The sequence below is a fragment of the Streptomyces sp. NPDC002935 genome (assembly GCF_040611295.1).
In the GTDB taxonomy this organism is placed as follows: Bacteria; Actinomycetota; Actinomycetes; order Streptomycetales; family Streptomycetaceae; genus Streptomyces.
Map to the genome: position 1 here is coordinate 114327 of NZ_JBEXNW010000016.1, position 85845 is coordinate 200171.

The window sequence follows — 85845 nt, forward strand, 5'->3', positions numbered from 1 at the left end:
TCGCGCCCGGTGGCCAGGTCCTTCGCCGAGACGTGCATGATCCCGTTGGCGTCGATGTCGAAGGCGACCTCGATCTGCGGGACCCCGCGCGGCGCGGGCGGCAGACCGGTGAGGTCGAAGACGCCGAGCTTCTTGTTGTACGCGGCGATCTCGCGTTCGCCCTGGTAGACCTGGATGCCGACCGAGGGCTGGTTGTCGGCGGCCGTCGTGAAGATCTCCGAACGCCGGGTCGGGATCGTGGTGTTGCGCTCGATGAGCGTGGTCATGATGCCGCCCTTGGTCTCGATGCCGAGGGACAGCGGGGTGACGTCGAGGAGCAGCACGTCCTTCACATCACCCCTGATCACGCCGGCCTGGAGTCCGGCGCCGACGGCCACGACCTCGTCCGGGTTGACGCCCTTGTGCGGGTCCTTGCCGGTGAGTTCCTTCACCAGGTCGGTGACGGCGGGCATCCGGGTGGACCCGCCGACCAGGATGACGTGGTCGACGGCGGACAGCTTCACACCCGCGTCCTTGACCGCCTGGTGGAAGGGGGTCCGGCAGCGGTCGAGCAAGTCGGCCGTGAGTTCTTGGAACTGAGACCGTGTCAGTTTCTCGTCGAGGTGGATCGGGCCGTCGGCGGTGGCGGTGATGTAGGGCAGGTTGACGTTGGTCTCGGTGGACGAGGACAGCTCGATCTTGGCCTTCTCGGCGCCCTCGCGCAGCCGTTGCAGCGCCATCTTGTCGTGGCCGAGGTCGATGCCGTGCGAGGCCTTGAAGCGCTGCGCGAGGTGCTCGACGATCCGCTGGTCCCAGTCGTCGCCGCCGAGCCGGGTGTCACCGTTGGTCGCCTTGACCTCGATGACGCCGTCGCCGATCTCCAGGAGCGAGACGTCGAAGGTGCCGCCGCCCAGGTCGAAGACGAGGACAGTCTGCTCCTCGCCGCGGTCGAGCCCGTACGCGAGGGCGGCGGCCGTCGGCTCGTTGATGATCCGCAGGACCTTCAGGCCCGCGATCTCGCCCGCCTCCTTGGTGGCCTGGCGCTGCGCGTCGTCGAAGTAGGCGGGCACGGTGATCACGGCGTCCGTGACGTCCTCGCCGAGATAGGCCTCGGCGTCCCGCTTCAGTTTCTGCAGCACCCGCGCGGACAGTTCCTGCGCGCGGTAGCGGGTGCCGTCGATGCTGCCCGTCTCCGGAAAGCGCCAGGTCACATCGCCCATGTACCGTTTCGCGGACCGCGCGGTGCGCTCCACGTTCGTCACGGCCTGCCGTTTGGCGACCTCGCCGACCAGCACCTCGCCGTTCTTGGCGAAGGCCACCACCGAGGGCGTGGTGCGCGCTCCCTCGGCATTGGCGACGACCGTCGCCTCACCGCCCTCCAGGACGGCCACCACCGAGTTCGTCGTACCGAGATCGATTCCGACCGCACGTGCCATGTCCGTCCCCTTCCGCCAGGGCTCTGCCCGCCCCCCAGCAGAAAACCTGCGTTCCCGCTTGTCAATGGCGCGGGTGGCGGGGTGGGGGCGGACACGCCGATGCCGCGCCCCCCTCGGGGAGGCGCGGCATCGGCGTACGAGCGTCAGGCGAGCTTCGCCGACAGGGTGATCGTCGTGCCGGTCAGGGCCTGGCTGACCGGGCAGTTCTTCTTGGCGTCCTCGGCCGCCGCGACGAAGCCGTCGTTGTCGAGGCCCAGCACCGTGCCCTCGACCGTCAAGTGGATGCCGGTGATGCCTTCGCCGGGCTGGAAGGTGACGTCGGCGTTGGTGAGGAGCTTGGTGGGCGGGGTGCCGGCACCCGCGAGGGCGTGCGACAGCGCCATGGAGAAGCAGCTGGAGTGGGCGGCCGCGATCAGTTCCTCGGGGCTGGTCTTGCCGTTCGCGTCCTGGGCTCGCGACGCCCACGTCACCGGCTGCTGGCCGATGCCGGAGGAGTCGAAGGTGACGACGCCGTTGCCCTCGAGCAGGTTGCCTTCCCACACGGTGTGTGCGGTGCGCGTGGTTGCCACGGTGATTCCTTTCGGGAGTGGTCCCGTTGCCGGGGTCCGTGTGTCCCATCCGATCACACCTGGGCCCGGTGCACCCCGCGGATCGGGTGGCGACCTGCCGGGCCGTGTCCAGGATGCACCCGACGAGGCCCGGGAAAGCGCCCGCTGACGCACCGTCGGCGGCCGGGGCGGCTGCCTCCGGCTCCCGGAGAGGAACCTCGACGGTCCGGCCGTGCGCCACCGTGTGGACACCGGGCCGAGCCGCCACCGCCTCGCGGATCCGCCGCACGCGTCCAGCTGTCCGACCGTGGTGTCCGCCGGCATCGCCCGCGCCGTCGCGGGGACTCAGGTCACCCGGAAGACCGGTCCGCGTGCGGTGAACGGGAGCCGTGCGCCCTGCGGGATCAGATAGGCGTGTTCGCGTCGCACCCGCAGCACGTCGCAGTATCCGTCCGTGATCACCAGGACGGGCGCGCCCGGCGGGAAGTCGTCGGCGCGGTGCAGCAGGTCGATGCCCGGCTGCAGCACGGTGCCGCCGCGCCCGCGCACCCGCACACGTCCGGCGATCTCCGTGACCGGCAGATAGCCCGCATCGTGCGGTGCGGCGTCGCAGAACACGACGCGGGCGGCCGGTACGTCGCGGGCCCCGGCGTACGAGGCGATGGCGCCCAGCGCTTTGCCGAGCAGGGTGCGGTCCATGGAGCCGGAGGTGTCGAGCACGACGCCGAAGGTGCAGCGGGCGATCTCCTCGGGAGGGAACCAGCGGCCCGCGCGCGGGATGTCGGGGGTGGCAGCCTGCCGTCGGGAGGGACGCGCGTACGACCGCAGGGGCTCGGGGCGGGGTACGAACTCGTCGAACCAGCGGGCGAGTCGGGCGTCCCAGGGCAACGGCGGGTGGCTGAGCGCGCGGATCTCCTCGACCAGGCCGCCGGGCAGGAAGCCGCGCTCCTGCTGCTGGTGCAGATCGAGGCCGCGGGCCAGGCCTCGGCGGTAGAACTCGTCGAGGTCGACACAGTCGCGAGGCGAGCCGAGCGGCCCGCCCAGGATGTCGCCCGCACCCTTGCCGCGCAGCGTGGCAAGGCGGCGCATCCGGCGCAGATCGCCGGCGATCCGGTCGTACACCTCCTCGGCCGACAGGTCCTTCAGTTCCGGGTCGTACAACAGCCCGTCGGGCATCGTGCCGATCTGCATCTCGCACAGCCAGCCGTTGATCACATAGTCGGCGGCGATGTTGAAGAGGTACGGGTCACGGGTGCCGCAGCGGTCGCCGTGGCGCAGAGCGGCGTGCAGCATCTCGTGGGCGAGGACGAACCGCCATTCCTCGTCGCTGAATGCGCGCAGCGGGTTGATGTAGATCTCGGCCGCCTCCGTGTCGACGGCGGCGACGGAAATGTCGTAGGCGCGGGCGATTTCGGCGTCGGCGACGAGGGTGATGCCCGCCGCGACGCCGCCGAGCAGCGGGTAGGAGGAGACGAACCAGCTCAGCGCCCGCTCCCAGGGCTGGAGCCGGACCGGCCCTCCGCGCATGGACGCGCGCCGACCGCCCGCCACATCCATCGCGGTGGCCATGGTGCGGGTCAGCGCGTGCGCGAAGGCCACCTGCCAGTCCGGCGGAGTGCCGCCGATCCAGGTGTTCCAGGGCACCAGCACCTGGTCCGGGTCGTCGCCCGCCGTACCGCAGTGCTCGTACACCGGCGGGATGCCGTCGCGGCGCCAGCGCGCGGCGAGCCGTTCCTCGTCGCCGTCGGGATAGGAGGCCGGGAGGTCCTCGGGGGTCAGGCCCACCGGGAAACCGAGCAGGAAGCGGTTCACCACCACGCAGCGGGCGGCGAGGTCGAAGCGGTCCGGCTGCTCACGCGCCCCGGCCGCGGCCGGGACATGGCCGAAGCCCAGATGGATGACGGCGTGCGCCACCGCCCAGGCCCAGGCGGCGGGTTCGGCGCGGCGGGTGTGGTCGACGTGCACGGTCCCGTCGGAGTCGACGGCCACCAGGCCGCTCCGGGGAGCTCTGGTGCATGTCTCCTGCCGGCAGGTGCTGAAGCCGATGGCGGCCAACGCACGGTTGGCCCGCACGAGCCGCATCCCCTCGGCGAACGCCTCGGCGGCGGGATCGGGCTGAGCCTTGGCGCCTGCCTTTGCATCGGCCTTGCGGGCTCGGCTCATCGCGCGGCCTCCGCCGCCCCGGCCGACCCGCCGGCCCCGACCGCGCCGGCCACTCCAACGAACGTACGCGGGTGCGGAGTTGTACGGGAGCTCACTGGCGCGCCTCCACCAGGCGCGGCATGTCCCGGGCCGCCTCCACCAGGAACCACGCGGGCAGGACGGGATTGCCGTCGGCGTCGGACGCGATGACGCTCTGGGCGACCTCGACGGAGATCTCGGCGAGCTGCACGAGCAGGGACTTGGCGCGGTACGCGGTCCGGCGGGCGTTCGCCGAGAGGTGTTCCCGGCCGGCGGGCAGCTCCTTGACGAGCCGGCCCCGGAAGGACTCCGCGAGGTAGTACAGGAGGTCGCGGTCCTCCATGCGGGAGGGCCAGCGGGCGTCACCCTTCAGGATGGCCTCGATGCCGAACCGGCTGCGCACGATCTTGACGTAACCGCAGAAGGCGACCGCGTGCGCGGGCGTCAGGGTACCGTGGGCGATCACCTTCAGGGTCTCCTCGTCGACCTCGGGGCCGAAGGAGCCGAGCGCGTCGGAGAGCATGTGCCAGGAGCGCGGCGTGGAGAACGGCTCCTCCGTCTTCGGCGGCTTGGACCACAGATGGTCGGGCCGGTCGGTGAGGTGGTCCAGCACCCAGGGGTGGATGTCGTTCGCGGCCGCCCAGGTCAGCCAGTCCTTGGGGGAGGCCTCAAGGTGGACGTGCGTGAGGCGGTTGACCAGGGCCGAAGCGATCGGGCGGGCCAGCGCGTTGTCCGTGGCGCGGTTGCCCGCGCCGATCACGATGGAGCCCTTCGGCAGCTCGTAGTCGCCGATACGGCGGTCCAGGATCAGCGAGTAGAAGGCCTTCTGCACGTCGGGGGTGGCCGCGTTCAGCTCGTCCAGGAACAGGCAGTACGGCTCGTCGCGGGCGATCGCCTCCGGCGGGCAGAAGACCGAGCGTCCGTCGCGGATCTGCGGCACGCCGATCAGGTCCTCCGGCGCCAGCTGCGTGCCCAGCAGGCTCACGCACTCCAACCCGAGCGACTCGGCGAACTCCCTGACCAGGGAGGACTTCCCGATGCCGGGGGCGCCCCAGAGAAAGACCGGCCGCACCGTGGCGAGACCGAGCAGCAGTTCCGGGATGCGGGCGGGAGTGACGGTGACGGCTGCCTGCACAGGCGAGCTCCTTGGGGATGTTCGAGAGGGGCGCGCAGAGGCGGCGTCCGATGCGAACAGTGTGGGCGCGGAGGTCCGTTCACCGCCTCCGATTTTCCGGCGCGCACGGCTTCGTCGTCCGGTGCCCCGAGCGCATCCCCGGCTCAGGCGGCCCGCTCGTCCGGGCGGGCCGGCAGTGGTACTTGGGGGCCGTCGCATTCGCGCAGCCAGCGCCGCAGCACGTCGTGCACCCGCTCCGCGCCGACGAGTTCGGTGTCCGCGCCGACCGGTGTGGACAGGGCCATCGGGGAGAGCAGGAACGGACGGCCCTGGGCACCGCCGAGCCCGCCGTGCGAGCCGATCTGCTCCTCGAAGGCGAGGACTTCGCCCTCGGCGGGGTCGTACCAGGAGTTGACCATGATGTCGGCGGCGTGCGGAAAGGAGTGCGTCCGCCGCACGGCGTCGGCGGCTCCGGGGCCGAAGTCGGCCAGGGGACCCGGGTGTTCGTCGTCGAGACGGTCCACCGGCACCTCGGCGCCGTGCACACCGAGGACGAGGCCGCCGTGCTCCTCGCTGCGGACCAGGAGGAACCCGACGCCGGGGTGGTTGGCGAGCGTGGACAGCAGCGCGGGGTGGCGGCGGTCGATCTCCTCCCGGCTCATCCGGTGCGGCACGTCGGGGAAGGAGACGAGACCGAGGTTGCCGGAGGCCAGGACGATCGGCTCGGAGCGGCGCCCCGTCGGCCGACGCCGCTCCTCACGCTCCTCACGCTCCTCGACCGGCCTGCGCAGCGCGGCTCGGACGGCGGTCCGCGCCTCGGCACCGCTGTGGGTCCGCTGCGCCTTGCGGGGCACGGGCAGCCCGCAGCCGGCCCGGACCAGATTGCCGAGGCTGAGGCCGTAGCGGGTCAGGAAGGTCTCGCCCGGGCTCTGGCCGTGGTCGGAGAGCACGACGATCCGGTACGGCCGCGGGGCGTGCTCGGCGACCTTCTCGATCAGCGCGAGCGAACGGTCGAGCCGCTCCAGGATCTTCTCGGCGTCCCGGCTCCGCGGCCCGGAGTGGTGCGCCACTTCGTCGTACGCCACCAGGTCCGCGTAGACCGCGTTGCGCCCGGCGAGCATGTCGCCGATCACCGCCGCGACGACGACGTCCCGCTCGACGACGGTCGCGAAGGCGCGGACGAACGGGTACAGCCCGCCGCGACCGACGCGGGGCCGTCGCTGCTTGAGGCGGGCCGAGGCGGACTGGCCCATCTCCCTGAAGACCTCGGCGATGAACGACATCGCCGTACGGACGGCGTTGGCGGGGTCGGAGAAGTACGCGAAGTAGCCCGCCCGCGAGCGGTTGTCCCGGCCCCTCCGCGCGGCCACGGACAGCACGAGTGCGAGTTCGTCGGCGCCGCCGCTGAAGAGGTTGCCGCGGCTCGCGCCGTCAACGGTGAGCAGGCCCCCGTCACCGGTGTGCACGACGGCCCGGCGCTGCAGTTCTGCGGCGCTGGTCGGGCGGTTGCAGACCATGACCTCCTGGGTGTCCTTCTCGTACCACCGGAAGGCCGGGACGTCGTAATTGCTGCCGTGCAGGATGCCGAGCTGGCTGGCGCCGGTCTGGCTGGACCAGTCGGTGCGCCACGCGTGGAGCCGGTGGGTGGGACGGGTCCCGCCCAGCCATCGGGCCGCGGTCGGCATCAGCCCCTTGCCGATCGCCTCCCGCAGCACGTCGTGCCCGACCCCGTCGAGCTGGAGGAACACGGCGGCGGGCGTCGAGGGACCGGGCCGTCCGTCGGCGCGTTTGCGGCGCCGGTCGGCGAGCCGGTAGAGCCGGCGCCGGTACGCGTCGTCGTCCCGTACGGCGAGGGCGGCGCCGGTGGCCGAGGCGACGGCGGACATCACGGCGGCCACGACCACGGCGGTCTCGGGGGCCGCCTCACCGTGCCCGGAGGGGTCGAGCCGCAGGGCGATCAGGAGCAGCGAGCCGTTGAGGAAGAACACGAGCAGGCCGAGCACCAGGGCGGGGACGAGCAGCAGGGCCCGGACGAGCAGGGGCCACACCAGCGACGACAGGAGGCCGAAGACGCCCGCCCCGACCGCCGCGGTGACGGCGATCCGCGTCGCGCTGTCCCCGCTGTCGGACTGCAACCGGAAATCGGGCAGCACACCGGCGAGGACGAGCATCGTGACCGTGGACACGGCCCACACCGTGATACTCCGCCCCGCCGCGCTGGCGACGCGCCGCCAACGTCCTCCGTCCACGCCCAGCCCACCTCACGTCCCGGCCCGCCCGGTCCGCGCGGCCTGCTCCCACCCTGTCACAACGGCCGAAAGCCCCCGGAAGTCCCCGGGGGAGCCCACCGGACGTCCTCGACCGGAAGTCCCCGAGGAGTCCCCCGCGGAGTCCGGTGGAGTCCCGGGACTTCGTGGGAGGGTGGTCAGCGGCCGTCGTATCCGGCCGTGGGCATCGACAGGCGGCGGTGGACCCGGGCCTTCATCTGGGCGTCGTAGGACGGTTCGGCGGTGCCCACCGTCTCGACGCGAACGCCGCGGCGCACACACTCGGCGGTGAACTCCTCGACCGAGGCGAGCGCCCGCTCCAGCACCCGGCGGCTGGGCGCGACGAACAGATCCACGAGGCCGGCCTCGACGTCCGCCCACAGGCTGCGGTGGTCGGGGCGCAGACCGCGTACGAGAAGTTCCCGGGTGACGACATAGCCCTGCTCGGCGGCCCAGCGGGCGCACATCGCGTGCTGGCTGCGGGAGTCGACGAGGAAGGGGTCCGCGTCGAGCTCCTCCAGGGGCGTCAGGCTCGCGATCGCCGTGACGCGAAGCGAAGGGGGCCGCGCCGCGGGGCCGCTCCGCTCGTGCGGGCGATCGAGGGCGTGCGTGCCGGAGGCACCGCGTGCGTCTCCCATGGCGTCCCCCCTCACCTCCGGGTTTCGCCGCCGACCCTACTCCTGCCCGTAGGCTCGGGGGGAGTCGCGCGAAGGAGGCAAAGAGGTGCCGGTGGAGATCACCTGGTGGGGGCACGCCACGTGCACGCTGGAGGACTCCGGGACGCGCGTACTCACGGACCCGCTCTTCGCGCGCCGGCTCGCGCATCTGCGCCGCAGGCGCGGGGAGCCGCCCCCTCCCCCGGCGGCGGCCGCGGACGTCGCACTCGTCTCCCATCTGCACGCCGACCATCTGCATCTGCCGTCGCTGGCACGGCTGGCTCCGGGTACCCGGCTGATCGTTCCGCGCGGCGCCCCGCGTGCGGTGCCGGGGCTGCGCAGGCTGACCCATCTGCGGCTCACCGAGGTGGTGCCCGGCGATCGCACTCAGGTCGGTGACCTGGTCGTACGCACCGTTTCGGCGCGGCACGACGGACGGCGGCTGCCGGTCGGACCGCACCGCTCCCCCGCCGTGGGATACGTGATCGAGGGCGAGGCGCGGACGTACTTCGCCGGGGACACCGGACTGTTCGCGTCGATGGCCGAGGAGGTCGGAGCGGTCGACGTGGCCCTGCTGCCGGTGGGCGGCTGGGGGCCGTATCTCGGGGCGGGGCATCTCGACGCGGGGCGGGCCGCCGAGGCGCTCGCCTCGTTGCTGCCGCGGAGCGCTGTGCCGGTGCACTACGGCACGTTCTGGCCCATCGGGATGGATGCCGTGCGCCCCCATGAATTCCACGCGCCGGGTGAGGAGTTCGTGCGCCTGGCCGCCGAGCGCGCGCCCCAGGTGGCGGTGCACCTGCTGGGGCACGGCGAGAGCGTGCGTCCGGAGGCCGCTCAGTGATGCCCTGGTCCGCCGCGGGATCGGTCGTTCCCCCGCTCCTTCTGTCGGCCAAGGGCACCGCCCCGGCGATATTCCTGTCCGCCACGGCCACGACCGTGCCGCCGGAGTCCACTCAGCAGGCGATCGGGTATCCGTCCTTGTTCCTGCTGGTGCTGATCGGTGCGCTGGTACCGGTCGTGCCGACGGGTGCGCTGGTGAGTTCCGCGGCGGTGGTGGCCTTCCATCAGACGGCGCCCTTCGCGCTGCTGATGGTGTTCCTGGTGTCCTCGGTCGCGGCGTTCCTCGGCGACATGACGCTCTATTGGCTCGGCCGGCGCGGCATGGGCTCGAAGAACGGATCGCGCTGGCTGGAGGCGATCCGGGTACGCGCCCCCGAGGACCGGCTCGCCCGGGCGCAGGAGAAGCTCGGCGACCACGGCATCGCCGTCCTCGTCCTGTCCCGGCTCGTGCCGGCGGGCCGCATTCCGGTGATGCTGGCCTGTCTGATGGCGAAGATGCCGCTGCGCACCTTCGCCCGCGGAGACATCCCGGCATGTCTCGCGTGGGCGGCCACCTACCAGATCATCGGCATCCTCGGAGGCTCGCTCTTCCCTGAGCCGTGGGAGGGCGTGGTGGCGGCTGTGGCGCTGACCCTCGCGATCAGCGCGGCACCGAGTGTGTGGCGCAGGATCCGCAGGACGGCACCGTCGTAGGGACACGGTCGCTTCCCTGGAGAGAACGCGGTCACTTCCTTTGGGGGGACGCGGTCGAGCTCCGCGTGGTGGCGCGGTCGCTCCCATCATGGGACGCGGTCACTCCAGTACGCGGGAACCTCCGACCGCCAGATCCCACAGGTCCTCCCGTGCCAGACCCGCCCGCTCCCAGGCGGCCCGCACCCTCCGCAGGGGTTCCAGGACCGGTTCCGCCGAGAGCACGAACGTGCCCCAGTGCATCGGCGCCATCCGCCGCGCGCGCAGGTCGACGGCCGCCTGCACCGCCTCTTCCGGGTCGCAGTGCACATCCCTCAGCCACCACCGGGGGTCGTACGCGCCGATGGGCAGGAGGGCGAGGTCGATCCCCGGGTGGCGCTGTCCGATACGGGCGAACCAGTGGCCGTATCCGGTGTCGCCCGCGAAGTACACGCGCTGTCCCTCGGGCGCCGTGAGGACCCAGCCGCCCCACAGGGTGCGGCAGGTGTCGGTGAGGGTGCGCTTGGACCAGTGGTGGGCGGGGACGAAGTCGAGGCGGACGCCGTCCAGTTCGGCCGCCTCCCACCAGTCCAGCTCGGTGACCCGGGTGAACCGGCGGCGCCTGAACCAGCGTCCGAGTCCGGCGGGGACGAACACCTGGGTGTCGCGCGGGAGTCGGCGCAGGGTCGGTGCGTCCAGATGGTCGTAGTGGTTGTGGCTGATGACGACCGCGTCGACGCGCGGCAGCCCGCTCCAGGCCACGCCGACCGGGGTGACGCGGGCCGGGGTGCCCATGATCCTGCGGGACCAGACCGGGTCGGTGAGGACGGTGAGCCCGCCGATCCGGATCACCCAACTCGCGTGTCCCGCCCAGGAGACGGCGACCGTCCGGGCGTCCACGCGGGGCAGCGGTCCCGGCTCGAAGGGCAGCAGCGGAATGTCGGCGAGCCCCTCGGCGCCCGGCCGCAGGGCACCCTCCCGGGCGAACCGCGCGAAGGCCCGCAGCCCCGGCAGCGGCGCGGTCAGCCGGTCCACGAAGGACCGGGGCCAGAGACGCCGCTCGCCGAGCGGTCGGGGCTCGGCGAGGGGAGGAGGAAGGACGGTGGGGTGCCCCGCCGCCGGGGCAGGTGGGGGCGCGGGATCGTCGGTGTCCTGGGTCGTGGTGCTCGTGGCCGACTCGGACTGCTGCGTCATCGAGGAGACTCCCATCGCTGAGCGTCGTCGCGGAGATCGTCGAAGACCGACTCCAACCGGGTCAACGCGCTGCGCACATGCGGCAGTTCCAGCGGCGACGAGGAGGCGAGGGACATCTCCCGCTCCTCGTCCGTGGAGCCGAGCAGCGGCCCGGTGCCGAGGCGGACCCGGAGCGCGGCGAGGTCGTCGCCGAAGCGGTGTCCGCCCGGCGCGGGCATACCGAGCCGGGCGGAGAGGAAGTCCTCCAGATCCTGTGCGTCGCCGACGCCGTGCGCGCCGAGGGCGGAGCGGAGCGGGCCGAGGTCGACATACAGGTGTCTGCCGGCCTGCGGTGGGCGCGCGACGGCACCCGCGGCACCCACCACGCGGTGCGCCGCGTCGGCCACGAGCCCGTGCAGGCGTACGGCGGCGGTGAGCCGTTCGGTGATCGCGGCGGGCTCGCCGAGCGCGTACGCGGCCGCCGCGGCGACCGGTTCGGCGACGCGCGCGCCGAGCACGGTGAGCACGTCGAGGACGCGCGAACGCAGCAGCGCGCCCCGGTCGTTGTCGGGGAAGCGGGCGACGGCGGCCGGCCAGCCCTGCGGCAGGAAGGGGCCCGCGAGGTCCGTGATCACGGTGACGTCGTCGGGGAGCATCTCGGCGGGACTGAGCAGCACGGTGTCGTGCGGCCGGTGCACGGTGTCGCGCCAGGTCTCGTCGCTGATGATGTGCAGCCCCTCGGCCGCCGCCGCCTCCACGGTCTCGTGCACCACTTCGGGCGGCGCGACGGTGGCGGTGGGGTCGTCGGCGACGGACAGCACGAGCAGGCGCGGGTCGCCGCCCTCCGCGCGGACTCTGCGGACGGTCTCCAGGAGGGCGTACGGATCGGGGACGCCGCCGCACTCCGCGGGCGTGGCCACGTGGAACACGGATCTGCCCAGCAGGCGGGCCTGCGGCGCCCACCACGCGGCACACGGGCGGGGCGCGAGGACGTCGCCGCCGAGAGCGCCGGTCAGGGCCAGCAGCAGCGCCGGTGCTCCGGGCGCGGCTGCCACCCGGTCGGGTGCGGAGGCCAGTCCGCGTCGGGTCCAGTAGCCGCGGGCGGCGTCGAGGAGCTCGGGGCCGCCGCCGAAGTGCTCGGTGTCCGACCGGTCCGCGGCGGCGGCCAGCACGGAACGGAGTTCCGGCAGCACGGGCAGACCCTGGTCGGGAAGCGGCGGCCCGTACCGGACCGGTCCGTGGCCTTCCGGGGCCGTCCGCCGCATACCTGCCTCCGCACCGTGGGTGCCGCCATGCCCTGTACCGGAGCCCGCCTGAACGTACGGTTCCGGGTGTCGTCGTCCCCTCGTACAGCTCACCTCGCGCGGCTCGCCGGCCCGCGCCGTGGGCCTCTCAGTATCCAGAGGCATGCCGTCCCATGAGTGGTCTCGGCATTCTTCCCGTCACTTCGTCCTCTGCCGTGCCGTCGACCGTCACCGTGCCGCCCGCCCGTCTACGCGCCACGTCGGCGCAGCCGGTGGACGGCCGCGCCGACGGCCCCGGCGATCAGCAGACCGCCGGCGACCAGAGCCGGCACGGAGTCGGTGAAGACGCCGCCCTCACCGGCTTCCACACCGCGCTGGACGGCGGGGGGGCGCTCACCGATGCCGGTACCGGCATCGGCGCCGCTCCCGCTGTCGGCGCCGGTCCCGCTGCCTGTGCCGTGCGTCGCCGTGGCACCCCGGGCCACGGAGTACGAGGCGGTCCACTGTTTCCCCTGGCCGCCCGGCGGCGCGGGGCAGACTCCGTCCACGTTCCACTGCCCAGCGGCGCCCCCGGAGTCCGGGCCCGCCTTGTCCGGGCCGACCGTGCCGGGGCTCACGGCGTCGGGGCTCACCGTGTCGGGGCCCACGGAGTCCGGGCCTACGGTGTCCGATCCCACGTCGTCCGGGCCCACGGTGTCGGGAACGGTGTCCGGGCCCACATCGTCCGGGCCGACGGTGTCCGGCACGGCGTCGGGGGCCATCGGGTCGGGGACCACAGGGTCGCCGGCCACGGGAACAGGGGCCGCGGCGTCGGGCGCGACCGTGTCCGATCCCCCGGGGGCGGGGCTCACCTCTCCCCCGCTCCCGGCGTCGGAATTCTTCGCGTCGGAAGCGCCTTGCGCCGCAGGGTCTCCCACCGCGTCGGGGGCTTCGCCGGAATCACCGGACGGGATACGGGCCGTACCGCGGTAGGCGGCGGCGCCGGGGGCGTTCGGGTCCGCGCCCTCGACACGGTGCAGCTGGACCTTGCCCTCTTCGAAGCCCTGGGAGTTGGCGTCGATGACGTCGGGCGGGGTTCCCCCGATCGCGTCGCAGGTGACCGTGATGGTGATGCTGCCGCCGGGTTCCACGGAGCCCGGACTGACCTCCGCGGCCGGATCCGCGGACGCGGCCGACGCGGCGGCGCCCAGGGCGGCTCCGGCCAGGGCGGTGGCGTACAGGACACGGGCGGTACGGCGCATGAGCGGGGCTCCTTCGGCGGGGCTGCGGTCCGAGAGCCACGGCCGTCGTGTCCCTCGGGCTCATCAGAGCCCGCCGGGCCGCCGGGCGCGAACGGCCGGGCACCATTCGCGGGAAAACAGGGGCCCGAGCGGGTGACATTGCGGCGGGCGGCGGCGTCCTCTCCCCCTCGGCTCTCACCGCTCGCCTCTCACCGCTCGCCTCTCACCGCTCGCCTCTCACCTCTCACCGCTCGCCTCTCGCCTCTCACCGCTCGCCTCTCGCCTCTCACCGCTCGCCTCTCACCGCTCCCGCTCGCTTCTCGCCCCTCGCCGCTCGCCTCTCACCGCTCCCGCTCGCTTCTCGCCGCTCGCCGCTCGCCGCTCGCTTCTCGCCTCTTCCCCTCTCGCCTCTTCCCTTCTCGCCTCGCGCCTCGCGCTTCAGTCGGCCTGCGCCACCAGTTCGTGCTCCAGTCCGTGTCCCCGCTTGTCCACGACGGCCGCGGCGACGTCGGACAGCTTGCGGTTGGTGCCCTGGGAGATCCTGCGCAGGACCGCGAAGGCCCGGTCCGCGTCGCAGCCCAGGATGTGCATCACCATGCCGCACGCCTGGTCGACGACGGGCCGGGAGCGCAGCGCGGCACCCAACTGGTCGAGTTCGGTGAGCGCGGCGCGGTAGGAGCGGTCGCGGACCAGACAGGTCGCGGCCTGGTCGCCGAGCGCGCGGGCGGCTCCGTGCGGGGCACCTTCGAGGGCGCCGGGCCGGAAGCTGTAGAGGCTGAGGGTGACGGTCAGCCCGGAACGACGAAAGGGGATGGTCACACTGGACCGCACCCCCGCGTCGAGGGCCATGGCCCGGTACCCGGGCCAGCGTTTCTCGGCCAGCAGGTCCGCCGAGTCGACGGGTTCACCGCGTTCCAGCGCGGCCGGGATCGGCCCGTCGCCGGAGCGCAGCTGCACCGAGACGAGTCCGGCGAGGTCGGGGTGGGTCACCGCGGCGGGCCGTTCCGTGCCGCTCTGGGACACCAGGCTGCTGGCGCCGCAGCAGTCGGTGACGCAGCGCGCGGCCTGCTCGGCGAGTTCCGAGATCCTCCTCCCGGGGAGGGCGGACTCGGGTGATTCCGTTCCTGTACGGCCGAGTTGATCTGTTTCCGACATGGCTCACTCCTCCTCTCCTGTCGCCTTCCCGTTCAACTGCGCCGAAAACGAACACTCTCCCCAGGCCGGAACGGAGTGCCCTCACCGGAGTGCCCTCACCTGCGCCGAGACAAGTCCTGCGGGTTCCGCCCCCGCCCTCCGCGCCACGCCTCGGCCGGGTTACGTTCATCGCATGGCGCAGACGGACGAATTCGGTGAAGAACTCGCGGATTTCGTGCGCCGCGTCTCGGAGTTGAGGGCGGCGCGTTCCGTGCCCGCCGAGAACCTGGCGACGGTTCTCGACGCGGCGATCTTCGAACTCGACCATATGGCTGAGCAGTTGTGGCCCGCGTACCAGCGGCTGTCCGCGGCCGGCCCCTCCGGGATCGGCTCCGTGGACCGCCAGGAGCAGCAGCTCCTGAAGGCGCTCTTCCAGCGGGTGCCGGTGCCGGTCGTGCTATTGGACCGCGAGACCGTGGTACGCCGGATGAACCTCGCGGCGACCTCGTTCACCGGTGTCCGGGCCGGCTACGCGACCGGCCGGCCGCTCACCGGGTTCCTCGCGCACGCCGACCGTGCGGCGTTCCGTTCGCAGGCGGCGGCGGTGGCCCGCGGCGAGGGCGACCGCGGGCTCACCGTGCATCTCCAGCAGGAGCCCTCGGTGCCCGTGCGGGCGACGCTCACCGCGCTGCGGCCCAGCGGAGAGCCGCGGACCGCCGTACTCGTGGTGCTCCAGCCGGTGGACGAGGGGAACCCGTCGGATTCCCGGGGGTCCTCGGAGCGAGGCGCCCCGGGGTGGACGGTGCCGAGTCTCTCCGCGTCGACCCGGCACGCGGCGCTGATGGACCTGGTGGACGCCATGACCACGGCGCTGCTCGGCGCCCCGGACGGGGACCGTGCGGCGGTGCTGGAGCGGGCGGCCGGGGTGCTGCACGGGCGGTTCGCGGACTGGGTGGTGGCCGACGCCGACGCCGATGCCACCGGGGGGACGGGGGCCGGGGCTGCTGCCGGGGCGGGGGCCGGGCGGCTGTCCCGTACGACCGTACTCGGCCCGCCGGGGTGCGGTGAGGAGGTGGCGGCCGTGGCCGCGCAGGATCCCGCCGCGTGCCCCCTCGTCGCCGAGGCGGTAAGCGGCGGGTCCACCGCCCTTCAGGTGCGCTCCGGGGACCCGGGCGCCTTCGGCCATGACGCCTCGGGCGCTCCGGTCCTCGTCCGCGCCGACGTGACGTCCTTGCTGTGTGTGCCGCTGCCCGGCGCATCCGGTTCCGTACACGGGGTGTTGACGCTGTTCCGGAGCGGAGGCCGGCTCGCCTTCTCGATGGCCGAAGCGCAGGCGATGGACATGATGTCCCGTCACATCGCCCTGCGGTTGGCCCGGTCGGACTGAGCTGCCGGTCGCACGGACGATCACCCGCTCGCGGCGACCGGTCAAGGCGACCGGTCGCCCCCTCAGGCCGCGTCGTGCATGATCTGGTCGCGCAGCCGGGTGCAGCAGCGGCTGATGAGACGCGAGACGTGCATCTGGGAGATGCCCAGCTCGTCGGCGATCCTGCTCTGGGTCATGTCACTGAAGAACCGCATGTAGAGGATGGCGCGTTCCCGCTCGGGCAGGGCCTGGAGCCGGGGCTTGACGGCCTCGCGGTCGATCACGGTGTCGAGGGCCGGATCGGGCGAGCCGAGGGCGTCGCTGAGGGAGTAGCCGTCCTCGCTGCCCGGCAGTTCGGCGTCCAGGGAGAGCGCGGTGAAGCTCTCCAGGGCCTCCAGGCCCGTCAGGACGTCCTCCTCGCTCATGCGGGCGTGCTCGGCGATCTCGGTGACCGTGGGCCGGCGGCCCGGGATGGTCTGCGACAGGTCCTGGCTGGCGAACCGGACCCGATTCCGCAGGTCCTGGACCCGGCGCGGCACGTGCAGGGTCCACATGTGGTCACGGAAGTGGCGCTTGATCTCGCCGGTGATCGTCGGCACCGCGTAGCTCTCGAAGGCGTTGCCGAGCTCGGGGTCGTAGCGGTCGACGGCCTTGACCAGACCGAGCGCCGCGACCTGGCGCAGGTCCTCGTAGTTCTCGCCGCGGCTGCGGAACCGTCCGGCGAGCCGTTCGGCCATCGGCAACCAGGACTCGACGATCTCCTCACGGAGCGTGTCGCGCTGGTGACCCGGGGGGAGCGTGGCGAGCCTGCGGAATGCTTCCGCGGTGTCGGGGGCGTCGTCGTGCGGATGGTGCGTCGCGCTCGCTTGAGTTCGCATGGTGCGTCGCAACTCCCTTGATGGTGCCGTGTGATGGACAGTCATCGTGGGAGCGCAGCCGTGCACGGACGGGTACACCCATGGCGCGGATAGCCGCTCCCACGGACGTGCCTCCTGTCCGAAGCACTGCAATTGCGTCTGCCCCGCGCCATGCGAGACAAACACCTTCCGATTGTCCCCGAAACCTGGCCGCCCGTCTTCCTGGGGCCGGAATCGGGCTCTCCCCGACGGTCTCGCCCCGTCGCCGGAGCGGCGGCCGCGTCTCAGCACGGCGGTCCGTCACGGATGGCGGCGGGTCGTCACGGATGACGACGGCCTGCTCACGGCCGGTGCACGGGCTGTCGCACGCACCGCGCGTCCTGGAACGGCCGTCGCATCGGAACACCGTGGGCTCGTCCAAGGACGGTGGGCTCACGCAGGGACTGTGGGCTCACGCAAGGGCGGTCGGCTCGTCCGAGGACGGTCGGCTCGGGCGATGGCAGTCATGAGCCATGACTCAGGGCCGCCGCCCGACCAGGCACAGCAGTCTCGTCTGGACGTCGGCTCCGGGCGGCGGCTCCTCCGGGGCAGCGAAGAGTCCGCTCCGCTCCAGCTCCGCCGCGTGCGGGGTGACCTCGCGGACCGCGAAGGACAGCAGATCTTCGGGGAGTTGTTCGTCGGCGCCGATGGCACGGGACAGGTCCCAGGTATGGACCGCCAGGTCGGTGACCAGCTGCGCGCAGTAGTCGCCTGCCGGCATGTCCCCGAAGGAGAGATGGACCGTGCGGTCCAGTGCGCCCGGCGCCGTGAACACGGCGAGGGAGGCGTCGGCCGCGGTGTCCCAGGCGGCGACCGGGTCGGGGCCGAGCAGGTCGCCCTCCAAGGTGTCGGCGACCGCGTCGACGGTGGCACCGTCCCGGACCAGTGCGGGCACCCACGCCTGCTCGGTGACGAGGTGGCCGACGAGGTCGCGCACGCTCCAGTCGGTGCAGGGCGTCGGGGCGTCCCACTGGTCGTCGCGGATCGCGTGGACGCGGCGGCCGAAGAGGTCCAGGGCCTCCGCCTGCCGGGTCAGGATCGGATGCGGGTCGGTCATGCCGGCGGCACCCCCGCGGGTCCCCGCTCCCGGGCCCCCTCACGGGTACGGCCCGCCGAAACGGGCCGGCGCGGGTGGCGGCGCAGATACTCGCCCTCCAGCTGGGCCATACGCACGTTGTGGGTGTGCAGCGCTTCGTTCGAACCGTGCAGCAGCGTGTCGTGGCGGGTGCGGTGGATGGCCTCCAGCTCTTTCATCAGCTGCTGGTCGTCCAGCCGGTCCGGGTCGACTCCGGTCATGGTGCTACCCCGCTCGTCGTGGCCGTCGGTGCGGTCCGGGCACCCGACCGGGCGAGCGTTGCCCCGAGCGGCGTCCGGGAGGGAGCCATGGATTGAGCCCTACTCCCTCCACTCTACGAACATCCGGGGTGCCGGGCCTCCCCGGAACGGGCCGACCCGGGCCACTCCGGAACGGGCGCGACTTCCGGCGCTCCACCGGCGCGCCCCGGCGAAGGCCACCGTGCCCGGCGCGCCGCCAGGGCCCGGCCGGGGTCACGGTTCCCAGTGGCGTCTAGCGGGCCCGCTCCACGCGGCGCTCGTCCCACACCGGCTCCTGCGTCTCCCGTACACGGCCGTCCGAGCCGAAGACCAGGTAGCGGTCGAAGGAGCGGGCGAACCAGCGGTCGTGGGTGACCGACAGCACTGTCCCCTCGTACGCCTCAAGGCCCTCCTGAAGGGCCTCCGCGGACTCCAGGTCGAGGTTGTCGGTCGGCTCGTCAAGGAGCAGGGCCGTCGAGCCCTCCAGCTCCAGGAGCAGGATCTGGAAACGCGCCTGCTGGCCGCCCGACAGCTTCTCGAAGCGCTGCTCGGCCTGGGCGGTCAGCTCGTAGCGGCGCAGCCGGGACATGGCGGCGCCGCGGTCCTGCGAGTGTTCGGTCCACAGGATGTCGAGGAGTGTGCGCCCTTCCAGTTCCGGGTGGGCGTGTGTCTGGGCGAAGTGGCCGGCCACCACGCGGGCGCCGAGCTTCCACTCGCCGGTGTGCGCGACGTCGCCGCCCGCGAGCAGCCGCAGGAAGTGCGATTTCCCCGAGCCGTTGGAGCCGAGAACGGCGACGCGCTCGCCGTAGTAGATCTCCAGGTCGAAGGGTTTCATCAGGCCGGTGAGCTCAAGCCCCTTGCAGGTCACGGCCCTCACGCCGGTCCGCCCGCCGTGCAGCCGCATCTTGATGTCCTGCTCGCGGGGCGGCTCCGGAGGCGGTCCGGCCTCCTCGAACTTTCGCAGCCGGGTCTGCGCCGCCGCGTAGCGGGACGCCAACTCGTGGCTGATGGAGGCCGCCTGACGGAGGTTCAGCACCAGCTTCTTGAGCTGCGCGTGCTTCTCGTCCCAGCGCCTGCGCAGTTCCTCGAAGCGCGCGAACCGCTCCTGCCTGGCCTCGTGATACGTCGCGAAACCGCCGCCGTGCACCCAGGCGTCCGCGCCGGTCGGGCTGGGCTCGACGCTGATGATCTTCTGGGCGGCGCGGGCGAGGAGTTCACGGTCGTGGGAGACGAACAGCACGGTCTTGCGGGTCTCCTTGAGCCGCTCCTCGAGCCAGCGCTTGCCGGGCACGTCGAGATAGTTGTCCGGCTCGTCGAGCAGCAGCACCTCGTCGGTGCCGCGCAGCAGCGCCTCAAGGACCAGGCGTTTCTGCTCGCCCCCGGAGAGGGTCCGGACCAGCCGCCACTGCGCCTTCTCGTAGGGGACGCCGAGGGCGGCCGTCGTGCAGATGTCCCAGAGGGTCTCGGACTCGTATCCGCGGACCTCGGCCCAGTCGGAGAGCGCCTGCGCGTAGCGCAGCTGTGCGGCCTCGTCGTCGACGGTCATCATCGCGTGCTCGGCGGCGTCCACGGCATGCGCAGCCTCGCGGATCCGGGGCGGGGCCACGGAGACGAGCAGTTCCCGGACGGTCGTCTCGTCGCGTACGGACCCCACGAACTGCCGCATCACCCCGAGCCCGCCGCTCACGTTGACGGTCCCCCCGTGGGACTTGAGCTCCCCGGAGATCAGCCGCAGCAGCGTCGTCTTCCCGGCGCCGTTGGGCCCGACCAGGGCGACGACGGCCCCTTCGCCCACCCGAAACGACACATCGCCGAGCAGCGCCCTCCCGTCGGGAAGGTAGTACTCAAGATGTGCGGCTTCGAGATGTCCCATGGGCAGGCATTCTCCGGGGAGCGGGGGCGAGGGGCAAACGCGTATCCGACGCGGGGCCCGGCGCGGGGGCGGGAACCGCCTGATCCGGGGTAGACGGACCCGCATGACACCGACCCCAGATGTCGACCTCACCGCCCTGGTACCGGGCCGCCACGTCCTTCGGGACCATCTCCTCGCCGTGGACTGCCGGCTCTTCGAGGCGGTCGCCGCGCGGCACTGGCCGGGCTGCGACCCCGTGCTGCCGCGGCTCAGCCGCAGCGCGAACCACGGTGTCCTGTGGTTCGCCACGGCCGCCGCCGTGGCGGCGAGCCGCACTCCGCGGGCCCGCCGGGCCGCCGCACGGGGGGTCGCCTCGCTCGCCCTCGCCTCCGCCACCATCAACACGCTCGGCAAGCGCTCGGTGCGCCGCACCCGCCCCGGACTGGACCCGGTCCCCGCCATTCGGCAGCTGAAGAGGCAGCCGATCACCACGTCGTTCCCTTCGGGGCACGCCGCCTCCGCCGCCGCCTTCGCGACGGGTGTCGCGCTGGAGTCCCGCGGCTGGGGCGCGGCCGTCGCACCGCTCGCCGCTGCGGTCGCCCTGTCCCGCGTCTACACGGGCGTGCACTTCCCGAGCGACGTCCTGGCCGGTGCGGCCCTGGGCGTCGGCGCCGCGTACGCCGTGCGCGGACTGGTGCCGACCCGGGACCAGGTGACCCCGCCAGGCCGTCCGCGCGTGGACGCGCCCGCGCTGCCCGAGGGCGAGGGCCTCATCGTGGTGGCCAACACGGGCTCGGGCACGTCGGAGCGGGTCGGCGCGCTGGCCGCCGCGCTGCCGCGCGCGGAGGTCGTGGAGTGCGAACCCTCCGCCATACAGGAGGAGTTGGAGAAGGCGGCGACCCGTGCCCGGGTGCTGGGCGTGTGCGGCGGCGACGGCACGGTGAACGCCGCGGCCGAGGTCGCCCTGCGCCACGGCGTCCCCCTCGCGGTGCTGCCGGGCGGCACCCTCAACCACTTCGCCCACGACCTCGGGGTGGAGGGCGAACGCGATCTGGTCCGCGCGCTCCAGGAGGGCCAGGCGGTCCAGGTGGACGTGGGCCGGTTCGCGTCCGGCGGCAAGGAGGGCATCTTCCTCAACACCTGCAGCCTGGGCATCTATCCGGAACTGGTGCGCGAGCGGGAGAACTGGTCCAAGGTGATCGGCAGCTGGCCCGCGGGCGTGCTGGGCGCCCTGCGCGTGCTGCGCGCCGACCATCACCCGCTGCGGGCCGAACTCGGCGGCCGCACCCATCCGTTGTGGCTGTTGTTCGCCGGCAACGGCACCTACCACCGGATGGGCCTGGCGCCCGCCCGCCGCTTCGACCTCGCGGACGGACGCCTCGACGTACGGGTCGTGCACGGCGGCCGCCATCCCGCGGTGCGTCTGCTGGCCGCCGCCTTCGCGGGCCCGCTCACCCGCTCACCCGCCCACGCGGCCGTACGCGTGGGCCATCTGCACATCGACGGGGTCGCCCCCGGCACGCTGCTCGCCTACGACGGTGAAGTCACCGAGGTGAGCGGCGACGTGACCCTGCGCAAGAGCCCCGAGGCACTGACCGTCTACCGCCCGCTCCCCGCGCACTGACGCCGCTCCCCCGCACCGACACCGTTCCCGCGGGCACCCGGGTGACGATCCGGCTCCATGACCCCACCGGCATGCCCCGCTCCTGCAACACCCCACCCAGGTCGTCCACATGGCAAGATGCGGGTCTCATCATTCGACATGACGGCGTACGGTGACGTCATCGCCTCGCGGAGTCGGCAGACGCCCGGGCGAGACCTCGTACGACGAGAAGGGGAACCGCCATGTCGAAACCGCGGGAGACCGCCGTCTACACGCACGGCCACCACGAGTCGGTGCTGCGCTCACACACCTGGCGCACCGCCGCCAACTCGGCGGCGTACCTGCTCGACTCGCTGAAGCCGCACATGAAGATCCTCGACATCGGCTGCGGACCGGGCACCATCACCGCCGACCTGGCCGAGCGGGTACCGCAGGGGCATGTCACCGGTGTCGACCACGCGCCGGGCATCCTGGACCAGGCCCGGCAGGTGGCGGCCGAACGCGGCCTGCGGAACGTCGAGTTCGCGGTCGCCGACATCCACGCGCTGCAGTACCCGGACGACACGTTCTGCGTGGTCCACGCCCACCAGGTGCTCCAGCACGTGGGTGATCCGGTGCGGGCCCTGCGCGAGATGTACCGGGTCACCAAGCCGGGCGGGTACATCGCGGTCCGCGAATCGGACTACTCGGCCATGATCTGGTACCCGTCGGTGCCGGGCATGGACGACTGGCTGGACCTGTATCTGCGGGTCGCCCGCGCCAACGGGGGCGAGCCCGACGCGGGCCGCCGTCTCAGATCCTGGGCGCTGGCCGCCGGGATCCGGGACATCACGGCCACGTCGAGCACCTGGACCTTCGCCACCGAGGCCGAGCGGGAGTGGTGGAGCGGCCTCTGGGCGGACCGCACGCTGGCCTCGACGTACGCGGAGCGCGCGACAGAGGGGGGTCACGCGACCGCGGAGCAGCTGCGGGCGGTGTCGGACGCGTGGCGGCGGTGGGGGCGGCAGGAGGACGGCTGGTTCTCCGTGCTGCACGGCGAAATTCTCTGCCGCAAGCAGACGCCTGAAGCCTGACCCCTGGATACCGAGAGGCTCGGAACGCGGGCGGTCGGGTTCACGTGACGCTCGTGAAACCCGTGAGGCCCGTAGAACCCGTGAAGGAGTACGCCGCCCACGGCCCCGTGAGTTCCACCCGTATCCCCGGCTCCTCGCGAACGCTTCCGTTCACCCGCTCCACGAATTCCTCCGATCGCGCGCGCGGCACCAGATAGGCGGCATCGAGCACATTGGTGTCCGCCGTTCGAGAAGGGTCGGGATTCTCCGGGGTGCGCAGCCGGGTGTCCACGGCGCATTGGGAAAGGCTGCCGTGCAATCGGCGGGTGAAGTCATCCGCGCGTTCCCGCGTTTTCCCGAAAGCCTCCGAAGCCCCGGAAGCCCCGGCGGTTTCGGCGGTTTCGGCGTACACCTTCACGCCCCATTCCACCCGCCCGTCGAGCCGGTCGAGGGTCCGCAGATAGTCCTCCCTGCGCTCCTCCATCATCACGCGTACGCCGCTGTCGTCCCGGAGCACGGTGGCGAGCCGGAGCGGCAGCGGGCTGGTGACGGCGGTGAGCGCGTCGATGACACCCTGATGGGCGCGAGCCGTCGCCTCCAGCCACTGGACGTCCTCCAGCCTGCGCCGCAGCGGCTCCGCGTCGAATTCCCGCTCCGGGACCGCGCCGACCACAGCGATCAGGTCTCCGTGGCGGAGCAGCTTGGGCGGAATGCCCGCGACCCCGGTGAGCTCGGCCGACAGCGCTGCCGCGAAGGGGCGGCAGATCGCGTAGACGTAACGCAGGGCGCTCATGAGGTCTCCTCCCGCGGGTCCACACGCCCCGGCCCCGCAATCCGGTCACGCGAGCCGGTCACGCCAACTACCTTTCCTGCCGGTCGGGTTGGGTATGGCGAGCCCGCGCCGACGGTGCCCGGCGGCCGCCCGCCCGCGCACGGAGCGTGACAGACCGGCCGGCGCCGTCGGTGGGGTCCGAAAGCCGGCCCGCACCGTCCGCGTACTGACCATGGTGCCCTCCGCTCTCCGGTCAGCGCACCACGGCCGTCTCCACCAGCAGCCGGGCCGCCGTCGCGATCGACTCGGCGTCGATGCCCGCGGCGCGCAGTTGCTCGGCCGGGCTCGCGGAGCCCGGCATCGTACGGACGGCGAGGCGCACCAGGCGGGGCACGGGGCGGCCGTCGGTGAAGGCGTCGAGCACGGCGTCCCCGATGCCGCCCTCCTCCCGGTGGTCCTCGACGGTGACCAGGCAGCCGGTCTCCGCGGCGGCCTCACGCAGGGTCGCGCGGTCCACCGGCTTCACCGAGTAGAGGTCGATCACGCGGGCCTGGATGCCCTCGCGGTCGAGTGCCTCGGCGGCGGCCAGGGCCTCATGGACGGTGACGCCCGCGGCGACGAGCGTCAGCCGGTCCGCGCCGGACGCGCGCAGCACCTTGCTGCCGCCGACGGGGAACTCCTCGGTGGCGCTGTAGATGACGGGGCTGCCACCGCGCGAGGTGCGCAGATAGCGGATGCCCTCCAGGTCGGCCATCGTGGCGACGAGTTTCGCGGTCTGGTGGGCGTCGCACGGGTACAGCACGGTCGAGCCGTACAGGGCCCGGAACATCGCCAGGTCCTCCAGTCCCATCTGCGAGGGCCCGTCCTGGCCGATGGAGACGCCCGCGTGCGAGCCGACGAGGTTGATGCCGGAGCCGCTGACGGCGGCCATCCGCAGGAAGTCGTGGGCCCGGGTGAGGAAGGCCGCGAAGGTCGAGGCGTACGGCACCCAGCCCCGCGCGGCCATGCCGACGGCGGCGGCGACCAGTTGCTGCTCGGCGATGTAACACTCGAAGAAGCGGTCGGGGTGTTCCTTGGCGAAGAACTCGGCGCGCGTCGAGTCGCTGACCTCGCCGTCCAGGGCGACGATGTCGCCGCGGGCGGTGCCGAGCGCGGCGAGCGCCTGTCCGTACGCGTCCCGGGTGGCGATCTCGTCGCCGGTCTCGTACCGCGGCAGGTCGACGTGTCCGGACCGCACGGCGTGCAACATCCGTGCGGCGGGGGGCTGTCGGACGTCCACCCGCCGGTCGTGCACACCGCCGAGCTCGGCGATCGCCTGATCGGCGTCCGGCAGTGGTTTTCCGTGCAGGCCCTCGCGGTCCTGGACCGATGCCACGCCCTTGCCCTTGAGGGTGCGGGCGAGGACGACGGTGGGCTGCCCGCCGGTGGACTCCGCCTCGGTGAAGGCGCGGTCGATCGCGTCCACGTCGTGGCCGTCGACCTCGACGGTGTGCCAGCCGAACGCCCGGAACCGGCGCGCGTACGCGTCGAGGTCGTGTCCGTGCCGGGTCGGCCCGCGCTGGCCCAGGCGATTGACGTCGACGATCACGGCGAGGTTGTCGAGGTGCTCGTACCCGGCGTGCTCGGCGGCCTCCCACACCGAGCCTTCGGCCAGTTCGCTGTCGCCGCACAGCACCCAGACGCGGTATCCGGTGCGGTCGAGCCGTTTGCCGGCGAGCGCGACACCGACCGCGACGGGCAGTCCCTGGCCGAGCGATCCGGTGGCGGTCTCGACCCAGGGCAGCCGCCGGGGCGTCGGATGCCCTTCGAGCCGGCTGCCCGCCTTGCGGAAGGTGAGCAGTTCGGCCTCGTTCAGAGCACCGGCCGCCTTGTACGCGGAGTACAGCAGCGGTGAGGCGTGGCCCTTGGAGAGGATGAAGCGGTCGTTGCCGGGGTGCTGGGGTCGTTCGAAGTCGTAGCGCAGATGGTTGGCCAGCAGGACCGCCATCAGGTCGGCGGCGGACATCGACGACGTCGGGTGTCCGGAGCCCGCGGCGTCGACGGCTCGCACACTGTCGACACGTAGTTGCTGGGCCAGATCGATGAGTTGGCGGGTGTTCATGATGCTCCTTCCGAGCGGCTCGCGGCCCCCGAACGGCTCGGGCGACCACGGTCGGCGCCAGGTACGTCCGACGCGTCCGATGCGCCGGGTGCCCCCTGGGCTCCAGGCGCGTCGGGCGCTTCAGTCGCTGCCGGTGCTGGCAGCGCTGGCAGCGCTTCAGTCGCCGCCGGCGCTTCAGTCGCCGCCGGCGCTTCAGTCGCCGCCGGCGCTTCAGTCGCCGCCGGCGCTTCAGTCGCCGCCGGCGCTTCATGCGCTTCAGGCGCTTGCGGTGCTCCGGGTGCTCCGGGTGCTCCGGGTGCTCCGGCGACCCTCGCCAATTCGGGCGAGGCGGTGTCCAGCGGCACCGACCACGAGCGGACCAGGCCCAACTGCACGGCCTGGCGGGGCAGTACGGCGTCCAGGAGCCAGTCGGCCGCGACACGGGCGCGGTTGGCGGGCAGGGCGGCGAGGTGGTAGCCGCGGGTGACGGCTGCGGCCGCCGGCCCCGACAGCGGGATGCCCAGCGGATCGGCCGCGGCCTTGACGCCTCCGAGGTCGACGGTGAAACCGAGGTCGCGGTGGTGGTAGGCGCGGCGCTCGCCGATACCGAGCGAGGCGGCGACGTTGCGGCCGGCGATCTTCCCCTGGCGCCAGGCATGCTGGGCCGTCATCGGCGTGTACCGGCCGGGATTCTCCAGGTCGGGCACCGCCGCCGCGTCCCCACAGGCGAACACCTCGGCGTGGCTCGGCAGTTGGAGATGCGGATCGACGAGGAGCCGCCCCCTCTCAAGAGGCCGCCCGAGCCCCTCGACCAGCGGATCGGGTCGTACGCCGACGCACCACACCAGGGTCCGCGTCTCGACGAACTCCCCGTCGCTGAGCCGGACTCCGTCGGGGGTGGCCTCCTCGACCGATGTCCCGGTGCGCACGTCGACACCCCGCTGCCGCAGTACACGGTCGGCGGTGCGCGAGAGCCGTTCGTCCAGCTCGGGCAGCACGCGCGGGGCGACGTCGAGCAGCAGCCAGCGCGGTCGCGCCCCTTCGCGCAGCGGCCGCTTGCGCACCAGCGCGTCGGTGAACAGCTTTCCCTGGGCGGCCACTTCGGTCCCGGTGTACCCGGCGCCGACGACCACGAATGTGCGGCGCGCGGTGCGGCTCTTCGGGTCGTCCGACAGGGCGCCGAGTTCCATCTGCCGGGTCACGTGGTCCCGTAGGTAGAGCGCTTCGGGCAGCCCTCGGAAACCGTGGGCGTGCTCGGCGACACCGGGTACGGGCAGCAGTTTGTTCACGCTGCCGACGGCGAGGACGAGACGGTCGTACGAGAGTGTGCCGCTGTCGCCCTCCGGGCCGGTGTAGCGGACGGTGCGCGCGTCGAGATCGACCCCGTCGGGCCGCGCCTCGCCGAGCACGAGGCGTACGTGGGGCAGTGTGCCGGAGAGCGAGACGGTGACGCGGCGTGGCTCCAGGACACCGACGGCGACCTGGGGCAGCAGCGGCAGATACAGGAAGTAGTCGGTCGGGTTCAGCAGAGTGATGTCGGCGTTGTGCCGGACCAGCCGGGACAGGACGCGGGCCGTCCGGTACCCGGCGAAGCCGGCGCCGACGATCAGAATGCGGGGTCGACTCACGGTGCTCCTCTGACGGTGTCGCTCGTCGTTCGGGGCTTTCCGCGTCCCCCTCACCGAGGGGCCCAAACACGGGCACCCCCGGCGTTTCGCACCGGTACGCGGCCCGCCCCGACCCCGGCACGGGCGCCCTGGGCCGCGGGAAGGTCCCAGCACGGCGCGGGCGCCACGGACCGGGGGGCCGGCGCGAAGCGCGCGCGGCGGTGGCGATCGTCCCGAACGATCCCCGCCGGACGATCCCCGCCGGACGGCGGCGATCGTCCGAAACGATCTCCTCCTCCGGCCGCCCCCAACTAGGCTCGTCCGTATGGAGATTCTGGGAGCCACGCTGCGCGTCTGCGTCGACGACCTGGAGACTGCGGTCCCCTTCTACGAACGGCTCGCGGGCGGCAGAGCGCTCCGCTTCGAGCGCGGCGGTGTGTCGGTCGCCGCGATCGGCTGTTTTCTGCTGATGAGCGGGCCCGAGTCCGAACTCGATGTGCTGCGCAAGGTCGCGGCGACCATCGCCGTCAAGGACGTCGAGGAGACCGGCCGGGTCCTCAGCGACCTGGGCGCCCGCGTGATCGCGGGCCCGGTGGAGACACCCGGGGGCCGCAACCTCATCGCCGTGCATCCGGACGGGTCGGTGTACGAGTACGCGGACCGCCGCGGCTGAAGCGTGCCGGGTCCCGGGTGCCGCGCCGTGCGGCGGAGCACCCGGGACCGTGAGCGCGGTGGAATCAGGGCGTGGACGGCGGCCGCATGCGGAAGTCGTAGCGGGCCGGCAGGGGCTCGTCACTGAGCCGGGACCACAGACGGCCGATCGTCTCCGCTCCCTCCCGCAGGTCGGCGACCTCGAAGCCCGCGTCGAAGATCGCCCGCGCGTCCTCGCGGCGGCCCTCGGCGAGCAGCAGTTCGGCCTCGACGAGGCGGAACCGGCCACGGTCCCGGGTTCCGGGGCGCAGTCGTTCCCACACGGCACGCGCGTCCGCCGGGCGGCGGGCCGTCAGCAGCGCCTCGATGGCCTCGCGGCCGAGCGCCGCGGTGGCGGCGGTCCACCGTTCCCCGTCGTCGCGCCGCTCCCGGCACAGGTCGTCGAAGGCCTCGGTGTACCGGTCGGCGGCGCGCTCATGGTTGCCGGTCTCCTGGTCGGCGACGGCGAGGCAGCGCAGCAACGGCCAGAGGGACGGGGCGAGTTCGAGCGCACGCTCCCAGCTCCGCACGGCCTGGGCGAGATCACCGGCATGCCACTGGGCGACTCCGAGGTGGTACTCGGCGATCGGTACGGCGGGGGCCGTCTCCAGCATGTCGCGCCAGTGCGACGCCACGAGTGTCTCGCCGGGCGGTCCGACCCGCCGGGGCTCCGGGAACGCGCCGGACCGCAGCAGTTCCCGCCACGGCGCCTGGTCGTCGCCGAGTGTGCTCTCGTCGAAGGGCGTGCCGGGCAACTTGTGGGCGGCGCGGAGCACTTCGAGGGCTCCCCAGCCGGATCCGGCGGCGAGCACCTCGCCGGGCTCCGTGTCGGCGTGCGGCAGCCAGGCGGCGTACGCGGCGTCGACCGAGTCCCGGGAGAGGGCGCTCTCCAGCCGGCCCTCGACCTCCGCCCGCGCGGCCTCCCAGTCCGCCCCGTGCGCCGTCTCCGCGCTCACGGAGAGCGGCCCGTACGCCTCCAGCCAGGAGACGTCGCTCTCGGCTTCGAGCCGTACGTGTTCGAGCTGGGTGCGGGCGAGCCCGGCCTGGATCTCGCAGTACCCGCCGGTCCCCGGCTCGGTGAGCCACTCCTGCCAGCGCCGCCCTCCGGGCCCCGAGCCCCAGACGAACAGCTTGCGCCCGCGCAACGCGTCGGTCGACGTCTGGACCAGCCCCTCGCCCGTGTCGTCGACCGCGGCGATCCAGCGGCGCCGCCCGTCGGGCACCTCGTAGAAGTAGTCGGCGGGGAAGGTGCTGCTCAGCGGATACGTCCGGTCGATGTCGTCGTACGTCGGCACGGGCACTCTGCGCAGCCGTCGCTCGTAGCCGAAGTGCCAGGCCTCCTCGGCCGGGGCCAGCACCCGGCGCTCCTCGGGGACCGCGATGTTGGACCACCAGTACAGCGGGGCGGGCTTCTCGTGCGGGTTGCGGACGCGGACGCCGACATACAGGAAGTCGGAGCCTTCCGGCAGCCACAGATCGACCTGGAAGGGGAGGTCACGCAACCGTTCCCACTCCCACAGCCGCAGCATCTCGCCGCCGTCGGGGGCGGGAACGCGGGCGGCGTGGACGGGTGAGCACGACAGGGTCGTGTGCCCGGTGGCGCCGATGTTCCACTCGATGCCGCCGGAGAACCAGGCGCCGTTGAGGGCGAAGCAGGCCGGCTGGAGCACCGGGTTGCTGTAGAGGAGTTCCGTCTCGGAGGGCTTGTGGAAGAGCGAGACGATACGACCGCCGAAGCCGGGCAGCACCGTGGCGCGCAGCCGGTCGTTCTCGATCACGATCGTGTCGAGTTCACGGAGCGGCCGTTCTCGCCCATAACCGTCCCGTATCCGCTCCGGCAGCACGCTGCGCAGCGGCTCGTACCCGATCTGCCGGGCCATGTCGCTCGGCAGGCCGACGCGGTCGCGGTCGTCGATGGTGTGCATCTCGTCGAGGGTCCGCAGGGGCGGCAGCGGGTTGCTCGGGCCCAATTCCGCGGCCGGGAGGGTCAGTACGTCACGTCGGATCGTCGTCACGATGACCATGGAACATGGTCATCGGCCTGCTGACCAGGGTATCCGCTCGTCAGAATCAGGTCAGGATTCCGCAAAGGCGCCGACGACCAGGTCCGCGAGGAGCGCTCCCGCGGTGCCGTCGGGGTCCAGGTCGGGGTCGTAGATGGTGACGTTGAGGCCGACGCAGTGCGGGGAGCGGACCAACGGGCCGAGCAGCGCGAGGAGTTCGTCGGGGAGCAGGCCGTCGGGGTCCGGGCTGTCCACGGCGGGCATCACGGTCGGATCGAGCACGTCGGCGTCGAGATGCACCCAGAAGCCGTCCAGGTGCGGGAGTTCGAGGGTTCCGAGGGTGGCCCGCGCGGTCGCGTCCGCGCCCCAGGTTCGCAGGTCGCCGACGGTCGTCGTGGGGATCTTCAGCGCGGCGAGTTCGTCGCGCTCGTCGTCGTAGTCGCGGATGCCGAAGAGCCGTACGTCCTCGTCCCGCAGATAGGGCCGCAGCCCTTCGATGTCGGACAGGTCGTCCTGACCACGACCGGTGGCGATGGCGAGTTCCTCGCCCCCGGCCGCGCCGACGCGGTCGGAGTTCCCGGCATGCCGGAAGTCGGCCGAACCGTCGATGGAGGCCAGCGCGAAGCGGCCGATGCGGCGCAGGGCGAGGGACGCGCCGAGCTGGATGGAACAGTCGCCGCCGAGGACGACGGGGAGATCTCCGGCGCGGACATGGCGTTCGACGCGATCGGCGAGTGCGCGGGTGTAGGTGGCGATGGCCGCCGCGTTGAAGACGCCGTCGCCCTCCTGCCAGTCGCCCCGGTCGTAGCGCGGCGGCACGACCACGCCGCCCTCCAGCGCGCCGAGCCGCTGCACGATCCGCTGCTCACGCAGCGCGCCGGCCAGTTTGTAGCAGCCGGGGACGGTGCCGGGCGCGGGCGGGCGCAGACCGAGGTTGGAGGGAGCGTCGAGCACGACGATGTTCCGCATGGGCTCATCCTCACCCGGGCGGACCGCACCGGGGAAGGGTGCCCCGGGCAGCCGGGCGCACCGAAACTTCGTGGGTAAGTGCCCTCACTCGAATGGCACTTACCCGCGCGGTCGTCAGCGGGACGCGACCATCTCGGCGGTGATCGCCCACCGCTCGTGGTCCCGCCAGGCACCGTCGATGTGGATGAAGTCCGGCGAGAACCCTTCGAGCCGGAAGCCGCAGCGCCGGGCGAGCGCGATCGACCCGGTGTTGCCGGGCTGCGCGTTGATCTCCAGCCGGTGCAGGCCCATCTCCCCGAAGGCGTGGCGCACGACGAGGTCGAGTCCCTCGGTCATCAGCCCGCGCCCCGCGGCGTGCGCGAAGGCGCCGTAGCCGAGGGCACCGCACAGGAAGCCGCCCTCGACGATGTTGTTGATGTTGATGAAGCCGGCGATCCCCCCGCCGTCCCGTTCGCAGACCAGGAACCCGGCCTTGGTCGGGTCCTCGATGAGCCGCCCCGCGTATACGGCGTACGCGTCGACGCTGCCCGGCGGGAAGAGCCACGGCTGGTGGAGGCTCTTGCTCTCCCTGGCCCGTGCGGTGAACTCCGCACCGTCCTCGAGGGTGAAGTGCCGGATGCCCACGCGAGGGCCTTCGGCGAGAAAAGCGGGGTTCTCAGCCATCCCGTCACCTTACGTGAGCCCGCTGTCAGCGCCTGCGGCGCGCGGCGTACGCACCGCACAGCGCGCCGATCAGCCCGGTGCCGAGCAGCGCCAGCCACAGGGGCATGGTCACCTCGGGGGCGAGCAGCCGGATCTTGGTGCTGCGGGTGTTCTCGAAGACGAAGATCAGGGTGAGGACGGCGAGCAGGGCGACGACGACCCTGGCCGGCGTCAGCGGCCCTTCTCGGGGGCCCTTGCCGCCGCTCGCGTCGGCGCTCTGGGAGGTCTTCGGGCTCATGCCCTCAGCGTGATCCAAAAGCCGCCGCTTCGCGCGACGGGAGCATCCTCCGGGTGACCCCGAGCCGGGCGCGACCACGTCTTTCAGGCCAGCGCGGGTTCGTCCAGTGTCAGTGTCCCCGCGTCCGCGTCGAGTTCGGCCCGGAGCCCGAACGGCATCGTCAGCGCCCCCTCGGCGTGCCCGAACCCGAAGTGTTCGACGACCGGCACTCCGAGCCCGCCGAGCCGGTCGGCGAACACCGCGCGCAGTCCGTCGTACGGTCCGCAGTCCACCCATGAGCCGAGCGCGACCCCGGCCACCCCGTCGAACCAGCCGGCGCGCAGCAGCTGCGTCAGGATCCGGTCCAGCCGGTAGGCCTCCTCGCCGATGTCCTCGATCAGGAGCAGCCCGCCCCGGGCGGAGGCACGGGCGTGCGGTGTGCCGAGGTCCGCGGCCAGCAGGCTCGCGCAGCCGCCGAGCGTGACACCGCGTGCCTTCCCGGGCACCAGTGCGACGGCTTCGCCGGAGGCGATGGTCCGCACCGACTCAGGTTCGAACAGGGTCGCCCGGAGGTGCTCCTGCGCACGGGTGTTCTTCAGGAAGTCGACGGCCGCGACCATCGGCCCGTGCAGGGTCGCGAGCCCTACCCGCGTCGCGAACGCCTCGTGCAGTGCCGTGATGTCGCTGAACCCGAGGAGAATCTTGGGTCCTGCCGCCCGGATGGCGTCCCAGTCGAGCAGGTCGACCATGCGCTGAGCGCCGTAGCCACCGCGGGCGCACAGCACCGCGGCGACGTCCGGGTCGCACCAGGCCGCCTGGAAGTCGGCGGCCCGGTCCGCGTCCGTCCCCGCCAGATAGCCGAACTCGGAGTGCCGGTCCAGGACATGGGGGGCCACGACGGGGTCGAGGTCCCAGCCGCGCAGGATGTCGAGGCCGGCCCCGAGCCGCTCCTCGGGGACGGGCCCGCTGGTCGCGACGACGGCGACTCCTGCCCCGGCGGCGAGCCGCGCGGGTCGGGTCAGGGGGGTGATCGGTGCGGTCGTTCGGGTCACGCGTACTGCTCCAGTTCCTCTTGGTCCATGCGGTCGCTCTCGTCCGGCGTCCAGGCTCGCGAAGGGCTCCGTCCGGTCCTGTCCCCGGTGGGTGGCGGCCTCATTTGGTCAGCTCCAGGGTGGGAATGCCGGGCGGGTTCAGTCCGAAGACCTGGGCGTACAAGGAGAGTTCAGACTCCAGGACCCGCACCATCGTCTCGGCGCGCCGGAAGCCGTGGCCCTCCCCCTCGAAGGCGATGTAGGCGTGCGGGATACGGCGGCCCTGTTCTTCGAGAGCGGCCAGGAAGCGTTCGCACTGCACGGGCGGGCAGATGGCGTCGTCGAGTCCCTGGAGCAGCAGGAAGGGCGCGGTGATCCGGTCGGTGTGCGCGGAGGGCGACCGGTCCGCGTACCGGCCCGGCACCTCGGCGAGCGGACCGACGAGCGACTCCAGGTACTGCGACTCGAAGTCGTGGGTCTCCCCCGAGGCCCATTCGGTGAGGTCGAGGATGGGGTAGAGGATCGTGCCGCAGGCGTAGACGTCGGTGGTGGCCAGGGAGGCGGCGGTGGTCCAGCCGCCCGCGCTGCCGCCGCGGATCGCGAGCCGGCGCCGGTCGGCGGTGCCCTCTTCGGCGAGCGCGAGGGCGACGGCCGCGCAGTCCTCGACGTCGACGACACCCCACTGTTCGCGGAGCCGGTTGCGGTACTCCCGTCCGTGGCCGGTCGATCCGCCGTAGTTGACCTCGGCCACGCCGATGCCGCGTGAGGTGAAGTAGGCGATCTCCAGGTCGAGGACGAGGGGCGACCGGCTGGTGGGGCCACCGTGCACCCATACGACGTACGGCGGGAGTTCGTCGCCGCGGGCGACGTGGTCGGGGTGGTGCGGCGGGTAGATGTGCGCGTGGATCTCGCGTCCGGCGGGGCCGGTGAAGGCGCGGATCTGGGGCTCCGGGTAGTACGCGGGGTCGACCGGGTCGTCGTGCGCGGCGCCGATCACCCGGGCCCGCCCGGTGCTGGCGTCCAGTTCGACGACCTCGTGGGCGCTGCGGGGGCTGGCTCCGACGCCCACGACCCTGCTGCCGTGCACGGCGAGCGTCGGCGCGAACTCGGTCCAGGGGCCGGCCGTGTCGACGAGCTCTCCGGTCTCCGTGTCCAGTATCCCGAGCGCGGTGGTGCCCCGTCCGTGCACGACGGCGACCAGGCCGGTCTCCAGGGGCGCGAACCAGCGGTAGCCGACCTTCCAGAGGGAGCCGCCGAACTCCTCCTCGCGCGGACAGACGACGCTCGGCTCGCCGTCGGCGCCGAGCCGGTGGAGGTTCCACCAGCCGGTGCGGTCGCTGACGTAGAGCAGGGTGCCGGCGGCCGTCCAGTCGGCCTGTACGACGGACTCCTCCGGGCCCCCCGCGACGGGCCGCGGGTCGGACAGTTCGCCGTCCTCGGTGACGTCCGCGAGGATCACCTCGGTGCCGTCCCACGGCATCCGCGGGTGGTCCCAGGCGAGCCAGGCCGCCTGCCGGCCGTCGGGCGAGAGCCGGGGCCCGGTGACGAACCGGTGCCGTCCGTCGGACAGTTCCCGCACGGCGTCCCGGTCGTACGCCGCCGATCCGTCCAACGGCACCGCGACGACGGCCCGCCGTACGTCGCAGGGTCCGTCCCCGGTGAACTCCTCCATGACGCACCACACTTCGCCGTGCTCCACCCGCATCTGCGGGTCCACCCAGCGCAGTCCGCCTCCCACCGGCGACAGAGGGGTCAACGGGAGCGGCACACCGCCGGGTTCACAGCGGTAGAGACGCTGGTCGGCGAAGTTGACGAAGACGACCAGCGGGCCTTCGGGGCGCATCGCTCCCGCCCAGGGGTGACCGCCGTACTCGATGACACGGCTGCGCACATTCCACGGCGCCGGGAGCACCGGCTCCTCCATACCGTCCGCCTTCCGCCGGACCAGGGTGCGGCGCCCGCCCTCGGTCGGCCGGGGCTCGGTCCACCAGACCTCGTCGCCGACGAAACCCACGAACTCGGGATGCCCGTCGTGCGCGGCGGCGAGCGTCGCGTCGATCGGCGAGGGCCATGAACCATATGACAAGGTCTGCATCTCGTCCCCCCTAGGCCGTACGCAGAAAGCGGTCGAGAACGCGGACGCCGAAGTGGAGCGCCTCGACCGGCACGCGCTCGTCGACTCCGTGGAACAGTGCCTGGTAGTCGAAGCCCTCCGGAAGCTTCAGCGGCGCGAAGCCGTATCCGGTGATGCCGAGGCGGGAGAACTGCTTGGCGTCCGTGCCGCCCGACATGCAGTACGGCACGACATGACCCTCGGGTGCGAACTCCTCGACGGCCGCGCGCATCCTCGCGTAGGTCGGCGAGTCCAGCGGCGCCTGGAGGGCCACCTCGTGGTGATGGAACTCCCACTCCACGTCGGGCCCGGTGAGCCGGTCCAGTGTCGACCGGAACTCGTCCTCGCCGCCGGGCAGGTATCTGCCGTCCACGTACGCGACGGCCTCTCCCGGAATCACGTTGATCTTGTAACCGGCGCTCAGCATGGTCGGGTTGGCGCTGTTGCGGACGGTCGGCTCGACGAGCGCGGCGGCCGGGCCGAGCTTGCGCAGCAGGGCGTCCAAGTCGTCCAGGCCGCCGTCCACGCCGTACAGGGCGGCGAGTTCGGTCAGGGCGGCCCGCACGGTCGGGGTGATGCGCAGCGGCCACTCGTGGGCGCCGATGCGGGTGATCGCGGAGGCGAGGCGGGTCACCGCGTTGCTCCGGTTCACCTTGGAGCCGTGCCCGGCCCGCCCGCGTGCGGTGAGCTTGACCCAGCCGGTGCCGCGCTCGCCCGCCGCGATCGGATAGAGCTGCCGGCCGCTGCCGTCGTGGAAGGTGAACGCACCCGACTCGCTGATGCCCTCGGTGCAGCCCTCGAAGAGTTCGGGGTGTTCGTCGGCGAGGAAGCCCGAGCCGTCCTCGGCGCTCGCCTCCTCGTCGGCGGTGAAGGCGATGACCAGGTCACGCCGGGGTCGTACCCCCTCGCGCGCCCAGGCCCGGACGACAGCGAGGATCATCGCGTCCATGTTCTTCATGTCGACGGCGCCCCGTCCCCAGACGACGCCGTCACGGATCTCACCGGAGAATGGGTGGACGCTCCAGTCCTCGGCCTGCGCGGGCACCACGTCCAGATGACCGTGGACGAGCAGCGCGTCGGCGGACGGGTCGGTGCCCTCCAGCCGGGCGACGACGTTCGTACGCCCCTTGACGCGCTCCAGGAGTGTGGGTTCGAGGCCCGCTTCGGCCAGCCGGGCGGCGGCGTACTCGGCGGCCGGGCGCTCCCGGCAGTCTCCGCCGCCCCGGTTGGTCGTGTCGATCCGGATGAGGTCGGAGGTGAACCGAACGACCTCGTCGAGTGCCCGTGCGTCAGCCATACTGCTCCTCCACCGCGGCCGAGACGATCGTGGTGACCGCCTTGAAGGTCCGAATCCCCTCGTACATGGTGTCGCTGGTGTACGCGATCTTCCGCTCCCCGACGCGGCCGACACCGGGTACGACGGTGGCGGCCATCGCCAGGTGCTCGGCGTCGAACTCCAGGGCGACGGTGAAGGGGCCGCCGACGACCGGCTCGTGCCGCACCGCCAGCGCCGCCGCCTCCTTGGCCGCGGCCCGGATGTCCGCGGCGGTCCTGGCCGGTGTGCGGCACACCGCCGCGTACCGCGAGACATGGTCCTTCACGGCGACCTTCAGTGCCTCCGGCGCGTATCCCAGGGCGTCCTCGCACGCCACGTCGTCGCCGGTGACCAGCACGACCGGCACGCCGTACTCGGCGACGACGTGGGCGTTGAGCAGCCCTTCGCTGGCGCGTGTGTCGTTGACCCATACCCCCGTGATGGAGTTCGCCAGGTAGGTGTGTGCGAGGACGCCTTCCATGCCCGCTCCCGCGTGGTAGCCGACGAAGGCGATGCCGTCCACGTCGTCGTGCTGCACGCCCTCGACCATGGAGAGCGACTTGTGCCGCCCGGTGAGCATCTCCGCTCTCTCGTCGAGCCGCTCTAGCAGCAGGTTCCGCATGGTCCAGTGGGCTTCGTTGATCAGCACCTCGTCGGCGCCGCCGTCGAAGAAGCCGAGCACCGCCGCGTTCACGTCCGAGGTGAACAGCGCGCGGCACCGCTCCCACTGCGGAGTCCCCGGCAGCACGTCGGCCGGCCAGGTCACACCCGTGGCGCCTTCCATGTCGGCGCTGATGAGGATCTTCATGCCCGAAACCGTACGCGCTTCGGCCTGGACCCGGCAGAGCCTGTGGACAACTCTCACCGGTCCAGACCACTGGTGTCACCCGGGGCGTCCCGCCACCAGCCACTTCGACGGAAGTTCGATCCGTGTGCCGTCCGGCGCGTGCTCGGTCGTGATGAGCGGGAGCTCGCCGCTCGCGAGGAGGGTGAGGCCCGCCGCGCGCAGGTAGGCGGGGACCGCCGCGTCCGCGACCTCGCCCGGCGCGATGCCGTGCCGGAACACCGGGGCCAGCTTGGGCGGAGGGCCGTCCGGGCTCTGGGCCAGCCCCCGCAGCACTGCGCCGGCGGCTTCGGCGAGCTCGACCAGGAAGACCCGGCCGCGCTCGCCCGCCAGAGTGGCCAGGCCGTCCGCCAGCGGCTGCCGGTCGTCCGGCTCGGCCTGGTGGAGCACGCCCCGCATATAGACGTTGGCGTCGCCGAGCTCCGCGTGCAGTGTCTCGGTCTCGGTCTTGTCCGCCGCGTCGAGCTGCCGGTACCGGGCCCTGCCCGCCGGGTCGGCGTTGCGGGCGTGGTCGAGCGCCGCGGGAGCGAGGTCGGTGCCGACGACCCGAGGGAAACGGTCGGCGAGGAAGCGGGTCTGGGTGCCGTTGCCGCAGCCGACGTCCACGAGCGGCAGGTCGGGTGCCGTCAAGTGCGGCTCGAAGAGGGCGAGGTGGACCGCGGCCGTGAGCGCGGGCTCGGCGTCCCAGAAGACCTCGCCCTGTTCCTCGGGGGCCTCGCGCCAGAAGCCCTCCCAGGCTCCGCTGTACCGACTGCTCACGCTCATGCCCGCTCCCGGGGTCGCGACCGCGCCCGACGGCACCCGGCGGGCCTGATCGGTCTATCGCGCCCGGCGTGCGGCGACAAGCCGATGGCACATTCCTTCACCCCTCATTCGAACCCGGTACGCCCTCGCGCGCCGGGCCCGCCTCCTGCCGTACGGGCGCCACGTGGACGTATCGGCGTGACGGCTTCCGGACGGTGACCCTGCGGGACGGACGTCACAGGTGCGCGTCGGCGTCGCGGGAACGAGTCACCTTCGCGGGGTCACGTCGGCGTGTCGCTGGAGCGAATTCAGCCTCGTGGGAGGGGCAGTTCGAACCACACGGTCTTGCCCGCGCCGGTCCGGCTGGCTCCCCATTCGCGGGACAGCGCGCTGACGAGCCGCAGGCCGCGGCCGAACTCGTCGCCGGGGCCCGCGCTGAGCAGTATCGGGAGGGTGTGGTCGTCGTCGTCGACCTCGCACAGCAGGGTGTCGCCCCGCACGAGCCGCAACTCGATCCCGCGGCTGTGCGCGTGCCGTACGGCATTGGTGACGAGCTCGCCGGCCATCAGCTCGGCGTTGTCCGCCAGACCGGTGAGGCCCCACGCACGCAGCTGTTCGCGGACCACGGCGCGCGCCCTGCCGACCTCGATCGGGTCGAGCGCGAGGCGCCATACGGCTACGTCCTCGGAGTCGATGCCGTTGAGCCGGGCCATCAGGAGGGCGACATCGTCCTTGCGCCCGCCGCGGGTGTTGAGCGAGCGGATGATGGTGTCGCAGGCGTGGTCCATGGAGGCGGCCGGGTGGGCGGCGGATTCGCAGAGGGTGGCGAGGCCGACACCGATGTCTTCCCCGCGCACCTCGACGAGCCCGTCGGTGCACATCACGAGCCGGTCGCCGGGCGCCACTCGCACGCGGACCGCTTCGAAGGGCACTCCGCCGACCCCGATGGGCGCGCCCGTCGGCAGTTCGAGCAGCTCGCTGCGACCGTCCTCGGCGCGGACGAGGACCGGCGGGATGTGGCCCGCGTTGGCGATGTGCAGCTCGCCGGCGATCGGGTCGTAGACGGCGTAGAGGCAGGTCGCGAGGTAGGTGTCGCCGAGACGCTGGGCGAGGTCGTCGAGGGTGCGCAGAAGCTGGGCGGGCGGCAGGTCGAGCGCGGCCATGGTCTGGACGGCGGTGCGCAACTGGCCCATCATCGCGGCGGAGTTGAGGCCGTGGCCCATGACGTCGCCGACGACCAGGGCGGTGCGCGAGCCGGGCAGTTTCACCGAGTCGAACCAGTCGCCGCCGACCCGTCCGAGGAGCGTGCCCGGCAGATAGCGGGTGGCGATGTCGCAGCCGGCCATGCGGGGCGCGATGGTCGGCAGCATGCTGTCCTGGAGGGTCTCTGCGACGCTCTCCTGGTAGGTGTACATGCGTGCGTTGTCCAGCACCAGGCCGGCGCGGGCGGCCAGTTCGGCGCCGGTGACGCGGTCCATGTCGTTGAACTCGACGCGCTCCGGGTGACGCAGCAGGATCATGAACCCGAGCACCACGTTGCGGGCCTTCAGCGGCACGACCAGCATGGAGCGGTGGGTGATGAGCGGCCTGATGTCGCGCTTCTCGAACTGCGCGGCGATCATGTGCCCCATCTGCTCGCTGATGCGCGGCACCAGGACGGGCTCACCGGTGGTCATGCACTGGAAGAACGGCGTGTGCGCCGGGAAGGGCATGGCCTCGCCGACCGGCACGACGTCGTCCCAGCGTCCCGGCTCGTCCGTGTGCTCCAGGGCGACGCGGTGCCACATGGTGGTGGTGTCGGGCACGCCGTCGGGGAAGCCCTCACCGGCGACGACCTGCTCGCGCAGGTAGGTGCCCGCCACATCCGTGAAGCGCGGCACGACGGCCCGGCTGACCTCCAGGATGGTCTGCGACAGGTCGAGGGAGGTTCCGATGCGCCCGCTGACCTCGTTCAGGAACTCCAGGCGCTCGCGCACGGCGACGTACTCGAGGTCCTCGCCCTCGTCCGGGACGTCCTGTGTCACGGGCGCGCCGGAGGCCGCCTCCCGGGCGGCCCGCTCACGGCGCGCCCTGCGTTCGGCGCGCCGGGGCACGCCCCAGTCGGGGGTGACGGGTACCCGGTCGTTCTGGCTGAACTCCAGGACGGGATAGCCCAGTTCCAGGACCTGCGCGACGATGCGGGCACTCTCGCCGACGCTCATGCTGGGCAGGATCTCGGGCAGCCGGCGGGCCAGCTCCTCGGCGCCGGGGAAATCGGTGTGCAGCGCGAAGCCGGGCGCGAGGCGCTCGAAGGAGACGTCGTCGTCCTCGTGGCGCAGGGCGGCGGCGTCGGCCGCGAGTACGAGCAGCCGCTCCCGGCCGGGGCCCACCAGGGGATAGGCCCACCACAGGACATCGATCCGGTCGGGACCCGCCGCGGTGAGCCGGGCGCGTCCGGCGGCCGGGTAGGAGAGCCGCCCGTCCAGCGAGGACTCCAGGCCGGGGCCGAGTCCGTCGTACGCCGCGACGTTCCCGAAGGGGGCCGCGTCCGTGTCCTCGGGGAGCGCGCCGGAGACGGGGAGCAGGTCGACGGCGTGGCGGCCCAGCGCTTCTTCCTTGGACGCGCCGAACAAACGCCTCGCGCCGCTGCTCCAGTGCGAGACGAGCCCGTCGCGGTCCACGATCACCACGGCCAGTGGGATGCGGCCGGCCGCGGCGTGCTCCGCCCTGCCGTTCCCAGCTCCGGGGCTGGGAGCTGCGCCCACTTCGGTGCCACGGTCCATGGCCCAGGCCCTCTCTCCCCACGGCTCCGCAAGATCTGTGCCGCCTCCACTACCGTACGGCGACGGCCCGTCGCGATGTGTGCCAATAGGGGAATTGGCCTCCGCGGGGGCGGCTCCGGCGCGCGGCGCGCCCCTCGGTGCCCGGTGGATCCGGTCAGCCCGGCCCCGCACGTCCGGGTCGCATGTGGCGTCGGGTCGGTGTGTGTCGGTGTGTGTCGGTGTGTGTGTCGGTCCGTGCCAGTTCGCGCCGGCCTTCGTGCCCCGGTTGCAGCTCCCGCCGTGTCAGGCCTCGTCAGTCCTCGTCAGTCCTCGTCAGTCTTCATGCCCCAGTTGCAGGTCCCGCTCCGTCCGGCCGCCCCCGGCGACCTGGAGCACCGTGGCCACGGGTGGATAGCCCGCCGCGATGACGGTGTACTCGCCGGACGACAGATCGACGAACCGGAACGTTCCGTCAGGGCCGGTGGTGAGGGTGTCCACCACATTGCCCGCGGCGTCCAGGAGCGTCACGCGCGCGTCCTCGACGGGCCGTCCGCCGCCCGCCCGGACGGTGCCGCGCAGCACGGCGCCACCGGCGAGTTCGACGTCCTGTCGGGTCTCCCGGGCGGCCTGGACGGTCACCGGGAGCGCGGCCGGCCGGAACGCGGGCGCGCCGGCCGCGAGGGTGTACTCGCCGGCCACCAGTTCCGTGATGACATAGCCGCCCTCGCGTCCGCTGCGGGTGGTGGCCACCACCTCGCCGTGCACGTTGGTGAGGGTGACGGTGGCCTCGCGCACCGGGGTGCCGTCCGCGGTCAGCACGCTGCCCGCGAGGCGCCCCGCGCCGCCGAGAACGACGTCGAGTTCCACCGGGCGTTCGCCGACGGTCACCGAGACGGCCTGCGGCTGGTGTCCCCCGGCCGCGGCGATCAGTACGTACGAGCCCGCGCCGGGCGTCGACAGCGCGTACCGGCCGTCCTCCGCGCTGGCGCCCCGCCCGATCTGTTGTCCCCCGACGTCGATGAGGGTGAGCGCGGCGCGGGCCACGACGGTGCCGTCGGGGTGCTGCACCGTGCCGCAGACGGGGATTCCGGCGGCGTACCCCGAACGGGCCTGCGGAATCGGGGCGTTCACCCGCGCGGCCTCCGGGTCGGCGGTGGGAGCGTTGTGGGACACCAGCGGTTTCTCCTTGAGGAAGAAGGCGACGAAGAGGCCGAGGACGAGTACCGGCACGAGGTAGAGGAAGATCCGCGGCATGGCGTCCGCGTAGGCGCCGATGTACTGGTCGCGCTGGGCGGCGGGCATCGCGTGGACGAGTTGCGGGGTGATGGATTCGGCGTCCGGGGTCCCGGCGCCCCCGCGCGCGGGGAGGCGGTCGGCGAGGGCGTCGGCCAGCCGGGAGGCGAAGAGCGTGCCGAAGACGGCGGCGCCGACGCTGCCGCCGATCTGCCGGAAGTAGGTGTTGGCGCTGGTCGCGGTGCCGAGGTCGGCCGGAGACACGGAGTTCTGCACGGCGAGCACCAGGACCGGCATCACCATGCCGATGCCCACGCCGAGGACCGCCATCCAGACGCTGTAGTGCAGCCGGGGAGTTCCGGCGTCGAGGCGGGACAGCAGCCACATGCCGACGGCCGCGAGGGCGGTGCCGAGGACCGGGTACACCTTGTAGCGGCCGGTGCGGCTGATGAGCTGCCCGGAGACGATGGAGGCAACGACGATGCCGCCCATCATGGGGAGCATCAGGAGCCCCGATTCCGTGGCACCGGCCCCGTCGACCATCTGCAGGAAGGTCGGGATGTATCCGGCGGCGCCGAAGAGAGCGACTCCGACGACGAGACCGACCAGCGCGGTGACGTTGAAGACGCCGTCCCTGAACAGCCGCAGGGGGATGAGGGGTTCGACCGCGAAGCGCTCGACGACGAGGAAGAGCGCCGTCGTGGTGACCGCGCCCGCCACGAGCGCGAGGACGACCCGTGAGCCCCAGGCGTACTCGGTGCCTCCCCAACTGGTCAGCAGGATCAGGCAGGTCGACGCGGCGGCGAGGAGAAGCACTCCGAGGACGTCGACACGCCCTCGGGCGGCGGGCTTCGGCAGCTTCAGTACGACGGTGACGACGGCCAGGGTGACGAGGCCGAAGGGCACGTTGATGTAGAAGCACCACCGCCACGAGAGGTGGTCCGTGAAGTAGCCGCCCAGCAGGGGTCCCGCGATCGAGGCGAGACCGAACGCGGCGCCGATGAGCCCCATGAAGCGGCCCCGTCGGCGCGGCGGCACGATGTCCGCGATGATCGCCTGCACGCCGATCATGAGGCCGCCGGCGCCGACACCCTGGACCGCGCGGAAGGCGATGAGCTGGTCCATCGTCTGTGACCGTCCGGCGAGCGCGGAGCCGACGACGAAGACGGCGATGGCGAACTGGAAGACGCCTTTGCGGCCGTAGAGGTCGCCGAGCTTGCCGTAGACCGGGAGCCCGACGGTGGAGGTGAGCAGATAGGCGGTGATCGCCCAGGACATCTTGTCCAGGCCGTGCAGTTCTCCGACGATCTTCGGGAGCGCGGTGGCCACGATCATCTGCTCGAGCGCGGCGAGGAGCAGGGCCGTCATGAGCCCGCCGAAGACCAACCGCAGTTGCCGCGGGGCCAGTCCGGCGGGTTCCGGGGCCGCCGGAGCCGCCTCGGGCGGGGGTACGACGGCCGGCTCGTCCTGCACCAGAGTGATCCCGCCCACGTACCGCTCCCCTCGTCGCGCCCACCGCACAATTCCCGCTAATCGCGACAACTGCGAGCAAGCGCGACGAGTTACGGCGTACCGTCGCGCGACCGGGAGATCCACTCGAAACGGTGAGGGGCACAACACGCCCTCGGGCGCGGCCTCTTGACGGACGCGTCCGTCAAGTCACCACCCCGGGGCCGCACCTCGGTCCCGGCCCGGGGACCTACTTCTCGGTCTCCGTCGCGAGGTTGGCGAGCAGCGCGTCGTAGATGCGGCCGAGGCCCTTGGGCGCGAAGGTCCTCTCGAAGAAGCCGCCGATGCCGCCCGCGCCGTTCCAGACGCTGCTGACGACGACCCGCGACTTGCCCTCGCCGGCCGGGGTGACGCGCCAGGTGGTGACCATGGAGGAGTTGCGGTCCTTCTCGACGAGCTCGCCGTCGGTGGGCTCGCTCACCTCGAGGAGGCAGTCGCGGACGCGCTTGCTGGTGGCCTGGAGCTTCCAGTGGACGAGGGTGCCCTCGCCGTCGCCGCCCTCGCGGACCTCGTACTCGCTGAAGTGCTCGGACAGCAGCTTCGGGCGCGTGCCGCTGTAGTCGGCCAGGGCGTCGAACACCGCCTCCGCGTCCGCCGCGATGACCCGCTCCGTCGTGGCCTCGACCTGCGCCATGGCACTTCCTCCAGCACTTCGTTCCTCGGGGGTGTGCGGCCAGCCAACCACCCGGCGCCCTGGCCGCCCAAATCGGGGTCCCCGCGGGGTGCGGGCGGCACCGACGGGGTGCCACGGGATACAGGGTCGCACGATCAAGGGAACATGTGTTCTATTCTCTGTCCAGTGCTACCTAGGAGGCGCCATGCGCTGGGAGAACCTGACAGCGGACCCCGCCGGGGGCCCCGCCCGGGACGCCGCCCTGTTCGGCGCGGACGCGGTCACGACGCGAACGTTCGACACTCCGGAGTTCAGAGGGATCACGTTCCACGAGATCCGGGCGCGGTCGATCGTGAACCGGGTACCGGGGGCCTCCCGCATGCCCTTCGAGTGGACGGTCAACCCGTATCGCGGTTGTTCGCACGCGTGCGTCTACTGTTTCGCCCGCAAGACGCACAGCTATCTGGACCTCGACACCGGGCTCGACTTCGACTCGCAGATCGTGGTGAAGGTCAACGCGCCGGAGCTGCTGCGCCGCCAGCTCGCCTCGCGCCGCTGGCTCGGCGAGCACATCGCGATGGGCACCAACGTCGACTGCTACCAGCGCGCGGAGGGCCGGTACGGGCTCATGCCGGGCATCATCGCGGCCCTGCGCGACCACGCGAACCCCTTCTCGATCCTGACGAAGGGCACGCTCATCCTGCGCGACCTCGACCTCCTGCGGCAGGCGTCCGAGGTCACCGACGTCGGGATCTCGGTCTCCGTGGGCTTCACCGACACCGAGCTGTGGCGCACCGTGGAGCCGGGCACACCGGCCCCCGAGCGCCGCCTGGACGTCGTCCGCACGCTGACGGACCACGGCATCGGCTGCGGCGTCCTGATGGCCCCCGTGATCCCGTTCCTGGGCGACCACCCCGCTCAACTGCGCGCCACCGTACGGGCCGTCGCGGCCTCGGGAGCCACCTCGGTGACCCCGCTGGTCCTGCATCTGCGGCCCGGCGCCCGCGAGTGGTTCATGGCCTGGCTGGAGCACCACCACGCCCACCTCGTACCGCGCTACGAACGGCTGTACGCGGAGGGCGCCTACGCGCCCAAGTGGTACCAGCGCCGGATCACCCGTCAGGTCCACGAGCTGGCACAGGAGTACGGCATCGGTCCCACGCGCGCGGGAATGCCGCGCCGGATCACCGCCCCCGAGCCCACGGCCTCCGTGACGCCCGGAGCACCCGGGCCGACTCAGCTGACCCTGCTCTGACGGTCCGACGGGTCCGACGGGTCCGACGGCCCACCTGACAGTCCGTCACCGGGCGGACCGTCGCTCGTTCTTGCGACGACCGTCCGATCCCTGACGCCCGACAGCGCTTCGGGCGGCATCCGAGCGCATCCCTCGGCCCAATCGGGTCGAGTCTTGCCAGAACGCGTTCCTCCGGGGCCCCTCTCCGGCACGATACGGCGAAGGCCGTGGCGTGCACGGCTCAAAATCCTCCGTCCTGGGAGGCCTTGTGAAGAAACGCGCAGCTGCTCTGTGCGGGGCGGCCGCCGTGCTGGCCGGGATGATCACATCCATCCCCGCCGACGCGAGCGCCGGACCCGCGGCCGCACCGCGCACCACCCCCACCACGAAGCTCGGCTGGAAGAAGTGCGGGACCAGCAGCTATCCGACGCTCCAGTGCGCGTCCCTGAAGGTGCCACTGGACCACGCGAACCCCTACAGCGAGCGGATCACCCTCGCCCTCTCCCGCGTCCCGCACACCGCGAAGACGTACCAGGGACCGCTGCTGGTCAACCCGGGCGGTCCCGGCGGCAGCGGGCTCACGCTGGCCGGATTCGTCGCCTCCTCGCTGCCCAAGGCCGTGGCGGCGCAGTACGACGTCATCGGCTTCGACCCGCGCGGCGTCGGCAAGAGCAAGCCGGCACTGGACTGCGAGCCGGGGCACTTCAAGCCCGTCCGTCCGGACTCCGTCCCGAGCACCCGGGCCATCGAGAGGGCCAATCTCGCCCGCGCCAGGACGTTCGCGAAGGCGTGCGGCACGAAGTACGCGGACCTGCTGCCGTATATCGACACGCAGAGCGCGGTCCGGGACATGGACGCGATCCGCGGCGCGCTCGGCGCCAAGAAGATCAACTACTTCGGTTACTCGTACGGCACCTATCTGGGCGCCGTGTACGCGAAGCTCTACCCGCACCGGGTCCGTCGGCTGGTCCTCGACTCCATCGTCGACCCGACCGGCGTCTGGTACGACGACAACATCAGCCAGGACTACGCCTTCAACGACCGCCACCTGGCGTTCCTGGCGTGGGTCGCCAAGTACAACGCCACCTACAAACTGGGCACCGATCCGGCCAAGGTCGAGGCGAAGTGGTACGCGATGCGCGCGGCGCTCGCCAAGAAGCCCGCGCAGAAGAAGGTGGGCGCCTCCGAGCTGGAGGACACCTTCATCCCGGGCGGCTACTACAACGGCTACTGGCCCTACCTCGCCCAGGCGTTCGCGTCCTATGTGAACAGCAAGGACTCGGACCCGCTCGTCGAGGCGTACGACAACTTCGCCGCCGTCGACGCCGCGGGCGACAACGGCTACAGCGTCTACACGTCGGTGCAGTGCCGTGACGCGTCCTGGCCGCGCGACTGGCACCAGTGGCGCGAGGACAACTGGGCGGTGTACGAGAAGGCCCCGTTCATGGCCTGGAACAACGCCTGGTACAACGCTCCGTGCGCGTTCTGGCCCACGGACTCGCTCCGGCCGGTGGACATCTCCAACCGCCACCTGCCGCCGACCCTGCTCTTCCAGGCGACCAACGACGCCGCCACCCCGTACGAGGGCGGTGTCACCGTCCATCACCAGCTGCGCGGCTCCAGCCTGGTGGTCGAGCAGGGCGGCGGGAACCACGGCATCACACTGAGCGGCAACACCTGCCTGGACAAGTACCTGGCGACCTATCTGACCAACGGAAAGGTGCCGCACGGCGACGGCGAGATCGACGCGGTGTGCGACGCGCTGCCCGACCCGAAGCCGCTGAGCACCAAGGCGGCGACCGGCTCCTCGCGGGGTTCGGTGCTGCACGGACTGCTCGGCCACCGGGGCTGAACAGCCCACGAACCGCGGCCCGTCGGGGGCGTTGCCGGACCCATGGCCCATCATGGACCCATGAGTGGACCGACACGCATTTACGCCCCCGACGGGGTCGCCCCCGCCGTCCGCGCGGTGGTCGGCGCGTGAGTGGGCAGCTGATCCGCGAGATGACCCTCGACGACTGTGCGCGCGTGGCCGAGATCCGCGTCCGCGGCTGGCAGAGCGCGTACAAGGGCCTGATACCGCAGTCCTACCTGGACGCGCTCAGCGTCGGCCAGGACGCGGCGCGCCGCCGCGGCAACTTCGCGCGGGGCGACGGGACCATCGTGAACCTGGTCGCGGAGCGCGACGGCGTCGTGGTCGGATGGGCCTGCCACGGACCCCACCGGGACAGCGAAGTGCGCACCGGGGACGTCGAGTTGTACGCGATCTACGTGCATCCCGATCTGGTGGGCCAGGGGGTCGGGCGCGCCCTGCTGCGGGAGTCCGCGAGCCGGTGCGCGGCGGCCGGACACGACCGCATGCTGCTGTGGGTCCTCAAGGAGAACACCCCGGCCCGCCGTTTCTACGAACGGGCGGGCTTCGTCCCCGACGGCGCCGAGGAGCCTTTCGAGGCGGGCGGCGTCGCGGTGCCCGAGGTCCGCTACGCCCGCGCGCTGACCGGGACCGGGCTGGACTGACGGACCCCGGCTTCGACCCAGGTTCGCCTAGACCTTCTCCTTGGGCAGCCGGGCCAGTGCCCGCACCGCCGTCTCCGCGAGTGCCGGGTGGGCCAGCGCCTCGTTCAGGACGGGTCTCGCGCGCGCGTCGCCCAGGATGCCCAGGCCCTCCGCGCACGCGAGGGCGACCCTGCGGTACGGGTCGTGCGGGCGCAGTCTGCGTTCCAGGGTGGTGATCAGCGCGGGTACGGCTTCAGGGGCGCGCAGTTCGACCAGGAGCCGTACCGGCTGGAGCGCGTAGGCGACCCGCAGTTCGTTCGTGGCGAGGGCTGCCGCGGCGCGGGCCGTACGCGGGTCACCGAGCCGGGCCAGCGCCTGGGCGGCGGACGCGCAGCGCTGCGGATCGCGGTGGTTGAGCAGCAGGACGAGCGCCTCGAAGGCCCGCCGGTCCCCGGCCGTGCCGAGCCGGAAGGCGACCAGTTCCCGGGCCCACAACGGCTGTCCGGGCTCGGTCAGCGCGGCCGCCAGCACATCGGGGTCCTCGGTCGCCGCGAGGTGTTCGTACAGCGTCGAGGCCCCGGCCTCGGTCCGTAAACGCTCCGTGAGTGATCGCAACGCTTCGTCCATGGGCCGAGCTTAGGCAAGGCCGTGAGATGCGGGGACGTACATCACAAACTCGGGGGCTGGCGCGCTCGTTACTGGCGGGTTAAGCTCAGACGAGCGAGTTACCCACTCGCACCCAACTCTCGGTGGCCTGGTGACGCAGCCACCGCGAGAGCAGTCGGTTCGGTACTTCAGGTACCTCAGTACGACATGGCTCCGGGACAGGGCCGGTCGGCTTCACCGCCCATGGGCGCCCGTTCGACGGCGCTCCGGGACGGCACCGGGCGTGTGCGCTCGAAAGCCCGGCAACACCCGCAACCTCCGCACGGCGTGCGCCCGTCGGCGTACCCGCGTGCGCTCCTCAGTCGTCACCCTCTTCCAGGAGTCCCGCGATGGCCACTCCCCTGTCCGACACCCCTCTGTCCCCGCTGAAGACCGTCGCCGTCATCGGCCTCGGCACCATGGGCACCGGCATCGCCGAAGTCCTGGCCCGCGCCGGCCGTGACGTCATCGGCATCGACATCAGCGAAGCCGCGACCACCCAGGCCGTGGCCACCCTCGAAGCCTCCACCGCCCGCGCCGTGCGCCGCGAGCACATGAGCGAGCAGGAGCGCACGGACGCCCTCGCCCGCTTCCGCACCTTCACCGACCTCGCGGCCGCAGCCGAGGCCGACCTCGTCATCGAGGTGACCCCGGAGTCCTACGACATCAAGCGGCAGGTCTTCCGGGCTCTCGACACCATCGTGCGCCCCGAGACGATCCTCGCGACGGGCACCAACGCGCTGTCCGTGACGCGTCTGGCCGCCGACTCGGCCCACCCCGAGCGCGTGCTCGGCCTGCACTTCTTCAACCCGGCGCCCGCGATGAAGCTCGTCGAGGTCGTCTCCTCGGTGCTGACCGCGCCGGGGGCCGTCACCGCGGTCACCGACCTGGCGATCGAACTCGGCAAGGAGCCCGTCGCCGTCGGCGACCGCCCCGGTTTCGTCGCCGACGGACTGCTCTTCGGCTACCTCAACCAGGCGGCCGCGATGTACGAGGCGAAGTACGCCTCCCGCGAGGACATCGACGCGGCGATGAAGCTCGGCTGCGGGCTGCCCATGGGCCCGCTCGCGCTGCTCGACCTGATCGGCGTGGACACCGCGCGCACCGTCCTGGAGGCGATGTACTCCGCGTCGCACGACCGGCTGCACGCCCCCGCGCCCATCCTCAAGCAGCTCAGCGAGGCGGGCCTGACCGGGCGCAAGTCCGGCCGGGGCTTCTACTCCTACGAGGCCCCCGGCAGCGACAGTGTCGTGCGGGACGCGCTGACGCCGCTGGACGGGGCCGTTCTGGCAGCGGGCCGCACCATCCGCTCGGTCGGTGTCGCGGGCTCCGGCACGATGGCCTCCGGTATCGCGGAGGTCTTCGCGAAGGCCGGGTACGAGGTCGTCCTCGCGGCCCGTACCGAGGAGAAGGCGCAGACCGCGAAGGCCCGTATCGGCAAGTCGCTCTCCCGCTCCGTCGACAAGGGCCGGATGACGGCCGAGGCGGCGGCGCGGACCCTGGAGCTGATCACGCCGACCGGCAGCTACGACGACTTCGCCGAGGTCGATCTGGCACTGGAGGCGGTCGCCGAGGACCTGGAGATCAAGCAGCAGCTGTTCGCCACGTTCGACAAGGTCTGCAAGCCCGGCGCGATCCTCGCCACCACCACCTCCTCGCTGCCCGTCGTCGCCTGCGCCCGCGCCACCTCGCGCCCGCAGGACGTGATCGGCATGCACTTCTTCAACCCGGCCCCGGCGATGAAGCTCGTCGAGGTCGTGCGGACCGTGCTGACCGCGGACGACGTGCACGCCACCGTGCGCGAGGTCTGCGCGAAGATCCGCAAGCACCCGGTGGACTGCGGTGACCGGGCCGGCTTCATCGTGAACGCGCTGCTGTTCCCGTACCTGAACAACGCGATCAAGATGGTGCAGGAGCACTACGCCTCGCTCGACGACATCGACGCCGCGATGAAGCTGGGCGGCGGCTACCCGATGGGCCCCTTCGAGCTGCTCGACGTGGTCGGGCTCGATGTCTCGCTGGCCATCGAGAAGGTCCTGCACCGCGAGTTCCGCGACCCGGGACTCGCTCCCGCGCCGCTCCTGGAGCACCTGGTGGCCGCGGGCTGCCTCGGCCGCAAGACGGGCCGCGGCTTCCGCGAATATGCCCGCCGCTGAGCGTCCGGGCGACTGGTTCGCAGCCGACGCCGACTGGGGCGGACTGCTCGGCCCCGCCGGAAACCCCCCGCCCGCCCAGGGCGGGGGGATCCCCGGACATGCGCGCTCTCCTGCGCACATGCAGTACGTTCGGGTCATGCCCCAGCCCGCCAAGTCCTCACGTACACCAGCCACGCCCGACGCGCCGGAGAGTGCCGCGGGAAGTCGCGCGGCAGCCCAACGGCTCAAGATGCGCCGGGAGCTGGCGGCTGCGGCCATGGAGCTGTTCGCGGCCAAGGGGTACGAGGCGACCACCGTCGACGAGATCGCGGCCCAGGCCGGGGTGGCCCGCCGCACCTTCTTCCGTCACTTCCGCTCCAAGGAAGAGGCGATCTTCCCCGATCACGACGACACCCTGATCCGGGCCGAGGCGGTGCTCAACGCGGCGCCCGCGCACGAGCATCCGCTCGACACCGTGTGCCGCGGCATCAAGGAAGTCATGAAGATGTACGCGGCCCAGCCCGAGATCTCGGTCTCGCGCTACAAGCTGACGCGCGAGGTGCCGACGCTGCGCGAGGCCGAGATCGCCTCGGTGGCCCGCTACGAGCGGCTCTTCACCCGCTACCTCCTCGGCCACTTCGACGAGCACGCGCACGACGACGACGCCAACGACGATCCGCTGCTCGCGGAGGTCGCCGCGTCGGCGGTGGTCACGGCCCACAACCACGTCCTGCGGCGATGGCTGCGGGCGGGCGGTCAGGGTGATGTGGAGACCCAGCTGGACCACGCCTTCGCCATCGTCCGCAAGACCTTCGGCACGGGGATCGGCGCGGGACGGGAGACCGCGCCGCGACCGGCGCCGGCGTCGTCCTTCACCGAGGGGGACGTGCTGGTGACCGTGGCCCGCGTCGACGCCCCCCTGGAGCAGGTGATGCGCACGATCGAGCAGGCGCTCAAGGAACGGTCCTAGCGGCTTCCTCGCCCACCACGGCGGCCCCTCGCACACACCCCCGACAACACCACCGACAACACCGCCCGTCCGCACTGGCCGGACGGGTTGATTAATCGCCGGACGGGCTCGTTTTGAGCGCGTCCGGCGTTTTTGCGCCCTGATCTGATCGATCATCGCTCACGTGTTACGTAAAGATTTCACCTGAGCGCAACTTCTGGCACTCCGTGCCTTGTCAGGTGACACGGCGTGCCATACGTTGAAGGAGTCCGGGCGGCCGGCGTGCAGAGACCATTCGTACGCCGGCTGTCCCCGCAAGCCCCATGGCCTGCGCGCCCGGACGCCTGCGTCACAGGCAACCTCCTGCGCCAACCACAGCGCTGCCACAGCACCACCTCCGCCGAACCGACGGCACACCCCTCAGCAGCAACACCGACGTAACCCTCAGCGTTCCCCCCTCAGAACGCGCATCGCCGGAGGCAACACCGTGAAGGAAATCCTGGACGCGATTCAGTCGCGGACGGCCACGTCCGCCGACTTCGCCGCAATTCCGCTCCCCGAGTCCTACCGCGCGATCACCGTGCACAAGGACGAGACGGAGATGTTCGCCGGGCTCAGCAGCCGCGACAAGGACCCCCGCAAGTCGATCCACCTGGACGACGTGCCGGTGCCGGAGCTCGGACCGGGCGAGGCCCTGGTCGCCGTGATGGCGTCCTCCGTGAACTACAACTCCGTGTGGACGTCGATCTTCGAGCCGGTGTCGACCTTCAACTTCCTGGAGCGCTACGGGCGGCTCAGCGAGCTCAGCAAGCGCCACGACCTGCCGTACCACATCATCGGTTCGGACCTCGCGGGCGTCGTCCTGCGCACCGGCCCGGGAGTCAATTCCTGGAAGCCCGGCGACGAGGTCGTCGCGCACTGTCTGTCCGTCGAGCTGGAGTCCTCCGACGGCCACAACGACACGATGCTCGACCCCGAGCAGCGCATCTGGGGCTTCGAGACCAACTTCGGCGGCCTCGCCGAGATCGCGCTCGTCAAGTCCAACCAGCTGATGCCCAAGCCGGACCACCTGAGCTGGGAGGAGGCAGCCGCCCCCGGGCTGGTGAACTCCACCGCCTACCGGCAGCTCGTCTCCCGCAACGGCGCCGGCATGAAGCAGGGCGACAACGTCCTGATCTGGGGCGCGAGCGGTGGACTCGGCTCGTACGCCACGCAGTTCGCGCTCGCCGGCGGCGCCAACCCGATCTGCGTCGTCTCCAGCGAGCAGAAGGCGGACATCTGCCGCTCGATGGGCGCCGAGGCGATCATCGACCGCAACGCCGAGGACTACAAGTTCTGGAAGGACGAGCACACCCAGGACCCCAAGGAGTGGAAGCGCTTCGGCAAGCGCATCCGCGAGTTCACCGGCGGCGAGGACATCGACATCGTCTTCGAGCACCCCGGCCGCGAGACCTTCGGCGCCTCGGTCTACGTCACCCGCAAGGGCGGCACCATCACCACCTGTGCCTCGACCTCGGGCTACATGCACGAGTACGACAACCGCTACCTGTGGATGTCCCTGAAGCGGATCATCGGCTCGCACTTCGCGAACTACCGCGAGGCCTGGGAGGCCAACCGCCTGGTCGCCAAGGGCAAGATCCACCCGACGCTCTCCAAGGTCTACTCCCTGGAGGAGACCGGGCAGGCCGCCTACGACGTGCACCGCAACCTCCACCAGGGCAAGGTCGGCGTGCTCGCGCTGGCGCCCCAGGAGGGTCTGGGCGTGCGCGACGAGGAGAAGCGCGCCCAGCACATCGACGCCATCAACCGCTTCCGGAACATCTGAGGTCCATCCATGACAGAGCGTCAGACCGCAGAGGGGCGACGGGAGAAGGACCGGCCGTGGCTCATGCGCACGTACGCCGGCCACTCCACGGCCGAGGCGTCCAACGAGTTGTACCGGCGCAACCTCGCCAAGGGGCAGACAGGTCTCTCCGTGGCCTTCGACCTGCCGACGCAGACCGGCTACGACCCCGACCACATCCTCGCCCGCGGCGAGGTCGGCCGGGTCGGCGTGCCGGTCTCGCACCTCGGTGACATGCGCCGGCTGTTCCAGGACATCCCCCTGGAGCAGATGAACACCTCGATGACCATCAACGCCACCGCCATGTGGATGCTGGCGCTCTATCAGGTCGTCGCCGAGGAGCAGGGTGCCGACATCACCCAGCTCCAGGGGACGACTCAGAACGACATCGTGAAGGAGTACCTCTCGCGGGGGACGCACGTCTTCCCGCCGGTGCCCTCCCTCCGTCTCACGACGGACATGATCACGTACACGGTCAACCACATCCCCAAGTGGAACCCGATCAACATCTGCAGCTACCACCTGCAGGAGGCGGGCGCCACACCGGTCCAGGAGATCGCGTACGCGATGTCCACCGCGATCGCCGTCCTGGACGCGGTGTTCGCGTCCGGGCAGATCGCCGAGGACCGCAAGGGCGATGTCGTGGCCCGCATCTCCTTCTTCGTGAACGCGGGCGTCCGCTTCATCGAGGAGATGTGCAAGATGCGGGCGTTCGGGCGGATCTGGGACAAGATCACGCGCGAGCGGTACGGCATCGAGAACCCCAAGCAGCGGCGCTTCAGGTACGGCGTCCAGGTCAACTCCCTCGGTCTGACCGAGGCGCAGCCGGAGAACAACGTCCAGCGGATCGTCCTCGAGATGCTGGCCGTGACCCTCTCCAAGGACGCACGCGCGCGTGCCGTGCAACTGCCCGCCTGGAACGAGGCGTTGGGCCTGCCCCGCCCGTGGGACCAGCAGTGGTCGCTGCGCATCCAGCAGGTGCTGGCGCACGAGAGCGACCTGCTGGAGTACGAGGACATCTTCGAGGGCTCGCACGTCGTCGAGGCCAAGGTGGCGGCCCTCGTCGAGGAGTCGCTGGCCGAGATCGACCGGATCGAGGAGATGGGCGGCGCGATGGCCGCCGTCGAGTCCGGCTATCTGAAGTCGCAGCTCGTCTCCTCGCACGCCGAGCGCCGGGGCCGTATCGAGTCCGGCAAGGAGAAGATCGTCGGCGTCAACATCTACGAGTCGACCGAGCCGAACCCGCTCACGGCCGACCTGGACGCGGCGATCCAGACGGTCGACCCCGCGGTCGAGGCCCGGGTGATCTCCGCGCTGCAGAACTGGCGTGACACGCGCTACCAGCCGCCCTTCAACCACCCGCGCCCGTGCAAGGCGCTGGAGCGGCTGAAGGAGGCCGCGAAGGGCACCGCCAACCTCATGGAGGCCACCCTGGAGTGCGCCCGCGCCGGTGTCACGACCGGCGAGTGGGCCGGGGCCCTGCGCGAGGTGTTCGGCGAGTTCCGCGCCCCGACCGGCGTCTCGTCCGCGCCCGTCGCGGTCACCGCCGAGGAGGGCACCGGGCTCGCCCTGGTGCGCCGCAAGGTGGAGCTGACCGCGAAGGACATGAACGTCGGCAAGCTCCGCTTCCTCGTGGGCAAGCCCGGCCTCGACGGTCACTCCAACGGCGCCGAGCAGATCGCCGTGCGGGCCCGTGACGCCGGGTTCGAGGTGGTCTACCAGGGCATCCGGCTCACGCCGGAGCAGATCGTGGACGCGGCCGTGGCCGAGGACGTGCACGCGGTGGGCCTGTCCATCCTGTCCGGCTCGCACGCCCAGCTGGTGCCGGACGTCCTGGAGAAGCTGCGCACGGCCGGCGCGGGCGACATTCCGGTGATCGCGGGCGGGATCATCCCGAACGCCGACGCCGAACAGCTGCGGGCCGCGGGAGTGGCCGCGGTCTTCACACCGAAGGACTTCGACATCACCGGAATCATCGGCCGTATCGTCGACGAGATCCGGAAAGCGAACAAGCTCGACCCCCTGGAGGTCCCCGCATGACCACGCCCGTCAACCGTCTGCGTCCGCGACGCTCCTGCCTCGCGGTGCCGGGCAGCAACCCCCGCTTCCTCGAGAAGGCCCAGGGGCTCCCCGCGGACCAGGTCTTCCTCGACCTGGAGGACGCGTGCGCGCCGCTGGCCAAGCCCGACGCCCGGCACACCATCGTCAAGTTCCTCAACGAGGGCGACTGGACCGGCAAGACGCGGGTCGTGCGCGTCAACGACTGGACGACCGAATGGACGTACCGCGATGTCGTCACGGTCGTCGAGGGCGCGGGCCAGAACCTCGACTGCATCATGCTGCCGAAGGTCCAGACCGCCCAGCAGGTCGTGGCGCTGGACCTGCTGCTGACGCAGATCGAGAAGACGATGGGCTTCGAGGTCGGCAAGATCGGCATCGAGGCGCAGATCGAGAACGCCCAGGGTCTGAACAACGTCAACGAGATCGCCACCGCCTCGCAGCGCGTGGAGACGATCATCTTCGGTCCGGCCGACTTCATGGCGTCGATCAACATGAAGTCGCTGGTCGTGGGTGAGCAGCCGCCCGGCTACCCGGCGGACGCCTACCACTACATCCTGATGAAGATCCTGATGGCCGCGCGCGCCAACAACCTCCAGGCGATCGACGGTCCCTACCTCCAGATCCGCAACATCGACGGCTACCGCGCGGTCGCCCAGCGCGCCGCCGCCCTCGGCTTCGACGGCAAGTGGGTGCTGCACCCGGGTCAGGTGGAGGCCTCGAACGAGATCTTCTCCCCCTCGCAGGAGGACTTCGACCACGCCGAGCTGATCCTGGACGCGTACGACTTCTACACGTCCGAGGCGGGCGGCAAGAAGGGCTCCGCGATGCTCGGCGACGAGATGATCGACGAGGCCAGCCGCAAGATGGCGCTCGTCATCTCGGGCAAGGGCCGGGCCGCCGGCATGCAGCGCACGACCACGTTCGAAGCCCCGGAGGCCTGAGCACCATGCAGTTCGGACGCACCTACGAAGAGTTCGAGGTCGGGGCGGTCTACAAGCACTGGCCCGGAAAGACGGTCACGGAGTACGACGACCACCTCTTCTGTCTGCTGACCATGAACCACCACCCGCTCCACATGGACAGCAACTACGCGGAGAAGACGACCGATTTCGGCAAGAACGTCGTCGTCGGGAACTACATCTACTCGCTGCTCCTCGGCATGTCCGTGCCGGACGTCTCGGGCAAGGCGATCGCCAACCTGGAGGTCGAGTCGCTGAAGCACGTGGCGCCGACCTTCCACGGCGACACGATCTACGGCGAGACCACGGTCCTCGACAAGACGCCCTCCCGGTCCAAGTCGGACCGCGGGATCGTCTACGTCGAGACCAAGGGCTACAAGCAGGACGGCACGCTGGTCTGCGTGTTCCGCCGCAAGGTCATGGTCCCCACCGAGACGTACATCAAGGAGCGCGGCGGCGAGCAGCCCGGCCGGCCCGAACTCACCGCACCCGCGGAAAAGAAGACGGAGAAGTAGTCATGGCGCGACTCGCCCAGACCGCCGGTCTGACCGACGTCCAGCAGGAGATCCTCTCCACCGTCCGCGATTTCGTGGACAAGGAGATCATCCCGGTCGCGAACGAGCTGGAGCACCGCGACGAGTACCCGCAAGCGATCGTCGACGGCCTCAAGGAGCTGGGCCTCTTCGGGCTGATGATCCCCGAGGAGTACGGCGGCCTGGGCGAGTCCCTCCTGACGTACGCGCTGTGCGTCGAGGAGATCGCCCGCGGCTGGATGTCGGTCTCCGGCATCATCAACACCCACTTCATCGTGGCGTACATGCTCAAGCAGCACGGCACGCAGGAGCAGAAGGACCACTTCCTGCCCCGCATGGCGCTCGGTGAGACGCGTGGCGCCTTCTCGATGTCGGAGCCGGCGCTCGGCTCGGATGTGTCGGCGATCACGTCGAAGGCGGTCAAGGACGGCGACGAGTACGTCCTGAACGGCCAGAAGATGTGGCTGACGAACGGTGGCACGTCGAATCTGGTGGCCGTTCTCGTCAGAAGTGACGAAGGACACCCCGAGGGCACGGCGCCCCACAAGTCGATGACGACCTTCCTGGTGGAGAAGGAGCCCGGCTTCGGAGAGGTCCGCCCGGGCCTCACCATTCCCGGGAAGATCGACAAGATGGGTTACAAGGGGGTCGACACCACCGAACTCATCATGGACGGACTGCGCATTCCGGCCGATCGGGTACTCGGCGGCACCACGGGCCGAGGGTTTTACCAAATGATGGACGGCGTCGAGGTCGGCCGCGTCAATGTCGCGGCTCGTGGCTGCGGTGTCGCTCAGCGTGCATTTGAGCTCGGCGTCTCTTATGCCCAGCAACGTCACACTTTCGGCAAGGCGATCGCCCAGCACCAGGCGATCCAGTTCAAGCTGGCCGAGATGGCTACCAAGGTCGAGGCCGCCCATGCAATGATGGTGAACGCGGCTCGCAAAAAGGACTCCGGTGAACGAAACGACCTCGAAGCAGGGATGGCGAAGTACCTCGCCTCCGAGTACTGCAAAGAGGTCGTGGAGGATGCTTTCCGGATCCACGGCGGCTACGGCTTCTCCAAGGAGTACGAGATCGAGCGCCTCTACCGTGAGGCTCCGATGCTGCTGATCGGTGAAGGTACCGCCGAAATCCAGAAAATGATCATCGGGCGCCGACTGCTCGAAGAGTATCGACTCCAGGGCTAATCGTCCGGTTTCGGGGTGTTTTCTTCGCGAAGAAGATCACACCCCGTCAACACTCTTCGGCCGTCGACTCCGCTTCCTGGCTTGCCCAGTTGCGGTCTGCGACCGGTACGATCGCGTGAAAGCCGCCGTCCCCCGTTCGAGCGCGGCATCATCCGCTACGAAGGTCATCCATGCCCCACAGCCAAACCTCTGCACCTCGCGACAGCCTGGTCGGCGTACGCCTCGCGCGCGGAGCATCGCCGTGGCTTCTCCCGACCGTTGCCACCGCAGCACTCAGCCTGGCCCGTTCGCGTCGCTCCGGCGCGGCCAAGGCCGTGGCCGTACCCGCCACCGCACTCGCGGCCGGGATGCTGTGGTTCTTCCGCGATCCCGAGCGTGAGATCGCCCAGGGCCGCGTCATCTCGCCCGCCGACGGTGTGGTGCAGAGCATCATGCCGTGGAAGGACGGACGCACCCGCGTCGCGATCTTCATGAGCCCCCTCAACGTCCACGTCAACCGCGCGCCTCTCTCCGGCACGGTGACGTCGGTCGAGCACATCCCCGGTGGGTTCGTTCCGGCGTTCAACAAGGAGAGCGAGAACAACGAACGCGTCGTCTGGCACTTCGACACCGAGCTCGGTGACATCGAGATGATCCAGATCGCCGGCGCGGTCGCCCGTCGCATCGTGCCCTACATCCCTCAAGGCACGAAGGTCGAGCAGGGTGACCGGATCGGCCTGATCCGCTTCGGCTCGCGTGTGGACATCTACCTTCCCGAGGGTGTCGAGGTCGACGTGGAGGTCGGTCAGAAGACCGTGGCTGGGGTGACTCGCATTGACCGTGATTGATCCCGAGACACAGGCCGGCTGGGTGCCGGAGGCCGATGAGGTGGACGACGAGGAGGAGATGCCCCTCTCGCTCCGCCTCTCGATAGCGGACACGCTCACCCTCGGCAACGCCACCTGTGGCTTCATGGCGGTGTACTTCACCACCACCGGCATCCTGATCCCGCACCTCACAGGGAGCGACGAGTCGGGCATGGCCCGGCACTCCGCCGCGACGGCCGTGATCCTGATGCTCTGTGCCGCGGTCTTCGACCTGTTCGACGGCCTGGTGGCCCGCAAGCTGCGCTCCTCCCCCATGGGCGCCGAGCTGGACAACCTGTCCGACCTGATCAGCTTCGGCCTGGCACCGGCGTACTTCGTCCTGGTGTACGGCATGGTCGCGGACGACGCGTACCAGAAGGTGGCCGCGCTCGGAGCGATCGTGGTGCTCCTGGCCGTGGTGCTGAGGCTCGCGAGATTCTCCTGCGTCACGGTGAAGGACGGCACGTTCCAGGGCATGCCGAGCCCCTTCGGCGCGCTGACGGTGGTCTCCATCGTGCTGCTCGAGCTGCCCTTCGTCGCCACGCTCATGGCGATCATGGGCACCGCCTGGCTGATGGTGAGCCGGGTCGAGTACCCCAAGCCGCGCGGTCGCCTCGCGGTCGCGATGCTCTCCTGGATCGTGCTCTCGATGGGGCTCCTGGCTGCGTGGGCGTTCGACGCCCCCGGCGGCCAGCTGCTCCTCCAGACCGGCTGTGCGCTGCAGCTGGTCATGGGCGCGGTGATCCCGCTGTTCGCCACGGCCCGCCGGGTGAACAACTTCCGGGGCAACCGCCGTGAGGCACGAGCCGCGCAGCTCCCGTAACACCCCGTACGTCACGAAGGGCCCCGAACCACACGGTTCGGGGCCCTTCCGCGTGAGCGCCCGCAGGAGCGGGGGTGTCAGGCGCCGGGCGTGTACCCCTCGGCGACCGACGAGGCCCCGGCCTGACGGACGACCTTCATCCCGCCCACCGCGTTCTTGTCGGGCTGCAGAATGACGCTCTGCTTCGAGGACGCCGCGTTCGGGTCGGTGAAGTCCTGGGTGACGCCGAAGCCGGGGTCGAACGCGTCGATGGTCAGCAGGGCCTTGTCGACACCCTCACGGGTGAGGTCCTTGGCCGCGCAGGCCTTCTTCAGCGCCTCGCCGAACGCCGACGCGGCCGTCCAGCCCGCCACCACGCCGTTGTCCAGGGAATCCTTCGGATAGGCGGCCTTGTAGTCCGCGACCAGCTTCTTCGCGCCCGGGGTGTCGCCCCCGATCGGCAGCGAGGGATTGGCCACGTAGTAGTTCGCCTCCAGGGCCGGGGCCGCCGCGGTGGCGAGGAGCTGCGGGGCGAACGCCGAGTTGTTGCCGATGATCGGCACATTGAACTTGCCGGCCGCCGCGACCCCGACCAGCGAGGCCGCCTGCCGCGGCCCCGCGCTGATCACGATGGCCTTCACCCCAGCCTTCTTCAGCGCGACGACCTGGCCGGTCATGTCGTTGTCCGTCGGCTTGATCTTCTGCTCGACGACCTTGAGCCCCTCCTGCTTCGCGATGTACCGCGAGCCCTTCAGGGCGTTCTCGCCGTAGTCCCCCTCGAAGTACACATGGCCGATGCTGTCGCCCTTCTTGAGGCCCTTCTCCTTCATCAGGAAGTCGATCGCGTTGATGGTCTCGATGTCGTACGTGGCGCCGATGACCCGCATGTAGGGGCTGCCCAGCAGGCTGGCCGACCAGGCCTGCGGAAGGACCAGACCCTTGTCCTGGCCGTCGATGCGCTGCTTGACAGCGGCGACGAAGGGCGAGCCGATGAACTGGGTGAAGCCCAGCACCTTCGGTGCGAGCTCCGTGTAGCCGGAGACGGCCTTCTGCGGGTCGTAGCCGTGGTCGCGAACCGTCAGCGCGAGCTTGTAGCCGCAGACGCCGCCGGCGGCGTTGGTCTGCTTCACATAGAGCTGCTGGGCCTGGGTGACGCTCTTGCCGAGCGTCGCGTAGACACCCGTCATGTCGGTGAGCACGCCGAGCCCGATCGTCTTGCCGGAGATCCCTTCACCGGTCTTGACCCCGTCGGCCGCCTGCTTGTCACCGCCGTCGTCCTTGGCCTTGGAGCTGCAGCCGGCCAGCACGAGCAGGGCGGCCAGCGCCCCGGCCGCCAGCCTCGCCGTGTGTGTCGTTCTCATCGTTCCTCCCCTGGAGTGGCCCCGGGACGGGGCTTGACGCGGAGCCGGGCGGCCACCCTGACCAGGCCGCCCGGAAGAAAGAGCACCACCGCCACGACGGCGGCACCGTACAGGTACCGGGCCGCCTCGCCGGGCGCGATCCCGCCCGTACCCGGGTCGGAGACCAGCGGCAGCGCGTCGCTGTAGCGGGTCAGCAGCTGCGGCAGCAGCGAGACGAAGACAGCCCCCACCACCGCCCCGGCGACCGAGCCGAGCCCGCCGATGACGATCATGGCGAGGTAGTCGAGCGAGAGCGTGATCCCGAAGTAGTCGGGCACCGTGCGCTGGAAGACCAGGGCGAGCAGCACCCCGGCGAGACCCGCGTACATCGAGGACAGGACGAAGACGGCGGCGCGGTAGCGGGCGACGGGCACGCCGATCACCCCGGCCGCGATCCGGTGGTCGCGGATCGCGTTCATGGCCCGCCCGGGACGGCCGCGCAGCACCCCGCGGGCGAAGAGCCCGCAGCCGAGGAGCAGCACCAGACCCGCGTACCAGAGCTTCTCGGCCGAACCGAACGGCACGGCGGCGACCACGAGCTCACGGTCGTCGAAGGTGAGGCCGAAGAGGCTGAGCGGCGGTACGTCGCGGCCGTTGAAGCCGCCCGTCAGGTCCCGGGCGTTGAACAGGACGTGCTGCCCGATGAAGATCAGGGCGAGCGTGGCGATGCCGAGGTAGGCACCGCGCAGTCGCCCCGCGATCGGGCTGAACAGGCCACCGGCGATCCCGGACACGGCCACGGCGAGCACGGCCGCGAGCCAGGTCGGCAGGCCCAGACCGGTCAGCCCGTCGCCGCCGTCGGCGGCGAACACGCAGTAGCCGTACGCACCGACCGCGAGGAAGAAGGCGTGCCCCATGGAGAGCTGCCCGGTCGCGCCGGTGAGGAGGTTGAGGCCGATGGCGCCGATCGCCGCGGCCATCGCGAACAGACCGGCCTGGAGCCAGAAGCGGTCGAGGTAGAAGGGCAGCGCGAGCAGCAGGACGGCGCCGGCGGCCCAGAGGGCGGTCCGGAGGCCGGGCAGCCGGAGGGACCGGTCGCGAGCGGTACGGGGTGTGCTGCTCGCCTCGTCGCGGGTGAGGACCTCAGACACGGGCGAGCTCCTTCGTGCCGAACAGCCCGGCGGGCCGGATGAGCAGGATCGCGACCATGACCACGTAGGGCGCGAGATCGCCGAGGCCGCGTCCGAGGAAGGTGAGGTCGCTCTGGTAGCCGGTGGCCAGGGATTCGGTGACCCCGACGAGGAGACCGCCGACCAGCGCGCCGGTCGTCGAGTCGAGGCCGCCGAGGATCGCCGCGGGGAACGCCTTGAGCGCGGCCAGCGAGGTGGCGCGTTCCAGTCCGGGGGTGGGGAAGACGGTCAGGAACAGCGCGGCGACGGCCGCGAGGCCGCCCGCCACCGCCCAGGCCCCCAGCGACACCCGGCCGAGCCGGACGCCCATCAGGGCAGCGGTCTCCGGGCTTTCCGCGGCGGCGCGCATGGCCACGCCCCAGGACGTGTAGCGGAAGGCCAGCAGAAAGGCCGTGATGAGCAGGGCCGCCGCGACGAACGCGGCGATCCGGGTGTGGGCGATGGAGACCGGTCCCACGGTGAGGACGGCGTTGCCCCAGGGGTCGCCCAGCGCCAGGACGTCCGTGCCGATCCGGCGGGTCAGCTCGGTGGTGAGCAGGATGTCGACGCCGATGGTGACGATGGCGAGGACGCTCTGGTCGGTACCCCGGTAGCGGCGCATCACCAGGAACTCCACAGCCGCTCCCACCAGCGCGGCGCCCGCGACACCGGCGAGCAGGGCGGGCCAGAAGCCGATGTCGTCGTGGAGGGTCGCGGTGACGTAGCCGCCCGCGAGCAGCAGGGAGGCGTGCGCGAAGTTGACGACCTCGGTGGCCCGGAAGATGACCACGAAGCCCAGCGCGATGAGGGCGTAGACGGAGCCCATGGACAGGCCGTTGAGCAGGAGTTCGACGAAGGTGCTCATGACGCGGTCTCCTCTGGCTCGGCGCGCTCGCCGAGGTAGGCACGCACCACCGCCGGATCGTTCTGTACGTCTGCGGGGGCGCCGTCGGCGATACGGCGCCCGAAGTCCAGTACGGTCACGGCGTCCGCGAGCCGCATGACCACCCCCATGTCGTGTTCCACCAGCACGATCGAGATGCCGAGGCTGTCGCGGACCCCCGCGACGACCGCGGCGGTCCGGCGCCGTTCGTCGGCGGTCATGCCGGCGACGGGTTCGTCCAGGAGCAGGACCCGGGGCTCCATGCACAGGGCCCGGGCGAGCTCGGCGAGTTTCTGCTGCCCGTAGGGAAGCGAACCGGCGGGCCGGTCGAGCTGCCCCTCCAGGCCCACGAACGCGGCGATCTCGCGGACGCGTTCGCGGTGCCGCCGGTCCTCGCGCGCCGCCGAGGGCAGTCGCAGCCCCGCGGCGAGGAATCCGGCGCGGGTCAGCCGGTGACGGCCGAGCAGCAGGCAGTCCTCGACGGTGGCGTGCGGTGGCAGGGCGAGGTTCTGGAAGATGCGGGCCACGCCCAGCCCGGCGATCCGGTGGGGCGGCAGCCCGGTGAGCTCGTGCTCCCCGAGACGGACGCTGCCGGCGGTCGGCCGGCAGACACCGGACAGCACGTTGAAGCAGGTGGACTTGCCGGCACCGTTCGGACCGATGAGGGCGTGCACGGTGCCCGGTCGCACGGTGAAGCTCACCGCGTCGAGCGCCGTCAGCCCCGCGAACCGGACCGTCACGTCCCGGACGTCGAGTGACGGAATATCGGAGGGCACTGTCGTCCCGGTGGCCCCGGCCGTTTCGGCGGCTACAGGTGTCGCCGTGCTGTCGTGTTCGTTCACGGTGGTCACCCCTTCCAGCGGGACAGGGACGGGAGGCCGTCGCGCGCGGTGGCACCGTCGGCCGCGGCGTCCTCGTCGACCACGCCGAGATAGCGACGGCGCACCTCGTCGGAGGCGGCGAGCTCGTCCGCGGGTCCGGACAGGGTCACTTCACCGACCTCCAGGACATAGGCGCGGGAGGCGAGTCGCAGGGCGAGCGCCGCGTTCTGTTCGACGAGCAGGACGGAGGTGCCCTGTTCGTTGATCTCCCGCACGGTGTCGGCGATCCGCGCGGCCATCAGCGGGGCGAGCCCGAGCGAGGGCTCGTCGAGCAGCAGCACCTTGGGTGCGCCCATGAGCGCCCGGCCGACCGCGAGCATCTGCTGCTCCCCGCCGGACAGCAGTCCCGCCCGCTGCTGGGCGCGCTCGGCGAGGACGGGGAACAGGTCGTGCACCCGCCGCAGGGCGCGGGCCCGGTCCGCACGGCCGCCGGTGGAGCCGAGTGCTCCGGCGCGCAGATTGTCCGCGACCGTCATCCGGCTGAACACCCTTCGCCCTTCGGGGACTTGGGACACCCCGGCGGCCACCACCCGGTCCGGCGACAGCCGGTCCAGGGGGCGTCCGCCCAACGTGACCGTGCCGCCGGTGACCGCTCCCCCGTGGAAGGAGAGGGTCCGGCACACCGCCCGCAGCAGCGTCGACTTGCCCGCGCCGTTGCCGCCGAGAACCGTCACCACGGTTCCCTCGGGCACCTCCAACGACACGTGACGCAGTGCGCGTACGGGGCCGTATCCGACCGACAGTTCCCGCACGAGCAGAGCGGAACCGTCCATGGCACCTCCCTTGTCCTTGCTCGGTGTGGCGCTCACCTCAGCACCGGCGGACACCCCCGTCCACGGGGTACGGCCGAAACGCGGCGGGAGCCCAGCGGTGGCACCCACCCGTTGTGCACGCGCACAACACCGCGTGTCAGGGGCCTGTGCGACCCCGTGTCCGGGTGGCATCCTCCGGCCATGGGAGGGCGCAGACCGCGGACCGGTCATGACTGGAAGCTGCTCGCGGAGTCGTGTGTGGCTCTGCTGGAACGGCTGCCCGAGCTCGTCGACGAGCACGTCAGGCAGCTCACCGAGTACTCCCCCGTCTACGGACAGGTGCTGCCGTACGACCAGCAGTGGCGGGAGGCGGAGACCGCGATGCGCATCGGCATCCAGGCGATGTCCGCGCCCCGGGACTCACCGCGCCGCGATCTGGAGCACGCCGAGGCGGCGGGCCGGCGGCGGGCGCAGCAGGGGTTACCGCTCGAACTCCTGGTGCACGCCTACCGTGCCGCGGGCTATCTGGTGTGGGACGCGCTGATGGAGGGCGCGGCGAGCCGGGAGCCCGAGCGGCTCACGGTGCTCATGCGGTGCGCCACGATGGTGTGGTCGGCGGTGGACGCGCAGGCCGCGACCGCGTCGGAGTCCTATCTCGCCACGGAACGGGAGCTGCGGCGGCGCACCGACGAGCAGTTGCAGGCCCTGCTCGACGCTCTGCTGGAGGGCCAGGAGGCACCGGGGCTCGCGGCGCGGGCGGCGGCCGGGCTCGATCTGCCCGAGCACGGACCGTACGCCGTCGTGGTGCTGCGGACGGAGCGCCACGACGGCCGGGACGGCTGCGTCCGGCCGATGCTCGGGGCGGGGCTGCGGTTCATCTGGCGGATGCGGGCCGACTGCGAGATCGGGGTGGTGGCGCTGGACGCCGGGCAGGGCCTGGACGAGGTGGCCCGACTGCTGGACGGACGGCGCTCGGGTCCCGGCGGTATCAGTCCGGTGGTGTCGGGTCTCGGCGAGCTGGGGCGGGCCCGGCGGTGGGCCGAGCTGGCGCTGCGTACCTGTCCGCCGGACGCGACCGGTGTCGTACGCCTCGACCAGCGGATGCCGACGGCGCTCGTCGTGAGCCAGCCGGAGCTGGCGGGCCGGCTGGTGGCGGACGTGTTCGGCGCGCTGCTGGAGCTCGAACCGGGCGACCGGGCCGTGCTGATCGAGACGCTCGACATGTGGCTGGCCTGCGAGGGCTCCGCGGGACGGGCGGCCGGACGCCTGTACTGCCACCGGAACACCGTCTTCAACCGCCTACGCCGGCTGGAGCAGCTGACATCACGCTCACTGGCCCGCCCCCGCGACCTGATCGAGATGACCCTGGCCCTGGACGCCTACCGGTTGGCAGGCGCCGGGGCGGTCACGGGGACGGGACGATGAGGGGGACGCGCCGGTGAGGGGGACGCGCCGGTGAGGGAAGCGTTGGACTCGTTGGGCCTCAGCCCAGGAAGTCCCGCCCGATGTTCTCCGCCACCCGCTCCAGGATCGGCCCCGCGTCGGCGATGCACTTCGCGATGTCGGGCTCGACCTCGGTCAGGGGGTACGCCCGCCGGATGCCCGCCCTGCCGAGCGCCTCCGGCCGGAGCGCGAGGCGGCCGCAGACCGCGACGACCTCCTTGCCCCCGGCGCGGGCGGCCGCGGCGACCCCCGCGGGCGCCTTGCCGTGCAGGGTCTGTTCGTCGAGCGACCCCTCGCCGGTGATCACCAGGGTGGCGCGCTCCAGCGCGGGCGCGAAGCCGAGCACATCGAGCATCACCTCGATGCCGGGCCGGAAGCGGGCGCCAAGGACCAGAGCCCCATAACCGACCCCTCCCGCGGCGCCCGCGCCCGGCGCGGCGGCGTACCCGGCGGCCTTCGGCCCGATCGCCTTCTCCAGGACGGTGGCGAAGTGGGCGAGGGCGGTGTCCAGGGTCGCCACGTCGTCGGGCCCCGCCCCTTTCTGCGGGCCGTACACGGCGGGCGCGCCCTTGGGGCCCGTCAGCGGGTTGTCCACGTCGCTGGCCAGGACGAGATCGACCGCGGAGAGCCGTTCGTCCAGGCCGGACAGATCGGCCCTCTCCACATCACTCAACGCGGCGCCGCCGGGAGCCACCGGCTCACCGTCCGCGTCGAGGAAGCGCGCGCCGAGCGCGGACAGCATGCCCGCGCCGCCGTCCGTCGTCGCGCTGCCGCCCACGCCGAAGACGATGGTGCGCGCACCGGCGTCCAGCGCGGCGCGCAGCAGTTCCCCGGAGCCGTACGTCGAGGACGAGAGTGGTGCGAAGACACCCTTGGGCAGCCGCTGCAACCCGCTCGCCTCGGCCATCTCCACGACCGCGGTGTCCCCGCGCAGCGCGAACGCGGCGGTCACCTCGTCGCCCAGCGGTCCGGCGACGCGCACCTCGTGGCGCTCGAATCCGGCCGCGACCGCCGCGTCGACGGTGCCGTCGCCGCCGTCGGCCACGGGAAGCGACTCGATCTCGACCCACGGCGCGACCCGGCGCAGTCCGGCCGTCACCCGCTCCGCGACCTGTACGGCCGTCAGCGATCCCTTGAACTTGTCCGCGGCGATGAGCACACGCGGGGTCCGATTCACTGCAGCGTCCGCCACCTTGCAATCCCCTTGCTTTCCGGCCTTGCACACGTCAAGGCAGTCGCGCCGCAGCGACCTTAACCGGAGGAAGCCCCCGCCGTCATGCCCCCGCTCAGCCCGTGGGACCGCCCGCGCTCAGCCCGCGGGACCGGCCGCCGCCGTCGCGCCGGGCGCCGTACATCGGCGGCATCACCGGCATCGGCGCCGCTGAGAGCCCGGTTCTGCGCCGCGGCGGGCAAGCCCGCCCGGAAGCGGGTAGACCGTAACCATGACCCCTGTGGGCACCGACATCGCCGACCGCGTCCTCGGGGGCTGGCTGGGCCGGATCGCGGGCAACATGCTCGGCAAACCGGTCGAGCAGGGCGACCACTGGACGCGGGACCGGATCGACCGCTATCTGCGGCAGGCCGCGGCCCTGCCCCTGACCGACTATCTCCCCGGGCCCGCAGAGGACGGCGCGGGCGACGAGTTCGAGCTGCGGCCCGAGTGGCGCAGCTGTGTGCGGGGCCGCATCCACGGCAGCTGCCGTGACGACGACGTGGACTACGCGATCCTCGGACTCGACCTCCTGGAGACACACGGCTTCTCGTTCAGCACGGAACAGGTGGGTGACCTGTGGCTGCTGCGCCTGCCGTATCTCCAGACGTTCACGGCGGAGCGGGCCGCGTACCGCAACCTCGCCCAGGGTCTGAAACCCCCGGTGACGGCGACGTACGAGAACCCGTACCAGGAGTGGATCGGCGCGCTGATCCGCGCGGACGTCTACGGCTGGACCTCCCCGGGGCTGCCGCACCGCGCGGCCTCCCTGGCCCGCCGGGACGCCGTCCTCTCGCACACCGGCAACGGCGTGTACGGCGCGATGTGGGCGGCGGCGCTGATCGCCGCGGCCTTCACCGCCCCGTCCGTCCGGGACGCGCTGGACACGGCGCTCACCGTGATCCCGGCGAGCAGCCGTCTGGCGCGCACCGTACGCCGGGTGCTCGCGCTCCACGAGACCCGGATGACCTGGGAGGACACGCTCACCACGGTGTCCGAGGAGACCGCCGGGATGGGCTGGATCCACACGGTCCCGAACGCGGCGGTGCTGACCGCCGGGCTCCTGTACGGCGACGGCGACTTCACCCGCACCATCACGCTGACCGTCCGCGGTGGCCTGGACACCGACTCGAACGGCGCGACCGCGGGCTCCGTCGCGGGCGTCCTGTGCGGGGCGGCGGCGATCCCCCCGCAGTGGAAGGACCCGCTGGAGGACACCGTCCGCAGCGCGGTGTTCGGCTTCGACGGGGTACGGATCAGCGAGCTCGCGTCGCGTACGGTCGCGCTGGTTACCCTGCCTGCGTGACCACTTCGGACTTCGCCGCATACATCGCCGGCCTGCCCCGCGTCCTCGCCGGGGCCGCCGTTCTCTTCCGCGACGACGAGGGGCGGGTGCTGCTCGTCGAGCCGAACTACCGCGAGGGCTGGACCCTTCCGGGCGGAACGGTGGAGTCGGACGACGGCGAGAGCCCACGGCAGGGCGCGCGCCGTGAGACGGCCGAGGAGATCGGCCTCGACGTGGAGCCCGGACGGCTGCTGGCCGTCGACTGGGTCCAGGGGCCGGGGCGCCCGCCGCTGGTGGCGTATCTGTACGACGGCGGAGTTCTCGGCGAGTCCGACCTGAAGGCGATCCGGTTGCAGGAGGAGGAGCTGCTGTCCTGGCGGCTGGTGCGGCGCGAGGAACTGGCCGCGCATCTGACGGGCTCCTCGGGTCGTCGTGTCCTCGCCGCACTCGACGTCCTGGCGGAGGGCTCGGGGACGGCGGAACTGGAGAACGGCCACCGGGTTGGCTGACCCGGGCACAGGGGGAACGGCCACCGCGTGGGCTGACCCGGGCACGGAACGAGCCCAGCACCCGGGGCGGCCTCACCCGCGGCACCGGGGTCTTGTCACGCCTCGGCGGCCGAGGGCTGATCCCTCGGCCGCCGGGCCGGTGTTCTCGCTTCTCGTCGAGGATCGTGCACGGGTCAGCCGCTCATCGAGGATCGTGCGCGGGTGAGCCGTTTATCGAGGATCGTGCGCGCGAGTCAGCCGAGGATCCTGCGCTTCTGCTCCTCGAACTCGGCTTCGGTGAGCACGCCCTGGGCCTTGAGGTCCCCCAGTTGCTTCAGCTGATCCATCTTGCTGGTCATGTCGTCGGCCGGCGGGGCGGGCGCGGCGGCGGGCGGGGGCTCCTGCTGCGGGGCTTCCTGCTGGGCCCATCGCCCCTGCTGGCGACGTGACACACGGTTCGAGACGGCGGTGGCCGTACCGGCCACCACGGCGGTGCGGGCGACCCCGCGAAGGAGACCGGGCACGGTGTTTTCCTTTCATGCACGAGAGCACAGGGAATGACCCGAAAGGGATCCGATCCCTTGTGCGCGCCGAATTCCCCGGCGCAGATGACAGGTCCATTGGAGCACCGTACGGATTCCTCCGCACATCGGCCTCGGCCCCGCCCGGCGCGATTTCCGACGATCTGCCGGACCGTCATTCCCGTGGCAAGCTGAAATGTGGCCACCGGCCGTCACCGGTCTGTGGCGAGGTCTACGCAGGAGGAGCTCGCAATGGCTACGACGAGTACGCACCGGCAGGGAACCACCGGCAGTTCGGGAGCGTGGGTGTCCGGATGGACCGCCTTCGCCGCGGTCATGATGATCTTCGGCGGCGCGATGGCGATATTCCAGGGCATCGCCGCCATCGCCAAGGACGACGTCTTCGTCACGACCAGCAACTACGTCTACAGCTTCAACCTCACGAGCTGGGGCTGGATCCACCTCACCCTCGGCGTCCTGGTCGTCCTCGCCGGCATCGCCGTGTTCCGCGGCATGCTGTGGGCCCGCATCGTCGGCATCACCCTGGCGGGCCTGGCCATGGTCGCCAACTTCATGTGGCTGCCGTACTCGCCCGTGTGGTCCAGCGTTCTGATCGCCATCTCCGCCTTCGTCATCTGGGCACTGTGCGTCGGGCCCGGCCGGGACGCCCGTACCCAGTAGCCGACCGCGCCCTCCAGTCGCCCTCCGACCAGCAGCGGCCCCGCACCTAGGTGCGGGGCCGCTGTCGGTTCGGCGCAGACGTGCCGGGCGGGCCTGGGCTTGCTGTGCCGCGGCGGGCTGGGATCGGTCTGCCGGTGCGCCGGAGTTGCGGTCTGCCGGTGGGCCGGGGGTTGCGGTCTTGGTTGCGGTCTGCCGGTGGGCCGGGGTTGCGGTCTGCCGGAGTTCGGGAGCTCGAAGGCCTCACCGGGCCGCGGGCGCGACGGACGTGGCCGCGCCCCCGGCTCCTCCGCCGATCGGCGGGTCCAGGGGCGCGGCCATGTCCGCGACCGGACCGCTCCACCGTCGGCGGAGCGGTCCGGCATCCGTGTCGTCCGTCCGTGTCGTCTATCCGGCGTCCGTGTCTTCGAGCGCGGCGAGCACCGCCGGCATCGGGATGCGCCCGGAGGCGACCATCTGGGCACCGCTGCGTCGCAGGGCGGTGGCGAAGGGAGCCGCCCACACGTTCTCGTAGACCAGGATTCCGGCGGAGTTGCCGGGTTCCAGGGCCTTCCCCGCCTCCTCGATGTCGTCCTCGCCCAGCAGGCCTGAGGACACGCCCTCGAAGACGGCGAGGTCGAGCGCTCCGTCTCCGTCGAAGTCGGCGATCTCCATGCCGACCACAGATCCGTCCTTGTCCTTTCTCACGAACAAAAGGTCGAGGATGCGAATGACGCCGCGGTCCACCAGATCGACCAGGATCGGAACTCCCTCACCGGTCATTCGGTTACCGGGAAACTCCAGGACCACATAGTCGATCGGTCCCATCTCGACGAATTCATCTTCGCTCACGGCTTCACCCCTGCATGGTCATGGTGGTCCCCCTGCCCCTCGTCCATGCCATTGCAGCACCGGACAGAAGCCGCCGCACTTCGGTGCGACGGCTCCCCCTGGCCCCTGACGAGCCTCCGGCCGACCCCTGACGAATGCAGCCGTCCGGGCCGTTCGGGCGGTTCACGCGGTCAGTTGGTAGATGCTCTTGCCCACCAGCCACAGCCCCAGGAACAGCACGAGCGACACCAACGCCTGTTCCTGGTGCCCCTCCAACCAGGTACGCAGCTGCGCGAGCCGCACGTGGGCCGATCGCGGGGCGAACGTCGCGTAGAGCTCCATCGTCAGCAGGCTGGAACTGGCCAGCAGGACGTAGGCCATCAGTGCCGCGTACGAGGCGGCATGCGAGAGGTCGGCGTCCACGACGGTGGCGGCTCCGGCCGCGACCATCCCCCACGGCTGGAGCAGCAGCGCCAGCCCGGCCGCCGACCAGGGGGAGATCCGCTCGATCCGCGACATGAAGCCGGAGGACTTGGGTCGCTTGCCGATGTTGCGGCGGGTGCGCTCCGCGTAGGCGATCATTCCGACGCCGATGGCCAGTTTGGCGGCCAGGACGGCCGTGGACGGCGCGGATTTCGGGGCCGGTGGCTCGCCGCCGGTCATGAGCAGCACCGCGGCGATGATGCCGACGAAAGTGGCCAGCCAGGTCAGGATGAAGACGAGGCCCATCCAGATTCCCTTGCGTGCCGACAGCACCAGCACGAATCCGGTGACCGGCAGCGGGTCCAGGGCGATCACCATGCCGATGATGACCAGGTCAAGGACCATCGCCGCTCCCGCGTGGTCTCGCGCGGCTCACCACCGCGGCATCGCGCATGCCTTCATCGTCACCTCCCCCGCCCACGTCCACAAATCCATGGTTCCGCCCGGAACGCCACCACCTGCCGGCACCGTCCGCCATCCCCCCGTACGGCCCAACGGCGCTCGCGCCACGAGCCCGGCGACCGCGCACCTGCTGCCCGCCGGGCGCGTGCCCTGGCCGCCTCTGCTGCCCGGCGCGATCGTGACCGGGGCGGCCCTGACCGTGCTGTCGGTGATCGCCAAGGTGTACGTACCGAACGCGCTGAACCACAGCCTGGAGCGCTACGGGTCGCTGGGCGAGGTCTTCACCGTGCTGTCCTGGCTGATCGGACTGTGCGTCGTCATCTCCGTGGGCATCACGGCCGGTGCCGTCATCGCGCGGGAACCCGCCGTGGTCCGCCGTCTGGGCTCGCCCGATTAGCTCAACTCGCCGGACATATCGCCCAGAGCTACCTTGGTGATCGGGCCGGATGCCCCCTTCTACCGGCAGGCCCGGACCACGATCCAAGGACGGTGGCCGGCATGACCGACTCACGTCACTACGACGTCATCGTTATCGGGACCGGCGCGGGCGGCGGGACCATCGCCCATCGGATGGCTCCCACCGGCAAACGGATACTCCTCCTCGAACGCGGTGGCTACCTCCCACGCGAACGCGACAACTGGGACTCCACGGCTGTGTTCGTCAAGGGCAAGTACCGGGCCCCGGAGTTCTGGTACGACCGGCACGGCAACCAGTTCCCGCCCGAGGTCAACTACTACGTGGGCGGCAACACCAAGTTCTACGGCGCCGCGCTCTTCCGGCTGCGCCCGGAGGACTTCGGCGAGCTCCGCCACCACGACGGCGTCTCCCCCGCCTGGCCGCTCGGCTACCAGGACCTGGAGCCGTACTACTCCCAGGCCGAGCACCTCTACCTCGTGCGCGGCCGCCACGGGGAGGACCCGACCGAAGGGCCCAGCAGCACCCCGTACGCCTACCCGCCGGTCCGGCACGAGCCGCGTATCCAGCAGCTCAGCGACGACCTGGAGAAGCAGGGGCTGCACCCCTTCCACCTCCCGATCGGGGTGAACCTCACCCAGGACGACCGCGGCCGGGCCGTGCACACCAGCGCCTGCATCCGCTGCGACCGTGTCGACGGCTTTCCTTGTCTGGTCGGCGCGAAGTCCGACTCGCAGGTCATCTGTGTCGACCCCGCCCTCGAACACCCCAACGTGGAGATGGTCACCCACGCGAACGTACGACGGCTCGACACCGACCCTACGGGCCGCAGTGTCACCTCCGTCGTCGCGACGGTGGGAGAGGGAGACGGGGGCGGAGGCGGTGACGCAGGGAGTGCCGGTTCAGTGGGCGGTTCGACCGTCGAGTTCAGCGCCGACATCGTGATCGTCGCCTGCGGCGCGGTCAACTCGGCGGCCCTGCTGCTGCGTTCGGCGAGCGACCGGCATCCGCAGGGCCTGGCCAACAGCTCGGACGTGGTGGGCCGCCACTACATGCGTCACAACAACCTCGCCCTGATGGCGATATCAGAGGAACCGAACGACACCAAGTTCCAGAAGACACTGGCGCTGCACGACTGGTACCTGGGGTCCGACGACTGGGACTACCCCCTCGGCGGCATCCAGATGCTGGGAAAGTCCGACGCCGATCAGATCCACGGCGAAGCGCCCCGCTGGGCGGGAGCCGTCGCTCCCGACATGCCCTTCGAGGTACTCGCCCACCACGCCGTCGACTTCTGGCTGTGCGGCGAGGACCTGCCCGTCGCGGACAACCGCGTCACCCTGGACGGGGACGGCGACATCCACCTCGCCCTCGACGAGAAGAACAACATCGCCGGGCTCCGGCGCCTTCGGCACAAACTGCAGGGCATGCTCGGCCACTTGGGCATGCGCGAACACCATCTCCTGTCGCACAGCATCTATCTGCACAAGGGCATGCCCATCGGCGCCACGGCGCACCAGGCGGGGACGGTCCGCTTCGGCAACGACCCCGCCGATTCGGCCCTCGACATCAACTGCAAGGCCCACGACCTCGACAACCTGTACGTCGTCGACACGAGCTTCTTCCCGAGCATCGGCGCGGTGAATCCCTCGCTGACCGCCATCGCCAACGCGCTCCGCGTCGGCGACCACATCGCGGAGCGTCTGCAATGACCCCCAAGCACCCCGCCGACAGCCACCCTCCGCACCACACCCCGGCGGAGCGGGCCGCGCTCGGCAAGGCAGCCCGGTCCGCCGTACCCCGTTCCAGCCACGCCGACTTCGTCCCCTCGCCGAAGCGGACCGACCCGGTGGACGTCGTGGAGGGACAGTCGGCGACCCGGGTGCCCGAGCTCGTCCCGATCCGCTACGGCAGGATGACCGAGTCGCCGTTCCGTTTCTACCGTGGGGCCGCCGCCATCATGGCCGGAGACCTCGCCGACACACCCCGGTCCGGGATCAGGGTCCAACTGTGCGGCGACGCCCACCTGTTGAACTTCCGGCTGCTGGCGTCGCCCGAGCGGCGCATGATGTTCGACATCAACGACTTCGACGAGACGCTGCCCGGCCCGTGGGAGTGGGACGTCAAGCGGCTGTCCGCCAGTTTCGTCATCGCGGGCCGGGCGAACGGCTTCAGCACCAAGGAGCGCGCCGACATCGTCCGTACAACGGTGCGGTCGTACCGCGAGTGGATGAGACGCTTCGCCGGGCTGGGCAATCTCCCCGTGTGGTACACGCATTTCGACGAGGAGTGGGTACGGACCCATATCGCCGGGGAGCTGAGCGCGCGGGCCCGCGAGCGCTGGTCCAGGACGACCGCCAAGGCGCGTACCCGGGACAGCCTCCAGGCCTTCGCCAAACTCACCCACATCGTCGACGGCAAGGCCCGCATCACGCCGGACCCGCCACTGATAACGCCGTTGCAGGACATGCTGCCCGACGTCGAACGCAGCGCCCTGGAGAAACAGCTCCGCCGGCTGATCGAACGGTACGGCCGGAGCCTGAACTCGGACCGGCGGTTCCTCCTGGAGCAGTACCAAATCGCCGACGTGGCCCGCAAGGTGGTCGGTGTCGGCAGTGTGGGCACCCGCTGCTGGATCATCCTCCTGCTCGGCCGGGACGACGCGGATCCGCTGCTCCTGCAGGCCAAGGAGGCCGACACGTCCGTACTGGCTCCGTTCGCCGGCGCCAGCGAGTACCGGACGCAGGGCGAGCGCGTGGTCGCCGGCCAGCGGCTCATGCAAGCCACCAGCGACATCTTCCTCGGCTGGGAGCGGGCCGACGGCATCGACGGCCGCCGACGGGACTTCTATGTACGGCAGTTGCGGGACTGGAAGGGCATCGCCGAACCCGAGGCCATGGTGCCGTCCGGCATGCGGGCCTTCGGTGAACTGTGCGGTGCCACGCTGGCCCGCGCGCACGCGAGGTCCGGCGACCGGATCGCCATCGCCTCCTATCTGGGCGGGGGCGACGTCTTCGACCGGGCACTCGTCCCGTTCGCCGAGAGCTACGCCGACCAGAACGAGAAGGACCACAGGGCACTCGTCGACGCCGTCCGCTCGGGGCGCGTCAAGGCCGAAGCGGCCTGACAAGCCCGACAAGGAGGCCAGCATGGATCGCTATCCGCCCATCGCCGACCACGGACTGATCGGGGACCTGCAGACCGCGGCCCTGGTGTCGTCCCAGGGCGTCGTCAACTGGTTCCCCGCCCCACGCTTCGACTCCCCCAGCGTCTTCGCCTCACTGCTGGACCACGACGGCGGCGGCTACTTCCGCCTCGCGCCCGATCACCCCGAAGGCACGTGGAGGCAGCTCTACTACCCGGACACGGCTGTCGTGGTGACCCGCTTCATGTCCCCGGACGGCGTGGGCGAGATCATCGACTTCATGCCGGTCCTGACAGGCCGGACCCCGACCGACCGGCACAGTCTGGTGCGCATCGCGCGCTCCGTGCGCGGCACCGTGCACTTCGCTCTGGAGTGCCGGCCGCGGTTCGACTACGCGCGGGCGAGCCACGAACTCGACCTGACGCCCGGCACGGCGGCGTTCCGGTCCCCGGGGGCGACCGCCTACCTCCAGGGCAACATCCCGTTCGAACGCGACGGGAACGACGTCCGGGGCGGCATCACCCTCGACAACGGCGAGCAGGCGGCCGTGGTGTTCACGGTGTGCGGGCCGGACGGCGAAGCGCCGCCGCCCCCCACCGTCGACGCGGTCACCGACGGCCTCTGGAGCAATGTCGACTTCTGGCAGAAGTGGGTGCGCACCTCGAACTACCGGGGCCGCTGGACGGAGATGGTGCACCGCTCCGCGATCACCCTCAAGCTCCTCACCTACGCCCCCAGCGGAGCACCGGTCGCCGCCCCCACCATGGGACTGCCCGAGCAGGTCGGCGGCGAGCGCAACTGGGACTACCGGTACACCTGGGTGCGGGACGGATCGCTGTCGGTGCGGGCGCTGCTCGACCTCGGCTTCGTGGAGGAGGCGACCCAGTTCACCCGCTGGATCGGCGACCGTCTGCAGGCACGCGAGGGACCGGACGACGAAATCCTCCAGATCATGTACCGGGTCGACGGCGACCCGCATCTGACGGAGGAGATCCTGGAGCACTTCGAGGGCTACCGCGGCTCGCACCCGGTACGCGTCGGCAACGCGGCCTCCGACCAGTTGCAGCTCGACATCTACGGCGAGGCCCTCTACGGCCTGTCGGAGGGCCGCGCGGTGGGTGAACAGGCCGGCTACCACGGCTGGAAGGGGCTGGCCGGCATCCTCGACTGGCTCGCCGACAACTGGGACCGCCCCGACGAGGGCATCTGGGAGACCCGCGGCGGTCGCAAGGACTTCACCTACAGCCGGGTGATGTGCTGGGCCGCGTTCGACCGGGGCCTGAAACTGGCCACCGAGTTCAGCAGACCGGCCGACACCGTCCGGTGGACCGCGGCCCGGGACGCGATCCTCGAACAGGTCATGGCGCGCGGCTGGAACGACAAGCAACAGGCGATCGTCCAGCACTACGACGGCGACGTCCTGGACGCCTCCCTGCTGCTGGCCCCCCGCGTCGGCTTCGTCTCCCCGCGGAGCCCCGGCTGGCTGAGCACCCTGGACGCCATGGAGCGCGTCCTCGTCTCCGACAGCCTCGTCTACCGCTACGACCCGCAGGCCTCGCCCGACGGACTGCGCGGCTCCGAGGGGACGTTCAGTCTCTGCACCTTCCTGTACGTCGACGCGCTCGCCCGGGCGGGACGGCTCCCGCAGGCCCGCTACACGTTCGAGAAGATGCAGACGTACGCCAACCATGTCGGCCTGTTCGCCGAGGAGATCGGCCCCAGCGGGGAGCAACTGGGCAACTTCCCGCAGGCCTTCACCCATCTCTCCCTCATCATGGCCGCGACGACGCTGGACGAGGCGCTCGACCGGCTGCGTCCCTGAACGGTGCGATGTCCGGGCCCTGCGGCAGCAGTTCAGGGCGGGGAGCGTCACCGCGACCAGTTGCGCCCCGCCCACCCCGGCCACCTCCGCGAAGGGGCCCTCAGCCGAGGTCAGTTCGGCGGTACGACGGTGATGACCACGTTGCCGATCTTCTGTCCGGCCTCGACATACCGGTAGGCGTCGACGATGTGCTCCAGCGGGTACCGTCGGTCGATGACCGGCCTGAAGTCTCCTGACTCCATCAGGTCCCGGAAGTGCCGCACGATCTCCTGGTCCTGCTTCGGAAAGGGAAACTTCACCTTCCTGCGGCGGAACAGCGGCGTGACGAGCGGCAGGAGCAGGTTCTGCCCCCAGGGGCCAAGCTCCGAGGACAGGTACGTCCCGCCGGGTTTCAGCAGCCTCCTGCAGCGGCCGAACGTGGTCTTGCCGACCGCGTCGAACACCGCGTCGTAGCGCTGCTCGTCCCTGGTGAAGTCCTGGGCCGTGTGGTCGACGACCCGGTCCGCGCCCAGGCCCTTCACCAGCTCCAGGTGCGCCGTGCCACACACTGCGGTCACGACGGCCTTGCGCTGCTTCAGGAGCTGCACCGCCGCCGAGCCGATGGCGCCGGTCGCGCCGTAGACGAGGACGTGCTGCCCGGCCTGGACGCCCGCCGTCCTGATGAACGACAGCGCGTAGTGCGAGCCCTCGGTACCGGGAGCGGCCTCCTCGAAGGTCACGCCGGTCGGCATGGTCGCGACGGGGCCGTCGTGCGGAACCGACAGGTACTCGGCATGGGTCCCGAACGCGCCCTCGTTGTACCCGAACACCCGGTCGCCGACCGCGATGGACGTCACGCCGCCACCGACTGCTTCCGCCACTCCCGCGTACTCGGTGCCGAGCACGGTACGCCGGGGTCGGGCAAGACCGGTGAGCATGCGCATGAAGAACGGCCTGGCCGCCCGGTAGGCACAGTCCGTCCGATTGACCGTCGTCGCGTGCACCCTGACGAGAACGTCCTGGTCCCCGATCGAGGGCTTGTCCACCTCGACGACCCGGACCACGGCCGGCGGCCCGTACCTGCTGTACACCGCTGCCTTCATGGGCGAACCATAGCGGTAATGCTCCTTGCCTCCACACGAGCTTGTCCGGGCCGCGGCGTCACCGGACGCCCCGCCCTCGGCGGTTTGCCTTTGCCAGGACGGCCGACATGGAGATCATTCCGGGGCTCGGCGTCAGCATGGTCAGGATCGGTGACCGGCGTGCGCACGAGGGTGCTCGGCGGCTGCAATGACGTCGACCCCGACCCGATGGCGACCGCCCGCCTCGTCCGGTCGGCGCACTGGATTCGTTCCTTCACGGACTGCTGACCTTCGACAATCTCTTTGCGGCCGGCGGCCTGAGGGTCACCGACAACTCCACAGGCGTCACCTTCCTGCCCGGTTGCTGCGATGGGCTGGAGGACTGGCGTGACTGGCAGCAGTTCGTCGACGACGGCAGCCTGCTCGGATTCGGCCACGACCCCGTGTCACCGATTGCGGAGCGCTTCGGCGACGTCGTCCGGCTCACCGTAAATGCCGAGCGGAGCGACAGCCCGGTGATCGAGCTGTCCGTCACCGAGCTCCGCCACCTGCTTGCCAGTGCCGAGCGCGACCTGGTCAACTTTCCCGCGCTGGCGGCCGATTGGGCCTCCAGGCTGCCGGACCACTGCCCCGCCGTCACAACCGCCCTCGCCCGCGCTCTGGACCTTCCTGCGCCGGCCATACCGCCGGAGCCGTAGGACGGGGCCCGTGATCCGGTTCGACGGCTGACACGGCGCCGCCCCACTGCCGTCCTTGCGGTCAGGTCTCGGCACTGCTGAAGTGGCTGGTGCCGGTGTTCGCGCCACGGGTCCACAGGGAGAGGTCACTGCTCGTCGCTACGGCAATCGTTCGGCCGGAGGGGGAGAAGCCGGCTGCGCGGAATGTGGAGTAGTTCGAGTGGAAGATGTGCCACCACTCCTCTCCGTGCGGGCCCGAATGCGGGAGCCCGCCGTCGCTGGACAGCAGGACTCGCTCGTTCGGCCAGGCCGGGGTGACGACTTCCAGGGTCCAGCCGTCTCCGGTGGTGGTGTGCAGCCCGCCGCCGAAGAGCCCGGCGATGCGTACGCGGCTTCCAGCGATCGGCCCCAGCCCGGGGCAGGACAGGTCGTCAACTGCGTCGGGGGTGCTGTCCTCGGGAGCGGGGTCGCGGTCCCTGGCGATCTTCTCACCGGTGACGGCGTCGAAGAGACCGTGCCCGTCGTGCGAGACGACCATCAGCAGATCGTGGCCGGTATCGGGATCCGTCGCGAAGCCGATACCGAGCAGTCCGCCGACAGGGACGCCGTACTCGTACTCGAAGACGGCCCGCCAGGGTTCGGGCGCAGGCACCACAGGGGCCGCGAGGAGCCGGTTCCGCATCGCCCGATGGTAGGCCGAGAGTTCCGGCTCATGCTCGGACTGCCCGACCGGAGGCGTCTCCTTCGTCCACTTCATCACGGGACCATGATCCATGCCCCCACAGGCCGGCCCCAAAGGTGCCCCGCCCCACCGCGCAGGCGCAGCCCGCAACCACCGTGATCGGGGTGGGCACCTGCCTTGCCTGGCGGGCTGTACGTTCTTCGCGGACACGGAGGTGTTCGTGGTGACCATGGACTGGTCGGAGACACCGGCCGGGCCCGAGGGCTACCCGACGCCACGACAGACACTGCACCCCTACGGCATCCGCTGGTGGACCGAGTCGGAGCAGGACGACGCCGACCCGGAGTTCCACACCCACACACGTCTGTACGCCGACCGGCGCCGGTGGAACCGCGGCTGCCTCGACTGGCTGTTGCGAGCCGTCGCGGACGAGGCGCTCGTCGAAGTCTTCGTTGCCGACACGGAACTGCGACGCATCCATCATCCCTACGACGGCGGCGCAGACGTCATCCTTGCCACGCCTGCAGAACGTGACCATGTGCGTGACCGATACACAGACTGGCTTTCGAGCCACCCAGCCGGCCTCTGAGAGCCGCGCGGGCCCCCTATCCCCAGCCCACCGCGCAGGAGTCTGTGAACGCCGCTTGATGACTCACATCAAGCCTCACTCACAGATCTTTGCCCTGATGCCTGTGTGATGCGGGGTGATGGATCGGTTGCGTCCACAGGCCGGGCGCGCAGATCCGTCGGCACCGTTGCACGGCCGGACAGCGGAAGCCAGCGATCCGCCTTCCGCGGGATGCCGGATCGCGCGAGACTGCACCATGGCATTCCTGGGACGGCCGTCGCCACCTCCGCCGCGGGGACCGGCCGCTACCCTCAGCGGGCACGGCAGAGCGGTGAACGCGGTGGCGTTCAGCCCGGACGGACGGCTGCTGGCGTCCGGTGGCAGCGACAGGACCGTGGTCCTCTGGGATGTCACGGATGCATCCCACCCGACCCGGGCCGTCGGCCTCACCAGCCATCACACGGCGGTGAACGCGGTGGCGTTCAGCCCTGACGCACGGTTGCTGGCGTCCGGGAGCGCCGACTGGAGCGTGATCCTCTGGGACGTCACGGACCTGGCGAACCCGACCCGGTCGGCGGTCCTTGTCCATGAACGCCCCGGCTGGTTGTTTCGCGACGGCTGGCGGCAAGGTGGTGTCCACGCGGTGAGTTTCAGCCCGGACGGACGGTTCATCGCCTGCGCCAGCGACCGCACCGTGATCGTCTGGGATGTCTCCGACCCGGCACGGCCGAGCCGGTGCGCCCGTATCACCCACCATCGGCATGTCTGGCAGTCAGGTCCCGTCAGATCGGTGATGTTCAGTCCCGACGGACGGCTACTGGCCTCGGGTTCCGACGGCGACAAGAACACCGGGGTCCTGTGGGATGTCAACGAGCCGGCGCATCCGGTCCGAACCGCCGTCGTCCGACCGCAGGCCCGCGATTGGCCCAAGGCGTTGTCCTCGGGCGGGGCGCCTGCCGTCCATTCGGTGCGATTCAGTCATGACGGGCGGCTACTGGCCACCGGTAGCGGGGATCTGGGCGTTGTCTCCGGCACCTACGGGTCGTGGCGGCAAGGAGCCGTCACGGTGTGGGACGTCACCGACCCGGCACATCCCGTGAGGGCGGGCACTGGCACCCTTCCCCTGGCCAGTCCTGGGGACACGGGGCAGATGTATGCGGTGGCGTTCAGTCCGGACGGCCGGTTGCTGGCCTCCGGATGCGAGAACGCGGCCGTGACCCTGTGGGATGTCACCGACCCCACGCACCTGACCCCGGCCGCCCATCTCGTCGGCCACCGCAAGGCCGTACGGGGTCTGGCGTTCAGCCCTGACGGACGGATGCTCGCCGGCTGCGGCGTCGACACAACGGTGAGGCTCTGGGAAACGAGCTGACGGTGCGCGCCGTTTCCCGTGCTTCGAGAGCCAAGGCAGGACTTCTGGCCCGGCCGGCACTCTGTCAAGGGTTCATGACCACGATCCACACTCCAGCGGACGCCCAAGGAAGTCGGCCAGGCAACGTGTCACATGCGTACCCCTGGGCTCTCCGAACCCTGCTTGATGATCCATGTCAAGCCTCGCTCACAGACCTCTCGAAGAAGGCCCTCCGGTCGAACGGCGCCGGAAGTTGCTCGTCGGCCTGTGACTGCTGCAGAGCCGGCCTTCAGTGTCACAGCGCGCAGTAGGCGTCGCGCTGTCCGCCGATGGTTGCGGAACCCGCCGCTCGCACCGCGCACGCTGGTGTCACAGGCCTGCCAGGGCGAGGAGCCGGTGCATGTGTCGGGACGGCAGGTTGGGGTTGCCGACTGCGGCGATCGCGACGCATTCCGATGGATCGGCCAACAGCTGCGTCAGCTCGCGGGTCGGAAGCCGAGGATGGGTCGCGATCGCCCGGCGCATCGTGTGATCGGGATCGGCGGCCAGGCGACGGACGAGTTCCACAGGCAGGTCGAGGTCCCGCGGGGCCAGCTGCCGCATCCTCGGGTCGGGATCGGTGGCCAAACGGCGAGGAACGTCCGACGGGAGGGGGAAGTCATCTGCCGGACGCCACCGGGTCTCCTTCTTCGGGCGGTGGATGCAATCGATGCGTTCGGCGGTGGTGGGGGCGATCTGATCACGGGCGTGCAGAGCCATCGTCGTGCGGACGTTGCTCTCCTCGTCGTCGAGTAGTCGGACCACGACCGGCGCAGGGGGCAGTCGGACAGCGCGGCGTAGGCGCGGAAGCAGACGTAGGGCGAGTCCACGTACAGCAAGGGGTCAGCGGTCACCCATGGCAGACGCAGTGCCCGGAGCTCCCGACGCGCCGGCTCGCTCATGAGCTGCCGTTCAAACGCGTCGTCGTCCAAGGCTTGGAGATCGGTGAGCCGGTCCAGCGCGGTCACGCCGGACAGGATCTGGGCGTGGATCGCGGCGCGGGTCGACTCACGGGTGTCCTAGTGAGGCACCTCCCGTCCCGCGACAACAGGACCCGATCATTGCGCCAGGCCGGAGTGACGACCTCCAGGATCCAGCTGTCCGCGGTAACGGAATGCACCCTCCCCCGAAGAGCCCGGCTATACGCACCCTGCTGCCGGCGATCGGACCCAACCCAGGGCATGACGGGTCGGGGATGCGTCGGGGAATGCGTCGGGAGTGTGCTCGTCCGGATCGGGGTCGCGGCCCCGGGCAATCTTCTAACCCGTGACGGCGTCGAAGAGGCCGTGCCCATCGCGGGAAACGACCATCAGTGTCCGTACGCCCTCGCCTGAAAGGATCCGGCCAGTGCCGAACAGGACGGGTTGTGGAATCCATGACGGAAGAGGAGTTGCGCCAGAGGCAGCGGGCGCGCTTCGAAAGACTGGCGCACGTGGTGGTGGAACCGTTGCACCGGTATCTGCTGCGACGGACGAGCGCCGACATGGTCGACGACATCCTGGCGGAGGCGATGCTGGTGCTGTGGCGCCGTGTTGACGACGTCCCCGGCCTGGGGTCGGCGCCAGGTTCCCTGCCCGACCCCGATGACGTGCTGCCGTGGTGCTACGGGGTGGCGCGGGGCTGCCTGGCGAATGCCCGCCGAGCCGACGGGCGCCGGCTCCGGCTGGTGGAGCGGTTGATCCGGACGCAGGAGCAGCAGCCGGCCGGGGTCACCGACCACAGCGATCTGCACGCCGCGCTCGCCGCCCTCGGGGCGCTGGACCGTGAGGTGGTGCGGCTGTGGGCGTGGGAGGGGCTGGCGCCCCGGCAGATCGCGGAGGCGACCGGGCTGACGTCCAACGCCGTGAGCATCCGGCTGCACCGGGCGAAAAAGAAACTCGCCGAACAATTGAGTCGAAAGCATGATGAACCGTCCGGACACAAGAGAGATGAAGGAAGGAGCGGTCAGTGAATGACGACGAGTTGCTGGCCCGGCTGAAGTCCGCGGACCCGGCGCTGACCCCACGTGCTCCTCTGCCTGACATCGACCGACTTGTGGAGGACATCTTGACCACCGACACCGCGCTCCAGACCGGCAATACGGTCCCCGCGAAGACCGCTGCGCGACGGAGCCGCCGTCAGCTTTTCGGACTCGCGGCGGCTGCCGGTCTGCTTCTGCTCGGCGGCGGCATCGCCGGAGGAGTCATGGCGAACAACGACAACGGGCACTCGGCCTCGACCGGCCCACTGACACTCACCACCCACAGCGGCTTCGGCAGCCAGAAGTGTGCGGCACCCAGTCCCGACACCCTGCGTGAATACCCGACCCTCTTCGTGGGAACGGTCACCTCCATCAAGGGTTCCACGGTCACCTTCCGCGTCGACTACTGGTTGAAGGGCGGCGACACGGAGACGGTCGTGCTCGACAGCGACGCGAGCCGGCCGGAGGCGCTGACGTTCTCGGAAGGTGAGCGCTACATCGTGGCCGCCGAGAACGACGTCGTCCCGGTGTGCGGTGCGAACGGGGCCTCGGACGAGATCGTCGAGGAGTTCCGCGAGGCATTCGGGAAGTAACGGAAACCAGTTGCACGGACGATCCGAGCCCACCGACGGCCGCGGTGGGCTCGGGCCGGTTCGGGAAGTCGGCGCTTCTGTTGTTATGACCGTGTTCGCGCCGCGATGATCCTCAACGAATACGAACCGTTGACCGTCGGCGCTGTCCTGGGACCCGAAACACACTGGCCACATGTCTTCGCCGTGATGAAGGCTCTGGCGGGCCGCTTCGGTGATGACGGCGTCCGCCTGGTCGTGGCGTTCGGCTGGCTGGTCCGAACGCCGTCATGCGGAAGCCACCACCTCGCCGGCCATGACCTGGGGAGGGTTGGGGAGCAGTGACGCAAGGTTGTCCCTCACGAAGTCCGCAGCCCCCGAGATCGATTCTTCGGCACCGGCCTGGTCCTGGAAGACGCTGGTCGAGACCATCACTCCGTCCCCTGCATCGATCCAGTAGTAGGCCACGAAGCCGGAGACTTGGCGCATGAGCGGCACGAACCCCTCATTCACGAGACGTGCCGCCTCCGCCGAATCGGTCACCCCTTCGTACCGCCGGACTGCTGCGTACATCCCCAAGCTCCTCACGGCGTTGTGGGTTCGTCCTCTGCTGAGACGTCGTACCCCTGCGACGGCTGTCTGGCTCATGAGGCGTCCGTCAATCACCTGAAAGGCCGTCTTGGATGTACCCGAACGGCGACCGCCGGCCCGGACGCAGCGCCCTGCGCAAGTGCGCCACGAGACAGCCTCGACATGAGATCTCCCGGGACTGCGCGCAACACTTTGACGAAGGTAATTTTCCAGCGCGTATGAAGGCCTGGGGTGTTACTGCCTCCGGGTGGCAACAGACCATCGGTGGGCCGACCCAGCTGCGTTACGTGGCGTAGAGAGCCGGGCACATGTTGGGGCGCCCGCTGGGCTGGGTCCGTGCGGCCGTCGTTACCGCGAGGCAGCTTTGAGCTGAGCGGTGATTTTGGCCAGAGCCTTTTCGGCGGGGTGCTGTTTGATGAGCCCTTCACGACCTGCGGCGCGGAGCTCCACCACCGCTACGCCTTCGGAACCTGCGGCCACAACAGCGGTCACAACGGTGGGGTTCAGGCCACCAATCCCTACACCGACCATCGCTCGTACGGCGATTCCCCCGTTGTCTCGGACCTCCGTTCCTAGCAGATTCCCTATGTAGGCCAGAGTCGTGTGGACCAGCTGGGAGACTGCCGTCACCGTTCCGGACAACTCGACAAGAGTGGTACGAACGTCCTTCTTTGTCCATTTGAAGCCTCGAGCGGCTCCACGAGCACCGCCCCGTGCCCCTGCTCTGCCCAAACCGTGCGTTCCGGTGGCCGCCCCTCCAGCGGCAGCTCCTGTCGAGCCGCCCTTCGCACCGAGTTGCATCATCGCGGCAAGCAGGAGCTCGTTCTCGCCGGCCTCATCGAACATGCCCGCCTCCTCAGCACCAACAAGCCATGGCTCTACAACCAAAGTCACCCAGTCCTACCACTGGCCAGCAGCCTCCTCTAGATCGGCTGCCGTATGTGGCTTCTCCGTGTGCTCCATGCATTCGTTGGGGGCGCGCGACCTCGACCCGGAAGCCGGCGAGGACGACAACGCGCGGTCTCCGAAGGAGTCTCGGTGGCGCCATATACCTACTTCGCTGAAGAGTAGGGAGCGGCCGGGAAGTGGCGAGCCTGCCCGGAGGGCTAGAGCGTGTCTCTTTGATCGGTTGGCCGGTTGATCGGATGTGTCCGTCCGTTTAGTGATCACTGATGCGATGTGGGACCGGATCGAGCCGATG

The 85845-nt window shown here is 71.1% G+C and carries 75 protein-coding genes (1 of these 75 cut by a window edge); 31 read left to right on the forward strand and 44 right to left on the reverse strand.

From position 1 onward, the window contains the following. The 6 genes from dnaK to ABZX90_RS22725 all read right to left on the reverse strand — a co-directional run. Positions 1-1415: the 5' portion of a molecular chaperone DnaK gene (gene dnaK / locus ABZX90_RS22700; RefSeq protein WP_355207401.1), read on the reverse strand. The gene continues 472 nt to the left of window position 1, outside the view; only the first 1415 of its 1887 coding nucleotides appear in the window; it begins with the start codon at positions 1413-1415; its stop codon lies off the left edge, out of view. A gap of 143 nt (positions 1416-1558) precedes the next feature. Further along, entirely contained in the window at positions 1559-1984 is a 426-nt protein-coding gene (locus tag ABZX90_RS22705; RefSeq protein ID WP_355207404.1) for an OsmC family protein, read from the reverse strand. 324 nt (positions 1985-2308) lie between these two features. Then, a complete protein-coding gene (locus tag ABZX90_RS22710; RefSeq protein WP_355207407.1) occupies positions 2309-4126 on the reverse strand; it encodes a hypothetical protein in 1818 nt (605 codons plus the stop codon). Between the two features lie 91 nt (positions 4127-4217). Next, complete coding sequence (locus tag ABZX90_RS22715; RefSeq protein WP_355207410.1) at positions 4218-5279, reverse strand: MoxR family ATPase; 1062 nt, start codon at positions 5277-5279, stop codon at positions 4218-4220. A 143-nt stretch (positions 5280-5422) separates the two neighbouring features. Continuing rightward, positions 5423-7507, reverse strand: coding sequence for a phage holin family protein (locus tag ABZX90_RS22720; RefSeq protein ID WP_355207413.1), 2085 nt, complete (start codon positions 7505-7507; stop codon positions 5423-5425). Positions 7508-7683: 176 nt separating this feature from the next. Continuing rightward, entirely contained in the window at positions 7684-8163 is a 480-nt protein-coding gene (locus ABZX90_RS22725; protein WP_355207416.1) for a hypothetical protein, read from the reverse strand. Positions 8164-8248: 85 nt separating this feature from the next. On the opposite strand from ABZX90_RS22725, the gene ABZX90_RS22730 reads away from it, so the two are divergent. After that, positions 8249-9022: an MBL fold metallo-hydrolase gene (locus tag ABZX90_RS22730; RefSeq protein ID WP_351129268.1), complete on the forward strand. Its 774-nt coding sequence runs from the start codon at positions 8249-8251 to the stop codon at positions 9020-9022. Then, positions 9022-9714 (forward strand): VTT domain-containing protein, encoded by a 693-nt coding sequence (locus tag ABZX90_RS22735; protein ID WP_351129265.1) that lies wholly within the window; start codon positions 9022-9024, stop codon positions 9712-9714. Before ABZX90_RS22730 ends, ABZX90_RS22735 begins: the two co-directional genes overlap by 1 nt. 99 nt (positions 9715-9813) lie before the next feature. On the opposite strand, the gene ABZX90_RS22740 is transcribed toward ABZX90_RS22735, so the two are convergent. The 4 genes from ABZX90_RS22740 to ABZX90_RS22755 all read right to left on the reverse strand — a co-directional run bounded on the left by ABZX90_RS22740 (position 9814) and on the right by ABZX90_RS22755 (position 14482). Further along, positions 9814-10884 carry an MBL fold metallo-hydrolase gene (locus tag ABZX90_RS22740; protein ID WP_351129262.1) on the reverse strand — a complete coding sequence of 357 codons (1071 nt, stop codon included), beginning with the start codon at positions 10882-10884 and terminating at the stop codon, positions 9814-9816. Continuing rightward, on the reverse strand, positions 10881-12128 hold the full coding sequence (locus tag ABZX90_RS22745; RefSeq protein ID WP_351129260.1) for an aminotransferase class I/II-fold pyridoxal phosphate-dependent enzyme: 1248 nt from the start codon (positions 12126-12128) through the stop codon (positions 10881-10883). The genes ABZX90_RS22740 and ABZX90_RS22745 overlap by 4 nt, the downstream gene beginning before the upstream one ends. A 227-nt stretch (positions 12129-12355) precedes the next feature. Further along, positions 12356-13348 (reverse strand): hypothetical protein, encoded by a 993-nt coding sequence (locus tag ABZX90_RS22750; protein ID WP_355207421.1) that lies wholly within the window; start codon positions 13346-13348, stop codon positions 12356-12358. 417 nt (positions 13349-13765) lie between these two features. After that, a complete protein-coding gene (locus ABZX90_RS22755; RefSeq protein ID WP_355207424.1) occupies positions 13766-14482 on the reverse strand; it encodes an ANTAR domain-containing protein in 717 nt (238 codons plus the stop codon). A gap of 172 nt (positions 14483-14654) precedes the next feature. Between ABZX90_RS22755 and ABZX90_RS22760 the strand changes: the two genes are divergently transcribed. After that, positions 14655-15848: a PAS domain-containing protein gene (locus ABZX90_RS22760; protein ID WP_355207427.1), complete on the forward strand. Its 1194-nt coding sequence runs from the start codon at positions 14655-14657 to the stop codon at positions 15846-15848. Between the two features lie 62 nt (positions 15849-15910). Here ABZX90_RS22760 and ABZX90_RS22765 read toward each other — a convergent pair whose 3' ends face one another. The 4 genes from ABZX90_RS22765 to ABZX90_RS22780 all read right to left on the reverse strand — a co-directional run bounded on the left by ABZX90_RS22765 (position 15911) and on the right by ABZX90_RS22780 (position 19910). Next, positions 15911-16705, reverse strand: a complete 795-nt coding sequence (locus ABZX90_RS22765; RefSeq protein WP_351129251.1) for an RNA polymerase sigma factor SigF — start codon at positions 16703-16705, stop codon at positions 15911-15913. A gap of 496 nt (positions 16706-17201) precedes the next feature. Continuing rightward, positions 17202-17780 (reverse strand): TIGR03086 family metal-binding protein, encoded by a 579-nt coding sequence (locus tag ABZX90_RS22770; RefSeq protein WP_351129249.1) that lies wholly within the window; start codon positions 17778-17780, stop codon positions 17202-17204. Beyond that, positions 17777-18019, reverse strand: a complete 243-nt coding sequence (locus ABZX90_RS22775) for a DUF6158 family protein (protein ID WP_355207431.1) — start codon at positions 18017-18019, stop codon at positions 17777-17779. Before ABZX90_RS22775 ends, ABZX90_RS22770 begins: the two co-directional genes overlap by 4 nt. Positions 18020-18290: 271 nt before the next feature. Next, on the reverse strand, positions 18291-19910 hold the full coding sequence (locus tag ABZX90_RS22780) for an ATP-binding cassette domain-containing protein (RefSeq protein WP_355207434.1): 1620 nt from the start codon (positions 19908-19910) through the stop codon (positions 18291-18293). Between the two features lie 103 nt (positions 19911-20013). Between ABZX90_RS22780 and ABZX90_RS22785 the strand changes: the two genes are divergently transcribed. Both ABZX90_RS22785 and ABZX90_RS22790 read left to right on the forward strand, forming a co-directional pair. Next, positions 20014-21513, forward strand: a complete 1500-nt coding sequence (locus ABZX90_RS22785; protein ID WP_355207437.1) for a phosphatase PAP2 family protein — start codon at positions 20014-20016, stop codon at positions 21511-21513. 221 nt (positions 21514-21734) lie between these two features. Next, complete coding sequence (locus ABZX90_RS22790) at positions 21735-22565, forward strand: class I SAM-dependent methyltransferase (protein ID WP_351129240.1); 831 nt, start codon at positions 21735-21737, stop codon at positions 22563-22565. Positions 22566-22605: 40 nt separating this feature from the next. Here ABZX90_RS22790 and ABZX90_RS22795 read toward each other — a convergent pair whose 3' ends face one another. The 3 genes from ABZX90_RS22795 to ABZX90_RS22805 all read right to left on the reverse strand — a co-directional run bounded on the left by ABZX90_RS22795 (position 22606) and on the right by ABZX90_RS22805 (position 27024). Next, positions 22606-23337 carry a GvpL/GvpF family gas vesicle protein gene (locus tag ABZX90_RS22795; protein WP_351129237.1) on the reverse strand — a complete coding sequence of 244 codons (732 nt, stop codon included), beginning with the start codon at positions 23335-23337 and terminating at the stop codon, positions 22606-22608. Between the two features lie 232 nt (positions 23338-23569). Continuing rightward, positions 23570-25417, reverse strand: coding sequence for a transketolase (locus ABZX90_RS22800; protein WP_351129234.1), 1848 nt, complete (start codon positions 25415-25417; stop codon positions 23570-23572). Then, the gene (locus ABZX90_RS22805; protein ID WP_355207441.1) at positions 25414-27024 is read right to left on the reverse strand and encodes an NAD(P)/FAD-dependent oxidoreductase; all 1611 of its coding nucleotides are present in this window, start codon (positions 27022-27024) and stop codon (positions 25414-25416) included. Before ABZX90_RS22805 ends, ABZX90_RS22800 begins: the two co-directional genes overlap by 4 nt. A gap of 304 nt (positions 27025-27328) precedes the next feature. Here ABZX90_RS22805 and ABZX90_RS22810 point away from each other — a divergent pair, with 304 nt between their 5' ends. Next, positions 27329-27676 (forward strand): VOC family protein, encoded by a 348-nt coding sequence (locus ABZX90_RS22810; protein ID WP_351129229.1) that lies wholly within the window; start codon positions 27329-27331, stop codon positions 27674-27676. A gap of 64 nt (positions 27677-27740) precedes the next feature. Here the strand turns inward: ABZX90_RS22810 and ABZX90_RS22815 are convergent, their stop codons facing one another. The 12 genes from ABZX90_RS22815 to ABZX90_RS22870 all read right to left on the reverse strand — a co-directional run bounded on the left by ABZX90_RS22815 (position 27741) and on the right by ABZX90_RS22870 (position 43748). Next, positions 27741-29717 carry a DUF5107 domain-containing protein gene (locus ABZX90_RS22815; RefSeq protein ID WP_355207444.1) on the reverse strand — a complete coding sequence of 659 codons (1977 nt, stop codon included), beginning with the start codon at positions 29715-29717 and terminating at the stop codon, positions 27741-27743. A gap of 51 nt (positions 29718-29768) precedes the next feature. Further along, positions 29769-30665, reverse strand: coding sequence for an arginase family protein (locus ABZX90_RS22820; protein WP_355207447.1), 897 nt, complete (start codon positions 30663-30665; stop codon positions 29769-29771). A gap of 114 nt (positions 30666-30779) precedes the next feature. Next, the gene (locus tag ABZX90_RS22825) at positions 30780-31328 is read right to left on the reverse strand and encodes a GNAT family protein (protein WP_351129221.1); all 549 of its coding nucleotides are present in this window, start codon (positions 31326-31328) and stop codon (positions 30780-30782) included. 25 nt (positions 31329-31353) lie between these two features. After that, entirely contained in the window at positions 31354-31605 is a 252-nt protein-coding gene (locus tag ABZX90_RS22830; RefSeq protein WP_351129219.1) for a DUF1049 domain-containing protein, read from the reverse strand. Positions 31606-31688: 83 nt separating this feature from the next. Beyond that, on the reverse strand, positions 31689-32615 hold the full coding sequence (locus ABZX90_RS22835; RefSeq protein WP_355207543.1) for an LD-carboxypeptidase: 927 nt from the start codon (positions 32613-32615) through the stop codon (positions 31689-31691). A 121-nt stretch (positions 32616-32736) separates the two neighbouring features. Then, positions 32737-34710: a prolyl oligopeptidase family serine peptidase gene (locus ABZX90_RS22840; RefSeq protein ID WP_355207451.1), complete on the reverse strand. Its 1974-nt coding sequence runs from the start codon at positions 34708-34710 to the stop codon at positions 32737-32739. A gap of 10 nt (positions 34711-34720) precedes the next feature. Then, positions 34721-36025, reverse strand: a complete 1305-nt coding sequence (locus tag ABZX90_RS22845) for a M20/M25/M40 family metallo-hydrolase (protein ID WP_355207454.1) — start codon at positions 36023-36025, stop codon at positions 34721-34723. Then, positions 36018-36851, reverse strand: coding sequence for a M55 family metallopeptidase (locus ABZX90_RS22850; protein ID WP_351129212.1), 834 nt, complete (start codon positions 36849-36851; stop codon positions 36018-36020). The genes ABZX90_RS22845 and ABZX90_RS22850 overlap by 8 nt, the downstream gene beginning before the upstream one ends. A 75-nt stretch (positions 36852-36926) precedes the next feature. Beyond that, positions 36927-37652, reverse strand: coding sequence for a class I SAM-dependent methyltransferase (locus ABZX90_RS22855; RefSeq protein WP_351129210.1), 726 nt, complete (start codon positions 37650-37652; stop codon positions 36927-36929). Between the two features lie 287 nt (positions 37653-37939). Next, positions 37940-40393 (reverse strand): SpoIIE family protein phosphatase, encoded by a 2454-nt coding sequence (locus ABZX90_RS22860; protein ID WP_351129208.1) that lies wholly within the window; start codon positions 40391-40393, stop codon positions 37940-37942. Between the two features lie 312 nt (positions 40394-40705). Beyond that, positions 40706-43096: an MFS transporter gene (locus ABZX90_RS22865; protein ID WP_355207459.1), complete on the reverse strand. Its 2391-nt coding sequence runs from the start codon at positions 43094-43096 to the stop codon at positions 40706-40708. 208 nt (positions 43097-43304) lie between these two features. Beyond that, positions 43305-43748 (reverse strand): SRPBCC family protein, encoded by a 444-nt coding sequence (locus ABZX90_RS22870; RefSeq protein ID WP_351129204.1) that lies wholly within the window; start codon positions 43746-43748, stop codon positions 43305-43307. 184 nt (positions 43749-43932) lie between these two features. On the opposite strand from ABZX90_RS22870, the gene ABZX90_RS22875 reads away from it, so the two are divergent. From ABZX90_RS22875 to ABZX90_RS22885, 3 genes are all read left to right on the forward strand, one after another. Beyond that, the gene (locus ABZX90_RS22875; protein ID WP_355207462.1) at positions 43933-44982 is read left to right on the forward strand and encodes an Rv2578c family radical SAM protein; all 1050 of its coding nucleotides are present in this window, start codon (positions 43933-43935) and stop codon (positions 44980-44982) included. A gap of 247 nt (positions 44983-45229) precedes the next feature. After that, a complete protein-coding gene (locus tag ABZX90_RS22880) occupies positions 45230-46813 on the forward strand; it encodes an alpha/beta hydrolase (protein ID WP_355207465.1) in 1584 nt (527 codons plus the stop codon). A gap of 128 nt (positions 46814-46941) precedes the next feature. Continuing rightward, positions 46942-47478 (forward strand): GNAT family N-acetyltransferase, encoded by a 537-nt coding sequence (locus tag ABZX90_RS22885; RefSeq protein ID WP_355207468.1) that lies wholly within the window; start codon positions 46942-46944, stop codon positions 47476-47478. A gap of 27 nt (positions 47479-47505) precedes the next feature. On the opposite strand, the gene ABZX90_RS22890 is transcribed toward ABZX90_RS22885, so the two are convergent. Continuing rightward, the gene (locus ABZX90_RS22890) at positions 47506-48084 is read right to left on the reverse strand and encodes an adenylosuccinate lyase (RefSeq protein ID WP_351129196.1); all 579 of its coding nucleotides are present in this window, start codon (positions 48082-48084) and stop codon (positions 47506-47508) included. Between the two features lie 368 nt (positions 48085-48452). On the opposite strand from ABZX90_RS22890, the gene ABZX90_RS22895 reads away from it, so the two are divergent. From ABZX90_RS22895 to pssA, 9 genes are all read left to right on the forward strand, one after another. Continuing rightward, positions 48453-50258 carry a 3-hydroxyacyl-CoA dehydrogenase family protein gene (locus ABZX90_RS22895; protein WP_355207471.1) on the forward strand — a complete coding sequence of 602 codons (1806 nt, stop codon included), beginning with the start codon at positions 48453-48455 and terminating at the stop codon, positions 50256-50258. A gap of 136 nt (positions 50259-50394) precedes the next feature. Next, entirely contained in the window at positions 50395-51207 is an 813-nt protein-coding gene (locus ABZX90_RS22900) for a TetR family transcriptional regulator (protein WP_355207474.1), read from the forward strand. 466 nt (positions 51208-51673) lie between these two features. Then, positions 51674-53011, forward strand: a complete 1338-nt coding sequence (gene ccrA / locus ABZX90_RS22905) for a crotonyl-CoA carboxylase/reductase (protein ID WP_351129192.1) — start codon at positions 51674-51676, stop codon at positions 53009-53011. A 9-nt stretch (positions 53012-53020) separates the two neighbouring features. Beyond that, positions 53021-55069, forward strand: a complete 2049-nt coding sequence (locus ABZX90_RS22910) for a protein meaA (protein WP_351129190.1) — start codon at positions 53021-53023, stop codon at positions 55067-55069. Then, on the forward strand, positions 55066-56031 hold the full coding sequence (locus ABZX90_RS22915) for a CoA ester lyase (protein WP_351129187.1): 966 nt from the start codon (positions 55066-55068) through the stop codon (positions 56029-56031). Before ABZX90_RS22910 ends, ABZX90_RS22915 begins: the two co-directional genes overlap by 4 nt. Positions 56032-56036: 5 nt before the next feature. Further along, positions 56037-56564 carry a MaoC family dehydratase gene (locus tag ABZX90_RS22920; RefSeq protein WP_261705053.1) on the forward strand — a complete coding sequence of 176 codons (528 nt, stop codon included), beginning with the start codon at positions 56037-56039 and terminating at the stop codon, positions 56562-56564. 2 nt (positions 56565-56566) lie between these two features. Further along, a complete protein-coding gene (locus ABZX90_RS22925; protein WP_351129183.1) occupies positions 56567-57772 on the forward strand; it encodes an acyl-CoA dehydrogenase family protein in 1206 nt (401 codons plus the stop codon). 170 nt (positions 57773-57942) lie between these two features. Then, entirely contained in the window at positions 57943-58599 is a 657-nt protein-coding gene (locus ABZX90_RS22930) for a phosphatidylserine decarboxylase (RefSeq protein WP_351129180.1), read from the forward strand. 22 nt (positions 58600-58621) lie between these two features. Further along, a complete protein-coding gene (pssA, locus tag ABZX90_RS22935; protein WP_351129358.1) occupies positions 58622-59440 on the forward strand; it encodes a CDP-diacylglycerol--serine O-phosphatidyltransferase in 819 nt (272 codons plus the stop codon). Between the two features lie 77 nt (positions 59441-59517). On the opposite strand, the gene ABZX90_RS22940 is transcribed toward pssA, so the two are convergent. From ABZX90_RS22940 to ABZX90_RS22960, 5 genes are all read right to left on the reverse strand, one after another. Next, positions 59518-60780: an ABC transporter substrate-binding protein gene (locus ABZX90_RS22940; RefSeq protein ID WP_355207481.1), complete on the reverse strand. Its 1263-nt coding sequence runs from the start codon at positions 60778-60780 to the stop codon at positions 59518-59520. Beyond that, positions 60777-61841: a branched-chain amino acid ABC transporter permease gene (locus ABZX90_RS22945; RefSeq protein ID WP_351129356.1), complete on the reverse strand. Its 1065-nt coding sequence runs from the start codon at positions 61839-61841 to the stop codon at positions 60777-60779. Before ABZX90_RS22945 ends, ABZX90_RS22940 begins: the two co-directional genes overlap by 4 nt. Before the next feature lie 61 nt (positions 61842-61902). Next, complete coding sequence (locus ABZX90_RS22950) at positions 61903-62793, reverse strand: branched-chain amino acid ABC transporter permease (RefSeq protein ID WP_351129175.1); 891 nt, start codon at positions 62791-62793, stop codon at positions 61903-61905. Continuing rightward, positions 62790-63575, reverse strand: a complete 786-nt coding sequence (locus ABZX90_RS22955) for an ABC transporter ATP-binding protein (RefSeq protein ID WP_351129354.1) — start codon at positions 63573-63575, stop codon at positions 62790-62792. Before ABZX90_RS22955 ends, ABZX90_RS22950 begins: the two co-directional genes overlap by 4 nt. An 83-nt stretch (positions 63576-63658) precedes the next feature. Continuing rightward, the gene (locus ABZX90_RS22960; RefSeq protein WP_351129172.1) at positions 63659-64465 is read right to left on the reverse strand and encodes an ABC transporter ATP-binding protein; all 807 of its coding nucleotides are present in this window, start codon (positions 64463-64465) and stop codon (positions 63659-63661) included. A gap of 180 nt (positions 64466-64645) precedes the next feature. On the opposite strand from ABZX90_RS22960, the gene ABZX90_RS22965 reads away from it, so the two are divergent. Beyond that, positions 64646-65869 carry a helix-turn-helix domain-containing protein gene (locus ABZX90_RS22965; RefSeq protein ID WP_355207485.1) on the forward strand — a complete coding sequence of 408 codons (1224 nt, stop codon included), beginning with the start codon at positions 64646-64648 and terminating at the stop codon, positions 65867-65869. A 58-nt stretch (positions 65870-65927) separates the two neighbouring features. Here ABZX90_RS22965 and ABZX90_RS22970 read toward each other — a convergent pair whose 3' ends face one another. Beyond that, a complete protein-coding gene (locus ABZX90_RS22970) occupies positions 65928-67064 on the reverse strand; it encodes a glycerate kinase (protein WP_355207488.1) in 1137 nt (378 codons plus the stop codon). A 265-nt stretch (positions 67065-67329) separates the two neighbouring features. On the opposite strand from ABZX90_RS22970, the gene ABZX90_RS22975 reads away from it, so the two are divergent. Continuing rightward, positions 67330-68403: an ADP-ribosylglycohydrolase family protein gene (locus tag ABZX90_RS22975; RefSeq protein ID WP_355207491.1), complete on the forward strand. Its 1074-nt coding sequence runs from the start codon at positions 67330-67332 to the stop codon at positions 68401-68403. Continuing rightward, on the forward strand, positions 68400-68891 hold the full coding sequence (locus ABZX90_RS22980) for an NUDIX hydrolase (protein ID WP_351129162.1): 492 nt from the start codon (positions 68400-68402) through the stop codon (positions 68889-68891). Before ABZX90_RS22975 ends, ABZX90_RS22980 begins: the two co-directional genes overlap by 4 nt. A gap of 233 nt (positions 68892-69124) precedes the next feature. Here the strand turns inward: ABZX90_RS22980 and ABZX90_RS22985 are convergent, their stop codons facing one another. Next, positions 69125-69394 (reverse strand): SHOCT domain-containing protein, encoded by a 270-nt coding sequence (locus ABZX90_RS22985; protein ID WP_351129159.1) that lies wholly within the window; start codon positions 69392-69394, stop codon positions 69125-69127. A 249-nt stretch (positions 69395-69643) separates the two neighbouring features. Between ABZX90_RS22985 and ABZX90_RS22990 the strand changes: the two genes are divergently transcribed. Further along, positions 69644-70072 carry a hypothetical protein gene (locus tag ABZX90_RS22990; RefSeq protein WP_351129156.1) on the forward strand — a complete coding sequence of 143 codons (429 nt, stop codon included), beginning with the start codon at positions 69644-69646 and terminating at the stop codon, positions 70070-70072. A 384-nt stretch (positions 70073-70456) separates the two neighbouring features. Here ABZX90_RS22990 and ABZX90_RS22995 read toward each other — a convergent pair whose 3' ends face one another. Next, positions 70457-70876 carry a DUF6325 family protein gene (locus ABZX90_RS22995; RefSeq protein WP_355207548.1) on the reverse strand — a complete coding sequence of 140 codons (420 nt, stop codon included), beginning with the start codon at positions 70874-70876 and terminating at the stop codon, positions 70457-70459. Positions 70877-71062: 186 nt separating this feature from the next. After that, positions 71063-71707: a GAP family protein gene (locus tag ABZX90_RS23000; RefSeq protein ID WP_355207496.1), complete on the reverse strand. Its 645-nt coding sequence runs from the start codon at positions 71705-71707 to the stop codon at positions 71063-71065. On the opposite strand from ABZX90_RS23000, the gene ABZX90_RS23005 reads away from it, so the two are divergent. The 4 genes from ABZX90_RS23005 to ABZX90_RS23020 all read left to right on the forward strand — a co-directional run bounded on the left by ABZX90_RS23005 (position 71688) and on the right by ABZX90_RS23020 (position 77146). Beyond that, a complete protein-coding gene (locus ABZX90_RS23005) occupies positions 71688-72161 on the forward strand; it encodes a hypothetical protein (RefSeq protein WP_355207499.1) in 474 nt (157 codons plus the stop codon). The two genes, ABZX90_RS23000 and ABZX90_RS23005, sit on opposite strands and share 20 nt — an antisense overlap. A gap of 101 nt (positions 72162-72262) precedes the next feature. Then, a complete protein-coding gene (locus tag ABZX90_RS23010) occupies positions 72263-73891 on the forward strand; it encodes a GMC family oxidoreductase (protein WP_355207502.1) in 1629 nt (542 codons plus the stop codon). After that, entirely contained in the window at positions 73888-75306 is a 1419-nt protein-coding gene (locus ABZX90_RS23015) for a DUF2252 domain-containing protein (protein WP_351135047.1), read from the forward strand. Before ABZX90_RS23010 ends, ABZX90_RS23015 begins: the two co-directional genes overlap by 4 nt. Before the next feature lie 22 nt (positions 75307-75328). Continuing rightward, the gene (locus tag ABZX90_RS23020) at positions 75329-77146 is read left to right on the forward strand and encodes a glycoside hydrolase family 15 protein (protein WP_355207505.1); all 1818 of its coding nucleotides are present in this window, start codon (positions 75329-75331) and stop codon (positions 77144-77146) included. A 110-nt stretch (positions 77147-77256) separates the two neighbouring features. On the opposite strand, the gene ABZX90_RS23025 is transcribed toward ABZX90_RS23020, so the two are convergent. After that, entirely contained in the window at positions 77257-78228 is a 972-nt protein-coding gene (locus ABZX90_RS23025; RefSeq protein ID WP_351135051.1) for an NAD(P)-dependent alcohol dehydrogenase, read from the reverse strand. A 422-nt stretch (positions 78229-78650) separates the two neighbouring features. Here ABZX90_RS23025 and ABZX90_RS23030 point away from each other — a divergent pair, with 422 nt between their 5' ends. Next, positions 78651-78905 carry a hypothetical protein gene (locus ABZX90_RS23030; RefSeq protein WP_355207508.1) on the forward strand — a complete coding sequence of 85 codons (255 nt, stop codon included), beginning with the start codon at positions 78651-78653 and terminating at the stop codon, positions 78903-78905. 61 nt (positions 78906-78966) lie between these two features. On the opposite strand, the gene ABZX90_RS23035 is transcribed toward ABZX90_RS23030, so the two are convergent. After that, complete coding sequence (locus tag ABZX90_RS23035) at positions 78967-79644, reverse strand: hypothetical protein (RefSeq protein WP_355207511.1); 678 nt, start codon at positions 79642-79644, stop codon at positions 78967-78969. 142 nt (positions 79645-79786) lie between these two features. Here ABZX90_RS23035 and ABZX90_RS23040 point away from each other — a divergent pair, with 142 nt between their 5' ends. Together ABZX90_RS23040 and ABZX90_RS23045 are read left to right on the forward strand one after the other, a co-directional pair. Continuing rightward, positions 79787-80155, forward strand: a complete 369-nt coding sequence (locus ABZX90_RS23040; protein WP_355207514.1) for a hypothetical protein — start codon at positions 79787-79789, stop codon at positions 80153-80155. Between the two features lie 235 nt (positions 80156-80390). Continuing rightward, complete coding sequence (locus ABZX90_RS23045) at positions 80391-81506, forward strand: WD40 repeat domain-containing protein (protein WP_355207517.1); 1116 nt, start codon at positions 80391-80393, stop codon at positions 81504-81506. 348 nt (positions 81507-81854) lie between these two features. Here ABZX90_RS23045 and ABZX90_RS23050 read toward each other — a convergent pair whose 3' ends face one another. Further along, entirely contained in the window at positions 81855-82244 is a 390-nt protein-coding gene (locus ABZX90_RS23050; RefSeq protein WP_355207520.1) for a hypothetical protein, read from the reverse strand. A 655-nt stretch (positions 82245-82899) separates the two neighbouring features. On the opposite strand from ABZX90_RS23050, the gene ABZX90_RS23055 reads away from it, so the two are divergent. Together ABZX90_RS23055 and ABZX90_RS23060 are read left to right on the forward strand one after the other, a co-directional pair. Further along, positions 82900-83475 carry a sigma-70 family RNA polymerase sigma factor gene (locus ABZX90_RS23055; protein ID WP_355207523.1) on the forward strand — a complete coding sequence of 192 codons (576 nt, stop codon included), beginning with the start codon at positions 82900-82902 and terminating at the stop codon, positions 83473-83475. Further along, positions 83472-84077, forward strand: a complete 606-nt coding sequence (locus ABZX90_RS23060) for a hypothetical protein (RefSeq protein WP_355207526.1) — start codon at positions 83472-83474, stop codon at positions 84075-84077. The genes ABZX90_RS23055 and ABZX90_RS23060 overlap by 4 nt, the downstream gene beginning before the upstream one ends. Before the next feature lie 264 nt (positions 84078-84341). On the opposite strand, the gene ABZX90_RS23065 is transcribed toward ABZX90_RS23060, so the two are convergent. Both ABZX90_RS23065 and ABZX90_RS23070 read right to left on the reverse strand, forming a co-directional pair. Further along, positions 84342-84626, reverse strand: coding sequence for a hypothetical protein (locus ABZX90_RS23065; RefSeq protein WP_355207529.1), 285 nt, complete (start codon positions 84624-84626; stop codon positions 84342-84344). Positions 84627-84992: 366 nt separating this feature from the next. Beyond that, positions 84993-85490 (reverse strand): hypothetical protein, encoded by a 498-nt coding sequence (locus ABZX90_RS23070; protein WP_351125805.1) that lies wholly within the window; start codon positions 85488-85490, stop codon positions 84993-84995. Between the last annotated feature and the right edge of the window lie 355 nt (positions 85491-85845).

Bases quoted from the DNA above. Each gene is read 5' to 3' on its own strand.
- ABZX90_RS22825 (WP_351129221.1), bottom strand. From the start codon at position 31,328: ATGGCTGAGAACCCCGCTTTTCTCGCCGAAGGCCCTCGCGTGGGCATC.
- ABZX90_RS22915 (WP_351129187.1), top strand. From the start codon at position 55,066: ATGACCACGCCCGTCAACCGTCTGCGTCCGCGACGCTCCTGCCTCGCG.
- ABZX90_RS22900 (WP_355207474.1), top strand. From the start codon at position 50,395: ATGCCCCAGCCCGCCAAGTCCTCACGTACACCAGCCACGCCCGACGCG.
- ABZX90_RS22840 (WP_355207451.1), bottom strand. From the start codon at position 34,710: ATGCAGACCTTGTCATATGGTTCATGGCCCTCGCCGATCGACGCGACG.
- ABZX90_RS22755 (WP_355207424.1), bottom strand. From the start codon at position 14,482: ATGTCGGAAACAGATCAACTCGGCCGTACAGGAACGGAATCACCCGAG.
- ABZX90_RS22920 (WP_261705053.1), top strand. From the start codon at position 56,037: ATGCAGTTCGGACGCACCTACGAAGAGTTCGAGGTCGGGGCGGTCTAC.
- ABZX90_RS22800 (WP_351129234.1), bottom strand. From the start codon at position 25,417: ATGAACACCCGCCAACTCATCGATCTGGCCCAGCAACTACGTGTCGAC.
- ABZX90_RS23015 (WP_351135047.1), top strand. From the start codon at position 73,888: ATGACCCCCAAGCACCCCGCCGACAGCCACCCTCCGCACCACACCCCG.
- ABZX90_RS22960 (WP_351129172.1), bottom strand. From the start codon at position 64,465: ATGGACGGTTCCGCTCTGCTCGTGCGGGAACTGTCGGTCGGATACGGC.
- ABZX90_RS22795 (WP_351129237.1), bottom strand. From the start codon at position 23,337: ATGAGCGCCCTGCGTTACGTCTACGCGATCTGCCGCCCCTTCGCGGCA.
- ABZX90_RS22910 (WP_351129190.1), top strand. From the start codon at position 53,021: ATGACAGAGCGTCAGACCGCAGAGGGGCGACGGGAGAAGGACCGGCCG.
- ABZX90_RS22820 (WP_355207447.1), bottom strand. From the start codon at position 30,665: ATGCGGAACATCGTCGTGCTCGACGCTCCCTCCAACCTCGGTCTGCGC.
- ABZX90_RS22925 (WP_351129183.1), top strand. From the start codon at position 56,567: ATGGCGCGACTCGCCCAGACCGCCGGTCTGACCGACGTCCAGCAGGAG.
- ABZX90_RS22895 (WP_355207471.1), top strand. From the start codon at position 48,453: ATGGCCACTCCCCTGTCCGACACCCCTCTGTCCCCGCTGAAGACCGTC.
- ABZX90_RS23020 (WP_355207505.1), top strand. From the start codon at position 75,329: ATGGATCGCTATCCGCCCATCGCCGACCACGGACTGATCGGGGACCTG.
- ABZX90_RS22875 (WP_355207462.1), top strand. From the start codon at position 43,933: ATGCGCTGGGAGAACCTGACAGCGGACCCCGCCGGGGGCCCCGCCCGG.
- ABZX90_RS23045 (WP_355207517.1), top strand. From the start codon at position 80,391: ATGGCATTCCTGGGACGGCCGTCGCCACCTCCGCCGCGGGGACCGGCC.
- ABZX90_RS23000 (WP_355207496.1), bottom strand. From the start codon at position 71,707: ATGGTCCTTGACCTGGTCATCATCGGCATGGTGATCGCCCTGGACCCG.
- ABZX90_RS22745 (WP_351129260.1), bottom strand. From the start codon at position 12,128: ATGCGGCGGACGGCCCCGGAAGGCCACGGACCGGTCCGGTACGGGCCG.
- ABZX90_RS22710 (WP_355207407.1), bottom strand. From the start codon at position 4,126: ATGAGCCGAGCCCGCAAGGCCGATGCAAAGGCAGGCGCCAAGGCTCAG.
- ABZX90_RS22765 (WP_351129251.1), bottom strand. From the start codon at position 16,705: ATGCGAACTCAAGCGAGCGCGACGCACCATCCGCACGACGACGCCCCC.
- ABZX90_RS22725 (WP_355207416.1), bottom strand. From the start codon at position 8,163: ATGGGAGACGCACGCGGTGCCTCCGGCACGCACGCCCTCGATCGCCCG.
- ABZX90_RS22855 (WP_351129210.1), bottom strand. From the start codon at position 37,652: ATGAGCGTGAGCAGTCGGTACAGCGGAGCCTGGGAGGGCTTCTGGCGC.
- ABZX90_RS22965 (WP_355207485.1), top strand. From the start codon at position 64,646: ATGGGAGGGCGCAGACCGCGGACCGGTCATGACTGGAAGCTGCTCGCG.
- ABZX90_RS22810 (WP_351129229.1), top strand. From the start codon at position 27,329: ATGGAGATTCTGGGAGCCACGCTGCGCGTCTGCGTCGACGACCTGGAG.
- ABZX90_RS22750 (WP_355207421.1), bottom strand. From the start codon at position 13,348: ATGCGCCGTACCGCCCGTGTCCTGTACGCCACCGCCCTGGCCGGAGCC.
- ABZX90_RS22740 (WP_351129262.1), bottom strand. From the start codon at position 10,884: ATGACGCAGCAGTCCGAGTCGGCCACGAGCACCACGACCCAGGACACC.
- ABZX90_RS23070 (WP_351125805.1), bottom strand. From the start codon at position 85,490: ATGTTCGATGAGGCCGGCGAGAACGAGCTCCTGCTTGCCGCGATGATG.
- ABZX90_RS22870 (WP_351129204.1), bottom strand. From the start codon at position 43,748: ATGGCGCAGGTCGAGGCCACGACGGAGCGGGTCATCGCGGCGGACGCG.
- ABZX90_RS22890 (WP_351129196.1), bottom strand. From the start codon at position 48,084: ATGGACGAAGCGTTGCGATCACTCACGGAGCGTTTACGGACCGAGGCC.
- ABZX90_RS23010 (WP_355207502.1), top strand. From the start codon at position 72,263: ATGACCGACTCACGTCACTACGACGTCATCGTTATCGGGACCGGCGCG.
- ABZX90_RS23025 (WP_351135051.1), bottom strand. From the start codon at position 78,228: ATGAAGGCAGCGGTGTACAGCAGGTACGGGCCGCCGGCCGTGGTCCGG.
- ABZX90_RS22830 (WP_351129219.1), bottom strand. From the start codon at position 31,605: ATGAGCCCGAAGACCTCCCAGAGCGCCGACGCGAGCGGCGGCAAGGGC.
- ABZX90_RS22850 (WP_351129212.1), bottom strand. From the start codon at position 36,851: ATGAAGATCCTCATCAGCGCCGACATGGAAGGCGCCACGGGTGTGACC.
- ABZX90_RS22975 (WP_355207491.1), top strand. From the start codon at position 67,330: ATGACCCCTGTGGGCACCGACATCGCCGACCGCGTCCTCGGGGGCTGG.
- ABZX90_RS22780 (WP_355207434.1), bottom strand. From the start codon at position 19,910: ATGGGACATCTCGAAGCCGCACATCTTGAGTACTACCTTCCCGACGGG.
- ABZX90_RS23065 (WP_355207529.1), bottom strand. From the start codon at position 84,626: ATGTACGCAGCAGTCCGGCGGTACGAAGGGGTGACCGATTCGGCGGAG.
- ABZX90_RS23050 (WP_355207520.1), bottom strand. From the start codon at position 82,244: ATGGCTCTGCACGCCCGTGATCAGATCGCCCCCACCACCGCCGAACGC.
- ABZX90_RS23005 (WP_355207499.1), top strand. From the start codon at position 71,688: ATGACCAGGTCAAGGACCATCGCCGCTCCCGCGTGGTCTCGCGCGGCT.
- ABZX90_RS22990 (WP_351129156.1), top strand. From the start codon at position 69,644: ATGGCTACGACGAGTACGCACCGGCAGGGAACCACCGGCAGTTCGGGA.
- ABZX90_RS22785 (WP_355207437.1), top strand. From the start codon at position 20,014: ATGACACCGACCCCAGATGTCGACCTCACCGCCCTGGTACCGGGCCGC.
- ABZX90_RS23055 (WP_355207523.1), top strand. From the start codon at position 82,900: ATGACGGAAGAGGAGTTGCGCCAGAGGCAGCGGGCGCGCTTCGAAAGA.
- ABZX90_RS22770 (WP_351129249.1), bottom strand. From the start codon at position 17,780: ATGACCGACCCGCATCCGATCCTGACCCGGCAGGCGGAGGCCCTGGAC.
- ABZX90_RS22845 (WP_355207454.1), bottom strand. From the start codon at position 36,025: ATGGCTGACGCACGGGCACTCGACGAGGTCGTTCGGTTCACCTCCGAC.
- ABZX90_RS22995 (WP_355207548.1), bottom strand. From the start codon at position 70,876: ATGGGACCGATCGACTATGTGGTCCTGGAGTTTCCCGGTAACCGAATG.
- ABZX90_RS22940 (WP_355207481.1), bottom strand. From the start codon at position 60,780: ATGAGAACGACACACACGGCGAGGCTGGCGGCCGGGGCGCTGGCCGCC.
- ABZX90_RS22735 (WP_351129265.1), top strand. From the start codon at position 9,022: ATGCCCTGGTCCGCCGCGGGATCGGTCGTTCCCCCGCTCCTTCTGTCG.
- ABZX90_RS22930 (WP_351129180.1), top strand. From the start codon at position 57,943: ATGCCCCACAGCCAAACCTCTGCACCTCGCGACAGCCTGGTCGGCGTA.
- ABZX90_RS22815 (WP_355207444.1), bottom strand. From the start codon at position 29,717: ATGGTCATCGTGACGACGATCCGACGTGACGTACTGACCCTCCCGGCC.
- ABZX90_RS22790 (WP_351129240.1), top strand. From the start codon at position 21,735: ATGTCGAAACCGCGGGAGACCGCCGTCTACACGCACGGCCACCACGAG.
- ABZX90_RS22950 (WP_351129175.1), bottom strand. From the start codon at position 62,793: ATGAGCACCTTCGTCGAACTCCTGCTCAACGGCCTGTCCATGGGCTCC.
- ABZX90_RS22775 (WP_355207431.1), bottom strand. From the start codon at position 18,019: ATGACCGGAGTCGACCCGGACCGGCTGGACGACCAGCAGCTGATGAAA.
- ABZX90_RS22860 (WP_351129208.1), bottom strand. From the start codon at position 40,393: ATGGACCGTGGCACCGAAGTGGGCGCAGCTCCCAGCCCCGGAGCTGGG.
- ABZX90_RS22760 (WP_355207427.1), top strand. From the start codon at position 14,655: ATGGCGCAGACGGACGAATTCGGTGAAGAACTCGCGGATTTCGTGCGC.